Annotated in this window: 66 protein-coding genes and 14 pseudogenes; 38 read left to right on the top strand and 42 right to left on the bottom strand. The window is 58.9% G+C overall.

Translation table 11 applies throughout. The features are described 5' to 3' along the window. The 6 genes and pseudogenes from ABVQ20_RS38605 to ABVQ20_RS38580 all read right to left on the bottom strand — a co-directional run. Positions 1–228, bottom strand: a pseudogene (locus ABVQ20_RS38605) (CapA family protein); the annotation flags it as partial. A 79-nt stretch (positions 229–307) separates the two neighbouring features. Further along, positions 308–742, bottom strand: coding sequence for a hypothetical protein (locus ABVQ20_RS38600; protein WP_354465041.1), 435 nt, complete (start codon positions 740–742; stop codon positions 308–310). 40 nt (positions 743–782) lie between these two features. Beyond that, entirely contained in the window at positions 783–977 is a 195-nt protein-coding gene (locus ABVQ20_RS38595) for a hypothetical protein (RefSeq protein WP_354465040.1), read from the bottom strand. 310 nt (positions 978–1,287) lie between these two features. Next, positions 1,288–3,987, bottom strand: coding sequence for a lyase family protein (locus tag ABVQ20_RS38590; protein ID WP_354465039.1), 2,700 nt, complete (start codon positions 3,985–3,987; stop codon positions 1,288–1,290). Continuing rightward, positions 3,987–5,042 (bottom strand): cysteine synthase family protein, encoded by a 1,056-nt coding sequence (locus tag ABVQ20_RS38585; RefSeq protein ID WP_354465038.1) that lies wholly within the window; start codon positions 5,040–5,042, stop codon positions 3,987–3,989. The genes ABVQ20_RS38590 and ABVQ20_RS38585 overlap by 1 nt, the downstream gene beginning before the upstream one ends. Positions 5,043–5,066: 24 nt before the next feature. Beyond that, complete coding sequence (locus tag ABVQ20_RS38580; RefSeq protein WP_354465037.1) at positions 5,067–6,056, bottom strand: GHMP family kinase ATP-binding protein; 990 nt, start codon at positions 6,054–6,056, stop codon at positions 5,067–5,069. Between the two features lie 882 nt (positions 6,057–6,938). On the opposite strand from ABVQ20_RS38580, the pseudogene ABVQ20_RS38575 reads away from it, so the two are divergent. Further along, positions 6,939–7,196, top strand: a pseudogene (locus tag ABVQ20_RS38575) (integrase core domain-containing protein); the annotation flags it as partial. A gap of 632 nt (positions 7,197–7,828) precedes the next feature. On the opposite strand, the gene ABVQ20_RS38570 reads toward ABVQ20_RS38575, so the two are convergent. After that, a complete protein-coding gene (locus ABVQ20_RS38570) occupies positions 7,829–7,972 on the bottom strand; it encodes an iron-sulfur cluster assembly accessory protein (RefSeq protein WP_354465036.1) in 144 nt (47 codons plus the stop codon). Between the two features lie 621 nt (positions 7,973–8,593). On the opposite strand from ABVQ20_RS38570, the gene gmd reads away from it, so the two are divergent. Further along, the gene (gmd, locus tag ABVQ20_RS38565; RefSeq protein WP_354465035.1) at positions 8,594–9,655 is read left to right on the top strand and encodes a GDP-mannose 4,6-dehydratase; all 1,062 of its coding nucleotides are present in this window, start codon (positions 8,594–8,596) and stop codon (positions 9,653–9,655) included. A 684-nt stretch (positions 9,656–10,339) separates the two neighbouring features. Further along, on the top strand, positions 10,340–11,212 hold the full coding sequence (locus tag ABVQ20_RS38560; protein WP_354465034.1) for a methyltransferase domain-containing protein: 873 nt from the start codon (positions 10,340–10,342) through the stop codon (positions 11,210–11,212). A 176-nt stretch (positions 11,213–11,388) separates the two neighbouring features. Here the strand turns inward: ABVQ20_RS38560 and ABVQ20_RS38555 are convergent, their stop codons facing one another. The 15 genes from ABVQ20_RS38555 to nifH all read right to left on the bottom strand — a co-directional run bounded on the left by ABVQ20_RS38555 (position 11,389) and on the right by nifH (position 26,856). Then, positions 11,389–12,402, bottom strand: a complete 1,014-nt coding sequence (locus tag ABVQ20_RS38555) for a 1-aminocyclopropane-1-carboxylate deaminase (protein ID WP_354465033.1) — start codon at positions 12,400–12,402, stop codon at positions 11,389–11,391. 326 nt (positions 12,403–12,728) lie between these two features. Next, positions 12,729–13,037, bottom strand: a complete 309-nt coding sequence (locus tag ABVQ20_RS38550; protein WP_354465032.1) for an exopolysaccharide production repressor protein — start codon at positions 13,035–13,037, stop codon at positions 12,729–12,731. A 29-nt stretch (positions 13,038–13,066) separates the two neighbouring features. Next, complete coding sequence (fdxB, locus tag ABVQ20_RS38545; protein ID WP_354465031.1) at positions 13,067–13,384, bottom strand: ferredoxin III, nif-specific; 318 nt, start codon at positions 13,382–13,384, stop codon at positions 13,067–13,069. Further along, positions 13,381–13,584: a CCE_0567 family metalloprotein gene (locus ABVQ20_RS38540; protein WP_354465030.1), complete on the bottom strand. Its 204-nt coding sequence runs from the start codon at positions 13,582–13,584 to the stop codon at positions 13,381–13,383. Before ABVQ20_RS38540 ends, fdxB (ABVQ20_RS38545) begins: the two co-directional genes overlap by 4 nt. Positions 13,585–13,612: 28 nt before the next feature. After that, the gene (locus ABVQ20_RS38535; RefSeq protein ID WP_354465029.1) at positions 13,613–14,080 is read right to left on the bottom strand and encodes a DUF269 domain-containing protein; all 468 of its coding nucleotides are present in this window, start codon (positions 14,078–14,080) and stop codon (positions 13,613–13,615) included. Between the two features lie 369 nt (positions 14,081–14,449). Then, on the bottom strand, positions 14,450–15,607 hold the full coding sequence (locus ABVQ20_RS38530; protein ID WP_354465028.1) for a TlpA disulfide reductase family protein: 1,158 nt from the start codon (positions 15,605–15,607) through the stop codon (positions 14,450–14,452). 1,366 nt (positions 15,608–16,973) lie between these two features. Then, positions 16,974–17,861 carry a universal stress protein gene (locus tag ABVQ20_RS38525; protein WP_354465027.1) on the bottom strand — a complete coding sequence of 296 codons (888 nt, stop codon included), beginning with the start codon at positions 17,859–17,861 and terminating at the stop codon, positions 16,974–16,976. A gap of 104 nt (positions 17,862–17,965) precedes the next feature. Beyond that, positions 17,966–18,727, bottom strand: coding sequence for a response regulator transcription factor (locus ABVQ20_RS38520; protein ID WP_354465026.1), 762 nt, complete (start codon positions 18,725–18,727; stop codon positions 17,966–17,968). Positions 18,728–18,777: 50 nt separating this feature from the next. Then, positions 18,778–19,257 carry a NifX-associated nitrogen fixation protein gene (locus tag ABVQ20_RS38515; protein WP_354465025.1) on the bottom strand — a complete coding sequence of 160 codons (480 nt, stop codon included), beginning with the start codon at positions 19,255–19,257 and terminating at the stop codon, positions 18,778–18,780. 17 nt (positions 19,258–19,274) lie between these two features. Further along, complete coding sequence (gene nifX, locus ABVQ20_RS38510) at positions 19,275–19,775, bottom strand: nitrogen fixation protein NifX (RefSeq protein ID WP_354465024.1); 501 nt, start codon at positions 19,773–19,775, stop codon at positions 19,275–19,277. After that, positions 19,741–21,123: a nitrogenase iron-molybdenum cofactor biosynthesis protein NifN gene (nifN, locus tag ABVQ20_RS38505; protein WP_354465023.1), complete on the bottom strand. Its 1,383-nt coding sequence runs from the start codon at positions 21,121–21,123 to the stop codon at positions 19,741–19,743. Before nifN ends, nifX begins: the two co-directional genes overlap by 35 nt. Before the next feature lie 9 nt (positions 21,124–21,132). After that, positions 21,133–22,623 carry a nitrogenase iron-molybdenum cofactor biosynthesis protein NifE gene (gene nifE / locus ABVQ20_RS38500; protein ID WP_354465022.1) on the bottom strand — a complete coding sequence of 497 codons (1,491 nt, stop codon included), beginning with the start codon at positions 22,621–22,623 and terminating at the stop codon, positions 21,133–21,135. A 63-nt stretch (positions 22,624–22,686) separates the two neighbouring features. Beyond that, a complete protein-coding gene (gene nifK / locus ABVQ20_RS38495) occupies positions 22,687–24,228 on the bottom strand; it encodes a nitrogenase molybdenum-iron protein subunit beta (RefSeq protein ID WP_354465021.1) in 1,542 nt (513 codons plus the stop codon). 134 nt (positions 24,229–24,362) lie between these two features. Beyond that, positions 24,363–25,865: a nitrogenase molybdenum-iron protein alpha chain gene (nifD, locus tag ABVQ20_RS38490; protein WP_354465020.1), complete on the bottom strand. Its 1,503-nt coding sequence runs from the start codon at positions 25,863–25,865 to the stop codon at positions 24,363–24,365. A 97-nt stretch (positions 25,866–25,962) separates the two neighbouring features. Continuing rightward, positions 25,963–26,856 (bottom strand): nitrogenase iron protein, encoded by an 894-nt coding sequence (gene nifH, locus ABVQ20_RS38485; protein ID WP_354465019.1) that lies wholly within the window; start codon positions 26,854–26,856, stop codon positions 25,963–25,965. A gap of 978 nt (positions 26,857–27,834) precedes the next feature. Between nifH and ABVQ20_RS38480 the strand changes: the two genes are divergently transcribed. From ABVQ20_RS38480 to rpoN, 15 genes are all read left to right on the top strand, one after another. Further along, positions 27,835–28,998 carry an efflux RND transporter periplasmic adaptor subunit gene (locus ABVQ20_RS38480; protein WP_354465018.1) on the top strand — a complete coding sequence of 388 codons (1,164 nt, stop codon included), beginning with the start codon at positions 27,835–27,837 and terminating at the stop codon, positions 28,996–28,998. 3 nt (positions 28,999–29,001) lie between these two features. Continuing rightward, positions 29,002–30,948 (top strand): ATP-binding cassette domain-containing protein, encoded by a 1,947-nt coding sequence (locus ABVQ20_RS38475; RefSeq protein WP_354465017.1) that lies wholly within the window; start codon positions 29,002–29,004, stop codon positions 30,946–30,948. A gap of 243 nt (positions 30,949–31,191) precedes the next feature. Next, a complete protein-coding gene (locus ABVQ20_RS38470; protein ID WP_354465016.1) occupies positions 31,192–31,674 on the top strand; it encodes a hypothetical protein in 483 nt (160 codons plus the stop codon). A gap of 266 nt (positions 31,675–31,940) precedes the next feature. Beyond that, a complete protein-coding gene (locus tag ABVQ20_RS38465; protein ID WP_354465015.1) occupies positions 31,941–37,076 on the top strand; it encodes a Ulp1 family isopeptidase in 5,136 nt (1,711 codons plus the stop codon). 184 nt (positions 37,077–37,260) lie between these two features. Continuing rightward, a complete protein-coding gene (locus ABVQ20_RS38460; RefSeq protein WP_354465014.1) occupies positions 37,261–37,680 on the top strand; it encodes a hypothetical protein in 420 nt (139 codons plus the stop codon). Between the two features lie 165 nt (positions 37,681–37,845). Further along, entirely contained in the window at positions 37,846–38,697 is an 852-nt protein-coding gene (locus ABVQ20_RS38455) for a type IV toxin-antitoxin system AbiEi family antitoxin domain-containing protein (protein WP_354465013.1), read from the top strand. After that, the gene (locus ABVQ20_RS38450) at positions 38,684–39,610 is read left to right on the top strand and encodes a nucleotidyl transferase AbiEii/AbiGii toxin family protein (RefSeq protein ID WP_354465012.1); all 927 of its coding nucleotides are present in this window, start codon (positions 38,684–38,686) and stop codon (positions 39,608–39,610) included. Before ABVQ20_RS38455 ends, ABVQ20_RS38450 begins: the two co-directional genes overlap by 14 nt. Positions 39,611–40,320: 710 nt before the next feature. Then, the gene (locus ABVQ20_RS38445; protein WP_435528505.1) at positions 40,321–42,459 is read left to right on the top strand and encodes a S46 family peptidase; all 2,139 of its coding nucleotides are present in this window, start codon (positions 40,321–40,323) and stop codon (positions 42,457–42,459) included. Between the two features lie 21 nt (positions 42,460–42,480). Continuing rightward, on the top strand, positions 42,481–42,972 hold the full coding sequence (locus ABVQ20_RS38440; RefSeq protein WP_435528504.1) for a thermonuclease family protein: 492 nt from the start codon (positions 42,481–42,483) through the stop codon (positions 42,970–42,972). A gap of 1,384 nt (positions 42,973–44,356) precedes the next feature. Continuing rightward, positions 44,357–45,841, top strand: coding sequence for a GMC oxidoreductase (locus ABVQ20_RS38435; RefSeq protein ID WP_354465011.1), 1,485 nt, complete (start codon positions 44,357–44,359; stop codon positions 45,839–45,841). Between the two features lie 12 nt (positions 45,842–45,853). Then, the gene (locus tag ABVQ20_RS38430; RefSeq protein ID WP_354465010.1) at positions 45,854–46,912 is read left to right on the top strand and encodes an aminotransferase class III-fold pyridoxal phosphate-dependent enzyme; all 1,059 of its coding nucleotides are present in this window, start codon (positions 45,854–45,856) and stop codon (positions 46,910–46,912) included. A 204-nt stretch (positions 46,913–47,116) separates the two neighbouring features. Further along, positions 47,117–47,806, top strand: coding sequence for an HAD-IA family hydrolase (locus ABVQ20_RS38425; protein WP_354465009.1), 690 nt, complete (start codon positions 47,117–47,119; stop codon positions 47,804–47,806). Further along, the gene (locus ABVQ20_RS38420) at positions 47,803–49,239 is read left to right on the top strand and encodes a glycosyltransferase (protein WP_354465008.1); all 1,437 of its coding nucleotides are present in this window, start codon (positions 47,803–47,805) and stop codon (positions 49,237–49,239) included. Before ABVQ20_RS38425 ends, ABVQ20_RS38420 begins: the two co-directional genes overlap by 4 nt. A 1,567-nt stretch (positions 49,240–50,806) precedes the next feature. Next, entirely contained in the window at positions 50,807–51,340 is a 534-nt protein-coding gene (locus tag ABVQ20_RS38415; RefSeq protein ID WP_354465007.1) for a peroxiredoxin, read from the top strand. Between the two features lie 170 nt (positions 51,341–51,510). Further along, positions 51,511–52,920 (top strand): RNA polymerase factor sigma-54, encoded by a 1,410-nt coding sequence (gene rpoN / locus ABVQ20_RS38410; protein WP_354465006.1) that lies wholly within the window; start codon positions 51,511–51,513, stop codon positions 52,918–52,920. Between the two features lie 18 nt (positions 52,921–52,938). Here the strand turns inward: rpoN and ABVQ20_RS38405 are convergent, their stop codons facing one another. The 8 genes from ABVQ20_RS38405 to ABVQ20_RS38375 form a co-directional block, all read right to left on the bottom strand. Continuing rightward, on the bottom strand, positions 52,939–53,559 hold the full coding sequence (locus tag ABVQ20_RS38405; protein ID WP_354465005.1) for a nitrogen fixation protein NifQ: 621 nt from the start codon (positions 53,557–53,559) through the stop codon (positions 52,939–52,941). Further along, on the bottom strand, positions 53,546–53,908 hold the full coding sequence (gene fdxB, locus ABVQ20_RS38400) for a ferredoxin III, nif-specific (RefSeq protein WP_354465044.1): 363 nt from the start codon (positions 53,906–53,908) through the stop codon (positions 53,546–53,548). The genes ABVQ20_RS38405 and fdxB (ABVQ20_RS38400) overlap by 14 nt, the downstream gene beginning before the upstream one ends. Positions 53,909–54,017: 109 nt before the next feature. Further along, positions 54,018–55,070 carry an LLM class flavin-dependent oxidoreductase gene (locus tag ABVQ20_RS38395; protein ID WP_354465004.1) on the bottom strand — a complete coding sequence of 351 codons (1,053 nt, stop codon included), beginning with the start codon at positions 55,068–55,070 and terminating at the stop codon, positions 54,018–54,020. A gap of 306 nt (positions 55,071–55,376) precedes the next feature. Continuing rightward, complete coding sequence (locus ABVQ20_RS40645; protein ID WP_435528503.1) at positions 55,377–56,348, bottom strand: SDR family oxidoreductase; 972 nt, start codon at positions 56,346–56,348, stop codon at positions 55,377–55,379. Next, positions 56,239–56,979 (bottom strand): SDR family NAD(P)-dependent oxidoreductase, encoded by a 741-nt coding sequence (locus tag ABVQ20_RS40640; protein WP_435528502.1) that lies wholly within the window; start codon positions 56,977–56,979, stop codon positions 56,239–56,241. Before ABVQ20_RS40640 ends, ABVQ20_RS40645 begins: the two co-directional genes overlap by 110 nt. 367 nt (positions 56,980–57,346) lie before the next feature. Beyond that, the gene (locus ABVQ20_RS38385) at positions 57,347–57,937 is read right to left on the bottom strand and encodes a nuclear transport factor 2 family protein (protein WP_354465003.1); all 591 of its coding nucleotides are present in this window, start codon (positions 57,935–57,937) and stop codon (positions 57,347–57,349) included. 213 nt (positions 57,938–58,150) lie between these two features. After that, positions 58,151–58,360, bottom strand: a complete 210-nt coding sequence (locus ABVQ20_RS38380; protein WP_354465002.1) for a ferredoxin — start codon at positions 58,358–58,360, stop codon at positions 58,151–58,153. 45 nt (positions 58,361–58,405) lie between these two features. After that, positions 58,406–59,623, bottom strand: a complete 1,218-nt coding sequence (locus ABVQ20_RS38375; protein ID WP_354465001.1) for a cytochrome P450 — start codon at positions 59,621–59,623, stop codon at positions 58,406–58,408. 892 nt (positions 59,624–60,515) lie between these two features. On the opposite strand from ABVQ20_RS38375, the pseudogene ABVQ20_RS40635 reads away from it, so the two are divergent. Continuing rightward, positions 60,516–60,653: pseudogene (locus tag ABVQ20_RS40635) on the top strand (RNA polymerase factor sigma-54); the annotation flags it as partial. A gap of 57 nt (positions 60,654–60,710) precedes the next feature. After that, on the top strand, positions 60,711–61,928 hold the full coding sequence (locus tag ABVQ20_RS38365; RefSeq protein ID WP_354464999.1) for an MFS transporter: 1,218 nt from the start codon (positions 60,711–60,713) through the stop codon (positions 61,926–61,928). A gap of 221 nt (positions 61,929–62,149) precedes the next feature. On the opposite strand, the pseudogene ABVQ20_RS38360 reads toward ABVQ20_RS38365, so the two are convergent. The 3 genes and pseudogenes from ABVQ20_RS38360 to ABVQ20_RS38350 form a co-directional block, all read right to left on the bottom strand. Beyond that, positions 62,150–62,444, bottom strand: a pseudogene (locus ABVQ20_RS38360) (IS21 family transposase); the annotation flags it as partial. Then, a pseudogene (locus ABVQ20_RS38355) lies at positions 62,443–62,690 on the bottom strand (TRAP transporter substrate-binding protein); the annotation flags it as partial. The pseudogenes ABVQ20_RS38360 and ABVQ20_RS38355, both read right to left, overlap by 2 nt. 76 nt (positions 62,691–62,766) lie before the next feature. Next, complete coding sequence (locus ABVQ20_RS38350; RefSeq protein WP_354464998.1) at positions 62,767–63,642, bottom strand: NAD(P)-dependent oxidoreductase; 876 nt, start codon at positions 63,640–63,642, stop codon at positions 62,767–62,769. A 1,012-nt stretch (positions 63,643–64,654) separates the two neighbouring features. Between ABVQ20_RS38350 and ABVQ20_RS38345 the strand changes: the two genes are divergently transcribed. The 7 genes and pseudogenes from ABVQ20_RS38345 to ABVQ20_RS38315 all read left to right on the top strand — a co-directional run. Then, positions 64,655–65,851, top strand: a complete 1,197-nt coding sequence (locus tag ABVQ20_RS38345; RefSeq protein ID WP_354464997.1) for a histidine decarboxylase — start codon at positions 64,655–64,657, stop codon at positions 65,849–65,851. Then, complete coding sequence (locus tag ABVQ20_RS38340; RefSeq protein ID WP_354464996.1) at positions 65,848–66,933, top strand: fatty acid desaturase; 1,086 nt, start codon at positions 65,848–65,850, stop codon at positions 66,931–66,933. Before ABVQ20_RS38345 ends, ABVQ20_RS38340 begins: the two co-directional genes overlap by 4 nt. A 42-nt stretch (positions 66,934–66,975) precedes the next feature. Further along, positions 66,976–68,319 (top strand): O-acetylhomoserine aminocarboxypropyltransferase/cysteine synthase family protein, encoded by a 1,344-nt coding sequence (locus ABVQ20_RS38335; RefSeq protein WP_354464995.1) that lies wholly within the window; start codon positions 66,976–66,978, stop codon positions 68,317–68,319. Between the two features lies 1 nt (position 68,320). Beyond that, positions 68,321–69,106, top strand: coding sequence for a gamma-glutamyl-gamma-aminobutyrate hydrolase family protein (locus ABVQ20_RS38330; RefSeq protein WP_354464994.1), 786 nt, complete (start codon positions 68,321–68,323; stop codon positions 69,104–69,106). Continuing rightward, positions 69,103–70,026, top strand: coding sequence for a DMT family transporter (locus ABVQ20_RS38325; protein ID WP_354464993.1), 924 nt, complete (start codon positions 69,103–69,105; stop codon positions 70,024–70,026). Before ABVQ20_RS38330 ends, ABVQ20_RS38325 begins: the two co-directional genes overlap by 4 nt. A gap of 437 nt (positions 70,027–70,463) precedes the next feature. Continuing rightward, positions 70,464–70,975, top strand: a pseudogene (locus tag ABVQ20_RS40630) (type IV toxin-antitoxin system AbiEi family antitoxin domain-containing protein). Then, positions 70,968–71,119 (top strand): annotated as a pseudogene (locus ABVQ20_RS38315) (nucleotidyl transferase AbiEii/AbiGii toxin family protein); the annotation flags it as partial. The pseudogenes ABVQ20_RS40630 and ABVQ20_RS38315, both read left to right, overlap by 8 nt. An 88-nt stretch (positions 71,120–71,207) precedes the next feature. On the opposite strand, the gene ABVQ20_RS38310 reads toward ABVQ20_RS38315, so the two are convergent. Then, the gene (locus tag ABVQ20_RS38310) at positions 71,208–71,510 is read right to left on the bottom strand and encodes a DUF982 domain-containing protein (protein ID WP_354464991.1); all 303 of its coding nucleotides are present in this window, start codon (positions 71,508–71,510) and stop codon (positions 71,208–71,210) included. Positions 71,511–71,726: 216 nt separating this feature from the next. Then, positions 71,727–71,840: pseudogene (locus tag ABVQ20_RS38305) on the bottom strand (6-carboxytetrahydropterin synthase); the annotation flags it as partial. A 164-nt stretch (positions 71,841–72,004) separates the two neighbouring features. Here ABVQ20_RS38305 and ABVQ20_RS38300 point away from each other — a divergent pair. The 9 genes and pseudogenes from ABVQ20_RS38300 to ABVQ20_RS38260 all read left to right on the top strand — a co-directional run. Further along, a pseudogene (locus ABVQ20_RS38300) lies at positions 72,005–72,151 on the top strand (IS110 family transposase); the annotation flags it as partial. 590 nt (positions 72,152–72,741) lie between these two features. Beyond that, positions 72,742–74,106, top strand: coding sequence for an IS110 family RNA-guided transposase (locus tag ABVQ20_RS38295; RefSeq protein WP_354464990.1), 1,365 nt, complete (start codon positions 72,742–72,744; stop codon positions 74,104–74,106). A 187-nt stretch (positions 74,107–74,293) separates the two neighbouring features. Continuing rightward, positions 74,294–74,566, top strand: coding sequence for a helix-turn-helix domain-containing protein (locus ABVQ20_RS38290; RefSeq protein WP_354464989.1), 273 nt, complete (start codon positions 74,294–74,296; stop codon positions 74,564–74,566). Further along, positions 74,563–75,927 (top strand): type II toxin-antitoxin system HipA family toxin, encoded by a 1,365-nt coding sequence (locus tag ABVQ20_RS38285; RefSeq protein WP_354464988.1) that lies wholly within the window; start codon positions 74,563–74,565, stop codon positions 75,925–75,927. Before ABVQ20_RS38290 ends, ABVQ20_RS38285 begins: the two co-directional genes overlap by 4 nt. Before the next feature lie 323 nt (positions 75,928–76,250). Then, positions 76,251–76,496, top strand: coding sequence for a CopG family ribbon-helix-helix protein (locus tag ABVQ20_RS38280; protein WP_111545633.1), 246 nt, complete (start codon positions 76,251–76,253; stop codon positions 76,494–76,496). Continuing rightward, positions 76,493–76,786 (top strand): type II toxin-antitoxin system RelE/ParE family toxin, encoded by a 294-nt coding sequence (locus ABVQ20_RS38275; RefSeq protein WP_354464987.1) that lies wholly within the window; start codon positions 76,493–76,495, stop codon positions 76,784–76,786. Before ABVQ20_RS38280 ends, ABVQ20_RS38275 begins: the two co-directional genes overlap by 4 nt. Positions 76,787–77,581: 795 nt before the next feature. Further along, a pseudogene (locus ABVQ20_RS38270) lies at positions 77,582–78,727 on the top strand (IS701 family transposase); the annotation flags it as partial. 399 nt (positions 78,728–79,126) lie between these two features. Further along, complete coding sequence (locus tag ABVQ20_RS38265) at positions 79,127–79,330, top strand: hypothetical protein (RefSeq protein ID WP_354464985.1); 204 nt, start codon at positions 79,127–79,129, stop codon at positions 79,328–79,330. Between the two features lie 424 nt (positions 79,331–79,754). Further along, positions 79,755–80,192, top strand: coding sequence for a Ros/MucR family transcriptional regulator (locus ABVQ20_RS38260; protein WP_435528506.1), 438 nt, complete (start codon positions 79,755–79,757; stop codon positions 80,190–80,192). A gap of 170 nt (positions 80,193–80,362) precedes the next feature. Here the strand turns inward: ABVQ20_RS38260 and ABVQ20_RS40625 are convergent. From ABVQ20_RS40625 to ABVQ20_RS38240, 4 genes and pseudogenes are all read right to left on the bottom strand, one after another. Beyond that, a pseudogene (locus ABVQ20_RS40625) lies at positions 80,363–80,513 on the bottom strand (IS6 family transposase); the annotation flags it as partial. A 233-nt stretch (positions 80,514–80,746) separates the two neighbouring features. Next, on the bottom strand, positions 80,747–81,613 hold the full coding sequence (locus tag ABVQ20_RS38250; protein ID WP_435528501.1) for a host specificity protein: 867 nt from the start codon (positions 81,611–81,613) through the stop codon (positions 80,747–80,749). A 765-nt stretch (positions 81,614–82,378) separates the two neighbouring features. Beyond that, positions 82,379–82,933 (bottom strand): annotated as a pseudogene (locus tag ABVQ20_RS38245) (L-histidine N(alpha)-methyltransferase). A 53-nt stretch (positions 82,934–82,986) separates the two neighbouring features. Further along, positions 82,987–83,121, bottom strand: a pseudogene (locus ABVQ20_RS38240) (hypothetical protein); the annotation flags it as partial. A 355-nt stretch (positions 83,122–83,476) separates the two neighbouring features. Here ABVQ20_RS38240 and ABVQ20_RS38235 point away from each other — a divergent pair. Beyond that, entirely contained in the window at positions 83,477–83,674 is a 198-nt protein-coding gene (locus ABVQ20_RS38235; protein ID WP_354464984.1) for a hypothetical protein, read from the top strand. A 79-nt stretch (positions 83,675–83,753) separates the two neighbouring features. On the opposite strand, the gene ABVQ20_RS38230 is transcribed toward ABVQ20_RS38235, so the two are convergent. Continuing rightward, a complete protein-coding gene (locus ABVQ20_RS38230) occupies positions 83,754–84,293 on the bottom strand; it encodes a hypothetical protein (RefSeq protein WP_354464983.1) in 540 nt (179 codons plus the stop codon). Positions 84,294–84,386: 93 nt separating this feature from the next. Next, the gene (locus ABVQ20_RS38225) at positions 84,387–84,683 is read right to left on the bottom strand and encodes a DNA -binding domain-containing protein (protein ID WP_354464982.1); all 297 of its coding nucleotides are present in this window, start codon (positions 84,681–84,683) and stop codon (positions 84,387–84,389) included. Between the two features lie 142 nt (positions 84,684–84,825). Between ABVQ20_RS38225 and ABVQ20_RS38220 the strand changes: the two are divergent. Continuing rightward, positions 84,826–84,993, top strand: a pseudogene (locus ABVQ20_RS38220) (HNH endonuclease); the annotation flags it as partial. A gap of 72 nt (positions 84,994–85,065) precedes the next feature. Here ABVQ20_RS38220 and ABVQ20_RS38215 read toward each other — a convergent pair. Then, complete coding sequence (locus ABVQ20_RS38215) at positions 85,066–85,494, bottom strand: Y4lK-related protein (RefSeq protein WP_354465046.1); 429 nt, start codon at positions 85,492–85,494, stop codon at positions 85,066–85,068. Between the last annotated feature and the right edge of the window lie 194 nt (positions 85,495–85,688).

Genomic DNA, 85,688 nt, shown 5'->3' with positions numbered 1-85,688 from the left:
GATGTTGGTTTCCAAGTTGCCGAAAGTGACGTCGGCCTTATGAAAGATCCTGAGGACGTCGGCCAAGCCTGGATGATAGCCTTTTGTTACGGGCCGCGCGAAGAGAAGATCGCCAACTGCCGCTATTGTGAAGCCGTCTTCAACGTTTGTGGCAATTGAACCGACCGTATCAAAACCACCGTCGTGCTGGATCTGATGGCCTTCATTGTCGTATGAGTGGTACTCCATTGTTTTCTCCATAGGCTGACTTTTTAAACCGAATCCGTTCTACTTTATCGGTTCATAGTACCCGCGCTTGAGACGATCTTCACGGTGGCGAGGCCAGTCCGCTGGTCCTCAAACGAGTCGAGAATCGCCGGGCCGGCGGGCGCCATATGATCGAGGCGACGCACGCGTATCCAAGCTTGCTCGTCGTGCTGGCTATGCGCGGAGCATCCTGCTCAGTGCGATGAGAAGGCGGTCGCCCTCGATGGTCCGGATCTGCGCGTACGAGATCGAGCTGCTCAAGCAAGTGGTGCAACTCGGCTCGGGTGTTGTCCGGCAGCAGCGTCCCGTGGATGGCTATCAGCCTGTCTTCCGCATCGCGCAGGCTTATGCGGAAGCTGCGAATGCCGAAGCGGGCGAGAATCGCCTTGATGCGGTTGACGAGCCGCGTCTGCTGCTCACCGACCAAGGTTTGTCGTTCGCGGATCGGCCGCTGCTCGTCCCCCTCTTCGAGCGTCGGGATCGCGCCATAATGCAATGGCGCTTCTTGCCTCGCAGCCAGCCGAGAAAGGCGCTCATCAAAAGCTCGGTGTCGAGACCATCGGTCTGGCGCGCCGGTGCTCACGCGACACCGCAACGCTGGCGGGATGGATGGCCCACAGGCAACGCGCCAGCCGGAAACCGTTGCCAGCCGGCTCATAGGCGACGGCGATCCGCTTGATCGTGTGCCCGGCTTGGCCGGCTTCGTCGCGCCAGCGCTGCAACAGCTTCAACAGTGATACGCGCCGGCATCGATCTCCATGAGGGGCTGGCGCTTGAGACCCGGTACGAGCGCCGCAATCAGCCATTTCGCCTTGCCCATTTCGATTACGGCAATGACGGTGTTATTCTGTTCGAGAGCGGTAAGAGACGGCTTGCGTCAAAAGACTGCGACATGCGGCACCTCCTTTCTGATGTGGACCAACAGCCCTTAAGGATGCCATACCCTCGTCGCTTGCCGCATAGCATCCACTCGCCGGGACACGACCCATTGCCAAGTCGAGGCGACAGTACCATTGGACTTTTTTCCTTATATCTACTCGTTCAAGTGGCTCGGTGAGTATCAATGAGTTCTTTCACCCTTTGTTTGCGGCGCATCTCGGCGCGCGTCCAGCGTTCCCGTATGTCCGCGCATTTCAGCTGCGTGTCCCGAAAGAGCGATTTTGCTACAGAAACCTGGTCGTCGGTTGATCTTTTTCCGGGTCCTCCTCCGAACTGCAGAGCATCCTTGCACTCTTCAAGACTCGCCGGTAATAGGCCAGCGAGGTGGCTGGCCAACTCGCTTCGCCGCTCCGCAACGGAGCTATCCAGTGACAGGCGTTTCGCAATCTCGCCAATTAGTGTGTGGGCCTTCCTGAAAGGAATGCCTCGCGACGCCATCCGTTCGGCGGCGACAGCCGTCATCGATGAGCCGTCTTCCAGATTTTCACGCATCGACCTCTCGTTGAAAGACATGAACTTCACCATTAGCGACGTGAGGATTATGGCCCGCTTCAGGGCATCTTCTGCTAGGCCCAATGGAGAGCAGCCGTAGTTGCTCGTTTCGATCGAGTTGCTGAAAGGCGATTTGCAGGTTGCTGTTGCCGCAGAAACGTATGCGCCGATCACGGTACTTGCCGACCCCTTGATGTGTTCAAGCAGAAACGGGTTCTTCTTTTGAGGCAGCATGGAAGAGCCGCCGGCAAGATTGTGAGGAACGTCGATGAGCGCGAACTCACGCGTCGTCCAAACCTGCAGGTCCTGGGCCACACGACTGAGCAAAGTTGAAATGCCAGCGAAGACTGAAAGCCCTTGCAGGTGATGATCGCGGCTTGCAACCGCATCAATTGAGTTGAATGACGGTAGTTCGAATCCCAGAAGATTTGCGGTCTTCAACGGATCTATAGGCATGCTGGTGCCTCCGCCGGCACCAGCTCCCATAGGGCAGTTCCTGATGTCTTCCAGCAGGCAATGGAGGCGCTGGCGTTCCCGCCCCAGAGCGAAGAAGACGCCGAGCAGGTAGTGCCCGGGCGACCCAGGGAGTGCGATCTGGTATTGACTGAACAACGGAGCCACAAGTCTCGATGCTTCCTCGGCTCGCAGAAGCAGGGCATCTTGTGCAGTTCCTATTTCTTGCGAGATGAAACACGCAGCTTCCCGAAGGGCCAGGAGAGAAATGGTCGCGTTCAAGTCGTTGCGGGACCTCGCAAGGTGCAGCCAGCCGGCCTTTTCCGGCCCAGCTCTGGTGGCAAGTTCTGTCTCATAGGCAAGATAGAGGCCACGCGGAGCGTCGCGACCCTCCAAAGACTGAAAGCCCTCGGCCTGTAGGGCCAAGATGTTCTTGAGGAGATCGGCAGCGGCTGCCTGGCTGACCAAGCCCTGGTCCGCAAGCATCACCAGATGTGCTTCGTCTATGGCCGCTTGGTAATGCAGAAGGCGGCCGTCGCGCGAGATGTCGATGGGCGGAGCGAGCAACTTCATCGCTTCGGGATGTAGGTTCCACCCGCCCTCGTTTGACCCAGCGGCTTGCTTGTTGTCCGCTTCATCACTAGTTGTCTCGATATCGATTACAATGGAATCGATCATCCGTTGAGCTGCCGTAGCGGCGGCATCGAGGTCATCAGCGACGCCTACGGCGTAGGCTACGCGGTCTCTAAAGTCGCCATATATATTAACTTCCTCCCCCTCGGATTTCAGAAGACCCGCTTCAGGCACTGTAGACTCTGGATTTCGAGAAAAGCCCAGACGTTTGAGCTTCCCGGACGTGTGAGCAAGTCGGAAACGGATGGCTCCCGCCCTTGCGCTCGCCCGTGGAGGCGTGAACGCTTCTCCCGCGTAAAGTTTGATTACCATGTCCAGGATTGAGGTACCTAAAGTGTGGGAGAGCATGACTGGAATCATTCCTCCAGCCAGCCTGGGATTGACCTCAATGATGACGGGCCCCGACTCCGCTATCACGAACTCTACATGAGCCGGTCCGAACTTCAGGCCCAGCGCCGAAACCGCTCGCGCAGCAAAAGGAGCCAGTTCCTTGAGGGACGGCTCCGGAAGCGGGGCCGGGAAGTCGTGCCCTACCTCGACGAAGCAGGGAGCCGGCCCTTTGTGTTTGGCAAGAATTCCAAGGCAATGCACCGCCCCATCGTAAGCAAATATCTCTGCAGAGTATTCTTTACCCTCTATATATTGCTGGATGAGGATGTCGGGGCTGGGAAGATCCACTTGATCGAGCAGTGCGACCCTTGCAATCTCAAACGCCTTGATAGCGGCTGCCGCAGTAGCGCACAACCGCACGCCGCTACTACCGCTTCCGGACACCGGCTTGACAACCACCGGCAGAGTAGCTTGGGCAAGAATATTCTCGACGTCCCTGACGGAAGTGGCCAGCCGAGTTTCAGGGATCGTGATTGATTGTCGCTGCAACTCGGACGCTTGCTTCCATTTGTTCCGGCATGTGGCTATAGCCTCCGGGTTCGGAGCTGGTAACCCCATTGCCGTCGCGACACGTGACGCTGCTTCCACAAAATAATCCGACGATGAATATATTCCTGCAAGCCTTCTTAATTTGGCGGCGACCCCTATGACGTCATCCGGACTACGCGTTTCAGCTTCGATAACGTGAGCGACGGAGTCCTTAAGAAACGGATAGCGCGCAGGATTGCGCGTAACGATATATGGCTCAAAGCCCAGGACGCTGGCCCGCTTGATCAACAGTTCGCCAGTGCCCGTCGTGTTGCTTTCCACGAAGAGGAAGCTACCTCGGTTCATCAAACGTCCTCCAGCGGGTTTAGGACAGTTTCCAGGCTTTTCCGATTCCAACGATATCGGTTCCATGGCGGGAGAGCGGTCGAGGGATGCTCTTCACTAGACGGAGCGTCCAGAAGAACACCTTCATGTAGGCATCCGTTCTGCTTGAGCCACTCGTGGTCGTAAGCAGCTCCTACGTAGCGGTGGCCTTCATCAGGACATATGACGACTACGGTTTCTCTTGGATGCTGCCGAGCGAGCCAACGCCCAACGATGTAGCTCGCTCCGGAAGTTGGACCGGCGAAAACGGCGTGCAGCTCGTGAAGGTTACGCGTTGCAGCAAATGCGAGCGGAGCCGAGATGAAATGCACCTCGTCATACAGTTCATGCTTCACGTTCTTGGGGACAAGACTGTTCCCCAGCCCCCGCAGCTTCCGTTCGCCGTCCGGTTGACCAAAAATGACGCTATTGAAGGTGTCCACTCCGACCAGGCGCGCACCAGGGGCTTTTTGGCGGAGGCGGTCTATCGTTCCACAAGTTGAGCCGCCCGACCCTACAGAACCGACCAATGTTACGTCGGCGCCCAACATCCCCGATATTTGATCGGCGAAGAGCTTATAGGCTGCGGGGTTGTCGGGTGTTTCGTATTGGCGGGGCCAGAAACAGGAGTGGCCCAACTGTCTCATCCTAGCGTGTAATGCGTCGAGGCGGCTTCTTTGATAACCACCCTGCTTCGCCTTTTCAGTTATTATGAAGACCTCGGCTCCCAAGGAGTTCAACCTGTTTTCCAGGCCTTTGTCCATCACTGGGTCTGTGAAGATTTCGAGCTGGAAGCCACGTTCCCGGCAAACTACGGCCAGCCCCAGCGCGAAGGTTCCGCTCGAGGTCTCGATAACTTTCATGCCGTGCGTCAAAGTCCCTCGAGCCAGCGCCTGCTCAATGATGTACTTGGCAGGGAGAAGCTTCATGAACGCGAACTGCGCTAGATAGAGGTTTGTCTCACACCTAATAATGCTGGGGAGAGCATAGGCATCGGAATAGCCTGCGAATGGCAGGCGTTTGCGAACAGCGTCCATATTGCTTACCTCACCGGCACCCAGTCACATAGTCAGATATATTTTTGGCGAGTGGTCGATCGGCGATACTTGGGCGAGCACGGACCGAAGCTTCCGTGGAAACTCAGCCGCCATTCGATCAAGCAGAATTCCAATCATTGTGCCGCTGTGCGCGACTATGATCCCGAGAGCACCAGTGGCCTCGGATACTTTCAGCATCGAGTTCAGGTGCTCCTTTGGAACCCGCTCCTGATGCAGGAGGGCGCTGACTGTAGCTATTCTGCCTATCGTGGCCGTGTCACCCTGCGGAATTGCTATTCGTGCGCGGTCGAGTAATTCGTGATATTCTGCCCTGTGACTGGCGGAGATTTCACCTCGCCGTTGATTATAGTCGACGGTTTCGACCGTCCCTCCTTCATCGATACCTACGATTGCAAGCGGCGGCATTTGCCCAAGGAAGGAGAGAAGGTTGCATGCTCGCTGTTGATATGCGACCACTCCTGGGTACATCACCCCGTCGGATGGCTCGACCTCCGCCATTAACTTCTCAATCAACGATGTCCGGACTCTACGCTTGAAGCACCCGGCGATTGACCGTGCAGCCGCAACAAGGTCCGCAGACGAACTCGCCAGCCCTTTGCCTTCTGGGAGTTCCGATTGCAAAAGGAGGATTCCTCCTGAGACGCCGAGCGCAATCACGAGGGTCTCAGCCAGTCGTTTTGCTTTGACTTTATGTGACGGATAAACGGTTACGGATCGTGTGCCTGCAATCGGCATGAAGTGAGCTCGCGCAAAGAGCGCGATGGGCATCGTGACCAAGAAATGAGGGTCCCGGGGAACCGAGCCGACCGGCAGCTGACCTTGCAGCAACTCGCCGAATGTGCCGCAACAAAGAGCGTCGCTAGAATGAACCCTTCGCTGCTGCGCATCCTCGGCGATAATCTGGGTCGCATCCGCGCTATCGAACGTCTGGTGATACATGTATGGGCTCCAAACTTCATCGGTGGCCGCCTCGAGAAGTTCTCTGGTCGACATGCTCGCACCGCTTCCCAGAGGGCCGATAGGATGTACAGAATTTTGGACCGCCATATCACTTCCCCGTCAGGTACATCGAAGTGGGATTTGCTGGGTACGAGACGAGACCCGACCATCCGAACAGGGCTCGCGTTTCAGTTGGGGTACTTTCAGGTACCTAGGGCGCTAGGTGTCTGATTCAGACTTGGGGTGAACGTAGCATTGTTAGGGATTTTAGGTCGCAAAGGTTCTGTGAAATTACTTGTAGAATCTGTTGCACCGTTTGATTACCAGCGGCGTGGCATGGAGCGCCTCAGCGAATTTCGGTGGCTGTGACGTCGCCATTTTGCGCAGGGAGTGATCCTGCTTTGCGTGCTCTGATATGTGGCGAGACTGCATGCCCCCATTGCTTGGCGAACAACTCCTCAGCCTGGGCCGAAACGGTGTCCACGATCCGTGCCGGAGCCTCCCTTGGCCGCCCAGCACTCCTTCCGCAGCAAGATCAAGGTAACGAGCGCATGAACTTTCGCGTATCGCGAGGAATTGGCGGCGCACCCAGCAGCATGGCAGTGTGGCCGTTATAGCCGCATGCCTATCTCATCTGAGGTTTCAGAGGGCTGGCCAGGGTCTGCTTGACGCCTCATTCATTGGCAATGCGCCCATATACGCCTTCAATCCGATCGGCGGACCGACTTCGGCTTCCCCTCAATCGATGCGACGATACCAGTTTCAGCTATTACGCTTCGATGCGATTATACCGAACGAAACCAGCTTTTCCGTCACAAACCTCGCTGTGTAGTGAGCGGATATTCGAGCCGAGATTCTCGAGGGACGTAGCGGCGCCACGCGGCTTTAGCGCACGCAAAGCAGGACCATGGGCGTGCCCTTGAACATCCCGCCGAAATTCGCGACGAACTCTTGAACGAAACCCTGTTCTTCGACCTCGACCATGCCCGAACCACGATCGCCGCATGGGTCGACGACTATAAACGATCGCGCACACATTCTGTGCTGGGCTACGTCACGCCTGCGGCCTATGCCGCCAATCTAACCGCAACGGGCGATCGGCTGCGCAACCCCGACCAGCTCCGCCGATCGCCCGTTGCTCACCCCAAGCCACAGGGCCTAAAACCCGCCGAGGCTCTAATTGCAGCCAGATGAAGATTCAGTGTCAGGTCAGTGCAGGTCGCCGTGTCATTGACTGCTGGCAGTGGGACAGCGAGGCTGACTTCCCAAGCCCCTGCGCAGCACGATATCGTTGCTCGTTATGAAAGTTTGAAGTCTGGAATACTACCCATCAATATACCCCAGTCGCCTAAGACATGCGTCTTTTCGAAGGGCGCTTACAGCTTGGTGCGTCCCTTCGAAAGGTCACCGCAACAGTTCCGATTGGCTGATCAGCTGTTCAATGATGTCAATCTGAACCGTCAAGGCGCTTCGTCTCAATCACTGGAAGGCGCGTTCTCAGACCCCGCATCGAGGGACGAAACAGTAGACGGAGGGATCGAATAGCTACAATTGTCGTCATCAAAAAAGACGACGCCGCACGCTGACACATGCGCGCTCGAATGCTCGCTGGAAAAATCCTTGACAGCCTCATTTATCCATAAGCGGAATTGTTTAAGAAAATTATGCAATATTCCATCTCCAAGTCGTGCCGGCGGGGTAGACGGTGATTTAAGCCCAAGGATCCCAGCCCAGTGACGAGAGCGACAGTCATGCCGGCGACATGTGGTTCGTTGGCGGGATCGACGTATGTCCTAGTTCCGACCGCCTCGATGACCGCGTCACCGTCAGCGAGATGCTTTCCAAATTCCGGATTTTAATCCGGCGCAGCCGCCCCCCTCGACCATGATGCGCCGACCTTCGACCGGCTCGGCGGCCAGCGAGACCGCGGCCTTAAATGCGGCGACAGCATTTTCGGTGAGCCTGATCATAGGACGACCTCGGCTGATGCGTTCGGAAGGCCTCAAGCATGGAACGTGCCAGAAAGGAAATTTTCATTAAAGCAACGGGTTAGCAGATTTGTGTTCCTGTCGGGTATCCGACATTGACACGTCGTTGTCCTTTTGCCGGTAGGCTAATAGGGCAGCTCCGCACCGGAACACGGAGGCTAGCACCCAGTATTTACGGACTGTGGCGTGGAAAACGGCTCTTGCCATCTCCTCGCGGCGCGGATCTCGCTGAGCTGATCTGCGTTCAAAGGCTCTGAACTTTCCATCTAATCGATAAGAGTTCATCCGTCCTGTGGATGCATTGCATCGAAACAATCGATTTTACGACGAGTAACGGACATGAAAAGACGCCGCTTCGGAAGGCGACGCCTACAAGGAGGTTTCTCCCGTCGTGCGGAAGATGGAGCGAAGTCCTTCTGGGTCTGATGCCGAGGGCACACCACATTCGATGTAATCCGCACGCTCTTAATATCACCCAAGCCTCAGACCCTAGCTAAGACGGTCATACAGCGTTGATTGCACCGCGATTGTAGCGCGCAGTTAGTCTTCCTACGCGCCGTTGACTATTCCTGCCCACACGCTTCATTCACGGAAATATCAGAAATGAGTTCACCTCGGCGTACAGCATTCATTACAGGTATCACCGGCCAGGACGGCGCGTTGCTCGCCGAACTGCTGCTTTCGAAGGGCTATATGGTACATGGCCTGAAGCGGCGGGCCTCGCTGATCGGGAATACCCAGCGCATCGACCACCTGTATCAAGATCCTCATGAGGACCATCCCGACATGGTCCTGCATTACGGGGACATGACGGATGCGACAAACCTGATACGTCTCCTGCAGGAGACGCAGCCTGACGAAATCTACAATCTGGCTGCGCAAAGCCACGTGCAAGTCTCTTTCGAGACCCCCGAATATACCGCCAATGCCGATGCGCTCGGCACGCTGCGGCTGCTGGAAGCGATCCGCATTCTTCGCCTCGAGGAAAAAACGCGGTTTTACCAGGCCTCCACTTCCGAACTCTTCGGTTCGGTCCAGGCCGTCCCGCAGGAGGAGACTACCCCGTTTTATCCACGCTCGCCCTATGCAGTGGCAAAGCTCTACGCCTACTGGATCACCGTGAACTACCGCGAGGCATACGGGCTCTATGCAAGTAACGGGATACTATTCAATCACGAAGGGCCGACGCGCGGCGAAACTTTCATCACGCGCAAGGTGACCCGTGCAGTAGCTGCGATTATGGCCGGCAAGCAGGACTGCCTCTATCTTGGCAACCTGGAGGCAAAGCGCGACTGGGGCTCGGCCCGCGACTATGTCGAGGGCATGTGGCGCATCCTGCAGCACCATGAGCCTGACGATTTTGTGCTCGCGACAGGCGAGACGCATTCGGTCCGCAGCTTTGTCGAGGCTGCCTTCAGGCGGGTCGGGAAGGAGATCGTCTGGGAAGGCGAAGGCGTTGACGAGGTGGGCCGCGAACGTAGGAGTAATCAGGCGCTGATCCGTATAGACAAGCGTTATTTCCGTCCGACCGAGGTTGACCTGCTGATCGGTGATGCCTCCAAGGCGGCCACCAAGCTCGACTGGAAGCCCAAGACCACTTTCGATGAGCTCGTCTCGGAAATGGTCGAGGCCGACTGCCGCGCCTACGGGATCACGCTCGCTTGACGTGAAACGATAATGATTTCGCTGGGGGCAAACGCATTTGGGTCGCCGGCCACCGCGGCATGGTTGGATCCGCACTGGTGCGCCGGCTGTCCGGCTCGCCCGAGGGAAAGGCCCTTACGCGGACAGTCGTAATCTCGACCTGACCGATCGCGCAGCGACGACCGCCTAGGCCCGGGCACAACGTCCCGACCTGGTTTTCATGACTGCCGCCAAGGCCGAGTCCTAGCCAAAAACGAACGTCCGGTCAGCTTCCTCCAGGACAATCTCACTATCGAGCTCTCTACCATCGCGGCCGCATTCGGGCAGCGAGATTTCATGCTGCTCGGCTCGTCCTGCATTTACCCAAATTTGCGGCATAGCCGATCAAGGAAAGCGCGCTAAAAGGGACGTTGCCTGACCTGCCAGCAACCCGTTTCCCGAATCGACGGTCCACTGCACACGGAAATCTACCAAACTGGGGCAACTGTCCATCGACGAAGGTGCGCAAATTCGGGTCTTCCCCTTCTTAGAAAGCTTGCTCGCTACGATCCAGATGGTACTTTCGGCCGGTGAAGGCGAGTCGCCCCGTACCGGACCAATCGCCGCGGGCTGTGATCCCTCGGTTTCGGATACTCCGCAAAAGCTTCTATTAATATCCTTGGGTGCCCGACGGGCACCGTCAACCCATGATCAAGGAGAGCCGCTATGGCAATGGCAGTAAGGAACTCCGACCCCTACATCATCAAAGGGGGTAAAGAGGGCCGGGCGCGCCTTGCGGTCATTTCGCGCGTGCTGGCGCCTTCAACGCAATCGGTGCTTGATCGCTTCGAGCCGCTTTCGGATTCCACCGTGATCGACGCCGGCTGCGCGGGCGGAGATGTAAGCTTCGAGTTGGCGCAGCGGGTCGGGGCTAATGGCCGCGTCGTCGGCATTGACTTCGACGAAAGCAAGCTTGTGCTGGCGCGCGAAGAAGCCGCCGCGCGCGGCATTGGCAATATAGAATTTCACAACGCGAACATACTCCATCCCTGGCCGGCGGACGGAGCCGCGCTGGTTCATGTCCGCTTCGTGCTCACACATCTCGCCGATCCTGAACGACTCCTCGAGCGGGCATGGGAGGCGCTCCTGCCAGGCGGCGCGATCGTTACTGAGGACATCGACTACGGCAGTCAGTTCTGCGATCCACCCTGCCCGGCTTTCGACCGCTACGCCGAGCTCTATGTCGAAGCGTCCCGTCGGCGCGGCGCCGATCCTTTCATCGGGCGCAGGCTTGTCCGCCTCCTTGAAGGCGTCGGGTTCGCGGATGTCGACTCAGCACTGACGCAGCCATACGGCCGACAAGGGGACGTCAAGCAGGTTCCGATGCTTACTTTCTCGGCAATCGCTAACGCACTGACGTCATCGGGTATCGCCACCAGCGACGAGGTCGGTCGTGTCACAGCCAAGCTCGACGCCTTTGCTGCGCGGCCTGATACCACAATGTCTTGCCCGCGCATCTTCCAGGCTTGGGGCCGAAAGCCTGTGGGCGCTCAGTTCCAACCGTCCAAGCGCGGCCATAAGCTGAGGGACCATAGCTGACAGATTTTCCGCAATGAGCCCCAGCCCGAGCGGCGAGCCGCCTCCGCACGCACGGGACGGCCGCGGGGCCGCCTCAGAATGCTGGCATCCTCTGGGCCAGAGAGCCTAAGCGGCCTCGAACGAACTTTCAGGTCATCGCCGCACGGCAGGACGGCGTAATCGAAATCTGTCGAGCGTCAGCCGTTGCGGAAGGTATAGCCATAACCGTTGATCGCCGGCGCGCCGCCGAGATGCGCGTAGAGGACCCTCGACCGCTCCGGAAAGAAGCCTTTCTGGACGAGGTCGATCATCCCTTGCATCGATTTGCCCTCGTAGACGGGATCAGTAATCATACCCTCCAGCCGCGCGCACAGCCGGATGGCATTCTTGGTTTCCTCGGACGGAATGCCATAACACGGGTACGCGTACTCCTCGAGCAACACCACGTCATCTTCGACGAGTTCCGTTTCGAGCTCGACGAGCATCGCTGTATGTTCGGCAATGCTTAGCACCTGCGCCTTGGTCTTAGCAGGGATAGCAGAGGCATCGATACCGATCACGTTGCGCTGTCGACCGTCCTCGGCGAATCCGACGAGCATCCCAGCATGCGTTGAACCTGTGACCGTGCAAACGACGATGTAGTCGAAAGCAAACCCAAGCTGTTTCTCCTGGGCGCGCACCTCCTGCGCGAACCCCACATAGCCGAGGCCGCCATTCGGGTGAACAGATGCCCCGGCTGGTATCGCATAGGGTCTGCCGCCCCTCGCCTTGACCTCATAGAGCGCCTTTTCCCAACTGCGGCGGATACCGATGTCAAAGCCCTCGTCGACCAGGCGCACCTCTGCTCCCATGATGCGGCTCAAGAGAATGTTGCCGACCCGGTCGTAGACGGCATCCTCATGGGGTACCCAGCTCTCCTGAACCAGGAGACATTTCATGCCGATCTTGGCGGCGACCGCAGCGACCATGCGGGTGTGGTTGGACTGCACGCCCCCGATGGTGACGAGCGTATCGGCATCTGACGCGATCGCGTCGGGAATGATGTATTCGAGCTTGCGCAGCTTGTTTCCGCCAAACGCGAGACCCGAGTTGCAGTCCTCGCGTTTGGCGTAGATTTCAACCTTTCCTCCTAGATGCTTGCCGAGGCGATCGAGCTTCTCGATGGGTGTTGGTCCAAACGTGAGCGGATAGCGTTCGAACTTTTCCAGCATGTTCTCTCCAGCAACACGTGATTGAGCTGAACCAGCTCCGCCCTCGCTCATGGGCTTTTGGTTTGGAGCCAGCTGCGTCGTCGGACGTTGCAGAAGGCTCCCACTTTTCTTTCCAGCGCCGCGTTCGTCATCGAGACAAGGCCACCCGCATGATGGCGTGCTGCGACGGCTATTATGTGCCAACCGAACCCAAACAGCTGGATTCACGCTAGACGGGCCAGGATGCGGTCACCTCTGCCCATTTCAAGCACACCTACGCTTGGACGGTCAGCTCGATGTCCCTGGTTGATCCAAAGTGGCGTAGATTTCCCATGGATCACGACGCCTCAGCAGGGAAATGCCGGGCCAAGCTGAGGCACATCTGAAGATTCATTCCTCACCTCATCATGGTCTGCCGGCTGGGATCGAACTTCCTTGCAACTACCGAAATGCTCAGCCCTTTGGCCAGCTCTGCTAGCGCAGCCAGACCGCCAGATCAGAAAGAGCACGCTTGCGAAATAGCCCACCTGAAGGAGCAGCGAACAAGCCAGCGTCGTGACGACTACCAGACGGATGGAATGAGAAGCGAAGTAGACCGTCAGCGCGTTGCTGCACAGGACCAGCCCAAGGACGCGACAAAAGATTCTAAAGGGCAACGCCGTTCTCCTGGTTTTGTCTCGTCAGATCATGCTGCGACCTGGTCGGCCGCAACATGGGTCTGGCAGTTCTTCGGGCAGACGCGGGCGCAGGCTCCGCAGCCAATGCAGCGGCCGGCCTGGTCCACGACCATGATCATGCGATTGAGTTCACCATCGAAGTCATCGTCCTCGCCGTCGCAGATGCCGAGGATTTCACCCGCGTCATCGACGCCGTGAAGGTGCATGACCTCGCGCGAGCAGACCTTGAAACAGCGGCCGCAGCCGATACAAGTCTTGCCATCTATAACGGTCAGATATTCCGGCATCCATATGGAGCCGTCGCGGGTGGTGAATGTGCTCCTCATCGTAAATTCTTCATTGCAGCGAGCTCTCTCCTGGCACCATCCAACTCGGCAAAAGCGGCGTACGCTTTCTCGGCAACTTCCTCTATCTCAGTCCATTGGACCGGGAGATCCTCTGCAAGGTCGCGCAATTTCATCTTGGCAACTGCCGCGCGCAGCTGAAGCTTTCGGACTTTCTTCCCCATCTCATCTAGTTTTGACATAAATCCTTCCTTGAAATCGGTTGTTTCTTCACGCCCGCGCCACCTCGGGATAGGCAATCGCTGCAGTCGCATCGTCGACCAGTTTCGTACCGGCCTCCGCGAGTTTCCGGAACGTCTCGAAGCCGAACCGGTGGACGTCTCGACAGAACGACCAACCGCCCGACCGTGAAAAGCATGCGCTCGAAGCCCTCATGGGTTTCATCTCCATCATTGGCGATGTCATCAGGCCGGAGCGCTCTTCGATCGCAAGCCCGACGGCGGTGTAAAACATGTCCAGCCTCCACAGCACGTCCGGATCAGGATCGCCGATGACAGGGATCGCACGGCGCTGTTCCTTCGTGATGATGAAGTCGGCCAGCAGCTCGGCGTCCGCTCTGCCTTGCCATGAGCCGTCGAAGTCCTCAGCACGGATCAGCCGCAGGAGGCATTTGACGAACGGGCGGGCAAGGGCCGCCTGCTCCTCGTTGATGGCAGGGCCAACCGCGGCATCAGACATTTCGCCTTCTCCTCAATTTCAAATTTCAGTCCTCGTCCTCGAAGGACGATTTCTGTTTTCGGGGACGCCTGCTTCGGGCACACTTGCGCAATCGACGTCCAGCTTGGGGCAGCCGATTCCACGCAATTGATGTCCCCCTGGCCGACCTTGAAGACGTCCTCGACTGCGAGGTCTTCCACCGCGGCCAGAATTCGCGTCGACATCACTTCCGCCGCGATGCGGCCGGAGGTCATCGCAAGATTTTAACTCCAACCTGCGGCAAGCGATGCGCCCTGTGCTGCAATGGACATACTTACCGCGGGCTCGCCGCCGACAATGGACGAATTGGCCAGGGTTCAATTCCAATTGTCATCCCTTTGCGATCGTTGCTCATGAGGCGACTGCGGTTTGATTTTCAGGAGCCTTGTTTTGCGGAACCACACAAAGATCCGCGTAACAGGCGTTCTCACCCGTGTAGTTGGCCAGGGCTTGGAGCAATGGGGTAAGGTAGTACTGTTTGATGTGGTCCGGCATTGGCTCCGGATCACCCAGCGATTTCAATGCCACCTCGATCAACTCGATCGCGCGATCCTTGTTGCCGCTCTCGTAATAATACTGAGCGACCGGGAGGTACCAACGGAATTTAAGGGGCCCGTCGCCTTGCGGGGGATTCAGTGTCAGGATCTGTTCCGAGAGGTTGTCGCCCATCGCAAAGCGCTCAGCACGGGGGAGATGGGAGTTCTCCATCGCGGGATCGAAGAGTTGGTTCAGGGCCATGACCATCCAAGACACGGCCTCGAATTTTTTGTCGATCGCGTCCTCGACCAACTGGCGCATGGCTGGCAAGCCGGCCCGCATGTCGCGCAGCTTGTGAAGCAGTAGATTCGCATGAGTTTCCCGGAACCCGATATAATCTGGCATCAACGCGAGGCCTTCTTCGATGGCCGTGAGTGCCGCCGTCCAATCCTCAGCCTCCATCGCCGGCCGAAGTTTGGCGTATATCGGGTTGGTCAGCGTCAGTTCGCGCGCTTTGCGTTGGTGGCTGGCAATCCGCTCCGCATCGGCGGCTTTCGCTTCATCGCTGGTGCGCCAGCTGCCGGCAAGCACTTTCGGCAAAACCTCATCGAGTTGCATGGGATGACCGATAAAGGCGATGTGGCCGTCTCGGTCGACCACGAACGAGGCCGGAATCCCGACAGAAAAGCTGGGTTCCTTCCAAAGCTTGTTCATTTCGCCTGTGTGGTCGAACGCGATCCGGTAGTTCAGATTCGAGTACTTTTCGCTTAACCACGCGTCCAACTTGGTTCGGGCCTCATCGGCCGTTGGAGCCTGTTCATCAGCCGCGACTCCGATGACCTCAAGTCCGCTGTCCTTGTATTTGTCCTGCAGCTGCACCAGATGGGGCATTGCCGCCACACATGGCCCGCACCAGGTTGCCCAAAATTCGACGATGTACACTTTGCCGGGCTGGAGGTTCGTGAGGGGCTCGCCACGCAGCCAGTCCTCCACTTTGATCGAAGGAGCCGGGGACTCCATCCGCAATACCATGTTGTTCTCCAAAGCTATTGCCAAAAGTTGCGCGCTTCATGCGCGAGCTTGTTTCCCCCTTAGAGACGGGGCAGAAGGTTCAAGGAAAGGAGAGCATCGCTCGTCTTGCTCGTCTGCATGCAGTCAGCCTTCACTCCGTGTTGCCGCATCTCAATTTGCAAAGACCGTGCCAGCGCGCTCAGCGCGCAATAAGCCCATGATTGCGCTTTGAAAAACTTCCAAATGGCCAAGATGGCCGGTTGTATTGAACCCGACATGTTTTCTCCCTTCGTCAGGTTCTGGACACGCATCACGCGCTTCGCATCGCCAAAAAAGCGTGGCCACGGACGACTGAACATCTATTCGAGCTGAGGGACGAGTCGATGGACATCATGATTGCGTTGGCTACCGCCATGCACTTGTCATCGTCCGCGTCACGCCACCTGGCTTGAGCTTCTTGCCGTTCGGGTCCGTCAGGCTGTTGCGGATCTCGCCATTTGCGATCGCAAGGTGCCGCTCCATCCGAGCGTCGCCTGTGCCCTGCCCTCTTCCGCCTTGCGATTGAATTTCTGGCTGGCGACATAGAGTTCTTTCCGACAAAGCCGGGCCAGCTGCGGCTCGCGAATATCGCCGTCGTGACGATGATGATCGTGACGAAAAGGCCAGGAAGAGTGCCGGCATGTGCCGTCCGGTGAACTCCCCAGCAGTTCCTGCTTTGTGTCGTTATCTTCCGCATCCTCGGTACTCAGGCGCTACGCGGGCCGCCTGGTGCGAATGTGAGGGTTGTCGAGATTGACCATCCAAAAGACCGCCCGGTGGTCGCCACGCGGGTCGGGCCGGACCGACTGAAAACGCTGAAGATGCGGCCGCCCTCGCCGCTACTGGCTACCGTCCCAGGCGATGACAACGTAATCGATGCCATCTATTTCCGCCGACTACGGCCAAGAGCACGACCGTCTCGACTTGAAGTGAGAGCCTCGGCGACGGTATGGGTCATTGCTTTGCTCAGCTCCCAAGCCGCAGTGAGGGAGAGATCGCGGTAGCGCGCGTGCGACGCCATCACGACTCCGAACCCGGCCTGCCGTACAAACGGCTCTCCTCCTCTCCTGACGCCGAACCTGCGAAGCCGTGGTTTTGGCTCCATTGAGGAGCGCATCTACCTCTGCGCGGCCGGGGGTCGCCGCGTTACGGATCATCTCGGGTGAGCAGAACCCCGAGAGCGCGCTAGAGACGTCCCGGATGGTCTCGGCGACCGCGCGTTCAGATTGGCTCCCAGGAGCTTCGCGAAATTTCCCCCGGTTGCCGCGACCTTTCTTCGAATTGGCATCAGGATCGGTGACCCAGGAGAGTCGAGCTTCCAAAAGCATCGGTGCTACTTCGGAACCAGTCAGCGAGCCAAAAACAGCGGCAATGGCGGCTTCCCAACTATCCATCTCGTCACACCGCCGAAGAGCCGCTCACGCAGCCGGCGGCTGCCATAAGCTCCCATGACGATCATATCGGCGGACGTATCGATTGCGTGCTGCGCGAGTACCGTGGCCACCGGTTTGCCAGCGCTCGGCAGCCGGTCAACCGAAACTCGGGCACCGTGGCGAGTGAGATAGGCAGCGATGCCGGCTCCCGGCTCAGCGCCGTTTCCGTTGTAGGTCGCCTCCGGATCGACCAGTGCGATACGAACTTCCTCGGCACCGGTTAGCAGATCCAGCGCCTCCCGAACCGCACGGGACGCCTCCGCTCGCGAATCCCAGCCGACCAGCACGCGCCGGGGCGACAAGGTCGCCTCAGCGCCCTTGGGCACAACAAGCACCGGCTTTCCGGTATCGAACAAGCTGCCGTTGATAACAAGAGGTCCGAGATTAATGTCGTTGAGAAGTGCGGGGCCGACGATTGTCAGGTCGCTGCAGAGCGCCCGCTGTCGCACCGCGTCCCCGACGCTGGCCCGATCGCAGTAGTCGGTATCGACGTCATAGCAAAGCGACATGGCTCTGAGCAGTCTCTGAATTTCCCTGGTGGTTTTTTCCAGTCTGGCCATGTCCTGTGAAAATGTCTCGATCTGCCTAAACCGTTTGTCCAACCTGACAATGGCCTGTGCGCTTTGTCTAGGCCACTCGGGGATGCCATCGCCTAGCGGCGGAGGCGACATAACGAGCGGCGGAGGCGACATAATCAATACGGAAAGATACGCGCCGACCTCGGCACACAAGCCGGCAGCTGTTCTGACGTCCTCATCGGAGTGGTCAGAACCCGTCACACAGAGTACGCTTTTAAAACCCATCGACTGCTTCTTTCTAAGTATGTCGTACCTTTAGGCGCGTTCCGAAGCCGCAAGAGTTGTGCCACTCCTCATCTCCGTCGTGCTCAGGGCCACCGGTTCGCTATTTAGCCGTCCGGCCTCTCGAGTGAGTAGCCGGCAGACCTGGTGGTACGGATGACGGTGGAGGGGGAGGCCGCCTTCAGCGCCTTTCTGAGCCGGCTCATATGCACATCGACGGTGCGTACACCGACGTGGATGTTGGCCGGCCAGGCCGCGCCGATCAGCTCGTCCCGAGTGAAGACCTTGCCGGGAGTCTCAAGCAGCAGCCGCAGCAGGTTGAACTCGATCGGCCCGAGATGGATCTCGTGGCCATTGCCACGAACCCGGTGGGCGTCGAGCCTCATTTCAAGGTCGCCACAGGAGAGCCAGCCGCCGTTTTCAACCCCGTTCGAACCCCGCTTGGTCAGCGCCAGCCTCGCCCGTAGACAATCGAGCAGCTTGGCCGGGGCGATCGGCCGCACAAAGTTCTCGTCAATGCCTGCCTTCAGGAGATCGAGGTGCTGGTTCTCGGCGCCGGGCGCGATCAGGGCAATAATGGGCAGTCCGCCGGTCCGGGGCTCCCGCTTGAGCCGGGCGCAGATTGCGGACCCAGTCATGCTCGTTGGCCCGCAGTCCAGCACAATGGCCTGGAAGTCCCGTTCGTCGGCCATTGCAAGTGCTTCCTTGGCGCCGCCTGCCGGCTCACTGGCAAAGCCGTCCACCTCCAGTATGTGGCTGAGGAACAGATAGAACTCGGCATCTTGCGAACAGATCAGGACGAGTGGCTTCATCAGCGCTACCCCAGGAACCAAATCGGTCTCGACCGCGTCGGTTGAGTGGACTGGCATCGCAGCTCCTCAAGGCCTGACATGACCCCCTTGTTCGAAACTCGGTTCCATCACGCCCGTGCCACATCGGGATAGGTTTCGATGGCTGCGATGCCATCGCCGACCAGTTTCGTACCGGCCTGTGCGAGCTTCCAGAACGTCTCGAAGCCGAACCGGTGCACGTCGCGCAGGGTCTTCGACAGGACGACCAGCCGGCCGGCCGTGAAGAGCACGCGCCCGAAGCCCTCATGGCTCATCTCCATCATCGGCGATGCCATCAGGCCGCAGCGCTCCTCGATCGCAAGCCCGACGGCGGCATAGAACTTATCGAGCCTCCACAGCACGTCCGGATCGGGATCGCCGATGATCGGGTTCGCACGGCGCTGTTCCCTGGTGATGATGTAGTCTCCGAGAAGCTCGGCATCTGGTTTGCCTTCCCACGACCCGTGGGGATCCTGAGCACGGATCAGCCGTACGAGGCATTTGACGAACGGGGTGGCAAGGGCCGCCTCGTCCTCGGCGACGGCAATGCTAGCCGCGGCATCTGACATTTCGCCTTCTCCTCATTTCAGTCGTCCTCATCCTCGAAGGACGGCTTCTTCTCGGTGACGCCTGCCTCCGCCAGCACCTTGCGCAACCAGGGGGGAGGACACGTCCTGAGCATCATCTGCGTGCGCAACAGCACCTCTTGGATGCTTTGGGGCTGCGGCACCTTGATCGGATGGATTTTTGCCGAAACAACCTTGGCTGCCGACGGCCCGCCGATCGCCAGACAAAACAGCAGATGACAGCCCTTCAGCGCCTCCACCTTCGGTGTGATGCGGTCATCGCCCTCGCTCCGATGCTCCCCGCTCTCGTCGGAAACGTCATCGAAGGCCACGGCTTCCACGAGGTTCCACTCCTCGCGCGTCACGTCGTAGACAGCAAAGCGCTTGGCCGACCCGAAATGGGCATTGAGGTCCTTCATGTCTTGCGTGGCGATCGCCACGCGCAATGCGCCTGCTCTTCGTTCCGGCATCGGAGCGTGAACCTCGTCAGTGACAAGTGAGAGGCGACGAACGGGCCCCATCTGGCGTTTCTCGCTTGCGGAGTGGATCAAGTTCCTTGGGCGTCGGCGCCTGCCGGTTAGCCTGGAAAATATTGGCAACCTCGAAAACCAAGTCGCGGGTCCCCTGATAGAGGATTGTGAGCTTGTGCTGGCTGCCGAGCCGGTCGAAGATCGGGAAGCCGACGCGCATGAGCGGAATGCCAAGGCGTTCCGACGCCTGGCGTCCATGGGAATGAGTGACCAGAAGATCAGCGCCGGCGGCAAGAGCTTCCAAATCGCCGAGATCGCCGATTTGAACCGACTGCGCCGGTACTTTCTCCAGAATTTTCGACATATCGGTCGTGGTGACTGCCGCCGCGATTTCGGAGCCCATGCCGACGAAGAAGGTTGCGAGTTGATAGAGTTGGTCTGGTTCAGCAGCGATCGCAATTTTCTTGCCTCCGAAATGGAAATGTCCGTCGAGCAACGCATCCTGCAATTGCGCCCTTCGGCGGCGCATCCCTGCCGGCACAGACGCGCCCGATATCGCGGACAGCAGGGAGACGAACCGATCGGCGCTCTTCAATCCGGTCAGCGACTGGAACAGCACGTAAGGCACGCCGGTCAATTTCCGCAGCACCTCGGCGGGGCGGCGCATATGCTCGCCGATAACGATGCAGTGCTCGGCGGTACCAAGCTCGCGGATATCCTCGACACTGGTGCCGCCGTAGGTGGTCGTGATCCAGCGGTCGAGCACGGTGCCATCGAGCGAGCCTGAGACGTCCGGCAGGATCACTGGCTCGAGTCCGAAGCTTTCAACCATCTCACGCAAATGCTCGATGTCAGCCACAGTGAGGTTCCAGCCGGGCAGGATTGCGATCTTCTTTGACTGCCGCACCTGCTCGCCATGCCGTGTAATACCTTCGATCATCGCGGTGACCGCCTTGGCCCAGCCCTCCTCGATCGCGCCATCGAAATCCGGCGTGTTGGCCAGTACGATCTCCGTACCCGCGATTTCTTCCGCGCGCTTCAGCCTGATGTCGGCGATGTCTCTTGCGGAATCTTCGCCCCGGGTTTCCACCAGCGCCGTCGTGCAGACCCCGATCAGCTTTGGTTTTGTGCGGATCTTGAGGTTGAGGATCGCCTCTTCCAGATTGTCCGCCCCGCCGAGGATCGTCGTCACTTCGTCCATCGCGGTGGTCTGCAGGGGGATCGTCTCCTTGAAATGCCGCACGAACAGCACGAGCGCGAAGCTGGTGCAGCCCTGGCTACCGTGGAACAGCGGCATCGCACCGTCGACCCCAAGAAAGGCCAAGGCGGCACCCAGCGGCTGCGAACACTTCAGCGGATTGACCGCGGCTGATTTGGTCTGGGAAAGAATGCGCGCCATCGGATTTCCTCAACACTCGCCGAAATCGTCGGCCATCGTGGCGGTAAATTCCTGGACAGTGTGCAAGGTCGCGGTCTCGCTCTTCGTGCCCGGCGGTTCGTCCACTACCGCAGGCTGGCAATCCCACGGTGCCGGCTCCCGCACCTGGGACCAGATCGGGTTATGAATGGCGAGGTCGATCTGGCGTACGAGTTCCACAATGCCGTCATAGCCGGCATAAGGGTGTTGGCGCTCCTGGTTGATATCGAGCCAGGGTGTCTTGGCCTTGAGCGCGATGAATTGCGTGCGCCCGCCCGACAGCATGATATCGGCCTTGTGTTCTGAGAGCATGGCGTAAAGGTCGCGCGCTGCCATCTGCTCGAACATGTGGTTGTCGTCCTTGAGGATCTGGTTGATGCGCTCCTTGTCTTCGACGGTGGATTTCTTGACCGAGGTGCCGACGATCTCCATGCCGATCTCCATCAGCGCGTGGACGATCGACCAAGACTTCACGCCGCCTGTATTGAGAAGCACGCGCTTGCCCTGAAGCCGCCTCCGGTAGGCCTCGAGCTTCCTCCACGCAATCGCCTCTTCCACTGCGATCAGCGTCTGTGTGCGGTTGAGGATCTCCGGATCAGCGCCCTTCCTCACGAGCAGCTCAGCAATGTTGCGAAGTGCTTCCGAGGTGTCGGTAATGCCGTAAAAGGAGCCCTCGAAGAACGGGATGTCCCAGCGCTCCTCCATCTTGCGGGCAAGATTGATGAGCGCGGTCGAGCACACCAACATAGCCGCCCGGGCCCGGTGCGCGGAAGCAACGTCGAGGTAACGCGCGTCGCCCGGAATGCAGGCGCGCACCCGGATCCCGAGCCGATCAAGCAGCGGCTTCACCATCCAGAATTCGCCGGAGAGGTTGAATTCGCCAAGGATGTTGATGTCGTACGGCCCGGCGTCGTCGGGTTCTACCGTGCCGATGACGTGATCGAGCAACGCCTCGGCGGCGAGCTTGTTGCCGAGGTTCTTGGAGCCGGCTAAGCCCGGCGCATTGACCGGCACCACGGCCAAGCCGAATTTTTCCCCCGCGCGCTTGCAGACGGCCTCGATGTCGTCGCCGATCAGCGCCGTCACGCAGGTCGAATAGACGAAGATCGCTGGCGGCGCGTAAGCTTCCTTGATCTCGCGGATCGCTTTGAAAAGCTTGCGCTCGCCCTGCCCCATCACCACGTCGAGTTCGGTGAGGTCGGTTGTGAAGCTTGTGCGCCAAAGCGTTGCCCCCGACGAAGCCGCTCCCCGGTTGTCCCAGGAATTGCCCTCGCAGGCGAGCGGCGCATGGACCAGGTGCGCGACGTCGGTGATCGGCTGCAGCACGATCTTGGCGCCGTCAAAGGCGCAGCCGCCGGCTGCCGCCCCGGGGGTCAGCGGCTTCGAGCAGCCCTCTTTGCGCGCCTTGGCATCCTTGCCGCGGTTTCTCTCGCAGGCGGGCTCGTTGAAGACATCCTGAATTTTGGCGCTGAGCGAGGACATTGCGTCGGTCTCCAAAAGTGCATTGGAAGGCGGCCAGCCTTGGCGAAAGGCCGGCCGCCGCTGCTAGCGGGTGAGGTCATAAGAATAGTCCGTCACGCCCGTCTCGCTTGTCTCGCGATCGAGTTTGTCGAAGATCTTGTCGAGGATCGTCGTCAGGACGCGTAACCCGCCTTGGTAGCCCATGAGCGCGAAACGATGGTGATGGTGCCGGTCGAAGATCGGAAACATCAGCCGGATCAGCGGCGTGCCGGTGTCGCGCTCCAGATACTTGCCATAGGAATTGCCGATCAGCAGGTCCACCGGCTCGGTGAAGAGCAGCGAACGCATCGCCCAGAGGTCCTTGCCCGGCCAGACTTGAGCGTCCTTGCCGAAGGGCGAGGATGCAAGCAGTTCCTTCATCTCGGCTTGCCACGCCGAGGTGCCGTTGGTGGCGAGGCAATGGGTGGGCTCGCCGCCGGTCTCCATGACGAAGCGGGCCATGGCGTAGACGAAGTCCGGATCGCCGTAGATCGCATATTTCTTGCCGTGCAGCCAAGACTGGCTGTCCGCCATGGCATCAACCAGTCGACCGCGCTCAAGGCGGATTGTCTCGGGGATCTCCTTGCCGGAAATCGCCGAGACCTTCATCAGGAGTTCGTCGGTCGCCTGGACGCCGAGCGGGTAATGGAACGAGGCCGTGGCCTGCTCGACTTCCCGGCAGTAGTCCAGCGTTTTTCGGGTGTTGTAATACTGCAGCGAAAGTGTCGCCTCGGCGTTGACTGCCTTCTTCACGTCTTCGATCTTCGTGCCGCCGTCATACATGCGGTATTCGCCGTCCGACGGCGTGTCGAACTGGTCTGAGGCGTCCTGGATGAAGGTGTAGGACACGCCCATCAGATCGAGCAGGCGCTTGAGTTCCCGGTTGTTGCCGACGCAAAAGCCGTCGAAACCGGGAATGATGTTGATGGTTCCCCCGGCTTCCGTGCGCTCCTGGCCTTTCCAGAAGTGCTCCAAAATGCCCTTGACCATTACGTCATAGCCATCGACATGGCTGCCGACGAAGGCCGGCGTGTGGGCGAAGGGCACGTCGAAGTCGCGCGGGACCGAGTTTTCGTCCTTGGCGTTCTCGATGAAGCTGTGCAGGTCGTCGCCAATGACCTCCGCCATACAAGTCGTCGAGACGGCGATCATCTTCGGATCGTAGAGCTGGTAGGTGTTGGCGAGCCCATCGACCATGTTCTTCAGGCCGCCGAATACCGCCGCATCCTCGGTCATCGAGGAGGAAACCGCCGAAGCAGGCTCCTTGAAATGGCGCGACAGGTGCGAGCGGTAATAGGCCACGCAGCCCTGGCTGCCGTGGACGAAAGACATGGTTCGCTCGAAGCCCGCGGCCGCGAACACCGCGCCGAGCGGCTGGCAGGCCTTGGCGGGGTTCACCACAAGCGCTTCGCGGGCGAGGTTCAATTCGCGGTATTCCCACGTCTTGGTGAACTCTCGTTGATCGGTAACGATCTGATCCGGATGCGGACATTCGAAATTCAGCTTCTTCTCGGCGAGCATCTGCCTGTATTCCGGCTCGCGGAACAGGGGAGCGTGGTCGAGAATTTTTTCAGCCGACTGCGGCATTGGTGATTACCTCTTTTTCATCTGACCGCGCCATACCGCAGCTCAGGGACGTCGAGACGTTTCAGGTGTCCCGCGGGCCACGGGGCCGCGGGCGTTCATCGTCTCCCTTGGGGAGACCAGGCTAAGGCCGGGTGTTATTCGGCAGCCAGCGCCCGCCCACGGCTCGGGCTTTTTTTCCAAGGGGCGTCGTACAGGCCCCAGACCGGGTTGTTGATGGCAAGATCCACGTCGCGGGCGAAAATGGCAAAGCCGTCATAGCCGTGATACGGTCCCGAATAGTCCCAGGAGTGCATCTGGCGGAACGGTATGCCCATCTTCTGCACCGGGTATTTTTCCTTGATCCCCGAGCCAACGAGGTTAGGGCGAACCCCCTCGATGAACTTCTCCAACTCGTAACCGGTCACGTCATCATAGATTAGCGTGCCGTTCCTTACGTAATGGCCGGTGCGCTGATAGTCATCGTTGTGGGCGAACTCGTAGCCGGTGCCGACGATCACCATGCCGAGGTCCTCGTAGGCGGTGATGACGTGGCGGGGGCGCAGGCCGCCGACATAGAGCATGACGGTATTGCCTTCGAGGCGCGGCCGATACTTGGCAATGACGGCATCAACAAGCGGTCTGTACTTGGCGATGACCTTCTCAGTCTTCTCCTCGATTTCGGGCCCAAAATGCCTGGCTATCTTGCGCAGAGAGGCTTCGATTTGGGAGGGGCCGAAGAAATTGTACTCCATCCAGGCGACGCCATATTTTTCCTCCATGTGCCGGCAGATGTAGTTCATCGACCTATAGCAATGGATGAGATTGAGCTTGGCCTTCGGTGCGCGCTCTATCTCGGCGAGCGTGGCGTCGCCCGACCAGTTGCCGACCACGCGCAGCCCTATCTCCTCGAGCAGGATGCGCGAGGCCCAGGCGTCGCCGCCGATATTGTAGTCGCCGATCACGTTGACGTCGTAAGGGCCGGCCTCGAACTCGATATCCTTCTTCTCGAAGACCCAGTCGCGGATCGCGTCGTTGGCGATGTGGTGGCCGAGCGATTGCGAGACGCCGCGAAAGCCCTCGCAGCGCACCGGCACGATCGTCTTTCCGTGCTCCTTGGCCTTGTTGCGGGACACGGCTTCGGTGTCGTCGCCAATCAGGCCGATCGGGCATTCGGATTGCACGCTCATGCCGTTGTTGAGGGGAAACAGTCCCTCAATCTCGTCGATGATCTGTTCCAGCTTCTTGTCACCGCCGAAAACAATGTCCTTCTCCTGGAAGTCGGAGGTGAACTGCATTGTCCCGAACGTGTCGATGCCCGTCGTGCCGACGTAGTAGTTGCGGCGCTGCGACCAGGAATATTGCCCGCAGCCGACCGGGCCGTGCGAGATATGGACCATATCCTTGATTGGACCCCACACCACGCCCTTAGAGCCGGCATAAGCGCAGCCGCGAATCGTCATCACGCCCGGAATGGACTTGATGTTCGATTTGACGTCGCATTCGGAAACGACCTCGCCTTCCTCGCTAGCCTCGTCCCCACTCTTTGCGACGCTGAGGTGCTTTTTGCGGCGCTTCGCCGCCTTGTCGGGATATTGCGACAGCACCTCCTCGATAAGCTTCGCATGGAGAGTGCCGTCATTCTCGTATTCCAGGCTCATGGGACCCCTATAAAGGTTTGAGTGACGCCTCACTGACGAGGCGCCGTTCTTTGAAAGGCGCGTCAGCTCAAGGCCGCGCCTCGTGGCGGCAGGGCGGTTACTGGGCGACCGCCTTTACGGCTTCCTTGGCTTGAAGCTCGGCAAGCATCTGCTCGTCGGTCTTCATGATGCCGAAGTCGAGCAGCATGTCCTCGAGCTCCTCCATTGTGATCGGGGTCGGCACGGTGCCCTGCCCCGAATTGCCATGGATCTTCTCGGCCAGCGCGCGGTATTCCCCCGCCTGCTTGGAGTCCGGCGCATACTGGATCACTGACATCTTCCTGAGCTCGGCGTGCTGGACGATGTTGTCGCGCGGCACGAAATGGATGAGCTTGGAATTGAGCCTGGAAGCCAGTGCTTCGGCTAGGTCGAGCTCGCGGTCGGTTTGACGCTCGTTGCAAATCAGGCCGCCGAGACGCACGCCGCCCGAATGGGCATATTTCAGGATGCCCTTGGCGATGTTGTTGGCGGCATAGAGCGCCATCATCTCGCCGGACATGACAATGTAGATTTCCTGGGCCTTGCCCTCGCGGATCGGCATCGCGAAGCCGCCGCACACCACGTCCCCGAGCACGTCGTAGGAGACATAGTCGACATCGTCATAGGCGCCGTTCTCCTCGAGGAAGTTGATCGAGGTGATGACGCCGCGCCCGGCGCAGCCGACACCCGGCTCGGGACCGCCGGATTCCACGCACTTGATGCCTTTGTAGCCGACCTTGAGCACGTCCTGGAGTTCGAGGTCTTCGACCGAACCTTCCTCTGCCGCGAGGTGCAGGACCGTATCCTGCGCCTTCGAGTTCAGGATCAGGCGCGTGGAGTCGGCTTTGGGGTCGCAGCCGACGATGAGGATCTTCTGCCCAAGGTCGACAAGTGCGGCGAGCGTATTTTGGGAGGTGGTGGACTTGCCGATGCCCCCCTTGCCGTAGAATGCGATCTGACGCAGACCTGACATGTAGCTTTCCTTCCTTCGTTCCATCCATCGCGGCTGCCCGCGACATGCCGGTCGGCAGCTCTCGCCGCCTCACACCCAAAGGGTTTCAAGACTCGTGCCAATTGGCTTGATCGGACGGAAGAAAAAAGTTTGTTATTTCTTTTCAGCGAGTTAGCTTGAGCGCAAACAAGTGCGCAAACAAGTGATTGTCGGAACAAGCCATGTTGCGGACGCAACAAAGGCGACAGAAAGTGTCGGATGGCGCTGCTCGAGACCGCTACAGGTTGACCTTGGTGTCCGAAGCAAGTTGGAGCAGCGAGTTAAGGCGACTTTCGTCGATAGACCTGCTGTAGAGACTTCGGTCCACGCGTAGCTGTGTATCGCTCCAGGCTGCTTTTGATTTCGCGCGGTTCGGCGGCCGCAACATGGATACACAAGTCCATCGCCTCCGGCCGGGCCTACGAGCACAACCCCATTGGCCTGTGGGACAATTTGGTCGATCGAAAGCTCGGGTGAAATCAGCGAGCGGTGGCACAGAGCACGGGCAAATCACGGCGTCGATTGCGATTCCGACTCCATGAACTTACTCGCACCGGCGCTGAAACCTGCAACCTGCACCAAATGCGCCGAAGAATCCCAGATTGTCGCGTTCCAGCCATAAAGTTGGCATGCGCATTGCAGGGCAGCCAGTGGACGGCTCGCGATGGCAACACGCATTGAAATCTTTGCTACGCTTAGGATTGCTGAGTACGACCTCATTCAACGGGAGTTGAAATAAATGGCCTTCGGAGAAAAATGTCTCCTTGTTTAATTGGGATCTCGCCGCATATCGATTTATATGTTCAATAAAAAGTAAATATAGGTGGTATTCGTAGATGTATGTTTTTGCGTCACCCGACAAAATGTATATATATAATATATATCGATGGACATAAAACTCTCGAAAGTTATTACTATCCGCATAGACAGGTGTCAATAGTGAGAGTGATGGAACATAACGTGAAAAATAAATCGACATATGTTCTAGTGGCGGTCGCGGCCCTGACTTTATATGCGGCGTATCATTCGTTTCTTTCGGCAGATTATGCGGAAAGCGCGCGACCCGACGAAATGACGGCGATTGTTACGCGAGGTTCAGTTGAAGAGGTCGTATTAGCCCTGGGCACTCTAGAGCCGGTCTCAATGGTCCGCGTTGGCGCCCAGGTATCGGGCCAGATCAAGGCGATCCATGTTCACGTCGGCCAGACCGTCATGCCCGGAGACCTTCTGGCGGAGATCGACGCGATTCCGCAGCAAAACGCCCTTAGGATTGCGGAGGCCAAGGTAGAGGACACGAAAGCCCAGAGGGGCATGAAGCAAGTAGCGATGCGATTCGCTGGATCAGACCTCCGAAGGCAACGTAACCTCAGCGAGCATAATGCAGTCTCTAAGAAGACGTTCGAAGAGGCTGAAACAAAGTACCAGACGCTATTGGCGGAACAGGTCTCGCTGGAGGCCAAGATCCTGCAAAGCGAGGTCGACGTTGAGACCGCGCAAGCCAACATCGCATACACGCGGATAATCTCACCAATGAAGGGGAAGATCGTAGCGGTCCCGATCGAGCCGGGACAGACGCTCAATTCTGCGCAGACTTCGCCAACGGTCGCCGTGATCGCGAACCTTGAGGAGATGGTGGTAAAGATCCGGATTTCCGAAGTCGACGTCTGGCGCACAAGACCTGGTCAAAACGCCTGGTTCACGATCTTCGGAGATCCACAGACTCGCTACCAGGCCCCGCTTGAGGCGGTTGAATATGCACCTCCATCCATAGCCGATGAGTCGGCGCACGATCGCTCCACGGAGGCGGCGAAAGACAGCGCGGTCTATTACCACGGCGTGCTCAGGGTGAAGAATCCAGAAGAAAAACTTCGAACCAAGATGACCGCCCAAGTACGCATTTCAATAGGGCGTGCTGATGATGTCTTACTCGTGCCATTGGCGGCGCTTTCGCTGCGGCAGGCGGACGGATCATATCTAGTCAAGGTGAAGGGCATAAACGGCAAGGTGACAGAGCGATCGGTTCGGACTGGCTATACGGACAGGATTCACGCTCAGGTGCTTGAAGGCCTTCGTCAAGGGGAAACCGTATTGCTGGACGTGTCCGCGCCAAAGAGCACGAGCTGAATGATGACCCATCTGGTAGAGCTCCGCGATCTTGGCCGTTCTTTCACCCTGGGAGGAGAAACCGTCGAGGCGCTTGGCGCAATCAATCTCGACATAGAGCGCGGCGAATTCGTTGCGCTTGTGGGCGCGAGCGGTTCCGGCAAATCGACGCTCATGAACATCCTGGGGTGCTTGGATGCGCCGACGGCCGGCACTTACCTTTTGGCCGGGCAGGATGTGTCGGCTCTTGGTCAGGACGCGCTCGCAGAACTCAGGCGCAGGCATTTCGGCTTTGTGTTTCAACGGTATCACCTTCTGAACTCGCTGAGCGCAGTTTCGAACGTCGAGGTGCCAGCGATCTATAACGGCGTTTCGAAGTTGAGGCGGCAAGCCCGAGCCCGGCGATTGCTAACCCAACTCGGTCTGGAAGATCGGCTCCATCATCGCCCTATGGAAATGTCGGGTGGGCAGCAGCAGCGCGTATCGATCGCCCGAGCGTTGATGAATGGGGGAGAGATCATTCTTGCAGATGAGCCGACAGGGTCGCTCGATTCAAAGAGCGGGGCGATTGTTCTGGACCACCTGAAGACCCTTCATGGGGAAGGACACACCATCGTCATGGTTACACACGACATGGGCGTAGCTCGACACGCCGATCGGATCGTCGAGATCAACGACGGACAGATCGTCTCCGATCGACGCAACGTCGCGACTGGAGGGCCTCCCTTGCCCGGTCTGGTCGATTTTGCGGAAAAGGCCGATTTCCTGACAAGCTTCCTCAGAAGAACGTCCGAGGCTGCCAGAATAGCATTCCAATCGATTGCTGCACATTGGCTGCGTAGCGCTCTCACACTGCTCGGTATCGTCGTGGGGATCATGTCTGTAATCGCCGTCGTTGGTCTCGGTGAGGGAGGCCGGGCGATCGTTCTCGATCAGATCAACAGCCTTGGCGCAAACTCGATCAGCATCTTCCCTGGCACCGGCTGGGATGACCGCAACCGCGGAAATGTCGATACGCTCACCGCCGACGATGCGGCCGCCCTGGCAGAGCAATCTTACATAAATAGTGTCAGTCCGTTGGCTGAGGAAACCGGGCAGCTCATGTTCGAGAGTAGGACCGTCGACGGAGTAATCAAGGGAGTGAGCAACGCCTATTTCGACATCGCGGAACTTCCCTTAACGCAAGGCAACCGATTCACCGGCGGTGAAAATCGCACTCTGCAGGAAGCGATCATCGATAACAACATCCGACGAACGTTCTTCGGAGATTCAAGGAGCCCGATTGGTGAGATCCTGGTCGTAAAGGGTGTGCCCTTCGTGATTGTCGGCGCCATTGGAGAGCTCGGCGGAGCCTTAGGGCAGGACGAGCGCCCGCAAGTGTTCATTCCGCACATCAGCATGATGTCCCGCATCTCGGGCCCGCAACGGCTGCCCGAGATAATGGTCCGAATCAACGAGAGCGTTGGTACGGACGTTGGCGAGAAAGCCGTGATAGCGTTCTTGGAGAAACGTCACGGAACGCGGGATTTCTTCACATACAATACCGATCGAATACGACGGTCGATTGAGAAGACGACCCGAACTCTCTCGATGCTCTTAGTGTCTGTCGGATCTGTTACGCTGTTGGTCGGAGGTATCGGCGTGATGAATATCATGCTGGTCTCGATCACCGAACGCACCAACGAAATCGGCCTGCGGATGGCAGTCGGAGCCCGGACGAGCGATATTATGTTGCAGTTTTTGATCGAGACCCTTGCCATCACTATCATGGGGGGGTGCGCGGGCGTCGCCCTCGCCTTCGGCCTTGGCGCGCTCACCCACTCCATCGGAACACCTATTCCGATGGTGATCTCGTTGCACGCAGTCAGCGTCGGTTGCGTCATGGCTGTTGTGGTCGGTGCGGTCTTTGGCTTTTTTCCTGCGAAAAAAGCGGCGCGTTTGAAACCCATCGAGGCGTTATCTCGCGATTGACCGGCGCTGACCACGACAAGGACGTTCCGAACAGAGCAGGGGTGCTACCCCATTTATTATCGTCCGGTGGACTGCGGTCATCAGTCATCACTATCATTGTCGCGATTCGTGGTTATTCCGATACGCATTTTTGTTCGCGGCTATGTGACGGCAGAAGGCTGCAAGATCGGCACATCCACCGGCAAATGCCATTGACCTTATGCCTCTGACAGCGGTCAGAAAGATCTCGGGATTTCGGTGTCGATGGGCAGCGCGCGGATAGCGCTTGCCCGTTGCCGCGAAGATCGCATTCGCTGGCGCTGCGCGACCAAACTTAAGTACAGCGCGCCCGTCCTCATCTTCAAGTATGGGCTGATCCGCTTCAGCGTTCTGCCGCGCTGGCAACACCGCACGCTGGCCCGCCAACTGGGCACCACCATCCGGACCGGAATCGCGCACGCGCGGGCGAGCAGGATCCCCGAACCGCCCGACGTCGTCATTCACAGCTTAGGCAGCCAGCTGTTCGTTCAGCTGCTCGCGCTTCCCGAATTCGACGATCTGCAGTTCGACCGAGTCATCGCGGCCGGAAGCGTGGGCCGCCCAGATTATATCTGGTCGCAGCGCATCGAACAGGGCCGTATCGAGGCGGTCTTCAATCATTGCGGCGGCAGCGACTGGGCGGTCCCCTTCGGAACCGGACCGGGCGCGCGCCACGGCTTCAGCGACGCCGCGGCGATCAAGTCGTGAGCCCCAAATATTGTCACTCCCTGACGCTGCGTCAAGCCTTTGGGCGCTGGCATCCGGGGCTAACCTGCAGCGTCACCACCGGCGCGGCAAGCCTACGACGCTCGTTGCGAGCCGTAGCTGCCGAGCTGGCAAGCAGGCTACATCGCGGCAGCACAATCGGCGCGCAGAAAATTAGGTCCTACGCGCTCTGGGACCGCGGACCTCGTCAGCTTGTCGAAAGTTTGCCCGAGTAGGTTGCTCAGCCGATATGTGGACGTGAGGCTAGCGTGGACCCGCACAAACTTGACCCATCCAGCGTAACAGCTTGGCGGCAGGTGCAGCACGCGGTATCGCAAGAGCAAGCGGGACAGGCCGGGCAAGAGGGCTTTGAGCAGCACTTGGGCGAGGCGCGCCGAGCCGCTGCCCAAATTCCCGCCCCCGGCTTTCCGACTCTGCCAGACCCGTTCCATCCTCATCTGTCTCAGGGAGACCTGAGCCTCATCGACGCCGCCGTTCAGGCAGACGCTGCGCGGCGGAAACTGCAGTCGAAGACCGTGCAGAATTATGTTGGGGCTCTTCGCAGATTGGGGGATTATCTCGGGTTTCGGGGCGAGACGATTGAAGGCCTTGGTCACGATTCGTTGGTCGCTATCGCTGACGCGGCGTTCCCGAAGGCGCTAATGCGGCCCGCCTTGGAGGCGCTTCGTAAGTTTCGCGAGCGTAGTGCACCGGCTGGTCAAAACAACCAGAGCCTCATCGAGAGGTCGGTCGAGGCAGACGTTGCGCTCCCACGGCTGAAACCGGACACCGCGCAGAATTATGCTGCGGCCCTTCGCACGTCAGCGAAACATCTCGAGCCTCGACGCGAAACGATCAATGCGCTCGATGACGATTTCTTGCTCGCCTATGCTGACCAGTCATTCCGGAATGATCATCAGGCGTCGCAGACCCTCCGTAGGTATCGTGAGTTCGGTGCTTCAGCTGATGACGGGTTTAGTGTCACTCGTGACAACGGCGGGGGCGGCGCTTCCGTGGCGAGCGGCTCTCGACAGGACGGGGGTCAGGCTGCCGCCCCGCCAGTGCTAGCTGTCAACGAAGAGCAGATTCGGCGCTCGCCCGACGCGGTAGGCGCTGAACCGGTCCATTCGTCAGTCTTAGCTATCGATCCAGACGAGCTTCAGCGACCGTCGGAGGATCAACTCTCTTCGCAGTTAAGTTTTGATCCGGATCCCGCAGAGTCCTTTCGTCCCCTAAGCTGGCGCCACGACTACCTGCAGGCCGCGGACGAGCTGATCGGTGCACTTCTCGGGAGCAGCCTCCCGCCATGCGAGGAGGTCCTCATCAATAGTGAGCATGATACAGCGGAGTTGAGACCGGCGAAGAGGCAGAGGACCCTGAACGATCTGCAGGACGTTGCCACTGAGCCGCAGCTGAGCGAGATCGGCAATTCAGGCGCTCGCGTGTTGATGCAGGCCCCCACTCATCAAGCGGGCGCATTGCCATGGGAGGCGCAGCCCATGATGCAAGGGAGCGGACAGGAACACGCCGCGGCGCCGTACGCCGGAGGCGGTGTGCCCATGCTGGGTGCCTCGGTGCTGCAGCCGGGTCACTCAACGACGCGGCATCATCATGCGCCGCATTCGTCAGTGGTTGATCTGGCTCCGCCCGCACCGTTCGAGTTGCGTGACCATTCTCATTCTGTGCCGGCGCCTGCCGGGCCGGCGTTCGCCAGGGCTGAGGAGACATCCTCCGCGGTTGGCGAGGCCGCGCAGGCCGCTCGACAAGCTTTGGCTTGGTTGCGGGAGGAGATGGAGGAGATCGAACCGATGCAGGACCCCGCCCATCAAGTGGGTACATCGGCATGGGAGGCGCGGCTTATGATGCCCGGGGACGAGCACGAATACACCCCAGCACCGCATGCCGGAGGCGGTGGGTCGATGCCCCCGGCGGTGCAGCCGGGCCAGCCAACAGGGGTTTGCGTAACTGGCAGCACGCGCCCTCTTTATTCCGATGACGCGTCCCTTATCTTGGGATTTGGGCAAGCGATCATCGAGTCCAATGGAGAGCATCTACTCAACTTGGCTCGTTGGCTCTTTGAAAACAACAAGCCGAGCCTTGCTGCTCGGTTTGACGACGAGTCGCTGACCCGGGATGTCCAGGAGTTCGAGAGAAAGGGTGGTCCTTCGTCCGTCGTTACGGCACTAGCTAATCTCAAGGCCGCAGCGAGCGGACCCATCCTTGAAGGTTATCCCCACGAAGCACTCGTCCAAAAGTACCAAGCGTCGGCCTTTGCGAACAATGTCCCGTCAAATACCACCAGGAGATATGCACATGCTCTTACCCGCTTTAGTGAGTACCTGCGTGAAAACAACAAGCCGGGGATTGCGGCTCGGATTCACGAGGAGTCGCTGGATGAAGATGTCAGGCGCTATAAGGACTCCGGTGGTGACCAAAAGATCGGTGCTGCACTGGTTCATCTCCAGAAGTTCCTGCCGCGCGCCGCACTCGGACGCGAATTTGCCCTTGCTGCTCATCCGGAAGGCACGGTCGGCATGGACGCTAGTCCCATTGGGGACGCCGCTGCGCAGCACAGCGCGCCGCAGGAGGCATTCGGTTGGCCAGAGAAGCTCCCAGGGGAAGGTAATGAAGACGACGTGGTTCTACCATCGTCTCCCGTGCCAACTGCGCACCATCACCAAGCACCGGATTTCGGAGGGGCCGTTCGTCACTCGAACTGGCGCCACGGCGACCAGCGCGCGCCGGACGAGCTGATGGGTGCACTGGACAGGAGCAGCCTCCCGCCAGGCGACGTTGCCACTGAGCCGCGGCTAAGCGAGATCGACAATTCAGGCGCTCGCGTGCTGATGCAGGCCCCCACTCATCAAGCGGGCGCATTGCCATGGGAAGCGCAGCCCATGATGCAAGGGAGCGGACAGGAACACGCCGCGGCGCCGTACGCCGGAGGCGGTGTGCCGATGCTGGGTGCCTCGGTGCTGCAGCCGGGTCACTCAACGACGCGGCATCATCATGCGCCGCATTCGTCAGTGGTTGATCTGGCTCCGCCCGCACCGTTCGAGTTGCGTGACCATTCTCATTCTGTGCCGGCGCCTGCCGGGCCGGCGTTCGCCAGGGCTGAGGAGACATCCTCCGCGGTTGGCGAGGCCGCGCAGGCCGCTCGACAAGCTTTGGCTTGGTTGCGGGAGGAGATGGAGGAGATCGAACCGATGCAGGACCCCGCCCATCAAGTGGGTACATCGGCATGGGGGGCGCGGCTTATGATGCCCGGGGACGAGCACGAATACACCCCAGCACCGCATGCCGGAGGCGGTGGGTCGATGCCCTCGGCAATGCAGCCGGATCCTCCGATAGTGGTCTCCGACGGTCGCAACAAGCGTCCTCTTTATTCCAGCGATGCGACCGTTATTGAAGGGCTGAGGTCAGCACTCCGCGCGGGTAAGGCCAAGGAGAGCACGGTCACGCGCAATGTAAGTCTTCTTTTCGGCTTTGGTCGTTGGCTCCTTGAAAACAACAGGCGGGGATTTGCTGCTCGGCTTTACCATCCGTCGCTGAATCAGGATCTCAAGGAGTACGAGAGCAAGGGTGGTTCCTCATCCGTGGCTGGCGCACTGGGTCAGCTCAAGAAGTCGGCGGGCGGAGCCGCGCCAATGGTGGGGCGCACTGCCCTGAATCCCGATCCTGACGACGCGGCGCTCATCAGAAGATACACAGCGGCCCTCATCAAACAGTACGAGGCAGCGCCTGCGATCTGGCCGACTCCAAATACCACTCGCAGCTATGCAACTGTTCTTAAACGTTTCAGTCAATACCTGCGTGAAAACAACAAGCCGGGGATTGCGGCTCGGATTCACGAGGGGTCGCTGGATGAAGATGTCAGGCGCTATAAGGACTCCGGTGGTGAGCAAAAGATCGGTGCTGCACTGGTTCATCTCCAGAAGTTCCTGCCGCGCGCCGCACTCGGACGCGAAATTGCCCTTGCTGCTCATCCGGAAGACACGGTCGGCATGGACGCTAGTCCCATTGGGGACGCCGCTGCGCAGCACAGCGCACCGCAGGAGGCATTCGGTTGGCCAGAGAACCTCCCAGGGGAAGGTAATGAAGACGACGCGGTTCTACCATCGTCTCCCGTGCCAACTGCGCACCATCACCAAGCACCGGATTTCGGAGGGGCCGTTCGTCACTTGAACTGGCGCCACGGCGACCGGCGCGCGCCGGACGAGCTGATGGGTGCACTGGACAGGAGCAGCCTGCTACCAAGCGAGGAGGTACCACTGAGATATCGACCGGAACTCGCTCCGAAGCCCAGCTTGCGGGTGGGAAATTCCGCCTCGCCAGAGCTCTTTCGACCGACGATGGAGCAGGCCGTGCCAGCGTCCGCGAGGGCTGAGGAGACCGCCCCCCCTGTCGGCGAGACAATTGATGTTTCATTCGCCGTTCCCGAGGACTTTTCCCACCGCACCCAATCCGCCCCGGAAACGATGCTCTCTAGCTTGAGCCACTTGGGCCTGTTGCCGGACGCGGAACAGCGGGTGATGAGCTACGACATTCGCGGTGAGCGCTACACCGCCGTCTTGGGGACCGGAGGGCCCAATGACGTTCAGCTCATCCATCACCCTCGACCTCGGCCCATGAGTGAAGCTGCGTTAGCGGCACCGGCAAGGGCTCTGTCGTCAGATTTCTACCGCGGGCTTGGGTCTCTCCTTGATTTGCCGTCCACACCGCACGAGCTGCGTGACGATGCTCATTATGCGCCAGTGTTTCCGAGCACATCCTCCGATGCTCAGATCGGGGCTTCGTATCCTACAGCCTCGTCCCACGACCGCAGCGGGCGGGTGCTCGGCGCCAGGCAATGGCTGGGCGACGAACATATCCTGAGGGATTACGAGCTCCTGGCGCAGGAGTTGCAGCGGAACAATCCAGATCTGGCCGCCCGAACGCGGTTCGTGGATCCCCTCGTAGCCCACTATCATCTGCGCTTGGGCGCCGAGAGCGACGCGTCACGCGCATTCCGGCGCGTCGTCGATGATCAGAATGGGGACGATAGAGCCGACTTCCTGTTCGTGCCGGTGAACGATGCCAGTGCTACGGATCCTAATCGCCGCGGTAGCCATTGGTCGCTGCTGTTCGTTGATCGCAGCGAGCGGGAAAGGCCGGTTGCTTATCACTACGACTCCAACAGGGGATACAATGACAAGCCTGCAGCAGAGCTCGCAGCAAGGCTGGGCCATTCCGGCCTGATGTCACCCGGCATGGCCCAACAGCGGAACGGTTATGATTGCGGCGTCTTCGTGGTGGACGGTACGCGGGCGCTGGTTAGGCGATTGCAAAGATTGCAGCCAGACCTGCTGAACCTCGACAACCTCGTCGTCAATCGGCAGGCACTGCAAACCCGACTCAGGGGATGATGTCGGCTTCTGTAGATAGAGCTCGCTGGAGCGGCTTCTCTCTTCTCGCCGACACCACCCAGACCGTGTGTGCGGGTGTCTAAGCACCCCACGCGAGGCAAATAACTTCGCGCGTTACGCGCTTTTCAAAGGGGACGCCTTCGCACGGCATGCCGCCGACTGCGCGTTCGAAATCAAAACCCCAATGAAGCTTGCGAAAAAATTCGGGGCGTCAGTCTACGCGTCGGCGCGGGAATTTGCCAGCACCAATCATCGTGCGTGCGTCGCCTATATTCTGGAGCCCAACGGGTTCGTTGCCGGGCACGGTGCTGAAGCCAGACTCCGCCGCATCGAGCCTTCCCCTTCCTTCATCGCGCAGTTCGGACGGCCGTCAGATATAGTCGTTACCTTGAACCATACCCTGGGCCCGGTACTGCCGATCGGCCGCAAGATGACGCGTCCTGTTTCCTTGTCGATTACAGACAAGAATGGAACTTCGCACGAGTGCGTCGCTGAGGCGTTCGATACCCAGCACAATGTGCTGATCCTCCTCTATCCCGTTAAGGCGTTGACCGCTTCGACCATTATCTTGCCGCCAGGATTCAAGAAGGTGGCCGTCGTTTAGGCGGCATCGTCGGCGTGGACGGAACTCCGGCCTGCCAGCCCCCTACCGCTCCTAGCGAAAGGAAAATTGCGGTTTGATAGCGCCTCTATTTGTAGCCTCTGGGTTTATAAATACTGGAAAATATGAACTTGACTTTCGGTTTAGAAATCTCCTATAATATAAACCATGAGTGAAGAATTCCATGGAAAACTAAACCACCTCCAACGCGAACTTCCCGAAGGGCTGGTCGTAGATTCGGCATGGTTGAAGGAGCGCGGCTACTCTGCGCAGCTTTGCCGGAAATACGTAACCAACGGCTGGCTCGAACGCGTCGCTCACGGCGCCTATCGCAAGCCCGGCGGAAAACTCCTGTGGGAGCATGTGGTCATATCGCTGCAGACCCTGCTGATGAAACCGCTCCTTGTTGGTGGAGGCACGGCGCTGTCACTCCACGGATTTTCTCACTATCTCAGGCGGGAAGAGAAAGAGGTTCACCTCTATGGCCCCGACGAAGCGCCCACCTGGCTGAACAAGCTCCCGCTGCAAATTACGTTCGTCTATCACAATAGCGAGGCGCTGTTTCGCAATGAGCCTATACACTTCGGGCTTACCAGTCTGGCGTGGAACCTCAAAGACGGCAGCCATGTCAGCGACGACAATATCCACGGCGGCTCTTTCCGGGTTATGCCATGGGGCCAGTGGGAATGGCCGCTGACACTTTCAACGCCTGAGCGCGCCGTCCTTGAAATGCTGGACGGGCTGCCCGGCCATGAGAGTTTCGACCAGGCCGACAAAATCATAGAAGGGCTCACTACCCTCAGTCCCCGACGGCTGCAGAAGCTGCTCGTGGACTGCAAGAGTATCAAGGTCAAACGCCTGTTCTTCTTCTTCGCCGACCGCCACAACCACCCGTGGCGCAAGCACCTCAACAAAGAGGCCGTCAATCTAGGTACCGGGAAGCGGATGCTCGTGCCGGGCGGTCGCCTTGATCCCACCTACCTGATCACCGTGCCGGAGGAATTATATGCCGGTCAGTGAACAGTACCGCCACCAGGTCGCCTTGCTAATCCAGACACTCCCAGCTGTTGCCGAGGAGAAGGACTTCGCCCTCAAGGGTGGCACCGCCATCAATCTGTTCGTCCGCGATATGCCGCGACTGTCAGTCGATATCGACCTGACCTTCCTACCGGTCATGCCGCGCGATGAATCACTGGCTGCCATCGAGGTTGCGCTCCTGCGTATCAAGAAACGGATCGAAGACGCAGTCGCAGGCGTGCGCGTCTTTGAAAGCCGCCAGAATGACGGCGGCCTTACACGCCTTGTCGTTCAGGACAGGAACCGCACGCGGATCAAGATCGAAGTCACGCCCGTTCTGCGTGGCTGTGTTTTTACCCCGGAAATAAGGCCCGTGTCGGCAGCCGTAGAAGATGAATTCGGCTTCGCGGAGATCCAGGTCGTTTCGTTTGCGGATTTATATGCGGGTAAGATCATGGCGGCCCTTGACCGGCAGCACCCGCGCGACCTTTTCGATATCAGGGATTTGCTAGCCAACGAGGGGATCACCGACGATTTGCGCCAGGGGTTTATCGTCTATCTCATCAGCCATGGCCGCCCTATCGGGGAAATCATCGCCTCGGGCCAGAAGGACATTGCGGCCGAATATGAGAGGAACTTTGCCGGGATGACCGAGGAGGATGTACCGCTCGCCGAGCTTCACGCCGCGCGGGCGCAACTCGTTGAAATCCTGATCGGCGGTATGCCCCAGGCGCATCGGGAATTTCTGGTTGGCTTCAAGAAGGGCGAGCCTGACTGGGAAAAGCTCGGAGTCGCCGGGGCGGCCGATCTACCTGCGGTGAGATTCAAGCAGCAGAACCTTGATCGGCTGAGCGCGAAGGCCAGGGCCGTCTTAACTGACCGGCTGGCAACAGTATTGGGAATCGGTGATAAGTAATCACGCGGTCGAACTGGCTTGTCGAAGAAGACGCTTGGAGAACCACAAAAGTAAGTCAGAGAGCGGACATATATTCCGGCGGCGACCTTAACGCTCTCCTGCGTAAGTTCCCGGAGATCGAAAAGGGACACATAAAGCTTTGGCTTTCCAGCGCCGCTGTCCTGGAGCGCGTCACCCGCGCTGCTGCTCATGCTTACGCGGCAATTACCAAGGCAGAGATCGCCGCGAAGGTAAGGGTTTACGCACAGAATCCCAGTTTCAAGGCTTCCGCCGTATTCTCGCATCTAAATGCAGTGCGACACACCTCTTCTGCGCGCTGCCTGACCCAGAGAAATCACCGGTCTAACCGAAACGACAGCACTCTCACAATTAATGGCCAAGCGACAACCGTTGGTAGCGGCGCTTCATGGCTAGCGAGGACAGCGTCGGGTCTACAACGAATGTCGGAGGTCGGACATAGATGGGGCGGCTCCCCACGTTGTAATTGAAATTGGCACGATTAGTGCTGCGGATGATCCGCAAACGTTGCACGGAACCGATACAATGAGAGGTGCGCGTCATCTGGATTCTTGCGTTAACGGTCCACTCAGTCTTCACGGAGTGGCGGCAGCGCAGGCGCTGGCGGACGCCGGCCATCCCGATTGTCATCGAGTCTGCGGAGAACAGAATCAGGATGGGGCGAGATCAACATGAACTCGAATGTGAAATGTTTGGCCCAAGCAACTGCCATCGCCTTGCTCTGGACGGTCACCGCTACGACGGCGGACGAAGGTATGTGGATGCCGGGCCAGACTGCGGAAGTGGGCGCGGCCATGCGCGCGGATGGGCTCCAGATCGATCCCGCCCAGCTGCGCCGTCTGGACGCTGACCCGCTCAACGCGATCGTATCACTGGGCGGATGCTCCGCCTCCTTCGTCAGTCCACAAGGGCTGGTCGCGACCAATCATCACTGCGTGTTCGGATCGATCCAGTACAACAGCAGGGAGGGCCAGGACTATCTCACAAACGGCTTTCTGGCGAAGAGCCTGGGTGAAGAATTGCCCGCGGCGCCCGGCAGCCGCATCTATGTGATCGAGGATATGCGGGATGTGACCGCCGGCATGCTCAAGGGCGTTTCGGACAAGCTGAACGGCTTTGCCCGCAATGAACGGCTCGACACGAACCGCAAGGCGCTGATCGCCGCATGTGAAAAACAGCCCAATCGCCGCTGCGACGTGGGGGCCTATTATGGCGGCGCCTCCTACTATCTCCAGCAGAAGCTCGAAATTCAGGACGTGCGCCTCGTCTATGCGCCCGCGCTCGGCATCGGTAACTTCGGCGGCGAAACGGACAATTGGACGTGGCCGCGCCACACAGGCGACTTCGGCTTTTATCGCGCCTATGTCGCTCGTGATGGTTCCTCCCGCCATTATGCGCGCGACAATGTACCTTACCGGCCGAAGAGCTGGCTGCGCATCGCCCCTGAAGGCGTCCAAGAAGGCGATTTCGTGATGGTCGCCGGCTTCCCGGCGACGACCAATCGGTTGCGCACCGCCGGCGAAGTACGGTTCAACTTCGCGCACTTCGAACCGCTGCTGCAGCATTTGTTGTCGGACTATGCCGCCCAGATCAAGCAGGCCACGGCAGGCAATCGTGACGCGCAGATCCGCTACGCCGCCATCCTGCAAGGCGTGGAAAACTACGAGAAGAAGCTGGCGGGCGATCTCGCCGGCGCCGATGCGATTGGGCTCACCGCTCGCAAGGCCAACGAGGAGAAAGCTTATCGCGACTGGGTTGCTGACGATTCCGCGCGGCAGGCGCGCTATGGCGCAGCAATCCGCGAACTGGACGCCATGGTGGCCGAGAACAGCCGGGCCTCGCTCGAGGGACTGCGGCAGGCGCTTTTGGGCCGCGCGCAAATCCTCTCATCCGCGCGCACTCTCTATCGCTGGGCGAAGGAGCACGAGAAGCCCGATGAAGACCGCGAAAGCGGCTTTCAGGATCGTAACCGCAACAAGACCGTCGATCAACTGACGCAGATCGAACGCCGTTATCTGCCCGACATCGATCGCAAGCTCTTCGAGGCCGCGCTCGATGTATATCGCCGGCTGGACGCGAAGGATCGCAATACTGCGTTCGAGACCGCTCTGGACCAAATCGGCCTTGACCGACTTTATGCAGACACCAAACTCGCCGACACGGCCACGCGGCTCGGCTGGCTCGGCAAGCCGGCTACTGCCTTCGAGGCGTCGGATGATCCTTTCATTAAACTGGCGGTCGCGCTCTATCCTGGCGACATAGCTGCGGAGGGCGTGAAGAAAGACCGCGCCGGCCGCACGCAGGCGGCCCGCGCGACCTATGTGCAGGGCCTGCGTGCCTATCGGCAGGCGATCGGCCGGCCCGTGTATCCGGACGCGAATGGATCGCTGCGCATCACCTGGGGCAAGGTGACAGGGCGAACGCGCGACGGGCAGATCTGGACGCCCTTCACCACGGCCGAGGGACTACTGGCCAAGCACACTGGCAAGGGCGAGTTCGATGCGCCGGATGCCGCGGTTGCCGCGATTCGGGCCAAGGATTATGGCCCATATGTCGCGCCAGCGCTGGGCACGTTGCCGGTCGACTTTATGTCCACGGTCGACATCACCAACGGCAACAGCGGCTCGGCGACGCTGAACGGGCGCGGCGAGTTCGTCGGTCTCGCGTTCGACGGCACGCTCGAGGGCGTGATCTCGGACTGGGCCCCTGACGCGGATCGCAATCGCAGCATCCATGTCGACAGTCGCTTCATGCTCTGGACCATGGACAAGATCGACGGCGCGGGCCGGCTGCTCAAGGAAATGGGAGTGCGGCCGGCGTCGCGCTCCTGAGCGGATAGAAAACGTTGGCAAATGTCAGTAGATGGATGCGGGCTGCCGCAATGGGCGCTCAATCCCAAATGGGAGGCCCGCGACAAGATCAAGGCGCCGCCCCCGGTCCTATGCGATCCGCTCGCCAAGGCATGGCTGAAACGCACTGTCGGCAACAAAAGCGTCGAATGTGCTGTTCTCGGCTACAGCCATGACGGTGTGCCGCTCGGTCGCTGCGCAACGGGCGGCGAGGATCTCGCCCTCGAAATGCTGCGTGTCGGATGGGCGCGGGTCGCCGCGCCCTACCCCGTGAACGGCCAGTATCTGACCGTTCAGAACTACGCGATGGCAGCGCGCTACGGCATGTGGGCCACTTACGTCCTCGATATGAATGAGTGTCTACGCAAGGCGGTCGACAAGACGCCCGACCGGCGTCCGATCGCCGATTTTAACCTACTCGCTCAGCGCGAGAGTGGAATTTCGCCTCCCTTCGATGCCGTCACAAACCGAAGAGGGCAGACCGATCATTGCTAGACCTGGCCCATATTTAGAGCTCGCTCGCAACCGATCCTATGGCGGGCCCTGTTGCTGGCCATAGCCATATCGTTCGCCCTCCTTACGGTTTCGGCCAAAGTGTGGTGGGTCCTCGGGCCGCTCGCCGCGCTGCTCCTGTCGCTTCGATTTTCCTTCGCGATCAATGCAATGAGCGTGAAGCAGAGAACCAGAAGATCCCCACATTATAGAGCAGCGGTTTGTTGGGGATATCACGGCAATGAGTGGGAAAGGCGAAGAAGCTGACAAGAAAGCTATCGAACGCCAGATGACGCTCCAAGAGGCATCCTGAGCCAGTGCGGCGCTCGGCAGGAAGGTGACAGCGGCAAAGCCAGTTGCGGCGTAAAGCAGTTGTTTCATGTCAGATGATCCTCTCATCAGCCTGCCGGCAGTGGCGCGCTGATCATTCCGGCCCATAGTTGCCCGGCGCTGTCCCAAGAATTGCGGACAGAACTCTAAGATAAAGCATGCATCATGCGCCATCGTTGTCCAATACCCGACAATGTCGGGTATGCAACGTAACAGAATCTGACCAATCAGATGTTTTCAAATGCTTTCTGCTTTGGCACGGTACATGCAAGGCTATCCGCAAGACGAGTACGGACTGAGGAGAAGTCTCCCAAAACCTCTTCCAGGGGGCTCAAAAAGCCATCTGAGGTCGATGCGCATGAATTCTGGCTACGCCACCTCCCGAGGGGTACCGGTCCGGCAGTGATCGCGTCGCCTAAAGTCTCGTGCTTGAGGAGACGAAAGTGAACACTTCCAAACCTCTCCTAGTAAATGTGGGCATGGACAAAGACGTGTCCCCTCCTCTCGCCCTGCCCTCTAACCCTGTCCTGCTCGGCGGTGAGAACCGCTCCGGCACCACTCTGCTCAGTGTCCTGCTCGACACCCTGACGGGTCCCTCGCGGTCCTCCATCGGCTGGTACGTAGGTATGGGCCCCATCACCTTCCCTGCAAGCGCAACCGACTCCTTCGCTGAGGCGGTGCGCTCCGCGGTCTCCGGCCTCGACGGAGTGAAGGACCTGGCCCAGATACCCATACCCCGAGTGGAGGAGTTCCTCGGCCGACCCCTCCGCGACCCCTTCATGGTTTCGTACAGTGACCTTCGTCGCACCCCCGGTGCCCGAGACTGGAACACTTTGGCGGATTGTCATCCTCTGCGGCCGCAGCAGCGACCCGGACGAAGTGTACCTCTGGGTCGCGCGTACCTACGACGGCCTCTTCGTCAACTACCGTCACCCTGCCACCGGCCCGGCAGGCATCGCGGTTCCCCACTACGTGGCCCGTATAAGCACCTCCTGGCCTCCATCGCGAGCACCGCCCGCTGGCCAGCTACCGCACACCCCACAGGAGACTATTGACCGTGACGGACATCAGACACATTGCAGCGGACTCATGTAATTACACAAACTTCGATGCGGTTATCGTCGGCTCCGGGCCATCTGGATCGATCGTCGCCCGAACACTTGCGGAAAGGGGCTGCCATGTGGCCGTCCTGGAATATGGAGGCCTGGTTTCCCCTGGCGCCATGCTTGAGCCTCATCAAGCGGCCTACAGCAAGGCACTCACTTCCAACGGCCCCGCCGATGGTAACCCATGGACAGCGTGCTGCGTCGGCGGCGGGATGCCGTTCTACAACGGGATAACGTTCAGGTACCGACAAGCAGATCTGTCAGTCTCCCAATATCTTGCGACTGACATGGAGATTAATTGGCCCATTACCCTCCAGGATCTTGAACCCTACTATTCGGAGATCGAGCATCTCCTGGAGGTCAGTGGTGCGAATGGGTTCCTATCGTATCCAGCCAGTCCGCGTGGGTTGATGTTATCCAATGCAATGCAGGAACTCAGCATAAGATCAAAGAGCATCCCCCTGGCAATCAGGCCGCCAAGGACCAACAAGGGATGCACCAATTGTTCGGCTTGCGATGATCTGGTGTGCCCTACGGATGCGAGAGCATCAGTGCTTGCAAGAAACATTTTGGATGACTCTCCCCTGCCAGGAACGATCTCGGTTCTATACGGCTGTTTCGTCAACCGGATCGAAATGCGGGACGACGGTCGGGCTGAAGCCCTTGAGTGCTATGTGCCGCTCTCATCGGAACTGATCCGGATCCCAGTTGAAAGGGTCATCGTCTGCGCAAACGCGATACAATCAGCGGCATTGATGCTTCGGTCGAAGAGTGGGCATGCACCGAAGGGAATAGGAAACGAATCCGGCCTCGTTGGGCGGGGCCTCTCATTCAAGATTAAAGGCTACTCCGTCGGCTACATGGAACCGGCCGATCGCGGCTCCGGTGCATTTGCTCCGCACTGGGGACCGCATGCGACGGTTTATACCGATGACTTCTACGAGCATAACGACGTGCCATGCAGATTTGGCGGCCTCATTTATGAAGCGAATTTCCCCTCGCCGGATAAGAACGTCGGCCTTGTGCGCCTGCACTACACAGCTGGAGAAGAGCCATGGTCGCATAATCGCGTCGTGCTTGACGAGGCCGTTGACCAGTACGGTATCCCTTACATCCGTTTCGAATACCGAAACTCCGAAAATGACCGTGCGCGAATAAATTTTCTCGCCGACCGCGCGGATGACATTCTGCGCCATCTTGGCGCATTCCGCATCGAGCGAGAGCCATCTTCCCATGGAAAAGGCAGCGGCCACCTGCACGGCACGATGCGTGCCGGATGTGATCCGAGGACCTCGGTGGTAGACAGCTGCGGCAGGGTCCACGGGTTCACCAACATCCATGTCATGGATGGCTCCGTTATGAACTTCGCGGGGAGCAGCAATCCGACACACACATTCATGGCCAACGCCAGGCGAATGGCCATGTCAGTCAAGTAAGGGGCAATTTCGATGCTCGATCCTGGAGCTACCGAGCATTTGGCGGAATGGGAGCGTGACACCCGGTCATCCATCATATTCCGGTCCGCCAATGGCGGGATGGCGGAGGATATCAACGGCAAGATCTATCTGGATATGACGTCCTGCAGCGGGGCTTCGCCCTTGGGCAACAATGACCCAGTGTTCAAGGCCAAGCTTGCGCAGGCGATGGAGCGAGAAACTGATATTCTGCCATCTCCGGTGAGTGAGCAACGCCAGATACTCGCCGGGAAAATCTCGGAGATGTTCCCAAGCAATTCCAGAGTGTTCTTTCTGAGGACCGGATCTTGTGCGACGGAAGCGGCTGTTCGGATCGCCCGACACCGAACTGGCCGGCCGGTCATCCTGACGGCTGGCTTCCACGGGTGGCACGACATCTTTCAACAGCACCCCTGGTCGGGCAATCCGCCGGCCAAGGATCAGCATATCCAGGATTTCCAATATGATCTCGATAACCTTGAGCAGCAGCTAGTCGGGAACGAGGGGAGAGTCGCGGGCATTTTCGTCACGCCTGAGTCTTCGGTCTTTCCTCCGGAATTGCTCCAGGAGATCTCCAGGATGGCTAGCCCGCATGGAGTATTGCTTATCGTTGATGAGGTTCTATGCGGACGTCGTTACGCCAAGGGTGGCTACTACCGAAAACACGGTGTGAAAGCTGACCTCATCACATTGGCGAAGGGGATCGCACAAGGCATTGGCCTTTCCGCGGTCGTCGGCACCGCCGGTGCCATGGTGGGAGCCGACAAGGCCTACCTTGGTAATACCTATCTGCGCGAGAACCGGGCCTATGTGGCCGGCAACCTGACACAGGAAATCTCTGAAGAAGCAGAAATCGCGGCTCGCATCGCCGAGAGCGGCTTAGCGCTCAAGAGGCAGTTCCAGACCTCGTTCGAGCGTAGCGAAATACCTGCGCGCGTGCTCGGAGCGATACCATGTTCAGAATCGTTCTGCCCTCGCAAAAGCATGGAAGGGTCTTCGCTCAGAGGTGTCTGCAACACGGTATCTACACCGGCTACCCAGGGACATACATGAGCAATGCGTCCATGGAAGGTGCATTTTTCGCAGCTTTGCAGCCGGCACTGGAGCGAGCACTCGCAGACTACCGCAAGGACGAGGACATGACTGCACAGGTCACTGACGCACCCATAGTCGAATACTGCGCGGAGGCGTTCCACACCACAGAAAGAGTATGTCTCTCCAGCAAGCATCATTCGGGCTGATACGGGGAGGAAAGCCGTGAAAGATCGAACGAAAACCACAACCGTCAATGTTCAGCTCGAAGATTATGATCATGTTGCCTTCGATCTGGACGGTACCCTTGTAGATTCGGAGGCTGTGGTCGAAAGCGCACTCCGTCGATGGGCACGAGAGGAACGGATCTCTCCGGATTACGCAATTCGGATGTCGGCCGGCCGCCGGGACGTCGACCTGGTGGCGGCGATTACGCCCGGTCGCTCGCCAGAACGCGAAGCAACTCGCATTGCGGATTATGAGATCCAAGCGATGAGGCTGTTGCAACCGATCCAGGGCGCCGCAGAGTTCTATAGCTCGATCCCCGCCGAACGGAGATCTATTGTCACCTCTTCGGCAAGGGTTTCGGCCCTTGCCCGCCTCGAGGCCGCTGGGCTCTCCCGCCCGAGGATCATGATTGCAGCCGAGGACGTCAGTCACGGAAAGCCGCATCCGCAACCCTATCAAACGCTGTTGCGAATGCTGCGCATCACTCCCAAAAGATGCTTGGTTTTTGAGGATTCCCGCACCGGTATTGAAGCGGCGATCGCTGCAGGCTGCGACTGCGTAGGTGTCGGCCCCAATGCCAGGGGTCACCCTGACACCAGGGGCTGGATAGAGAATTTTAGCGAGGCTTCCTTTCTAACCGGCCGCGCTGAACCTGCTTCTCAGACTGAACGGCGGGCCACGAAATGAAAGTATCAACGAAATCCCGCACACCACTATTTGATGAGGTGCTGATAGAAGGCTCGGTACTTGAGCATTACGCAGCGGAACGAAACAAGTATGACGAACTTCTCAATGAACTATTTCGTTCGTCCAGTGCAATTCGTGACAAGATTGGCCGCCGTTCTATTTGGCACATAAATTCCACCGCGTTCGGCGGTGGGGTGGCCGAAATGCTTCCACACCACATATGCCTCCTTCGGGAACTTGGTTTTGATGTGCGTTGGCTCATTTTTAAACCGAAGGAAGAGCAATTTTTTGAGTTCACCAAAGGACTTCACAATTCTCTGCACGACGCCGCTGTGGCAGGCTTGAATGATCTGCTGCCGCATTATCTTGAGGCATCGAAGCAAGGCGCCGCGCAGCTGGAAAGGATTATCAGACCTGATGCCTTTCTGATTATTCATGATCCGCAGCCACTTGGTGCAGCTGCGAAGTTCCTGGACTCTCACCCGCACCCGGCTATCTGGCGATGCCACATCGGCTATCCAAAGCGCACCCCGACAGTCGACGAAACCTGGGGGTTTCTGGGAGAATACCTGCGTCAATTCCAGCGCATTGTCCTGAGCGCCAAGGAATATGCCTTTGATACCGGTCTCCCCATAGATATCATCCAGCCATCGATCAGCCCATTCTCAAGCAAGAACCGTAACTATGAAGGGCCAGCGGGCAAGACGCTGGAGAATTCGTTTTCGTTCAATAGCCAAGAATTCGAGCCCACCTCATCCCTTCAGAACATTCTCGGCTCGCGGTATTTCCTGCATGTATCCAGGTGGGATGGACTGAAAGGAATTGACCGGATCATCGCCGCTTTCGATCGCTTTGTGAAAATGGCGCTCGCCGATGCAGACGATATACGCATGGTGATCGCGGGACCGGATCCTTTGGATGTTGCCGACGATCCTGAAGGACGCGAGTATTTCGAGAAATGCGTCGCATTATGCTCTCAATTACCCAAGGAAGTGCGGCGGCGCGTGTATCTGACCTGTATCTCGATGAAGGACCACGACGCAAATGCCGAAATTGTCGGCCGGCTGCAACAGAACGCCCATGGAGTATTTGCGCTCTCTCGCGAGGAGGGCTTCGGCCTGACAGCAACAGAGGCCCTGTTCCGAGGAAAACCCGTCGTAGTGTCGTCCGCCTTTGGCCTAAAGAGGCAGGTCGTAAATGGGCTGAATGGCGTTGTCCTCGACGAGCCGGACATCGAGGACAAAGCTGCAGAAATGATGCATCGCCTTGCGACCGGTTATAGTGATTTCGAGGAGATGGCCAGAACCGCGCGCGAAAACTGCCTGCGCTCGAGTACGCAAATCTCGCAAATTCCAAAGTGGTATGAGTCGATTCAATCGGCTCTATCCAGCTTTGAGGGGGTGCAATACCGGGAACCGTTCCAAACCAGCTGATCAGGGGCGACGGATCGGAGAGGTGCGGGACTGCTCGAGCGTCCAACCGGCCAAGCGCACTTTTTCGTCCACATATCAGTGCGTGCCTGGCCCGCATCGAGCGGACATGGCCGAGGGGCGTCCTTGGTGCCATATGCGCTGTGACCAGGTCCGAGAGCTTCATCGGGTGGCCCTCGTTTACTGGTCGAGGCCAACCGGCTTGGGAGACAGAGGCGCGATCTTGGGGGGAAGCGCCGTGGCTTACTAGTAGCGGTCAAGCTCCTTGGTGTGGCTGGGTTCATCGTCCTGTTCTGGCCATCGCATTGGCGAGCATCGAGCACGCTCCATGTTGATCGCCTATTCTCCACAACGCCCCACTGACAAGATCACCGAAGCAATTTGCGTGCCGGATTGGCGCTGCGTTTGCGTTCCACCGCTTGCCCACTAACCGGTGGCCCGGCCTTTGGCGGCCTTTCGGTCGGGTTTGCGACATTCTTGTCCAGTTTCGGACAAAAGAAGGTTGCCGATCAACACTCTCGGGGAGACCAAATGGAACCTCAGGCATGTAAAGGTCTCACCAGGGCGGAACTTGATCCCAACGAATTCGGACCAGGGCGCTTGCTGAAGAGCGCGCGCTCATGGTTGCTGCGCCAGCCGTGTCTGCGCCATAGCCGTGCCTGCGCACGCAAGAACACGCAAACGGCAGACGCTATGCAATCGCTGCACTGCCCGGTGCGGCATCGGCTCGTCTGCCCGTTTCGTCATTCCCCAGCCGGTCGCGGAAGCGCTGAATACCCGCACCATGCGGCACCTTTGTTCAGTGTGGTGACCAGGCGGTTATAGCGCGCACCCAGCCCAAGCGAAGACGTCCTCGCGAAGCCAAAGGATCGCTGCAAAAGCTCTTCATTTAAAATGGCACGGCGCTTGCTACTCGTGGTTAGAGCCCATCAAAGCACGAAGAAAGCGACTACCGAACCATGGCTGACACGCGAAGCTCTATAGGATCGCCCGAGGCGACGGCGCCCAGTCTCGCTGAAGATCGGGACATCGTCGGCTTCGGAGATCCATGCTTGGTAGCTGCTTTGCGGATGGCTGGTCCGATGCCGACACGGCATCACGTGGCGCTCGCGCGATTGCCATTTACCGGTTCCGATCAGCATGTGAGTGCCCAAGAGCCCCATCAAAGGGTCACCCAAGCCAAGGTCGGCGGGTCACCGGCAGGCCACGACAATAAGCTGAACCAGTTCGGTGACGCGGGTCTCTTGCGTGAGGTCATATTCGCGGCTTCACACGCTTATTCCGATACTGGCCACTTCCGGTTGCTACCACTTTCATTCCGGGCACGAGCAGCGGGTGATCGAGGCCGCTTCCGGCGTCGTAGCCGCGGAAAGAGTGACCAAGCCGCTCGAAGGCCTCTAGATCCCTCATATAGATGCCGTTCGGGTGACAAAGACCAGGAGCCAGGCCGTTCCCATGCACTCGGGAGCCGCGAAGGCCTCATCTCATGCCCGGCATGCGGGCCGCAGTTCGGTATTGCGCCAGTCCCAGCCGAAATCCAGTGCGCCAGTTTTTCTAGAGGAGCAAGTTGATGACCGTTCAAAAGAAGGTTCCCTTCGTCACCTTTCTCACGCGTGTACGCGATGAGTCAGTCCAGGGGCCAAATCCATATCGCTGGGAAGAAAAGACATCCGACGACTATTTCGGCGGCAAGCGCGTCATCCTATTCTCGCTGCCTGGTGCCTTCACCCCGACCTGCTCGACCTACCAACTGCCCAATTTCGAAGAGCTCTACGACGAGTTTGAGAAGCAGGGAATTGACGCGGTCTACTGTGTCTCCGTCAACGATGCCTTCGTCATGAATGCGTGGGGGAAGTCCTTGGCTCTGCAGAAGGTCAAGCTCATCCCGGACGGCTCAGGCGAGTTCACGCGCAAAATGGGCATGCTGGTCGCCAAGGACAATCTCGGCTTCGGTATGCGTTCCTGGCGCTACGCCGCCCTGATCAACAATGGCGTGGTGGAGCAGTGGTTCGAGGAGGAAGGTTTCTCCGACAACTGTGAGACCGACCCCTATGGCGTCTCATCCCCACAGAACGTTCTTGAGACGTTGAAAGCCGCTGCATGACCTTTCGATCATAGGTGTGCAGCGGTGTTTGGGCGACGAAGTGCACAAAAACAAAACTCCAAAGCGCATCCCATGAGGCCGGAGAAATGTGATGCGCTTTAGAGGCGTCGACCTGTGAGAGAACCAATTAGCCACGGCCAAGAGCTTCTTTGACAGGGACCGCACTGACCATGCAACCATCAGTAAGCCTACTTCAGAAACAGTCTCTGGTTGCATCGCCTCAACTCATTGAGTCGATTCGTTTGCTGCAACTGGCGCATGCCGAACTGCATCAATTCGTGGAGCAGGAACTCGAGAAGAACCCGCTTTTGGAGCCTGCCTCAAAGGACGACGGGTCGTTTGGCGAGGTTGAGGGACCGACCTGGTCCGGGTCACCGGACCGGCTCAGGCAAGGGAAATCCCTGCCCAATGGGACCAGTACCGCGCCGGGTGATCGTCCTGCCCTCGAGGAATTTGTCGCCTTGGTCGAAACGTTGCACGACCATGTCGCTCGTCAGATCGCCCTCACTGCATTCACACCGCAGGAGCAGCTCATTGCTGGCGAGCTTGCCGCTCACCTGGAAGACACCGGCTATCTTGAGGTAAGTTCGTTGGAGCTGGCCGGGAGCCTAAACGTCCGTGTGGCTGATGTGGAGCGGGTTCTGGAAACCCTGCAGCACTTCGATCCACCGGGAATTTTTGCACGAACTCTCAGCGAATGCCTCGAGATACAGCTGCGCCAGCGCGACCGGTTCGATCCGGCGATGGCGGCTTTGGTCGCCAATCTTGAGATGCTTGCGCGACGCGATTTTCAGGCATTGAAACAGCGTTGCGGCGTCGATGAAGACGACCTCCTCGACATGTTGCAAGAAATCCGTGCGCTCGATCCCAAGCCTGGAAACAGATTCCAATCGGGGCCGCCGGAAACCATCATACCCGACGTCTGGGTCCTGCCCTCGCCCGGAGGTGGATGGCAGATCGAGCTTGATCCGAACACGCTGCCCAAGCTGCTGATTAACCAAAGCTATGTCGCGGAGGTCTCACGCCGGGCCGGCAAAAATTCGAAAGACATGGTATTTCTCAATGAATGCTTGCAAAATGCGAACTGGCTAATCCGCAGCCTCGATCAGCGCGCTAAGACGATCCTTAAGGTGGCGACCGAAATCGTGCGCCAGCAGGATGCCTTTTTGGAACATGGCGTCGCCCACCTGCGGCCGCTCAATCTCAGGACTGTCGCTGACGCAATCAACGTGCACGAGTCAACGGTGAGCCGGGTGACGTCGAACAAGTACATGCTTACCCCACGCGGGGTATTCGAACTGAAGTACTTTTTCACTGTCGCGATCGCCTCCTCGGAGGGCGGTGACGCGCATTCCGCCGAAGCTGTCCGCCATCGGATCAAGGCAATCGTCGCCGAAGAATCGCTTGATGACGTGCTTTCCGACGATGACATTGCTGTCCGGCTCAAGGAAACCGGCATCGAGGTCGCTCGCCGCACCGTCACAAAATATCGCGAGGCGATGAACATCCCCTCCTCCATACAGCGGCGCCGGGAAAAGCGGCTATGGTTCAACGGCGAACAAGGCCTGAAGGCCTCGTAACCCAAACGAATGCGGCCCTTAATCTAATGCGATCGCGTACTTGACCCGCATGAGGCGACTTTCTCCTTCTTCCGGGCCGAAGCAGCTTTCGAAATCATTGCATTCCCGGCAATTGGGTGTGGTGCATAGCGAAAAACCTTCGGCCTCGCAGAGTTTGCGGTAAAAGTACTTCTTCCACCTCATGTTTTGGGTGTTGCCGGCCGCCAGCATCGGAAAATGCGTGGCAAGCAGGCGGTTGAGCTCGGCCCGATTGAAAAGGCCAAGGTCCTGCCAGAGATGGTCGTTGCGCATGGCACGACGGGCGATGATCTTAGCGAAGCGGGCGCTGGCCGGATCGCCAGGCCTGGCATGCGCCAGCAGCAGGCCGTGCAAAAGTTCTTCCTCCGTACCCCGCTCTGGGTCGCCGGCGTCATCCAAGGCGAAGGCGTTTATAGCGGTAGCAGGAAAACTGCGGGTCAGGACATCGCTCAACTCGGCGCGGGAAAGGCCCGTTGCCTCCGTCGCCGTCGCCTCGCCGGCCTCGACCTCCTTGAGCGCACACGACAGGACACAGGCAAGCACATGCTGGTCGAACTCCTTCTCGAGCTCGATCCGAGGCCATTGGCCGGGGCTAAGACAGCCATAGTTAGGGGCGAACATGGTCCCGTTCTCCTGGGTTTGTCTCGTCAGATGATGCAGCGACTTTGTCGGCTGCAACGTGGGTCTGGCAGTCCTTCGGGCAGAGGTGGCCGCAGGCTCCGCAACCGATGCAGCGGCCGGCATGGTCGACGACCATGATCATGCGATTGAGCTCGCCATCGAAGTCATCGTCCTCGCCGCCGCAGGCGCCGAGGAGTTCACCCGGGTCACCGACGCCGTGAAGGTGCATGACTTCGCGCGAGCAGACCTTGAAATAGCGGCCGCGGCCGGTGCAGGCGGAGCTGTCGATAGCGGTGAGACATCCCGGCACCCATCTGGCGCCGTCGAGGGTGACGAAAGCGCTCCTCATTCGAAAAGCGATCTTTAAGTCCCGTCCCTGAGCCCTGCCGTTGGACGTGCGCTTATGCCGGCTGAAACGATCATGCAGCTGAGGCAAAAAGTTCAAGCCGTTGCGCACTTCAAATCTGCGCATGACCCAGCGACTTGTTGATCGCGGGAATGATCTTGTCTCCCCAGAGCTCGATCTGGCGCAGCATCGTCTTTTGGTCGAAATCTCCCAATTGGGTCTGAATTGCGATCTGATCCGGTCTCAAGATGTCCATCTCTTCCAGCAGGCGATCGATCACGCGATTGACACTGCCGATCGGCAGGTTCTTGCGCATGGTCTCGAACGACAGATCCTGCCGCGTCGGTGTTTCCGTCAGCAGATAGCCGTCGTCGCTCTGCTGACGGCGCTGATGCAACGCCTCTGACAGCCGGCGCTGGAAGCGGGCGTTATCGAGATAGCTGTTGATCTCCGCCTGGTCGTCGCTGGCATAGCAGCAGCGCAGCAGCGAAATCTTGGCGTCCGTGACATTCCTGCCCTCGCAAGCCGCTGCCTTCTCGATGGTTCGGCGCAGCCTGCTCAAATCCTCCAGGCCATCGTGGAATGCTGTGACAAAGAAATTGTGTCCCTCGCGATAGGCCCGCTCCATGCGCGCCGGCCCGCCGGCGATCCAGATCGGCGGGGTCGGCTTCTGGACGGTGCGCACCGAAATCGCTGTCGGGGGTATGTTCTCATACTGGCCGTTGTGCTCGAAGACCTTCTGGTTGAGGCCCTTCAGGAGGATGTCCAGGTATTCCGAAAAGACGGCCGGCGCCTCATCGATATTGACGCCGAAGCGCTCGAACTCGAATTGCTGGTATCCCACGCCGACGCCGAGCTCGAGACGACCGTTCGCAACGATGTCGGCGAAGCCGATCTCGGAAAGCAGGCGCTGCGGTTGATAGAGCGGCAGCACGCAGACGGCAGTGCCGAGGCGAATGGTGTTCGTCACGCCGGCGCAGTGCGCCACCATCATCAAGGGTGACGGAATCAGGCTGTAATTGTTGAAGTGGTGCTCGGGGAACCAGGCGGTGCCGAAGCCAGCCTGCTCCGAAACGACGGCCTGTTCGATGGAGTTTCGGATGACGCTGTCGGAGGATTGATGGTAGCCACGTTGGGCGGCCAGGATGAAGGTGGCGAATTCCATGGTGTCTCCTTGTTTGCAGATGGAGTTGGCCAATCAGGGGCATGCGCACAGATTGCTTTGGCCGCGGTGGCGATCCGACGCTCGGCGCCGGCATAGTCTTGCGGCAAACCGCTCGCATTCCGCGGTTGCAAGCGCACCCGGAAGGCTCGGAACTGTTTCGACCCCGAGGAGGACCTTTCCGCGCCAAAGACCATATCCTCGATCGCGGACCACGCTGCGGGCGCGTCGCGCAGCGGGAGCCTGGGAGCAATTTGAAATCTTGGGCTTCCATGAGCCGAAGCCCGTCGCCTGGCGAATGGTCGATACTCAGCCCGCGGCCTCCGCAAAACATTCGTCATAGAGTTCGCTGGCGTTTCCCGCATCACCGAACGAGGTCCAGCCGCCGTCCACGTAGAGGATCGAGCCGTTGATGTATGAGGCGTCAGACGAAGCGAGGAAAAATGCCGCGTCTGCGACATCTTCCGGCCGTCCCATCCTGCCCATCGGGATGCGTCGTCTGATCGCTGTCGAGTCGATGCGGCCGACTTTCGCCAACTGAGCAACGCCAGGCGTGCGGATGTAACCAGGAGCGACGGTGGCTGTCCGAATGCCGACCGGCCCGAGTTCGGCCGCCATGCATCGGGTCAGAATGCCCATCCCCGCCTTGGAGGCGCCGTAGGCATGGCGCGGCGCGAACGGCAGAAAGCTGTTGATCGATCCGAGGTTGAGGATCACGCCGCCAGGGCGCATTGTCTTGATCGCCTCGCGCGCGCAAATGAAGGCGCCGGTAAGATTGACATCCAGGACGTGTTCGATCCGTTCCGGTATTTGTTCGATCCCCGACAACAACGTCTCGGCGACACCAGCACCGTTGACGAGGACATCGACGCGCCCGAAGCGTCCCCGCAACTCCTCGAACAGCGCGACAACCTCACTCTCGACGGCCACGTCCACGGATTTGGCCGGGTTCTTGCCGTCGAGCAATCCAGCGAACTCTGCTGCTGCAGCGCCATCTCTGTCAGCAATCACGACGGTATCGCCGCTCGCGGCAAAGCGGCGAACCACGGCCGCGCCTATGCCGTTCGCACCACCCGTGACGAGCACGATTCGCGCGTCGGCGCGTTCGGCCGGACAGGAGAGTTCGGCTCGGGGCGTCCCATCCACCGGCGGGTGCGCATTCCCCGGCTGGTTAAATGACATCCAGCCGCCGTCGACCGCCAGCACCGATCCGGTGATATAGCGCGCCTGCGTGCTGGCCAGAAAACGCACAGCGAGGGCGATCTCGTCGGACCGCGCCAAGCGCCCCATCGGCACGCGGCGGCGCACCGCGGCGAGGTCGATTTTTGCCCGCGCGTTCCAGTTCAGCGACCATCGGCGTGCGCACGTAGCCCGGCGCTACCGCCGTCACGCGGATGCCGCGAGAAGCCCAGTCGCATGCAAGCGACTTCGTCAATGAGATCAGGCCCGCTTTCGATGCTGCGTAGGCATTGCGCTTGGGATTGCCGACCATGCCCGCCATGGAAGCGATGTTGACGATAGCACCGCCCGGCCTCATGCGCCTCGCCGCTTCGCGAGCCATGACGAACGGCCCAATCAGGTTTACTGCCAGCCCGCGTCGGAAGGCGTCGACACCGGTGTCGACAGTTGCGGCCATGGTGGGTCCCATCGCCGCGTTGTTGATGAGGACGCCAATCTGCGCGAACTGTGCTTCGACCCGGCCGTAAAGCGCGAGAATATCCTCCTCCCGGGAGACATCGCACTCGAGGCCGAGATGCGGGTAGCCGAGACCATGAGCCAGTTCAACGACGCCGCTGCCCGGAAGGTCCACCGCAACAACAGTGTCTCCATCCTTGGCAACAACATCGACTAGGGCACGGCCGATCCCGCCCGCGGCGCCTGTAATGATGACGATGCGTCCTGCCTGCTTCATGAGAACTTCCCCGCGACCAGCCGCAGCGATTTCAGCCCATCAACGTTGGGCGGCGGAATGACCGGTCGAGGTAAAGCAGCACGCCCTGGTGACGGCCCGTTGCGGTCCCAGATAGACGTCGTGCGTTCCGGCTGCGGTCCAACTCTCGATTTGATATCCCAAGCTGGCAAGCGACCCGCCAAGACAGGCAGTAGCCTCGATGGGCGGCTGTGCCGATATCCCGCGGATCGATGCGCACCAGCCTCGTCGGCGGGCTCGTGACGCCAGAGCTGATCACGGTCACGCCGACGCGGGGCAGAAAGGCAATTTATCGGCCGCATCTTCACTGGGCAGGCTTTCGCCGGGCCGCTGTGGCATTGCAAAGTTGTCATAGTCTGTCGTCCCCACTGCCGATGCGGATCTCCCGTTCGAAATCACTGAAGGCATCATGGCGAGAAGGACGCTTGCCGAGCGCATAGACCGGATCATCCGGATGAGGTGCTCCAATCGGCTGCCGAGACCCGAACCGCTCTGCCTCAAGGGCCCCTGGTGGGATCTGCTCCTCGAGCCAATCGTAGACCACCGTCCGTTCGGCAACTCGCCACTCCCCTTCCCTCTTCTGAAACAGATCACAGTAGCGGCCGCAGAGGAGGGTCTGGCGTACTTCTCCGTCTCTGTCCGGTCCGCGTTGCAGCGCGGTGAAATAGCTTTCGACCGCGGCCTCTGCCGGGCTGATGAATTCGACCAGGATGTTCGTGATCTGATGGATGTTGCGGGGCCTGGTCTTGAAGACACCGAGCGCAAACCGGATGAAGCCCTCTGCCGAGCCGCAATAGGCCCCATGACTGTCATGCGCATCGGGCCAGTACGCGCTGCGCAACGCCGCCTCATCCGCGCGGTCTATCCCGCGGCAGTATCGATAGAGGCAGTCGCGGATCGCCTCACGGTCGAGTAATTCGGTAATTTTTGCCTGGTCCATTGTCTCTGTCGCAAAATTGCGTGATTGGAAGAAATGTTTGGCGAACCCCGCCGCCGGTTGCGCATCATGGCAGCACCTCGATGCCGGGGATGCCTTTGCGCAGTTGGACGAGGACGGGTTGGGGCAAAGGCAGCGTGCCGTTCTTCCAGTGTGCGGCCACATGGTCGATCCCCCATTCAAGCCCGCCAGGTTCTCGGTTCAATGACGTCCGATTCAACCTCGCGCAGCGGGTGTACGGTCGAGTTCCAGCGCACGTTCGGGGCAGGATCGCGCACCGCGTGACGCAAGCAGTTGCTCCCCCTCCCCAACCTCAATGTCACCGGGCAGGATGTAGCCCTCGTCATCAAGCCTGAAGACGTCCGGCGCTTGCGCCGAACATCGCGCGTGACCCTGGCATCTGGCTTTGTGGACAATAATGCGCATAGCGCTACCTCCAATGTCTGCGCCCCGGCTCGGGACGGGGCTTAGTCAGGACCAGTCCAGGATTAGATTTTCGATCCCGAATACATGGCCGCCAGAGGTAATGGGTGCCGTAGCCTTCTTGATCCGGAAAGCCGGGATGCGCGCCAGCCACTCCTCCAGGCCAATGACAATCTCCCGCCGGGCAAGGTGTGAGCCAAGGCAACGATGGGGACCATAGCCAAAGGCGGCGTGGCGGTTGTCCTCTCGCGCCAGATCGACCGTGTTGGGGCATTCGAATTCCGCCGGGTCACGATTGGCAATCATCGTGGCGCAGGAAACATAATCCCCCTTGCGGATCGGCGCGCCTTCGAAGTCGATATCTTTGGTTGCCACGCGGATTATCTGAACGGTCGGATAGGCGCGCAGCAATTCTTCGGCTGCAAGCACGATTCGGTCCGGTTCGCGCCGCAGCAAATCCTGATCTTTGAGGTTGCGCGCGAGATAAGCCAAGCCAAAGCCAATAGCTGCCGCGACCGTGTCGAGCCCCGCGACGAACACGAGCACGCCGATGCCACGGACTTCCTCCTCGGTCAGGCGGCGTCGCTCGACCTGTGCCTGCACGATGAAGGTCATGAAATCGTCGGCCGGTTCCTTGCGGCGCTTGGTTGCAAGTTCGTCGATGAAGGCCACAATCGTCTGGGCCGCCGCCGGTCGCTTCACATCGTCGCCGTGGAGCAGATCTTTCGCCCAGCCCACAAATGTATCGAGTCGGTGATCCGGCAGCCCCAGAAGGCGAAGGAAGATGCTGACCGTGAAAGGAAAGGCAAAATCCTTCATGACGTCGCAGCTTGTGCCCGATGCGGCTATCCTATCGATCAGCGTGATCGCTCGCTCGCGGACCTTCGGCTCCAATACCACCACCCGCTTCGGCGAAAGCAGGGGATTGAGCAGTGAGCGAAAAACACCATGGGCCGGTGGATCGAGTTCAAGCGGGATCATCGGCCAGCTTTCGCCCAGCGCGGATGAGAAGATGCTGCGATGGCTGGAAAAGGTTTCGGCGTCCTGCAGCACTCGGCGCTGGTCTGTGGCCCGAGTGACGACCCAGGTGCCCCGGCCATCGCGCGTGTTGCAGGGCGAATAAAAGATCGGCGGCCCGCTATGGACGCAAGCGACAGCTGCGTGCGGATCCCCGTTCGGCGTCGGCGCCATGCCAGGCGACGTGAACAGACTGAAGTCCCTCACCATTTCGGGCGGAACATGATCTGGAACCGGGTTGACCGCCATTTGGTTTCTCCTGAACGTCAGGCGTTCTTGCGCTCGATTGGATCGCACGACTGGTCACAAGGTCGATTACCAGCAGGGGATATGTTCCGGCTCAGGCGCCGTGCAGATTGGTCAATGACCACTGAGCTCCATGAAGCACTGCGAACGTCACTCTGACAAAACTGTCGGAGCAAGTTGCGTGCCGATTAGCGCACCGTTTGCGTTGCACCCCTTGCCCGGTCCCGGTGGCCCGGCCTTGGCGGCCTTTTGGTCGGGTTTGCGACATACTTGTTCAGCTTCGAACACAGAAGGTTGCGGATAGACGCCACGGAGGAGCAAATGAAAGGGACCTGAGGCATGCAAACGCCGCGACCCGAGCCGAACTCGATCCCCACGGCGTCCGGAGCGGTGCGCGCTTGTTGAAGGGCTGGAAGATGTCAAAGAGCTTCCTCGACAGGGCCGGAGTAGCAACAGCGCGATCGTAGATGCTGCGACAGCGGCGTCTTCGCGGATCGCCGTGCCTGCGGTAGAGACAAAGCCTTACCCGATCGCTGCAGTGCGCGCCGGCGCGCGACAATGCGTCGGCCGGCCTGTCCGGAACGGGTTCCCGAGCCTGTGCGAAAGTGCTGATCGCCCCGACCATACAGGACCCTTCTCGGTCCTGGTGCGCGAGGATTGTGAGGGGCGCTCGGTCTCCGCGAAGGCACGGTGCTCCTGCTCGAGCCAAAAGGGTCTCTGCAAAAAAGTAGCCGATTGGGTGCCTTCAAGTGAAATGGCATGGCGCTTGCGCTCACCGTTGGTGCCCATCAAAGCGCGGAGAGAGCTACAAACTATGGCTAAGACGCGAAGCTCCATACAAGCGGCCAAGCAGACCGTGCCCATTCCCGCCGGACGTCGGGACATCGTCCCCTCCTCCGACGATGACAGCATCGTCCGGCTCAAGGAAACGGTCATCGATATTGCGCGCCGCATTGTCACAACATGTCGCGAAGCGATGAACATCCCCTCTTCCGTGCAACGCCGTCGGGAAAGGCGGCGCTTCTGGCTTTAATGCGGGTCGACGCAGCCATCCCCATGTTGCAGCGCATTCAAACTGAAGAGCTTGTTCATGACCGAATCGGCGACAGACTTCACGGACGCTGTTCTGCACGACCCAGAAAAGCCCGATCAACGGTCTTGTCCCGTTTGGGGTGCGGTCATTTCGCTTGCCTTGGGCACCTTCGGGCTGGTGACGGCAGAATTTCTGCCTGCCAGCGTGCTGACGCCACTCGCGCATGATCTCGGCATCACCAAGGGTGCGGCTGGACAGGCGCTGACAGCGACCGCAATCGCCGGGGCGATCTCAGCGCCGACGATGGCCATCATTACAAGGCGTCTGGATCGCAATATCGTCCTGTGGGCGATGACGCTGCTGCAGATCCTGTCCAACGTTCTGGCGGAGGTAGCCTGGTCGCTGCCGGTTTTCCTGACGGCACGCGTCGTGCTCGGCATAGCGCTCGGAGGCTTCTGGTCGATTTCGGCAGCGCTGGCGATGCGGCTCGTTCCAAGTCACCTCCTGCCGCGCGCCATGTCGATCATCCTTACCGGCGTTTCCGTCGCTACCGTTTGCGCGCCTCCAATCGGCGCCTATGTCGGTGAGATCTGGGGATGGCGAGCCGCCTTCATGATCGCCGCAGTTGTTAATGCCGTTACACTGCTGGTTCAACTCATAACCATTCCGACGCTGCCTCCGGTTGAAGTGGCTACATTCCGCAGTCTGCTGGATGTGGCCAAGAATCCGACAATCAGGGTCGCGTATTTGGTCGTCCTGCTGGTCGCTTCTGGGCACTTCGCCAGCTTCACCTACATCCGTGCGTTTCTCGAGAAGGTTCCCGCGCTCGATATCGAGACGATCTCGCTGGTGTTGCTCGCTTCTGGCATCGGCGGCTTCTTCGGCAATTTAGCCGGCGCATTCCTGGCCGAGCACAGCCTCAAGGCAGTCGCGGCCCTGCCGCCCCTGGTCATAGCGATAGCCGCTGTCTCGCTGCTGACGGTGGGAGCATCGGCCTCGGCCTCGGCAATTGCGGTTACCGTATGGGGCTTTGCCTTCGGCGCGGCGCCGGTGGGGTTACAGACGTGGACGGTGCTGCGCGCCGCTTCCAAGCAGGCCGAAAGCGCCGGTGTGCTGATGACGGCAACGTTCCAAGTGGCCATCGCAGCCGGCGCGATTTTCGGCGGATTACTGGTGGATAATGCCGGCGTTGCCAGTGTCTTTGCCTACAGCGCGGTTGCCATGTTCCTCGCCGCCCTGACAGTGTTCCTGCTCGGCCCGAAGCGCGAAACCTAGACTGCCTGACAGAAGAGGCTCTCAGCGCAGCGCGGCGAGAGATGCAATCGCATCAGCCGGCGGCGCGATCCTGCGCACGATTACTCTGGCGGTTGCAGGCTTCGTCTCGCCAAATCGTATAGCGCCCGGATCGCGGCTACTGCCTCTTCCGCGTCGACTTCCGATCGGGCATGACCAGCGCCGGGGCCTCGCCGACCTTCAGACCGAGGCCGGCACCATGGACCGTCGAAGGAACCGCGGTATTCAACCAGCTTGCCGGGCTCCTCCTCGAACACGTTCCAGATCGTTCGTTCCGGGTTGCTCGACGTGACGATGCGCCTTGGCGTCGGCGACGCACTTGTCATGCAGCCAGGCGTTCAGCTTCTCGTAGGTCTTGAAGCGCAGCCGCGGCGTGAAGAAGGGCTCGCGCACTTGCCCGACTAGGTTCTAGACCTGACCCTTCTCCCAGCCCGACGCCAGCGTGGGAGCGAACGGCTGCACCCGATAATGGCTGCACATCTGCAGGAAGCGGCGATGCTTTCCGCAACGCCTCCCGGTCGACCTCGATGAATGAGATCACACTGGCCGTCAGTCGCTGCGCAAGCTCTGGCTGAGACGCGCAATGTCGGCCCACTGATCGAGCGCGGAGCGGTCGAGCTCGGGGCTAACAATCTCCTGGATATCCTTAGCAAGACGTGTGAAGGCGCGCTTGTTGCCGAGCACCCAACAGCGGTCCCAGACGTCGCCGGTCAGGCTGCAGGACGTCTGAACCTCATGGAGCCGCCTTGGGCAATTTCCTCTCGGTTGTTTCCCGATCTACGTCGGGTTGGATTAAGGTTCTGGGGCTGATTGATCGCGCTCACTCACCGTTGAGCGCGCGATAGGCGCGGATCACCTGGCTGTCGTCGGCTTGGCCGTCGCCGCGGCCGGAAACGGAAAGGAAGAGTTGGTGGGACAGAGCGGCGAACGGCAGCGCCGCCTTTGTTTCTCGGCCCGCCTCGAGCACGATGCCGAGATCCTTGACGAAGATATCGACTGTGCTGAAGGCCTCCGGGTCGTCCATGATCATGCGCGGCCCGCGATCTTTCAGCATCCAACTCGAGGCCGATGTGCCCGAGAGAATGTCGAGCATGCTCGCGGCATCGACACCGACCTTCTCAGCGAGGGAAAAGGCCTCGGCCGCCACAGCGATGTGCACGCCGCAGAGGAGCTGATTGACGGTCTTGACGACTGCTGCCTGCCCGGGGCGCTCGCCGATGTGGAAGACCCTGTCGCCCATCGCCTTGAAGATCGGCTGGGCCGCCTCGAAGACGCTCTGCGGCGCAGCCGCCGTGATCGTCAGCGTCCCGGCTGTCGCCCCGGCAGTGCCGCCCGAGACCGGCGCGTCGATGAATCCCCGCCCGGTCGCGGTGACGCGCGCGGCGATTGATTCGACCGATTTCGGCGGACAGGTCGCCATCAGACAGACGGTCGCGTCAGGAAGCGCTGCCGCGAGCGCTCCATTGGTGAAGAGCACCATTTGCGCCTGCGCCGCATCGACCACCATAAGCACGACAAAATTCGCACCCGCGCAGGCTCCGGCAGCCGAGGCGGCCGGCGTGCCTCCCGCCGCTTGTAGATCCGCAAGGCTCTTTGAGGCGATGTCGAAGCCCCGAACTTCAAAGCTGTGCTTGAGAAGATTTCGGGCCATGGGCCCGCCCATCGAACCCAGTCCGATGAAGGCGATCTTTGTCATGCTGCCATCCTCCTTGGTTGCTAGTCGCAGCGAAGCCACCTTCTAAGATTGTCGTTTGCACAGGGCGCGTCGGACAAGGGCTCTGAGCCGGTGCGTCTTGGCTTCGAAGCCAGCAATACTCGGAAGACCTTTATGATCACGCGCAAGGGGATGCAGGGATGCTCACCATGGGGCGGCTTCGCGGCGCTGGCTGCGGCGGCGCCTCCGCGCCGACAAGGGAGCATCCGGGTGATATGGACCGAATGGGCGACGCTGTCTTCCGGCCGTGTGCGCCGCCGCCGAGCATAACGACGGCGAGGCCGATCTCGCGCGTCGAAATCATGGCAGCAAGTTGCGTGCCGACTCGGCGCTCCGTCTGCGTTACACGGCTTGCTCGGTAGGCGGGTGGCCCGGCCTTGGCGACCTTTTGGCCGGGTTTGCGACATTCTTGTTCAGCTTCGGACACAAGCAGGTTTGCGGTAGGAGGCGGCAGGCGAGGTCGTGTTCTGGGCGCGGAACCAATAGCGTTCGCGCTTGTCGATGGTGCCGCCGCAATTGTCGAAATGGACGGTGTGGCTGTGCACGATCAAGGTGGGGTCTGGACCGCCCCTTGACCGGCTGGAAGACCGTGGCCGCAACGGCTGCTCGGAACCGATGCCTCGGCGCGCCGCCGTTAGTAAGCACCTGTCCAGCATTCCCAGGACAACGTCTGATAACCGACATTTTACCGTCGCTTTGTCGAGTCCGCGACGCGGGACTGTTCGGCCTGCGCACCTTATTAAACTATTGAATAATATGGAGAAATGCTCGTTTTTAGGCTCTTTCTGCGATGCGGGCATGATTTTTGAGGCTCCCTTGTCGCGAGGCGTCAGGAGTTGCCGAACCGATATTCTCGTCGTGGTGACAATTCGTCGCCTGGCCCACCGGATGAGTGACGCCCGTGTCGGAGGCGGGGTGCCGGCGGGCTGATTGGAGCGGGTCTTGAGTCACCCTTGCCTGCCGGTTCCCTGGGCGGCTATAGCGGAGCATATGCGTGAAGCTTACGTGCGATATATTGGACACTCGCCTGAGTAAACCCGACGTCATCATCGATGCGACTCTGGATAGACTCCGAAATAAATTCGTTGATAGGCGAAAAAAACACCTAGGATATCCGTATAATCTCGACTTTGACGCCGAACCAATCTCTCAGTTCGGCGAGTTTCTAATTAATAACTTGGGGGATCCATATGTCGGATCGCACTATGGGACGGAGGTCTCTTGCGTAGAGCGCGATGTGGTCGACTGGATCATGCGGGCCTGGGAATGTGGCGATCCAGAAGAATACTGGGGAGCCGTGGGCGCGAGCGGTACTGAGGGCAATCTGTGGGCCATATATCTTGCGCGAGAGACTCTTGGTAATCCGGTTCTGGTACACTCCAAAGAGGCGCATTATTCGGTCCCAAAGGCAGCGAAAATCCTCCGGATCGAGGCTTTGACATGCGAGGCCGACCATACCGGCGCCATCTGTCCGGATGCTCTGCGGGAAGTCATCCAGGCAAATCGCCATCGCTGCGTCATTCTCGCATTGACCTGTGGAACGACCATGAAAGGGGCGCACGATGATATCGCGTCCTGCATCAGCGTTCTGGACCAAGTCGGGATCGATCCGAGTCGGCGCTTTGTCCACGTCGATGGCGCCCTGAATGCAATGGTCCTTCCCTTCGTCGATGGCTTACCGAGTGGTATCCGTCCCTCCTTCCGGCACGGGATCGATAGTATATCAACCTCGGGCCACAAGATGATCGGCACGCCGATGCCCTGCGGCGTACTCGTAGTCCGACGGGAACATGTCCGTCGAGTGGCCTCCACCGTGAGCTACTTGCGCTCTGATGATACTACCTTGATGGGATCGCGAAACGGCCACGCCGTTCTCGCGATATGGAACCGGCTGACGCGCCTCGGTATCGCCGGTTTCCGTCATTTTGCCCGAACCTGCATCGAGCGTGCGGATGGCTTTGCGGGAGCACTACGGTCAGAGAGTGTGCCGGTATTGCTCAATCCGTGCTCCTTGACGGTTGTGTTTCCGAAACCGTCCGAGAGACTCGTTAACGAATACCAGCTCGCATGTCATGGCAACTGCGCCCATGCGATTGTCATGCCAAACGTCAAAGCTGATCTCATTGACCGCTTCGTCGGCGACTTTATCGCCGAGTGGCCCTGCAATTCTCGGCAAAAGGTGTTTTCATGAACGCTCATGTACAGCCCCAGTATCACGGCATCGAAGCACCAAAGCGCTACATTCACTACCGCTTCGATCGATCCATCACTCATGAGATCAAGGCACTTGAGACTGACAATTGGCATGGCCCTCTTTACATCATGAAGGACTATGCGGTGATCGCCGCCTTCGCGTGGCTGGTCATTGGAGTAAGCTGGTGGTTCTATCCCCTGACTGTGATAGTCATCGGAGCGCGTCAGCGAGGCATCTCCACCATTTTGCACGACTGTGCGCACGGCGTGCTGACAAAAAATCGTGTGCTGAACTTCTTGCTCGGCACGCTGCTGACGGCTTGGCCCCTGTTTCAACGCCACTTCGCCTACACGGAGTCCCACGTCCACAGCCATCACCCCTACCTGGGGAGAGCCGATGCCGACCCTGACCTGGGGTTTTTCATCGCGGAAGGTGTCTTCACACCCCAAACGGATCGCTCCTTCGTTTGGAAGATCATCATCTTGCCCCTGCTTGGATCGAAAACCTACGCCTATCTGAAGTATCTCCTCCGCAACAGATACCAGATGATCCTAGACACCCTCTCTCGCAAGGAGAGCTCAACGCGGGTGAAGCGCGAAGAGACATGGCGTTACCTGTTCGATTGCTGGGGCTTTTACGCGTTCTGGGCTTGTGTCGTAACGCTCGCTCTGGCCTACGGCTGCTTCCAGGAATTTGTCCTTCTCTGGGTTGTCCCCTACCTCACCGCGTTTCATATCATCGGCTGGGTCATCGAGATGTCTGAGCATTGCAGCTCCATTGACAGCCGAACCGTGGACCTGGAAATGACCCGGAATCGCCGCAGCCGTCATATCGAGAAGTGGCTGACCGCGATCAACGGCGACAACTATCATCTCGATCATCATCTCGATCCAGCGACCCCGCTCTGGCGCTTGCCCGAAGCACATTCCATCCGCATGAGGGACCCCGTCTATGCGGCGCACTGTTCCGAAACGGGCGGTATCTTCCAGTCTGGCCCAAATGGCGAGCCTTCGATCCTGAAGCTGATCCGCGACCAGAACCGGAAGCGCTTCGCCGCAAGCGCGGGATTGCGGGCCTGAACGCTACCCCATCGAGAACAATGTATCTCCGGAGAACTCGAGTTGACCAAACTCCAGAAAAATGGCCCTGCAACACGATTGGATCCGACGCCAGCCCTTCACGCGGAGACGACAGTCCTGCATGGGGGCTATCGCTGTGATCCGGCGACATTGGCGACGACCGTTCCGATCTATCTCTCGAACGCCTATGCGTTCGAATCCATTGATCACGCATCGGACGTCTTCGATCTACGCCGCGAGGGACGCACCTATTCGCGGTTGATGAACCCGACGACGGATATATTCGAGCAACGTGTCGCGGCTCTGGAGGGTGGCATAGCCGCCTTGGCAACCTCCTCGGGACAGGCCGCGATAATGCTTGCGATCCTGAACATTGCCGTTTGCGGGGACAACATCGTGAGCTCCGCGCACCTGTATGGCGGGACAATCAATCTGCTCTCCAGCACGTTTCAGCGGCTTGGGATCGAAACGCGCTTCGTCGATCCGAGCGATCCCGAGCGCTTCCGCGAAGCCTCGGACCATCGCACGCGCTGTTGGTTTGCGGAAGGGCTTCCCAATCCGAAGCTCAGCCCCTTCCCGATCGTCGAAGTGGGGGCGATCGCGCATGAAGTCGGAATTCCGCTGATCATCGACAACACGCTGACCCCCCTCATTTCACGCCCTCTTACGCTTGGCGCCCATGTAACCGTGCAGTCCACTTCCAAATATATTTGCGGCCACGGCACCACGATTGGCGGCATTATCGTCGACGGCGGCACCTTCGACTGGGCTGCTTATCCCGAGCGCTTTCCGTTGATGACACGTCCTGATATCTCCCATGGCAACATACTCTGGCTGGATGCTGCGCGCGATTTGCCCGGCCCGTATGGGGCCAGCCCGTTTCTGCTCAAGATGCGCAACACGCTCATGCGTGACTTTGGACCCTGCCCGTCCCCGTTCGCATCTTTTCTCTGCATCCAAGGCTTGGAGACGCTGCCTTTGCGAATGCCACGACATTGCTCCAATGCCCGGCAGCTCGCCCACTATCTCAAGGCGCAGCCTGGTGTGCTCGACGTGACCTATCCGGCTTTTGGCGGAACCGTTGAACGGCATCGCGCCGTGCAGAACATGGGCGATCATGGCGGCCCCATGATCGTGTTCGAGATCGCTGGAGGCATCGAGGCTGGGGGCCGTTTTATCGAGCGCTTGCGACTGGCCTACCACGTCTCAAATATTGGCGACGCTAGAACGCTCGCCACGCATCCAGCCTCGACGACTCATGCTTCGGTTCACCGCGAGGCGCGCCTTGCTGCCGGGGTTCGCGATGGCACAATCCGCATCTCCGTCGGACTTGAGCATATTGATGATATCATCGCCGATATCGGGCAAGCCCTTGGGGGCGCCTGATTTGAACGCCATCCCAGACAGAAGTCCGGCCATCGTCGGTGTCGTTTCTTACCGCCAGACAGTGGACAGCGTCGGCTATGAGACGGTGCGCATCCGGTATCTTGAAGCCCTGCGTTCGACCGCGCATGTTTTACCGCTCGTAATCCCAGGCGGACTTGAGGAAGAGAGTTTGCAGGCCTGCTTTTCGGTCCTCAACGGGGTGCTGCTGACCGGGGCGGAGTCGAATGTCTCGCCCTCACTTTATGGGGGGCCAGAAGCTTGTCCAGAGACGCTCGATCTCGACCGGGACCGGACAAGTATTGCTGCTATCAAGATTGCTCTGTCGTCCGGCATTCCGCTGCTCGGAATCTGCCGTGGGTTGCAGGAACTCAACGTCGCGCTTGGCGGTACCCTCTCAAGTGACCTTTCGGAAGGTGAAGGTCGGATCACCCATGTGGAAGACCTCACACTCCCGCGCGATCTTCAATACGCCTGCTCGCATGCGATTCTAGCCGAAGGCCGCGGTTACATTGCCCAGTGCATCCGTCGCTCGCAAAAGAAAACGGTCTTGGTCAACACCCTGCATCGGCAGGGGATCGCGCGTTTGGCTGATGGCCTTGAGGTCGATGCGCGATGCACGGACGGCGTCATAGAAGCTGTCTCCGTAAAGGGCGCGGCAACGTTTGCCGCCGCCGTGCAATGGCATCCTGAATGGTTTCACGCAGAGGATCTGCTCAGCGTCGAAATCTTCCGTGCATTCGGCGAAGCCTGCCGCTCCCACATGATAGCAACGAAGTCACAGCCATGAAGAATGCTTATTTGTCGTCGATCCTTGGGGCCGGTTTGGCCCTTCTCGCAGCTCTGTCCAACGGAACCGTCGGGGTGCTTTCCCGGTCCGCCTTTAATGAAGGGCTCGACCCCACTGCGGTCGCATTCTGGCGTTGCGGCATTGCGCTTTCGCTACTCTCGATCGTCATCCTTTTGAGGTCTGGGGGCTTGGCTCGTCTCCTCGCCGCTTTCACGGGATCGTGGAAGATCGCCGTCTGCTCTACGCTTGGCATCTTCACGCTTTATCATTTCGAAACCCAAGCTTTCGCCCACGCGCCGATCCCACTTGTTGCCATCCTTGTTTTTACCGGCGGCCTTGGTGCAATCGCGCTCGACATCCTCATACTTAAGGAAAGGGTGACCACGCGAAAGGCGGTCGCCATGACCATGGTTTTCCTTGGCGGCTACTTCCTGATTGCCGGCGACGGAAAGATGGCTGGAAGCATTGTCGGCATTAGCCTCGCCCTTATCGCAGGGCTAGGCTACGCCAGCTTTATTTTTGCTTGGAAGTTCTTCAAGCTTCGCTCATCCCTAGAAACTTTCTGGTGGTTCCTGGCTTACGGCTTTGCCATGCTCGCCGTTCCCTATGCCTGGAGCGGCGCGCCAATCCCGTCAGTGAACACCTTTCCAGCTTTGTTAGCGCTCGGGATTATCCCCTCGTTTTGCGGTTTCTACTGCACAATCCTCGCCCTTCAGCATATCGAGGCTTACAAGACGCAGGTCATCGAATCGAGTGAGCCATTCTTTTCCGCCCTCTTCGCAGCCGTGTTCTTCGGCGAATGGCTGACGGGTCCGGGAATGCTCGCGGCATTGGCCATCATTGTCGGTGCGTTGATCACATCCGTGCCTGAGCGCGGTGTCATCTCCACTCAAGTACGCCCAATTGGCGAAGGGGAGTAGGGCACCGTTTCCATTATTTCCAAGGACCAATAAGCCCATGGACCGCGGACGTGCTATTACGTGGAAGGACGGTCAAGATCGAGGTCGAGGGCGAGGTCGACACGCTGCAACAACTGGACAGCGCCTTGGCAACCGGCGTTCGACACGCTTCTCCTGGACAAACATTTCGATCGAGGAACCGGCCGGGGTGGCGATGGTGGGCGGCCGCGCGATAACCGAAGCGTCCGGCGTGTAAGACCCAAGACAGCGCCGGCGATTCACAAACTCTGGTCAGCTTCCTTCTGTTTTCGACTCCTCGGACAATAGGGCCTTAGCTCCGAGCCGTCGTATCAATGCCGGAACCCGCCTCCCAGTGACAAATCGCTCACGCTCTCCTGACGGCGCGCGGGATCGCGCGTCTTGTAGAGCTGCGCGAGGCCGGCGTAACCGCCGCTACGATGAACCGTATGGAACGGATGGGGAGGTGCTCCGGCTTGCACGGGGCCTCTACCAGCTCTCGGACGTGCCGCTCGACGCCAATCATAGCGTGGCTGAGGCCGCACAGCGCGTACCCAAAGGCGTTGTCTGCTTGTGTCGGCCCTGGCATTTCCACGGTCTGACCGATCAACTCCCGAAGCAGGTGTGGCTGGCGATAGGTCGGAAAGACTAGGCTCCCAGACCCGACGGCACGCCGATCCGTATCGTGCGTTTCACCGAAAGTCTGCTCAACGACAGCGTCGAAATCCATGTCGTCGAGGGTGTGCCCGTAAAGGTCTTTGGGATCGTCAAGACAATCGTGGTTTGTTTCCGATATCGCAACAAGATTGGCCTGTCGGTGGCGATCGAGGGTCTTCAGGAAGCACTCCCCCAACGCAAGGCAATAGCCGGCGAAATTGCCAGGCAGGCCGAGCAAGGTGGGGTTGCCACGGTGATCCGACCTTGTCTCGAGGCACTAACTGCCAATGGCTAAGGAGATCAAGAACATCGGTGCCTCGGTGCGCGCACGCCTTCTGCAACTCGCCAAGGCAAGTGGCCAGAGCTTCGACTGGTTTTGACCCGCTTCGCCCTCGAGCGGCTGCTCTTCCGGATCAGCCACTCACGGCATGTCGACCGCTCGGACAATTACAGACCGGGACAGTTTGCCCGCCGCTGGCCTGTTTCGCGGATTTTCGACCTGATGCGGCACCGCTGATCGAATGAGCCTATACCGCTTCCGTTCCACTGCCAGATTTAGAGGGTGAGATCCAAGGCATTACAGAAGCCGGGTCTTCCAGTATGCAGGCCCGCTTGGCGAAGCTGATGAACGCCTCACGGGCCACGCTGACCGGCTTGTAGCCGTCGTGCGCGTCGTAGCATGCTTTGAGTGCAGTCTTGTGGATCAAATCTCGACGGCTTTCGGGCCATCGTTCGAGAAAATCAATGGCGCCATCGACGCTGACAATTTCTCGCACAATGCAATTCCCGTCCTTCACGAAAACGGGGCTGCTGAATGTGGTGGCGTTCATCAAATGCCTCGAATTCTTTGAACGGCTTTAATTCGTGAAAAGGCCGCTTTTCGGCAACCATCGCAGAACGTGATGTCATGCTGATGACGGTGGAGAGGACGCTCATGCTCTTCCTCTGCCTTCGCACCGTCCACCTTCGCCTGGAACGAGCCAGGCTCATCGCAAAGGGATGCCCGCTCCCACCATGACGCTTTTGCAGAACTTGAGGCACACAACGAGACAAAGTTCCACACGGTATGAGTGGCCGTGCATCTGACGGCAGCGATGGGTTTCGGGTACCCGGGGAAGGCAGCGCGCAGCCTCGAATGTGAAAGCCTGTATAATTTTCACGGGATCGCTAGAATCTTGAGCAATTAGATCCCACGGGGGTGGAAAGCCGCCGGAGCTCCGCCAGAGTGAGGCGGCTAGAAACCCCTCACGTTGGAGAAGATCAATGCTGCAGGAACAAGCCTGACTGAAATTCCGGCCGCTATCCGCGTGGATATTGGCGCCATCTCTGGTTCAAAGAGCGGGTCCGGCGCGACGGCGGCAGCCTGCGCAAGCCGACGATCGTCGCCATGACACGCAAGCTCCTGGTGGTGCTTTGGAAGTATGTCACAGCCGGCGTGATCATCGAGGGCGCGGTCTTCACCGCCGCCTGAGACAATCGCCCGACACTCCCTTCGCCAGGACCTGATCAGTCCCGGCGGATCCAGGCGACGGACCGCTAGCTACCATCGCTTCACTCGCCGACAATTAGAATGGTCCCGTCTCCTGAGCCCGACCGCCGCAAGCGGGATTGTGGTGCAGCCGCTCCGAGCGGCGACGGTGGATAGGTCTGCACGCAGACCGCGTCACGCAAAGGGCTCGGACCATGGGTCCGCTCCAAGCTGGAGATTACGACATGCGATGACTACCTGTTGAATCAACTAACTCCCATGTGAGGTAGCAACTGCCATCAGGACTCACGCGCCTGCTCAAACTACGTGACGAGCGGCAAGGCCCATGATGCATTTTTGCTTCTACCTAACGGGTGAGGAACGGCAGTCCGCCTGTGGCAGGAGAAACAGCGGAGCCCTATGATGGGCGGCGGAGGGAGTGGCCGTCCGGTATTTGGTGGCTCTACCCCGTTACCTAACGTGGCCCATGGGCTCTTGCGGACTTGAAAGTGGTGACGCCACGCGGCGATCCCGATTAGGAAATTGATGTGTTGCGCAGCCCAGCCCTCCAGCTTTGTAGAGAGGAGCATACCATGACGCGCAAATCACAACCCCGCCGGAGCCAAAAGCTCGCCCCCGTCCATGCCCATGCGGCTGCCATTGACATCGGCGCCACCATACACGTGGCGGCAGTCTCGCCCCGGTGCGATCCGGAGCCGGTGCGCACGTTCGGAACTTTCACGGCCGACCTGCATCGCCTCGCCGACTGGTTCGCACAGTGTGGGATCGAGACGGTGGCGATGGAGTCGACCGGAGTGTACTGGATTCCGATCTTCGAGATTCTCGAGCAGCGCGGGTTTGAAGTGATCCTGGTCAATGCCCGCGAGGCCAAGCAGGTTCCGGGCCGCAAGAGCGATGTCTCCGATGCCGAATGGCTTCAGCGCCTGCACGAATACGGATTGCTGCGGGCCAGCTTTCGGCCCACCGGCGAGATCGCGACGCTGCGGAGCTATCTGCGCCAGCGCGAGCGGTTGCTCGATGCGGCGGCGGTTCACATCCAGCACATGCAAAAAGCGTTGACCGAGATGAACCTCCAACTCCATCACGTCGTTGCGGACGTGACGGGCGCCACCGGGCTGCGCATTATCCGGGCCTTGGTGGCAGGCGAGCGCGACCCGGACAAATTGGCCACCCTCCGTGATCCGCATTGCAAGGCTTCGGCCGAGATCATTCGGGCGGCCCTGGTCGGCAACGACCGGGAGGAGCATGTCTTCGCCCTGGCGCAGGCGCTGGAGCTGTACGAGGTCTACCAGGCCAAGGTGGCCGTGTGCGATAAGCGGATCGCAGTGGTTCTGGAACGCATGAAGGATGCCCATTCGACGCCGTCGGCGGCGCTGCCGCAACCCCGCTACAAGCGACCACAGGCCAATGAGCCGGGGTTCCCGGTGCGCGAGGCACTGCATGCGATCCTCGGCGTCGACCTGACGCAAATCCACGGTGTCGGACCGTACTTGGCGCTAAAGGTGGTTAGCGAGTGCGGCACCGACCTCTCCGCCTGGCCGAGCGCCAAGCACTTCACCTCCTGGCTGAGCCTGGCGCCGCACAACAAGATCTCCGGGGGAAAGGTGCTGTCGTCGCGCACGCGCCGCTCCGGCAGTCGGGTGGCGGCGCTGCTGCGGCTGGCCGCGACGGCGGTGGGGCGCACTCAGACGGCGCTTGGAGCCTTTTATCGCCGCTTGGCGTCCCGTATCGGCAAGGCCAAAGCCGTCACCGCGACGGCGCGCAAGATCGCCGTCCTCTTATACAACGCCCTGCGTCACCACATGGACTATGCCGATCCGGGGGCCTCCTCCTATGAGGAGCGCTATCGTCAACGGGTTCTCAGCAATATCCGACATCGCGCCAAATCGCTTGGGTATGTGCTACAGCCCGCCCCAACCGCGGCGGCTGTTTCTTAGGAATGCCGGATCAGTCCCTATGTCAGCATGGCCTTGTCGAAAGGGCGGTTTCACAACAGGAAGGCGCCTGGCAGATCGGCAACAGCCGCAAAATCTTGACATCCAACATAATTGCCATTATAGATGTACTTAACTCCAATATTTAGCGTTAAGTGCCATCATGCTAACATTCAATATGACATCGCCGATGGAAATCATTGAAGGCGTCGCGGCGCGGATGAAGCGGCGACGAATTGATGCCAATCTTACCCAACGAGAGCTGGCTTCCAAGGCTGGAGTTTCCTACGGCTCCCTTAGAGTTTTTGAGGAGACCGGCAAGGCATCCTTCGAAGCTGTCGTAAAGATCGCATTCGCTTTGGAAGCAGAAGCTGAATTTGAACGCTTATTTCCGCCACGGCCGCCGAAGACAATTGAAGAAGTCGTTGGGCAGCCGGCTAGGAAGAGGGTTCGCAAGAAATGAAGTTCAGGCCAATCAGAAAAATGAAGGTGACCCTAGATCTTGAGGGGTTGCAACGAGATCTTGGAACTCTTGCTTGGAGTGCCGAAGAACGGCGGGCTTACTTTGAGTACGCAGCCGAATTCACAGCCGCACCACTGCTGATTTCGCCGTTTCATCTCGGCGTGAAGGCAGGTCTTCTTCCGGCTCAGAATGAACCGTTCAATGGCCTGCATGGGCTCTTCAATGACAGCCTTCCAGATGGATGGGGGCGCCTATTGCTGGATCGCCGCTTTCAAAAAGCGGGGATAGACTACCGTACGCTTACGGCCTTGGACCGCCTTTCTGCGGTAGGAACTTCAGGAATGGGAGCATTGGCCTTCATTCCTGAACTCCCCGATGACAAGCGAGGTAGAGACGACTTGGACTGGTTCGTTGAGCAGGTTGAGCTTGTTCAGCAGGAGATGGATACCGCTGAGATCGATGCGCTGCAGGGAGCTCAAGGCGGCTCCGCAGGCGCGCGTCCTAAGATCATGATCGGCTTGAATCCGGATCAGAACATCTTCGTGATTGACTACGGCCATCAATTGAAGCCTGGGCTCGAACGCTGGATTGTCAAATCACGTAGCTCCGACGACCCGATAGACATCGGCGTCGAGGAGCAAGCTTATGCGCTCATGGCACGTGCCGCCGGATTGGACATGGCTGATACGCGGATACTGCAGACAAAAAAAGGAAATCGTCTGTTCGCGACGAAGAGGTTTGACCGCACACCGCAGGGGCGACTACATATGCATACTGCGAGCGGTCTCCTCCATGCCGACCATCGACAAGCATCACTTGACTACGGCTCACTTCACAAACTGACGCATATGATGACGAGAGACAGCGCGGAGGTCCTCCGCATGTTCGCTCACATGGTATTCAATGTGTACGCACGAAACCGAGACGACCATTCGAAGAACCATGCATTCCTGATGGGATCGAATGGGCAATGGAGACTCTCTCCGGCGTACGATCTGACTTTCTCGGCAGGCCCTGGAGGACAGCACAGCGCATTGATCGCAGGGGAGGGATCGAATCCAGGACGACAGCATCTGCTGGCCGTCGCCAAAGGCGCTTCCATTTCCGAACAAGAAGCGTTGAACGTGATCGAACGCATCCGCTCTGCTGTCGATCGCTGGCCACGGTTCGCGGACGAAGCAGGTCTATCCAGAGCACGAACAAATGAACATGATCTTGTCCTGAATGGACGAAGGTCTCAGCCTGCACAGGCGCTACGCCGTGACACATCCCTCGACAACCTTGCTGTTTCCGAGCCCCTGCCCACCCGAAAGAAAACGCGCACCAGATTAGGATTCGAACCTACGACCCCTACAGTGTGAAGGAGCATTTCGTCCCCCGAGAATCGTCTTGTTGCGAGGGGCGCCTTTTTTGTCTCTAGGCTTAAGCAGCTTGGAAATGCCATTGAACCATGGCCATGCTCGCGAAGTAGTCGACAAGCCGTCCCACGCAACGAAGTCGCGCTAAAGTCGGAGTTCGCCGAGGTGGTCCGGAAATCGACATGCGGGCAGGTTTTCACGTGGATACCAAGGGCTCGATGCAGGCCAACGGATTGATTATCGTTCGACATTCAAGCTAATCACAGACTTGACGAACCAGCTTGGTTCACCAATAATCATAGTGAACCAACGAAAGTTATACCTCCATGACCGCCTTCACCGTCCGTGTGCCGGACGAAACCGCAGACAGGCTGGACCAACTCGCCGAAAAGCTTGACCGCTCACGCTCCTATGTGGCCGCACAGGCCATTGAGGACTTCGTGGCCCGGGAAGAGTGGCAGCTGGCTGAAATAGAGGCCGGATTGGCCGAGGCCCAGCGCGGCGAATTTGCAAGTGACCATGATGTAGCTGCCGTGGTCGGAAAATACGTCAAGTCCGCCCGCCAATCATGAGCCGTAAAAGAATCCGCTGGACCCAGCGGGCGTTGCGGCGGCTTGACGAAATCGGCGCCCTCATCGGGAAAGACAGCCCCGATGCCGCCGGCCGTGTCGTTGCGCGCATTGTGTCAGCGGCGGAGCACCTGGCCGAGCAACCGGCCATGGGTCGCATCGGACGCATCAGGACGACGCGGGAGCTGGTTTTGGCTGATATACCCTATATCATCCCCTATCACGTCAACGGCGATACTGTCGAAATCCTGACTGTCATGCACGCCGCCCAACAGTGGCCGCAGGCCCTGTAAAGTCGCTGCACCGCCCTGCCCGCTGCCTCACCAAAGCCACACCGCCGGCATCGAAACGCCCGGTGGAACAGGCGGCGCCCTTTAATTTAGCCTGGTGTCTCGTTGGGGTCAGCCCTTCTTGGGAACGTTCGTTCCTCTTTCGAAAAGGTCTCTCTTGCGTTGACCATAAATCTTTGCAAGCCGCGCACCATCGAACCCCCGGTCATCCCAGCTCTCTTCTCTTTGTTCGCAAGTACTCTCCTGCAACCGCTTGGTGCATTCGAGCAGAGATCGACTGCACTGAGATGCAAGCAAGTTCACGCCATGTGCTAACTTCAAAGCCAGAGGGATTACGCTACTGGGCGCGAATTACTCACTGACAAATTTGATCAATGAGGACTTCATATAAGCAGACATGACGTACTGACTGAAATGTCAGCGGCGTAAAGTCAGGTTTCCACCTTTTGCTTCTTCTATTAGCTTCTTGATAAGCGGCTTCTTATCCACGGCTGGTCAACTCTTATTATACATGTATAATATTATAGCGCAGGCCGTAAAGCCAATCTCACGTTTATCCTTCGCTGCGATGCTTGCATTCTCGACTGCATCGTGGTTATGGCAATCGCCAGTTGTTAAGTCAAGCTTGTCCTAAACAAGTGAATGTGAGAGTTGTGCGCCGCCCAAATTGTCGCCATAGCATTACTGTTATCGGTAAAAAACAACGGAGAGCGAAACCAGTATTACAATTGCGCTTCACATGTAAATTAGTTATTTTTTTCGATTCTGTGCCGGGCGGCCAAAGGGGGGTTATTGATAATGGTTGAATCGATTGAAATGACACTAGAGATCTGGGCCTCGGCACTACGCGAGGTGAAGTCCCGGATCAGGGGACTTTTCCCTCAGGAACGTGTGGCGATTTCGGCCGGACTGTTCCTTGAAGGCCTGCTCCGGGATGCGCATCGCAAAACCGGGTGGATGCGCGCCGAGGCTGCGGGTGACCCTGGGCCGTGGCGCCAACAGGCCATTCTCGGAAGGGGCAGGTGGGACGCAGACGCCCTGCGCGACATTGTGCGCGAATATGCCCTCGAAACGTTGGCTGACGCCGACGCGGTCCTGGTGATCGATGAGATGGGTTTCGTCAAGCAAGGCAAGACGTCCTGCGGGGTAGCGCGGCAGGTCAATGTCTCGACGGGCAAGATGGCCAACTGCCAGATCGGCGTGTTCGCCGCCTATGCATCCAAGCACGGAAACGCTTTCGTCGATCGCGTGCTGTATCTGCCGAGGGCCTGGACGGAAGACCCTGCCCGCTTGGCGCGGGCCTACGTGCCTGCGGGCAGGACTTTCGCGACAAAGTCCCGCCTGGCACTTGATATGATCGCGCGTATCGTCGCAGCCGACGTATCCTTCAGTTGGGTAGCTGTCGACTTGGTCTACAGTGGCGTCGACATCGAGATGGCCCTACGACGCAGATCCAAGGGATACGTGCTCGCCGTTAGCGCAAACCATCATTCCGCTTTCCGAAATCGCTTTTTTGCGGAAGGAGGAACGGCCGAAGATATCGCACGGAACCTCGATCTCTCCGTTTGGCGGAGTCTCCCCCCGGGAGAGGCGCTCCAGGCCTCTGAATCATGGGCCTACTGCCCGTTCACTGACACGGACCTCGCGCAATTCAATAAAACCCGCTCAGGCCTCTGGACCGCAGGGCTCTTGATCCGACGCGATGCGAACCAGGCTCTCAGCTACTTTTCAACATGGTCTCCAGTCGGAACCGAGATCGAAACCCTTGTCGCAGTGCACCAATGCTGCAGGATTGTTGAGGAGGGCCTTCGCACTGCGACGAACGAACTGGGCCTCGACCATAACGAAACCCGTTCTTGGCACGGATGGCATCGCCACGTCTCGCTCGTCATGCTCGCATTCGCGATGGTGTCGACAGTTCGCCACAAGGCGAGCGTCGAACCCTCGGGTGCGGTCGGAAGGCTCATGGAAACGAGCCGCCGCTTCGAACGTTTACCGAGGCCTCCCAGGAAACCGAAGCCGGGATCGCTCGGCGCCGCGGCTGCCGTCCCATGGCAAGATCAATCCAGCGAACGCAGCCGCAAGCCCTTGCCGGTCAAAACGCAATAGTAGCGTGAGGTTCCCATCATGAAAACGAGATCCACCCGTCTTCCGAAACAGGGCCGACAAGGCAGCCGGATTCGCTTGGATTGGGAGAAATGAGGTGGTCATGCGACAAAATGCCGTCTTCGGCGACTGTATGTTGATCGAGCATCCGACCTGATCACGGGCGTAGCCAGAACCTCTCAGAGGGTCGGATTTCCGGTTAGAGCGAGTTTCAGTTGTCTTTGAGGAGAAAGCCGTTTGGAAGCCGGAATCCCAGTGAAACAGTCCAGATTACAGAACTTGCAGTTTGCCCAGGCGATGTTGAGAGAAATTCATCAGATAGCGCAGGCAGACGGTGAGAGCTTCCTGACCTATTTGCTCGAGATGGCTTATCTTGAAGCCAGCGATCAAGTTAGGGCAACTTGGGCCTCAAGAGGCAACAATGCCAAGCCTGACACGTAGGATGGCAATAGAGCCAGCGGCAAGGTATCCGCGCCGATTGGGGCCGGCGATCGTGCTGGCGAAGTGAATGGCCCCAAATCGGGCTCTGCTCTCACTTGGGCAAGAACGTATTCTTCGTTGGGAGTGTTGGGCAACCCTAACTCATCGTACTCGAGATGACAGGTTACCATACCATTTGGATGGATACACTGGAAGCCACAATCGGAATGTGCAGTAAACGCCTTCAGAGATGATGCTGTCAATTTGCGCCGTGCGTGTTTGACCATCAACTTCTCAGGAAGGCAGACAAATAGCAAGGAGCGTGTTTATGACTATGACTGACGACAATACCGAAAAGACTAGCGTCGATGAGGACAATACCAATCAGGCCGGCATGGATGATGACAATACCGAAAAGACGAGCGTGGAGGAGGACAATACTGAACTGACCACCGTGGATGAGGAGGATGCCGAACAGCCAGGCGTTGATTTGTTAGGCCTTACGGTAGATATCGTTGCGGCCTTCGTCCAGAAAAACCCGATCCCTGTCGCCGATCTTCCGGACTTGATCTCGAGTGTCAATTCTGCGTTGAGGGGGATTGTACAACCGCCTGCTTCACCAGAAGCTGAGCTCGTTCCGGCGGTCAATCACAAGCGGTCCGTGTTCCCCGACTATATCATCTGCCTAGAGGACGGAAAAAAATTCAAGTCTCTCAAACGGCATCTCCGAGCCAATTATGGCCTGACACCTGAGGGTTATAGAGCAAAATGGGGACTTGGTCCTGACTACCCGATGGTGGCGCCCAATTATGCCGCCCGGCGGTCCCTCCTTGCGAAGTCCGCCGGACTCGGCCGCAGGCCAGTAGTCAAAACGCCAGGGTGAAGCCTCCCCGCTTGCTCGCGGGTTCTGACTTTTTGCTTTGACAGACGCATCCTCTCTTATGGGGAGACGCACCACGACTTCATCCAGATGCCAGACATCGTCTTTCGTTGGTGCCTTGCGGCGTATGCGGCGCGCATAATCAGGGCCGTGCTTTCGGCACTATCGGCGGATGGTCTCGTAGGAAACGACGATCCCGCGATCGAGCAGCATTTCTTCGACATCGCGCAGGCTCAGATTGAAGCGGAAGTAGAGCCAGACAGCACGGGCCACGATTTCGATCGGATAGCGGTGTTTCTTGTAGGTCGGTGCACTCACGGTCATGAGCGCGCTGCTACCTCAATCTCCTTACCCCTCAATTAATGTGACACCACCCGCTGTCGTCAGCATCCCGCCTGGCATCGGCGCCGGCAAGGTGACGCCGATGAAATCGGCTGCAGTCGGCCATGCCAGCGCTGAGAGGTTTTGGCGTGGGAAGGGTGCGCCTCCCACGCTCAATACTTCTATCCTCACCCAGGAGCGAACGAGGACGAGAAGGGAACTACCTGAGTATCTCTTCAATGCCGCTCTTGGTTTAAATTGAGATTTTCGAAATACCAAGACGGGTCATCGCCGGACGAGTCTGACTCGTAGCTAGCTTCGCTGGAACTCGCCTCAACACTTTCTTCCCCGTCGGAATCCTCGGCTTTGGAGAGATATAGACAAGGCTTGTCAGCCCGCTGCCATTCACCCTCACTATTTTTCGCCCATTTGTCGGGGTGCTGGCTAGGATCAAGTAGCCACTGATTGTCACCCACGGGAACAAAGCCCATCTGGTCTAGACGAGCTTCATTTTCCGTCGCAGCAGGTCGTGACATGACCAGCGCCCGGTTGCCGTCGAGTCGAAGTTGATGTTCAAGCAGAATATCGCCTGCATTCTCGACCAGTGGATGAGTAACCCGAAGATCCACGATGGATGTGACGCGTTTTTTCCCGGGGAACTGGTCCTGCCACGGTTCTCCTCTAGTCCTGAATCCGCCTTCTGTTCGTAAGAGGCCAGCGCTTGTTCCACCTAGCTGATAACTAAAATATCGCGCCTCGTCGGTATCATCGTGAGTGCCACCGCCGAGCCTTGCAACCATTGCCGTGCGCGCGGCTTTTGAGGACACGAAATCCGAGTACTCTTGCGGATTGTCCGCGATGTGTTTGATTTCATCGCCGTAAAAGTCTCTCGCTTTCCGACTGAACGAAGACCTGTCGATCTCCACGATAGGAGGCTGTGAAACTAGCGAGTACGGCCGTGCCGGCGCTGAAGACGAACTCGCGTTGAGATCAGGCGGCGCCATGCGCGCAAGCGCTTGCCCAAAGCCGTCGCTGTCGTTTGACAGTACCGGGTCGTTAGCTTGGCTGGAGCTTGCGGATGAGCCACTGATACGACCGTACATGGTATTCGGTTCCTTTCTTTTGGCGGAAGTCTTTCGATATGAGTTTGAGCTAGTTAGGTCGCTCTCGAAGAGAGGTACTCGAGCGAGCTGACAGCCAGCTGACGCTCCGTAAGTTCGTTCCGGCGGGCGACGCGCATCTGCGTGCGCTTTTTCTCTCAGGGCCTGTCGAATTTCTTGGCCTTCGGCACTCGCGCAGCGCATCGAGGATTGGAAAAACTTTCGGATGGTGCGGGCGTGCTGTTGGGAATGCCGCCCTCTCTCAGCGACTGTTGCGCACGATGTTTGTGGCGGGCGCAACGGTCCACCTACTGGGCGGCCCGGCATTTCTCGTGGTGGGTTTCCAAATCGAGACCAGAACGAATCGACCGCGCCAAGAACCGCGCCTCGTCACCCGTCAGCTGCCAAGCGCGATCCGCGCTCGCCCGGGCTGCGTAACCTGACCAACTCCGCCCGGCCGAACACTGATCGCTCCCTGTAGTCGCGGACGGTGAAGGCCGGCGAGGCGCCGATACGCACTTGCGTTCCGCACATCACCGGGAAAGCCAGGGTACACCTCATCGAGACCCCAGACCCATACCACAAGCATACGTACCCGGTTGGGCACGAATGACGTTGATCCCAAAGTCGCGGTTTCCAAACATTATGATAACTCCCAAGCTGAGACTGTACTGGCCATCCTGAGTCGACCTAGCGAACCGTTCGATCGCCATTGCTGGTGAGGAGCAACACTAGCTTCGAGCGGCGATTCAACGTCCTCATTGAAGGCTAGCCCGCCGGGGGAGCTTCCGAGTCGAACTTCGTGGACTTATCCGACAGTTGAAAGAGACATACCGCATATCGCTTGTAAGAATCGGTCCAATGCTGCACCGGGTGGAAGCCATACTCAATAAACATGTCATGAAACGCATGCAGCTCAACTTTTCGCATGATCTCCGTCCTGATCATCTCGCCTTTTTCTAGCTAAAAGGAAAAATTCAGTTTTTGGAGATTGATTGATTGGGCCTGCATAGCCTCCAGGTGGGCTTCGACACGCTGGAGCGATTTGTTGTGAAACGCTACGTGCCGAAACTGAAATATCTCAAAGTTTCCGCTGAAACGCCAATTCAGATGTTGTAGGACGCAGAGATTGCCTAGGATAGCCATTTGATTATTGTGGGCTACTTCCAGTATATCAGTCTCCTTGTCTAAATCTATTCCGACCACAAAATAGCCGCCAGGAGACAAGGCTGCCCGCGCCGATAGGAGGAGATAATACAATTCGTCATCGTACAAGTTCTCGATCGCGCTGCCCAAGGAAACTAATAGCTTCCGGCCAGACAGCTCTTTGGTCTTTGCGAGTCATGTTTGGTAGGTTCCTACGATTCCTAAGAAGTTCAACTCCGATGTTGATGAAAGGATATATTTTGAGCCGCTCTCTCTAAGATCGAGTGATTGATGTCGATGGCTGTATAAGACGTCGGACCATACGTCTCCACATAAGCCTCGACCAAAAGAGTTGTTTTTTTCGCGTTTCCAGATCCAACTCAATAAGAGAAACAGGGCCAGTCTGGTCAGAAATCGCCTTTGCGAGCGGGCAGGATCGGGACAAGACGGTTGCGCCGACTAGAAGGGAACGTCATCAGCTCCGGGCAGACCAGCAACGCAGAAGGCAACTGCCAACCGCATGGCGCCGAGTGTGATGGCATGCTCGCCCTCACAACAATCATTCCCGTGGTGACGAGCAGGGGTCGGGTTGATGGACCCGCGTTCGTTCGACTCGCGAAATGCGCGGTAAGGCGTATGATCCCCAAATCGCCCGTACCGAATAAAGGGCATTGCGGAGGCTTGGGCGTTGAGCTTCCGCCTATGTCCAGGAGCCTGACAATGTCACGCGCCAAGGTGTCTGCATTCGATTGCGAAATCCTGCGAAGCGCCGTCCGCCGTGCGATCATCGAAGGGGAAATCCCGGAAAGCCAGTCGCGCGAATATGCCGCCCAAATGATCAGGGATTTCACCGGCGACGATCAGATTGACCCAGACATGCTGGATTGGATCGTGCGGGAGCAGCCAGGCGCGTCCTAAAAGACGGCACTGCAACCCGCGATTTGACGGCATCAGGACTGAAGCGGACGCGGCCCTTCACGCCGTCAGTGTCGAATCATTATCCATCACCGTCGAGAAGCCCTTGGCTCTGACGCGAGAATGACCAGACATCTGCGCCATCGTTCTGCAACACCCAGATGCTGTCGAAATCCTCGTCCGGCCAGGATTCTGGGGCGATGCCCGCGCCACCGACGAGGGCAGCTGCCAAACCAGGAATAGATTCGTGCTGCCAGCTCACCAACACAGGTGTTGGGGCTATGCGGATGGCTTCTGCCGCCAACGCCTCTTGGCCCTTCGAATACGTGACATCAGGTTGAAGACCGAGCCGTCTTGCCAGTGGGGTGATTGTTTGGCTAGGCCGTTTGCTCCGGGTTCCGGAACCATCTTTTTTGACCGTGCCCGACGCAACAATCGATGCTGGTTTTTCCATAGGCGCAGGCGGCTTTGAAAAGAAAGAGCAAAGCCCGCCCGCGCGTTGCCAGCCACGCACGGTCAACGATGCCGGATCACTTTCGCCCTGTTCTGTGACCCCAAAATCCGCACCCCCTAGAACCGGCTTCTCGGCATGCCTAATGATCATGACAAGCGTATTTGGCATCGCCCTCCTCCATATTTCCAAACCACGCTCCTGGCGGCAGTTGGCGCCGCACGATGCATCGCCAAACCTGCATCGCCGTGGGTATCTCGGCAGCTAGGTTGAAAACAGTTCCTTGTATCCCTTGTTCATAAACCAGCGCACTCGTTCGAGGTGACTGCGAAGAGCCTCCCGGGCGCGGAACGGCTCCTTCACCGTATCGATACCCAATATGTCCTGCGCCATCTCTTCTTCGCTGGCACTATCGGCGCACGCGTCGATGAGTTTCAAATACATCATGAGATGCTTGTTGTCGTAGGCGGTGAGATGGTCCGCCCAAGGGACTTCCGTAGCGATGGTTGGATCAGGCGTTTGGCGCGATCTGTTTTTCATCCATATCTCGCTTTCACTCATGTGCCAGGCCGCCTTCCGCGTCAAAGTATCGTCAATCTTTTCGTCTTGCGAGATCCTCGTAAAAACGCGTTGACGGCTAAATGTTCTCGTGGTCTCTCTTTCGTGGGGACATGGGAAATCTGAGAGACCTTCAGTACCGTGCATGGGTGCGCCGCGAGCTCTGCCGGCGTCAGGGGGGAAATGTTGCTACTGTAGGCGGGATTTCACAAAGACCGGTCCAACTCGCCTGACCATCGAGCACAAGAAAGCAAAAATGGATGGCGGCTCGGACGAGTTGAGCAATCTTGCCGCGGCATGCTTTCACTGCAATCAACATCGCGGCATGCAAAAATCACACCAAGCAAAAAGCGCTGTGATAGGGTCACGCTCGCTCAGTTACCGGCTAGCCGCATTTGGTTTGCGCATCCAGGGATTGGGCGATAAAAGCGAAAGCCTGAGCGAAAGCCTGAGCGAAAGTCGGGTAGCAGCCAGTTCGGTGCTTGGAGTTGTCCAAAGTCCAGCGTACTCCTTGTCGATCGCGATTTGACGTGGAACCTGGCCCGCTGGGCGATGCGTCTGTTTGCGTTGGCGGCGGGTCGATATAGCGACCAATCGAGGCCAGGTAAGCCGCGATGTCGTAACGCAGGTAGTCGCGGTTACCGCAGCGCGCCTGGATTTCGTCGAGTTTCTTGTACAGCCCCGTACGCTTGCCCCGCGGAACATCGCTATCGCCCAAGTAGTAGTAGCCCGGGCCGACGGCACAGATATCGCAGCCGGTTGCGGCCACCTCCCGCACGAACGCCGGAACATCCTCTTCTCGCATCCGCTTCATTTCAAGCCACTTCGCATCACATTCCCTATAACGACGCAAACGCAGGCTACGCTTCCGTCAAAACGTGAACTGCTTGTCTTATGACTTTCCGTCGTTTGGAGGCCAAAGTGGGTTGCCGCCTGCGGGCCTTCACCACCCGCAGGCGGCGGGAGGGGTGGGATCGATGAACCGCCGGTCGTGAAGGACCGAGCTAG

This window comes from Mesorhizobium shangrilense, from assembly GCF_040537815.1.
In the GTDB taxonomy this organism is placed as follows: Bacteria; Pseudomonadota; Alphaproteobacteria; order Rhizobiales; family Rhizobiaceae; genus Mesorhizobium; species Mesorhizobium shangrilense.
The sequence above is the reverse complement of the archived record's forward strand: the minus strand, read 5'-3'. Positions and strand labels throughout refer to the sequence as shown.

Coding starts and splice junctions, on each gene's coding strand:
- nifX (WP_354465024.1), bottom strand. CDS start 19,775: ATGGGGCCCGTTCGTCGCCTCTCACTTGTCACTGACGAGGTTCACGCT.
- ABVQ20_RS38415 (WP_354465007.1), top strand. CDS start 50,807: ATGACCGTTCAAAAGAAGGTTCCCTTCGTCACCTTTCTCACGCGTGTA.
- ABVQ20_RS38385 (WP_354465003.1), bottom strand. CDS start 57,937: ATGGACCAGGCAAAAATTACCGAATTACTCGACCGTGAGGCGATCCGC.
- ABVQ20_RS38580 (WP_354465037.1), bottom strand. CDS start 6,056: ATGTCGACCAGAGAACTTCTCGAGGCGGCCACCGATGAAGTTTGGAGC.
- ABVQ20_RS38350 (WP_354464998.1), bottom strand. CDS start 63,642: ATGACAAAGATCGCCTTCATCGGACTGGGTTCGATGGGCGGGCCCATG.
- ABVQ20_RS38420 (WP_354465008.1), top strand. CDS start 47,803: ATGAAAGTATCAACGAAATCCCGCACACCACTATTTGATGAGGTGCTG.
- nifD (WP_354465020.1), bottom strand. CDS start 25,865: ATGAGCCTGGAATACGAGAATGACGGCACTCTCCATGCGAAGCTTATC.
- ABVQ20_RS38405 (WP_354465005.1), bottom strand. CDS start 53,559: ATGTTCGCCCCTAACTATGGCTGTCTTAGCCCCGGCCAATGGCCTCGG.
- ABVQ20_RS38295 (WP_354464990.1), top strand. CDS start 72,742: ATGACGCGCAAATCACAACCCCGCCGGAGCCAAAAGCTCGCCCCCGTC.
- ABVQ20_RS38470 (WP_354465016.1), top strand. CDS start 31,192: ATGGGCAGCGCGCGGATAGCGCTTGCCCGTTGCCGCGAAGATCGCATT.
- ABVQ20_RS38275 (WP_354464987.1), top strand. CDS start 76,493: ATGAGCCGTAAAAGAATCCGCTGGACCCAGCGGGCGTTGCGGCGGCTT.
- ABVQ20_RS38540 (WP_354465030.1), bottom strand. CDS start 13,584: ATGTCAAAACTAGATGAGATGGGGAAGAAAGTCCGAAAGCTTCAGCTG.
- ABVQ20_RS38430 (WP_354465010.1), top strand. CDS start 45,854: ATGCTCGATCCTGGAGCTACCGAGCATTTGGCGGAATGGGAGCGTGAC.
- ABVQ20_RS38310 (WP_354464991.1), bottom strand. CDS start 71,510: ATGAACGCCACCACATTCAGCAGCCCCGTTTTCGTGAAGGACGGGAAT.
- ABVQ20_RS38290 (WP_354464989.1), top strand. CDS start 74,294: ATGGAAATCATTGAAGGCGTCGCGGCGCGGATGAAGCGGCGACGAATT.
- ABVQ20_RS38520 (WP_354465026.1), bottom strand. CDS start 18,727: ATGCCAGTCCACTCAACCGACGCGGTCGAGACCGATTTGGTTCCTGGG.
- ABVQ20_RS40640 (WP_435528502.1), bottom strand. CDS start 56,979: ATGAAGCAGGCAGGACGCATCGTCATCATTACAGGCGCCGCGGGCGGG.
- ABVQ20_RS38535 (WP_354465029.1), bottom strand. CDS start 14,080: ATGTCTGATGCCGCGGTTGGCCCTGCCATCAACGAGGAGCAGGCGGCC.
- ABVQ20_RS38250 (WP_435528501.1), bottom strand. CDS start 81,613: ATGTACGGTCGTATCAGTGGCTCATCCGCAAGCTCCAGCCAAGCTAAC.
- rpoN (WP_354465006.1), top strand. CDS start 51,511: ATGCAACCATCAGTAAGCCTACTTCAGAAACAGTCTCTGGTTGCATCG.
- ABVQ20_RS38215 (WP_354465046.1), bottom strand. CDS start 85,494: ATGAAGCGGATGCGAGAAGAGGATGTTCCGGCGTTCGTGCGGGAGGTG.
- ABVQ20_RS38380 (WP_354465002.1), bottom strand. CDS start 58,360: ATGCGCATTATTGTCCACAAAGCCAGATGCCAGGGTCACGCGCGATGT.
- fdxB (WP_354465031.1), bottom strand. CDS start 13,384: ATGAGGAGCACATTCACCACCCGCGACGGCTCCATATGGATGCCGGAA.
- ABVQ20_RS38560 (WP_354465034.1), top strand. CDS start 10,340: ATGGCAATGGCAGTAAGGAACTCCGACCCCTACATCATCAAAGGGGGT.
- ABVQ20_RS38225 (WP_354464982.1), bottom strand. CDS start 84,683: ATGAGTGAAAGCGAGATATGGATGAAAAACAGATCGCGCCAAACGCCT.
- nifE (WP_354465022.1), bottom strand. CDS start 22,623: ATGTCCTCGCTCAGCGCCAAAATTCAGGATGTCTTCAACGAGCCCGCC.
- ABVQ20_RS38280 (WP_111545633.1), top strand. CDS start 76,251: ATGACCGCCTTCACCGTCCGTGTGCCGGACGAAACCGCAGACAGGCTG.
- ABVQ20_RS38475 (WP_354465017.1), top strand. CDS start 29,002: ATGACCCATCTGGTAGAGCTCCGCGATCTTGGCCGTTCTTTCACCCTG.
- ABVQ20_RS38365 (WP_354464999.1), top strand. CDS start 60,711: ATGACCGAATCGGCGACAGACTTCACGGACGCTGTTCTGCACGACCCA.
- ABVQ20_RS38395 (WP_354465004.1), bottom strand. CDS start 55,070: ATGGAATTCGCCACCTTCATCCTGGCCGCCCAACGTGGCTACCATCAA.
- ABVQ20_RS38585 (WP_354465038.1), bottom strand. CDS start 5,042: ATGGACGCTGTTCGCAAACGCCTGCCATTCGCAGGCTATTCCGATGCC.
- ABVQ20_RS38590 (WP_354465039.1), bottom strand. CDS start 3,987: ATGAACCGAGGTAGCTTCCTCTTCGTGGAAAGCAACACGACGGGCACT.
- ABVQ20_RS38340 (WP_354464996.1), top strand. CDS start 65,848: ATGAACGCTCATGTACAGCCCCAGTATCACGGCATCGAAGCACCAAAG.
- ABVQ20_RS38440 (WP_435528504.1), top strand. CDS start 42,481: ATGTCAGTAGATGGATGCGGGCTGCCGCAATGGGCGCTCAATCCCAAA.
- ABVQ20_RS38325 (WP_354464993.1), top strand. CDS start 69,103: ATGAAGAATGCTTATTTGTCGTCGATCCTTGGGGCCGGTTTGGCCCTT.
- nifK (WP_354465021.1), bottom strand. CDS start 24,228: ATGCCGCAGTCGGCTGAAAAAATTCTCGACCACGCTCCCCTGTTCCGC.
- ABVQ20_RS38230 (WP_354464983.1), bottom strand. CDS start 84,293: ATGCCAAATACGCTTGTCATGATCATTAGGCATGCCGAGAAGCCGGTT.
- gmd (WP_354465035.1), top strand. CDS start 8,594: ATGAGTTCACCTCGGCGTACAGCATTCATTACAGGTATCACCGGCCAG.
- ABVQ20_RS38555 (WP_354465033.1), bottom strand. CDS start 12,402: ATGCTGGAAAAGTTCGAACGCTATCCGCTCACGTTTGGACCAACACCC.
- ABVQ20_RS38515 (WP_354465025.1), bottom strand. CDS start 19,257: ATGTCAGATGCCGCGGCTAGCATTGCCGTCGCCGAGGACGAGGCGGCC.
- ABVQ20_RS38235 (WP_354464984.1), top strand. CDS start 83,477: ATGTCACGCGCCAAGGTGTCTGCATTCGATTGCGAAATCCTGCGAAGC.
- ABVQ20_RS38570 (WP_354465036.1), bottom strand. CDS start 7,972: ATGATCAGGCTCACCGAAAATGCTGTCGCCGCATTTAAGGCCGCGGTC.
- ABVQ20_RS38285 (WP_354464988.1), top strand. CDS start 74,563: ATGAAGTTCAGGCCAATCAGAAAAATGAAGGTGACCCTAGATCTTGAG.
- nifH (WP_354465019.1), bottom strand. CDS start 26,856: ATGTCAGGTCTGCGTCAGATCGCATTCTACGGCAAGGGGGGCATCGGC.
- ABVQ20_RS38460 (WP_354465014.1), top strand. CDS start 37,261: ATGAAGCTTGCGAAAAAATTCGGGGCGTCAGTCTACGCGTCGGCGCGG.
- ABVQ20_RS38530 (WP_354465028.1), bottom strand. CDS start 15,607: ATGGTATTGCGGATGGAGTCCCCGGCTCCTTCGATCAAAGTGGAGGAC.
- ABVQ20_RS38450 (WP_354465012.1), top strand. CDS start 38,684: ATGCCGGTCAGTGAACAGTACCGCCACCAGGTCGCCTTGCTAATCCAG.
- ABVQ20_RS38375 (WP_354465001.1), bottom strand. CDS start 59,623: ATGGCGGTCAACCCGGTTCCAGATCATGTTCCGCCCGAAATGGTGAGG.
- nifN (WP_354465023.1), bottom strand. CDS start 21,123: ATGGCGCGCATTCTTTCCCAGACCAAATCAGCCGCGGTCAATCCGCTG.
- ABVQ20_RS38525 (WP_354465027.1), bottom strand. CDS start 17,861: ATGGGTTTTAAAAGCGTACTCTGTGTGACGGGTTCTGACCACTCCGAT.
- ABVQ20_RS38455 (WP_354465013.1), top strand. CDS start 37,846: ATGAGTGAAGAATTCCATGGAAAACTAAACCACCTCCAACGCGAACTT.
- fdxB (WP_354465044.1), bottom strand. CDS start 53,908: ATGAGGAGCGCTTTCGTCACCCTCGACGGCGCCAGATGGGTGCCGGGA.